This window comes from Microlunatus sp. M237 (genome assembly GCF_056896895.1).
The window spans coordinates 284,088-395,421 of the sequence record NZ_JBXHBL010000002.1; the positions used below are offsets into that span (position 1 = coordinate 284,088).

Below are 111,334 nucleotides of genomic sequence, written 5' to 3' on the forward strand. Positions count from 1 at the left end.
CCTGCTGCGCAACCGGGGTGACGACCGCGCCGAACCGCTGCCCAGCTCCACCGTGGTCGGCGGCGACGACAGCTCCCCCACCCCCACCCCGTCCCAGTCGCCGTCGCCGTCGCCTCGGGTGTCGCCATCCCTCGACCAGCCCTCGGCGCAGCCACCCTCCCGACCGGTCGACTGTGACCTGGCCCAGCCGGACCAGCTGGACGCCCCGCCCGAAACCGACCGGGTGCAGGGTGGGCCGCTGTCGTTCCGCCGACTACCCGAGCCCTGGGGCGAGCCGGTGTCCACCGCGCGGTTCCCGTACAGCAGCGACTCCTACGTCCAGACCCAGTCACTGCCGGAACGGCTCCCCTGGCAGGCCTCGGCCCAGGTGGGGCTGGTCGCCTTCGACGACTATCCGGGAGCTGCTCGGGCCGCCCAGGTCCTGCTGCAATGCGTGCTCACCAGCGACTTCTACACCTCGGTCGCGGTGACCCTGAGTGAGAACAAGACCAGCAGCACCGCCGTCTCCGGCCACCGGTCCGCACGGGTGGACGCGCTGCTCACCTTCGATCATCCGGACCTGGAGACCAACGGCTCGCGGCTGCGCATCATCGTGGTGGAGTCCGATCCGGTCAGCTATTATTTCTCGGCCGTTCCGATGGAGCGCAAAGACCTGATCGACCAGCTGGACGCCGCCACCCGGTCGCTGGAGGTGCGCTGACCATGAGCATCCCCGGCTGGTATCCCGACCCGGACCAGACCCCGAACCGGTACCGCTACTGGGACGGGCAGCGCTGGTCCGCGGCCACCACCACCGACCCCCGTTCGCCCGCCCCCAACCCCACGACGGCCGGCCCCGCCGTGGCCGGGGGATCAGCCGGCCCGGCTCGGCCGAGCGGGCGTACGCCGCTGGTGGTCCTGCTGGTGCTGCTGCTGGTGGTCGGACTCACCGTGGTCGCGCTGGTACGCGCGGGCCGCGACGACCTGGCGGATGATCTGCCGGCGCCGCGGGCACCCAGCAGTGGCTGGGACGACAGGTCGCCGACACCCACCCCGCCGCCCTCCCGGACGCCGTCGGCCGGGGCGAGCGCCCCGCTGGTGCCCTGCCCGGAGGGCGAGCCGGGGGCCCGCCGCGACTACCCGGCGGACGGCCGGATCCGCAGCGGCAATCTCAGCTTCACAGCGGTGAGCTCGTTTCGGCCCGCCGCTCCGGAACCACGACTGAGCTTCGCCCACGACGTCACCCAGCAGTATCTGGGCGTCAACGACAGCCCGGGCTGGATCGCACAGCTCGCTGTGGGCCAGCTGCTGGCAGCCGACGGCTTCACCACCACGGCGAGAAACGCCGCCGAGAGCGTGGTGCAGTGCGCGGTCACCACCGAGATGTACCTGCCGTACGGCCCGACGCGGACCGACCTGCGCAGCGAGGCGATCACCATCTCCGGTGTGCAGGGCTGGTTGATCGAGACCGATATCGCCGTGAACACCCCCGGACTGCCGTTCCCGGGCGACCACTGCGTTTTCGTGGTCGTCCCGCACGGAGCGGACTGGAGTCTGTTCTTCGGCGCCGTGCCGATCCAGAACGCAGACCTGACCTCCACCCTGAATGCGGTGGTGGCCGACCTCACCGTCTCCTAGCTGCAAAATGGGGACATGCTCGTCGCCTTCAGCATCGCCCCCACCACCTCCGACGCCGACGGCTCGGTCAGCGAGGCGGTGGCCGAGGCCATCCGCATCGTCCGTGCGTCTGGTCTGCCGCACGAGACCAACGCCATGTTCACCAACCTCGAGGGCGAGTGGGACGAGGTGATGTCCGTGGTCAAGTCCTGCGTCGACGCCCTGCTCGCCCGCTCCGACCGGGTCAGCCTGGTGCTCAAAGCCGACATCCGTCCCGGGCACACCGGTCAGCTGGTGGCGAAGGTCGAGCGTATCGAGGAGCTGATCGAGCGTCGTTCCAGCGGTACCGACCCAGTTCTGGACTAACCTGACCCGGTGTCCATGCCCGGCTGGTATCCCGACCCTGCGGGGACGCCCCGCCGCTTCCGTTACTGGAACGGCACGGCCTGGTCCGAGCACACCACGGCCGACCCACAGTCGCCACCGCCGATGGGCGGTGCCGGACCGCTGCCCGGTCCCGGCCAGAAGCCACGCCGAGGCTGGCTGGTCGCTGCGCTGGCTCTCGTTCTCGTGCTCGCTCTGCTGGGCTGGTTCACCGTCTCCGCACTCCGCGACGACGGTGACGTGATCGGACCGCTACCCAGCTCCACGGTGTCCGGCTGGGACGACAGCAGCCCGACCGACACCCCGAGCCCCACTCCAACCCCCAGTCCAACGCCCACTCCCAGCGCGTCGCCGTCGTCGGCGATGGCGTCCTGCCCAGAAGGTGAGCCGGGGACGGTGGCCGACCACCCCGCCGACGGCCGGATCCACGGTGGTGGACTGTCCTTCGCCCCGGTCAGTGGCTGGCGGGACAGCGCCTCGACCGGCGGGCTCAGCTGGACCTATGACGCCAACGGCCAGGACGACCTGGTGGAGCCCGGCTGGATCGCGCTCGTCGCCGTGGCCGCGCTACGTACCGCCGACGGCTTCGAGGCACCGCAGCAGTCAGCCGAGGCGGTGATGCAGTGCGTCGCGTCGTCGTCGTACTACCTGGGGTTCACCGGCCGGTCCGACCTGAGTTCCAAGGCCGTCACGGTCGACGGTCACTCCGGCTGGTCGATCCGGTCCGAGATCCGGGTCGACGATGACCCGGGTCGCACCGTCGACGGCGACGTCGTCGAGGTCATCGTGGTCGAGCTCGACCAACCCGAGTCGTTCGCGATGTTCATCGGCGCGGTGCCGATCGGAGACACCGCTCGGCTGAAGATCCTGGACCAGACGATCGTCGGTCTGCGGGCGGACTGACGACCATGCGCTTTCTCCGCGCCCTTCTCGTTCCCTCCAACGAAGGTTGAACCGTGGCCGTTGCCGGTTGGTATCCCGACCCGGACCAGACTCCGCACCGCTACCGCTACTGGGACGGTCAGCGCTGGTCAGCCACGACCACCACCGATCCCCGTTCGGCACCGCCGCCGTCACCGACCGTTCCCGCGCCCGAGGCTCCACGCCGTGGCCGGCACCGGATGCTCGTCGTTTCGCTGGCGGTCCTGCTCGCTGTCGTTCTGGCCACCGCCTGGCTGCTTCGAGCGGGCGATGAGACCGCCACCGAGGAGACCCGGTCGTTGCCGTCGCGCAGCGGCTGGGACGACTCCAGCCCACTGCCGACGCCGAGCCCGACCCCGTCCGTGAGCACCTCCCCCACCCCGGACACGGTTCCCAGCGATCCCGTCGAGGTGGAATGCCCGGTCGGCGCGCCATCGGAGCTCGGCGACCATCCGGCCGACGGCAGGGTGCATGGCGGCCGACTGTCCTACGCGCCGGTGCCCTACACCGAGTCGGCGTCGATCGCCATGCTGAGCTGGTGGTTCGACGTCTCCGGCCAGGAGCAGCTGACCGAGCCCGGCTGGGTGTCCGTCTTCGCCGTCGGAGAGATGGTCCGCGGCGCAGGCACCCAGACTCCCCGCGAGGCGGCCGAGGCCTCGATGCAGTGCGGGATCACCAACGGCTGGTATCGCGACTTCACCGGCCGTACCGACGTCAGGTCCGAGTCGATCACCATCTCCGGACATCGGGGCTGGGTCATCACCGCGGAGATCCGGGTCAACAAGCCGGGTCTCAGCGTGCCCGGCGACCTGCTGACCTTCGTCGCCGTCGACGACGGCCGCAGCGACCGCCTGTCGATGTTCTGCGCCATGGTGCCGATCGGTGACCGCGAGCGGATCGCGTTCGCCGACGCCGCCAGAAACAGCCTGCGCGTCGACGGCTGAGCCACCCGGCCCAGCCTTCGTCGCAAGCCGCCGGCTTCGCCCGCGGGCGCGAACGTCCAGAGTCTGCGACCGACGTCACGCTGACACGGGCCGCCGGTACGATCCCGCCCATGGCGACTCCTGGGTGGTATCCCGATCCGAGTGGGGCTCCCGGGCAGTTCCGATACTTCGACGGCGCTACCTGGTCGGCCGCGACGACCTCCGACCCGCGGCAGTCACCGCCCGGCGGATACCCTCCCGGGAGTTCTCCCCCGGGGCCGGGTTCGCCGCGGCGCAGGTCCGCCCTGCCCCTGCTGCTGGTGGTGGCGCTCGCCGTGCTCGCGATCTTGGTTGCCGCGGTGGTCATCCGCAACCGAGGCGACGAGGCGGTAGGGTCCGCGCCGACCTCGACGGTCAGCGGCTGGGACGACTCCTCGCCGATCCCCACGCCCACGCCGTCACCCAGCCCGAGTGCGTCGACCAGCCCGACCCCGGACACCACCCCCGAGACCGATCCCTTGCCGTCCACACAGCCCTGCCCGTCCGGCGACCCGTACGCCGTCGGCAGCCACCCCGCGGACGGACGGGTGCACGGCGGGCGCCTCTCGTTCCCCCGGATCGCGGGCTACGAGGAACCGGCGCCGAAGTCCGCGCTGAGCTGGTTCCGCGACGTCGGGTCGCAGAGCCAGACCACCGAGCCGGGCTGGGAGTCATGGTTCGCGGTCGGCGAGGTCGACGCCACCGGTCAGTTCGAGACGGCTCGGGCCGCAGCAGCCGCCTCGATGCAGTGCGCGGTCAACGAAGGGCTGTTCTCCCGCTTCAGCCACCGGACCGACCTCCGCAACGAGGCCATCACCATCGACGGGCGCCCCGGCTGGGTCCTATCGGCCGAGATCCACGTCGACAACCCCAATCTCAGCGTGGATGGTGACGTCGTGACCTTCGTGTTCGTCGACGACGGCCGTGACCAGGTGCTCAGCGGGTATGCCGCCTTCACCCCGATCGGCGACAAGGCACGCGGCACGATCGCGGCGGACACGTTGGCCGCTCTGTCGCTGAGCTGAGCCGGCATTAGGGTCCGTCGAGCACCCCCCGGACTCAGCGTGGTCGGGGTCAGGGGCGGACGAGCGGCGCCGCATCGGCGCAGACGGCACACAGTCCCCAATACGTCACCTCAGCCTCGTCCACGACGAAACCGCGGGTGTCGGACGGGACGGCGCACGGCGCGCTGCCGACGGAGCACGGCACGTCGGCGACCAACCCGCACCCTCGGCAGACCAGATGGTGATGGTTGTCGGCGGAGGCGATCTCGAACCGCATGGCCGAGCCGGCCGGCTCGAACCGGCGCAGGATGGCGTGTTCGGTGAGGGTGTTCAAAGCGTCATAGACGGCCTGGGTCGACACCGACCCGATCACGTCACGGACCCGGGTCGTGACCTGGTCAGCGGCGATATGGGGGGCGGCTTGGAGCACCCGGAGCACGGCGAGCCGCGGTTGGGTCACCCGCAGGCCGGCCGAGCGTAGACGCTCTTCCCACGACGTCGGCGCGACGCCGGGTGATGCCGGGGTACCCATGTCTGCAGTCAACCACTGACTTTGGAATCATCCAAGAAAACTGCAGGAGGCTGTGCACGGCCCCCTCAGTCGTCGTTCCAGCGCGGATCGTCCTCCCACGCCTCGTTGCGTTCCGCCACCTTGGCCAGGGCCTGCTCCGCCTCCGCGCGGCTGCCGTACGGGCCGAGCCGGTCGACCGCCTTGCAGGTCGCGCTGTCGGGCTCCACCGTCTTGTGCGAGATGCAGTACCACCATTGACCGTCAGCCATGACGTCTCCTCCCTCGGGGACTCCGAGGCTATCCTGCGCTGTCCGCGCCCGGCCGAGGTGTGTCGGGCGGACCGTAGGATCGCCGCATGAGTGCGCTCCGACCCGCCGCCGTCTCCCCCGTCCGCCCGGTCCCGTCCTCCATCCGCCGCCCCGAGTACGTCGGTCGTCCCGCACCCACGCCGTACCGCGGCGGTCACGTCCAAAGTGCCGAGACGATCGAGAAGATGCGGGTGGCAGGACGGATCGCCGCGCAGGCGATGCGCGCCGCAGCGGACGCGATCGCGCCGGGGACGACGACCGACGAGCTCGACCGGATCGCGCACGAGTTCCTGCTGGACCACCATGCGTACCCGTCGACCCTGGGCTACCGCGGATTCCCGAAGTCCATCTGCACCTCGGTGAACGAGGTCATCTGCCACGGCATCCCGGACGCCCGGCCGCTGGAGGACGGCGACATCGTCAACATCGACCTGACCGCGTACGTCGACGGGGTGCACGGTGACAACTGTGCGACCTATCTGTGTGGGGACGTCGACGAGGAGTCCCGGCTGCTGGTCGAGCGCACCGCCGAGGCTCTGAACCGCGCCATCAAGGCGGTCAAGCCCGGCCGCCAGGTCAACGTGATCGGTCGGGTGATCGAGAGCTATGCCAGGCGCTTCGGCTACGGGGTGGTGCGTGACTACACCGGGCACGGCGTGCATACGGCCTTCCACTCCGGTCTGGTCATCCCGCACTACGACGAGCCGGCCTACGACACCGTGATCGAGCCGGGCATGACCTTCACCATCGAACCGATGATCACGCTCGGCACGCACGAGTGGGTGAGATGGGACGACGACTGGACGGTGCTGACGGCCGACGGCGCCAGGACTGCCCAGTTCGAGCACACCCTCGTGGTGACCGATACGGGAGCCGAGATCCTCACCCTGCCGTGAGCGGTGCAGCTGACGGCGCGATCTGACAACGGGTCCTTCGGCGGCTAGCCTTGACGCCGGACGAGTCGGTCAGGCGGTCGCGGCAGCTCTTGGGCTGTCGAGGAAAGTCCGGACTCCACAGAGCACGGTGGTGGGTAACGCCCACCCGGGGTGACCCGCGGGACAGTGCCACAGAGAACAGACCGCCCCTGACCTCGGTCAGGGGTAAGGGTGAAACGGTGGTGTAAGAGACCACCAGCACCTCAGGTGACTGAGGTGGCTCGGTAAACCCCACCCGGAGCAAGATCAAGAGGGTGCACGGCACGCGCAGGCGGGCACGGCACCTGCGGAGACGCCTGAGGGCTGCTCGCCCGAGTCTCCGGGTAGATCGCACCAGGCCGCTGGCAACAGCGGTCGCAGATGGATGATCGCCGCCTGTCCTCGTGACAGGCACAGAATCCGGCTTACGACCGACTCGTCCCCACCACTTCGACGTCGCGACGCGACACGGCGCCCCGCGTTGGCCAGGGCGCCGCGGCTGCACTACCGTGACTGCCACGCCGCTCCCCCGGCGGGTGCATACCGCTGACGTGGTCGGCACGTACATTGCTCGGGACCGTTTTGAAGAGGTTGACTGCAATGCCCGTACGTCCTTCCCCCCGTCCCTCGTCTGGTCCCCGTCCGGCCGCCGGTTGGCTCCGCACCGTTGCGATCACCGGGTTGGCCGGCGCCCTGGTCTCGACCGGCCTGGTCGCCGTCGCCGAGGACACGCCGAGCCCGACGCCGACCGCCACGTCCTCGGGCAACGCGACTCCCTCGGCCAACCCGCCAGCGCCCGCCCCGGAACCGACCACTCCGAAACCCACCAGCACTGACCCGAGCAGCCCTGATCCGAGCAGCCCTGACCCGACCACCACGAGGACGCCCGACAGCAGCCGGCCCAGCGCCCCCGAGCCCAGCACCGCCGAGCCCAGCACCGCGAAACCCAGCACCACCCGGCCCAGCGCCCGAGCTGCGGCTCCTGCGCCCTTCCAGTTGTCCATCACCGCCGGCGGCACGCCGCAGGCCGGCAAGTTCTTCGAAGACATCGGGCACTTCGCGATCCGCGGCACCATCGGCACCGGGCAGGCCGGCCAGCGGGTGGAGATCTACTGGTACAACCGCACCGGCAAGAAGTGGCAGCGCTCGGCGGCCATCACCACCACGGCCGGCGGCGCGTACGCCCACAACCAACCGGTCGGGCACGCGGAGACCGGACTGCGGTTCGCCGCCACCCGCGGTGGCGCGCCGGGGGCCGCCGGGGTGGTGACCAGCAACCAGATCTCGGTCACCGTCGCCGACGCAGGGGTGCGGACGGCCAAGCCGGCCGGCTCGATCGACTCGCTCAAGAACGCCAAGATCACCGGCACGGTGTATCCCGCTCGGTCCGGGGTGAAGATCACCATCGAGGTGAAGAAGGGCAGCCGGTACGTCAAGGGCGCCACCGCCAGCACCAACAGCAAGGGCGCGTTCAGCGCGTCACTGTCCTACGGCAAGGGCAACCTCGCCAGCTACACCGTCCGCAGCAGCTACCCGGCCGCCAACCGGAAGCGGAGCGAGGTCAGCGGCACCCAGAAGTTCACCCGCAAAGCGGTCCTGAACGCGGTGGTGACCAAGACCACCGCCGCCGAGGTAGCCAAGACCTATCGCAAGGGCTGCCCGGTGGGGCCGTCCAAGCTGCGAACGATCACCATGAACTACTACGGCCGCGACCGTAAGATGCACCGCGGCGTGATGATCGTCCGCTCCACCATGGTCACCAAGATCACCCGCGCCTTCGACGAGGCGCTCGAGCACCGCTTCCCGATCGCCAAGATGAACAACCCCAACGCCTACGGTGGCAATGATCCCCGGCAGATGGAGGCCAACAACACCAGCGGCTTCAACTGCCGCAAAGTGGTCGGCAACCCGTACGCGCAGTCCCCGCACTCCTACGGCACCGCGATCGACATCACCCCGGTGCAGAACCCGTACCGCGACGCCCGGGGCAAATGGTGGCCGAAGAACGGCAAGTCCTACATCGACCGCAGCCCGCGGCGGTTCGGGATGCTGACCAAGAACTCCTACATCACCAAGCAGCTCCGCAAAGACGGATTCTTCTGGGGCGGGTTCTGGAACCCGGGTCGCGACTACCAGCACTTCGAGTACTGATGTCGACACCGAGAAGCGCACCGCGACGCCTGCTGCTGTGCGCCGGCCTGATGCTGTCGTGGACCACGTTCGCCGCCTGCTCCGGCACCGAGGGCCCGACACCGTCACCGCCGGCCAGCAACGCCCCGGGACCTTCCGTCGGGTCGCCTTCGGGCGCCGCACCGTCAGGCTCGGGACCGTCCAGCCCTGCGACAGGATCGCTGAGTCCCTCGCCGGTCACCGAGCCGACCACCACCAATACGCTGCCCCCGCCACCGCGGCCGAGTGCGCCGGCGCCGAGCACGGCGGGTCAGCTGACCGAGAAGGCACTGCCGATACCCGCGGGCTGGAAGACGGTGGTCAGCGAGGGCGGTGAGGAGGAGGGCTATGAAGGCAACGGCACCTGGGTGCACGCCCGCGACCCCCGCTACGCCGCCCAGGACGCGATCACCATCGGCTGCACCGAGGTGACCCGCGACGACTACCCGGACCCGGTGGCGGCACTGGAGGGGTCTTACCAGGACCCCGACGGCGAACCGGGGATCGGGCTGGTGCTGCAGTTCACCGACGCCCAGGACGCGGAGGCCTACTTCACCCGCTATCGGGAGCAGGTCGCGGCCTGCGACGATCCGGATGTGGTCACCGCCCAGGTGGTCGATTCTGCGGCCGGCCTGATCGACCGGCGCAGCTACCCCGACGGCGAGTGGACCGAGATGGTCGCCCGCAAGGACAACCGGCTGACTCTGGTGATCTTGAGCGACCCCGGTCACGCGATCACCACGGCCGCCGCAGAGAAGGTGCTGCGCGACATCGTCACCCGGTGACCTCGACCGCGGTGCGGCTCAGACGAGGACGAACTCGACCCGTCCCTTGGCCGGGTCGGCCGACTCCAGCCGAACCTGCGCCTCATGGCCGAGCGGCAGGTGCTCGCCGCGCACCCGGGCCTCGACGGCAGGGTCAGCGATCACGACTGAGCCCCGCGCCCGCTTCTCGTCCACCTCGATCACGGTGGCGGTGAACGTGTCACCGACCCGGTCGGCGAGCAGGAACACCTCGACCAGGTCGATCACCGCCCGCTCGTACGCCTTCGCAGCCTTCTCCGAGCGCGCCATCTCCTCGGGGATCGCATCAAGGGCGGTCAGCACCCAGTGCGGCACCGGCTGGTCGGCGCACAACGCGAGGCAGATCTCTCCCACGTAGCGGTCCACCAGCCGGCGCAGCGGTGCGGTGGCATGGGCGTACTCGATGGCCAGGGCGGCGTGCTCCGCGTCGTCGGGGATCCCGCCGGAGAACGCCCGATAGCCGGCGCCGCGGAACAGGCTGGTGCAGGCGTTCAGCATGGCAGCGTGCAGCGGCACGGCAGGATCGAGACTGCGGACGAACTCGGGGTAGTCGAGCTCGGCCGGCCAGGGGATCCGCAGCGCCTTGGCCGTCTGGCGCAACCGCCGCAGCGATGCGTTGTCGGCGGGCGGCAACGTCCGAAGGACGCCCACCTGGCCGTAGAGCATGATGTGGGCAGCCGCCATCCCGGTCAGCAGCGAGATCTGGGCGTTCCAGCCCTCCACCGGCAGTGGCGACCGGAACCCGAGCCGCCAGCTGCCATCGGTGGTATCGATCTCCTGCTCGGGGATCTGCAGGCTGACACCGCCACGCTCGCGTTCTCGTTGCTCGCGCCACTGCCCCACCTGGCGGAGCAGGGCCAACGTCTGCCGCGGCGAGCCGGCGTCGATCTCGGCCTGGGCCTGTTCGTAGGTCAGCTGCTCGCGGCTGCGGACCTTCGCCCGCACCACCGCGGCGTCGACCAAGCGGCCGCCCGCGGTGAGGCGCATGGTCCACAGCAGAGCGGGCCGGGTCTCCCCCGCCAGCAGACTCGCCGCCTCCTCGCTGATCGCCGGCGGATGCAGCGGGATCCGCCGGTCCGGTGCATACAGTGTCTGCCCTCGGCGGTGCGCCTCCCGGTCCACCGCGTCGCCGGGGGTGACGAAGGCGGCCACGTCGGCGATGGCGTACGAGACGACGAAGCCGTCGCCATCTTCGACGATGCAGACTGCCTGGTCCAGGTCGCGAGCACCCGGGGGGTCGATGGTGATCAGCTCGAGGTCGGTACGGTCCAGCTCGGGCCAGCGGGGGTTCTGCGCCGCCTGCGCGGCGACGCTGAGCACCTCGTCGTCGAAGCCGTTCGGCAGCTGCAGCTCGGTGCGGATCTCGGCCAGACCCTTCGTCAGAGCCTCGGGCACGTTGGCGCGGATGTCGACCTTGCGGGCTGGCATGCCCCGCAGCCTACAAGGGCCACCGAGCCCGCGGCACCGGCCTAGGACACGGCGTCCGCCCGCCCGCCTCGACTCAGGTCAAACCCGTGCCGGCCGCTCACACCCCGCCGATCTGGGAGATCTGATCATCGTCGACCTCAGTCATCCGATACGGGGCCTCGGGTGGCGGTGGCAGCTCGGCGATGTGCTCGTTGAGCGCCTGCGCCAAGATGTTGTGCTGGTATGCGGGCAGCATCGTCATCTCGTTGAGGTAGAGCTCGACGTCGCCCCGGCCCGCCTCGCCGCCGAGCGCGAAGTAGCGCAGCCACAGCTCGTTGCTCCCCAGCTCACAGCCACGGAAGGCGGCGACCAGTCCGCGGCGGTCGTCCTCAGGAGTAGGTGGTTGCAGAGCCATCGCGGTCACCGCTGCCTGGCTGGGCGGTCGCGTCGGCGATCGGCAGCGAGTGGCCGCAGCGCAGGGCGGCCGCTCTCGAGTCGGGCGCGAGGGATCGGACCATCGTGGTCCAGATCGAGTGCTGACGAGTTCATGCGTGCTCCCAGGTGCTTGCGGCCCAGGCGCCGGGCGATGAGACCCGCATACCGCGACGCCCGCAAGCTGTGTTGCGACGGCTGATTCGTTAGATCATGGTATCGCGCCGGACCCCAGGAGTCCCGTGCTCGGGCAGGCCCATTGTGGGGCCCCTGGCCGGCGCCGTCAGACGCAGCGCGTCACCGGAGCGCCGTCGAGGGCGGCGTTGACCAGGGCATCGGCAGCCTTGTTCTCGGCCCGCGGCACCCAGACCCAGCTCACCTGAGCCGGCCGGACCTCGTTGGCCCGGACTGCCAGCGGCTTCATCGCGGGGTGCTTGATCTTCCAGCGCCCGGCCATCTGCTCGACCACCAGCTTGGAGTCCATCCGTACCTCCACCGGTGCGCTGGGGTCGAGGGCACGGGCCATCTCCAGCCCGGCGATCAGGCCCGAGTATTCGGCGACGTTGTTGGTGGCCACCCCGATGGCCAGCCCTTCCTGCGCCAGCACCTCGCCGGTGGCGGCGTCGCGCACCAGCGCACCGTACGCCGCCGGACCGGGGTTGCCGCGGGAGCCGCCGTCCGCCTCGACCACGAGCCGGCGGCCAGACGGTGCGGGCGTCGGCGTGACCTGATCCTCGTCGTCGAAGAAGCCGGGGCCGTCCTGCACGTCCACGGGCCGTCGACCGCTCACAGGCCGGACTCCGCGGTCCGGATCAGGATCCGCCCGCATTCCTCGCAGCGCAGTACCTCGTCGGCAGGAGCCGCGGCGAACACCCGCAGCTCCGCGGCGTTGATCTCCAGCCGACAGCCGGTGCAGCGGCGCTGCCGGAGCTCGGCCGCCCCCACGCCGCCGTGGTTGGCGCGCAGCTTCTCGTACAGCGCGAGCAGATCGGCCGGCACCCGCGGGGCCAAGTCAGTGCGCTCGGCGCCGTGCTCGGCGGCCTCCGCGGCGATCACCGCCAGCTTCTCGTCCCGGCTCGCCACCAGCGTCGAAAGAGCCGCGTCCAGCTGGGCCATCTCCGACTGGAGCTGGGTACGGCGGGCGGTGGCCGCCTCCAGCCACTCCATGATCTCGAGCTCGGCGTCCTCCAGGTCGCCGATCCGCTTCTGCAGGTGCGCCACCTCCTCCACCAAGGAGTTGAGCGCCTTGGGGTCGGGCACCGTCCCGTCCGCGATCCGCTTCTGGTTGCGGGCGAGCCGGTCTTTGACCGGCTGCAGGTCCGCCTCCGACTTGGCCAGGTCCAGCTCAAGGTCCGACACCTGGGTGTCAGCCTCGACCAGGTCGGCCGCCAGCTTGGTCCGTTCCGCGTGCCGGGCCGCGATCTCCGCGTGCTCGGGCAGCGTCCGTCGGCGGTGCTGGAGCTGGGCCAGAGCCGAGTCCACGGTCTGCAGGTCCAACAGGCGCAGCTGCGCACTCGTCTCGGCTCTGATGTCTTGCTCCTTCTTGACTCCCGGCGCCGCGGGGTGCCGCGACGCCGACATCTGCGTGCCGCTACTGCGACGCGGACCACCCTACTTCCGTGCGGTGGCCGGTCGCAGCCACCGGCCCACCCAGACACGCGCGGCAGGTCTGAGTCGGTCGCCGTGAGATGCGGGGCGCGTCGCATTGCCGCGGCGGGAATACATAGTCGAGAATGGAGGTTATCGCCGGCGAGGGTTCAGCCCTTTGCCAGTCGGTCCTCAATGCAGCGGTCCGGCAACACCCCACTGTGCCTTCCCGAGGACCTGCCATGAACACCGCGTCCAAACCCGACCAGGTCGACCTGGAACGGCTCCCACAGCCCACCCCTACGGACCTGAGCGGTGCCCGGCCCGTCAGCCCGGTCGCCGCCGGTACGCCGCAGCACTTGCCCATGCCGGGCGACCGTTTCGTCGGACGAAAGTATGTCCAGCTCGTTCTGATGCTTGGTTCACTCAGTGCCATCGGAGCGCTGACCGTGGACATGTACCTGCCGGCCCTGCCCCAGCTGACCGCCGAGATGGGCGCCACCGCCTCGCAGGCTCAGATGACCATCACCGGGCTGCTCGTCGGCCTGGGGCTCGGCCAGCTGGTGATCGGCCCGCTGTCCGATGCGGTCGGCCGTCGCCGGCCGCTGCTGATCGGCCTCGTCGCTCACGCCGCGATGTCGGTGCTCTGCGTCCTCGCGCCGTCCATCACGCTGCTGGCCCTCACCCGCACCCTCCAGGGCGTCGCCGGTGCCGCGGTGGCCGTGGTGTCGATGGCCATGGTCCGCGACCTGTTCAAGGGCCTGCGGGCGGCGCAACTGCTGTCGCGGCTGGTGCTGGTCATGGGGCTAGCCCCGATCCTGGCCCCGTCCCTGGGCAGCGGACTGCTCAAGTTCACGTCCTGGCAGGGAATCTTCGTGGTTCTCGCGCTGGCTGCCGTGCTGCTCTTCGTTATCGCCCTGGTCGCTCTGCCCGAGACGCTGCCACCGGCCAGGCGGCTCCCGGCCCGACCCAGTCAGTCTCTGCGTGCCTACAAAGTGCTGTTTCGCGACAAGCTGTTCGTGCTCATGGTGCTCGTGGCTGCCTTCATGTTCGCCACCATGTTCGCCTACATCGCCGGGTCACCCTTCCTCTTCCAGGATCTCTATCACCTCACCCCGTCGCAGTACGGTCTCGCGTTCGGTGCGAACGCCCTCGGTCTCATCCTGATGAGTCAGGTCAACCCGGTGCTGGTCAAGCGTTTCGGGCCGGTGAAGGTGTTGACCGCGGCCGTGTTCGCCGCCCTGGCCGGAGCTCTGGCACTGCTGACCGTGACCCTGCTCGACGTGGGCGGCCTGGCCGGTCTGATGATCCCGCTGTGGTTCATGATCACCGCTGTCGGCCTGTCGTTCCCGAACGCTCCCGCCATCGCCTTGAACCGGCACGGTGAGGCCGCCGGCACGGCTGCTGCGCTGCTCGGCTCGGCCCAGTTCCTCATCGGCGGCATGGCAGCTCCAGTCGTCGGCGCTCTGGACAACGGCACCGCGGTGCCGATGGCAGCGGTGGTCGTCGGCACGACAGCGATCGCCACCGTGCTGGTCCTGGTGGCGCGTCGCGGACTCTCCACCGTCAGCTTCGACTGAGTCCCACCGCCTGGGGGTGGGCGCTCGCGCCCGCCGTTGACGACGCCCGCTGAGCTCCGCTCAGCGGGCGTTCCAACGTTCCAGGGCTGGGATGCTCTTGGCCTCACCGAGCACCGACACCGTTCCGGTATCCAGCGGGAACCGCGCGCCGTCGGCCAGGTCGAAGCGAAGCCAGCGGACGCTGAGGGCCCGCAGGATGTGCCCATGGGCGAAGGCGATCGCCTGGTCCACGCCCGACTCACGGACCCGGGCGATCACCCGGTCGAGCCGGGTGGCGACCTGCTCCGGCGTCTCACCACCGGGTGAGGGGTGGGTCCAGATCGTCCAGCCCGGCACGGCCTCCTGGATCTGGTCGCTGGTCTGGCCCTCGTAGTCCCCGTAGGCCCACTCGGCGAGGTCCTCGGTCACCTCCGGCTCATGATCACCGGTGAAGCCGGCGAGCTCGGCGGTGTGCCGGGCCCGACGCCGCGGGCTGGAGAGCACCAGCCCGAAGTCGGGTGGATCCAGGACCTCCCGCAGGCTGCTGGCCTCCCGTTCTCCCTTCGCGGTCAACGCCAGATCAGTGACCGACGTGTGCCGGCCTGACCTGCTCCACTCCGTCTCCCCGTGGCGCACGATGAACAGCCTGGTCATGGCCTTCTCCTCACGTCGTCCTGGCAGATCCGGCCCTGGCAGACGTGCCAGTGCTGGCCGGCGGCGATGCGGGCCACGATGGCCCGCTGCAGGGTGGTCTCCTGCGGCAACGTACCCAGATCGACGTCGCCGCGTCGGGCGAAGGTGAAGAACACTGCGTCGCCGTCGGCCGGCGTCGGCTCCCCCTCCAGCTGCCACCGGCGCTGGAAGCGAGCCATATTGGATTCCGGCGCCAGCGCCGCGGCCAGCTCGGGGTCCAGCAGCCAGCTCGAGCAATACAGGTCGGTGGTCGAGAAGTCCCTGAAGTGCTCGGCGAAGAAGTCCACCGCCTGGGCGAAGGCGTCATCGACGGCCGCGGGGGTCAACGGCCCGGTTCTGGGAATGTGGCAGGAGATCACCCAGCCGGCCGGCTGCCGCTCGTCCGGCTGCAGGTTGAACTGCAACCGGCCGAGCCAGTACAACGCGCCCGACCACGCCACGCTCAGCCAGCCGAAGGTGTGCAGCCCGAAGACGCCGAACGTCTCCCGGTGCACCCAGGCCTGCTGCCCCAGATCCGACAGCGACCGCCACGACACCTCCGCCGAGATGCCCCGGGACCGGTGGAACTCGTGCACGTCGGGCGCCGTCGCGACGAGTGCGACCAGCGGCAGCACCCCCACTCCCAGCGGGTCAGGGTGCGCGTCGTCCAAGGCGTAGGACTCGAACGGTCCCGCGCCGTCTCGGACGAAGTCGCCGATCGAGGCCCTCAGCCCAGTGACCAGCGGCCGGAGCCGGTCCAGCAGGGCCGGATCGTCGGCGACCGCCTGGAGTGCGGCCCGGACCTCGGCCAGGTCGTCGTCGCGGAACCCGAGCCGGGTCACCACCTCGTCCAGCTCGCCGGCAGCAACTCGGTCGACCGCATCGTTCATGGCGGTCAGCCTAACCAGCCCGCACCGGCCGGCGACGCCCGGAGCAGGCAGCGAGACGCCGCCGAGGCTGCCGGTGCGAGAATGGAAATATGAACGACAAGCAGCCGGCACTGCCCAACCGCCAGACCCCGTTCTCCGACGCCTTCCGGGCCTTCATCGGTGAGAACTGGGCGCCCTACGCCGCGGAGCTGCCGTCACTCGCGCCGGCCTCGGCCGTGGCACCCGAGCGGCGCGCGAAGGTGAGCAGCGCCTGCCCGGGCCAACGCGTGGTGATTCCCGCCGGCGATCTGAAGATCCGGTCCAACGACACCGACTACCGCTACCGCCCGCACTCCGCCTTCGCCCATCTGACCGGGCTGGGCACCGACCGCGAGCCGGGCGCGGTGCTGGTGCTCGAACCCACCGACACCGGTCACGAGGCCACGCTCTACTTCAAGCCGCGGGCGTCGCGGGACTCCGAGGAGTTCTACGCCAACGCCCGCTATGGCGAGATGTGGGTGGGCCAGCGACCGTCGCTGGCTGAGATGACGAGCCTGTGCGGCATCCACTGCGCCGCGATCGACCAGCTGCCCGACGACCTGGCCAAGGACGCCGCCACGACAGTCATCCGGGTGCTCCGGGGGGCCGACGAGACGATCGACGCGCTGGTCGACTCGGTCCGGGCGGCGGCGCAGGACACCGACGAGGACCTCACCGAGATCGAGTCCGAGTCCGACGCCACCCTCGCGGTGTTGCTGAGCGAGCTCCGGCTGATCAAGGACGAGTTCGAGATCGAGCAGATGCGGCAGGCCTGCGCAGCGACGGCCGCCGGCTTCGAGGCGGTGGTGGCGGCGCTGCCCGATGCCGTTCGTCGCGGCCGGGGCGAGCGCTGGGTGGAGGGCGTCTTCGGACTGCACGCCCGCCATGCCGGCAACGCCGTGGGCTACGACACCATCGCCGCCTCCGGCGACCACGCCTGCACCCTGCACTGGATCCGCAACGACGGCGATGTTCGCGAGGAGGACCTGCTGCTGTTGGATGCCGGGGTCGAGCTCGACTCGCTCTACACCGCCGACATCACCCGTACCCTGCCGGTCAGTGGCCGGTTCAGCGACGCCCAACGTCAGGTCTACGAGGCTGTGCTGGAGGCCCAGGAAGCGGGGATCGCCGCCGCTCGCCCGGGGGCGAAGTTCGCCGACGTGCACGCCGCCGCCATCGCTGTCGTGGCCCGCTATCTGGACGAGTGGGGCATCCTGCCGATCTCGGCCGAGGAGTCGCTCTCACCCGACGGTGGCCTGCACCGTCGCTGGATGGTGCACGGCACGTCGCACCACCTCGGCATCGACGTGCACGACTGCGCGCAGGCCAGGCTGGAGAACTATCGGCTGGGCACCCTGGAACCCGGCATGGTGATCACCGTCGAGCCGGGGATCTACTTCAAGGCCGACGACTTGTTGGTCCCGGAGCACCTGCGCGGCATCGGCGTCCGGATCGAGGATGACATCGTCATCACCGAGGACGGCAACGAGAACCTGTCGTCCGGGTTGCCCCGGACGAGCACCGAGGTCGAGGCCTGGATGGCCGGCATCCTCCAGCGCTGAGCCTGTCGTCGCCTATTCGAAGGCCGCAGCGCGAGACCCGGGGAGCTGCTGCAGCTTCTCCCGCGCCTCGGCAGCCACCTTGTGCTCGCACAGCACCTCATAGCGGGTGGCGACCGTCTGGGTCACCGAGGTGAAGTCGCGCTTGCCCTGAGTCAGGGCGTAGGCGATGACGCTGAACACGATGCCGATCAGAATGCCGATGGCCAGCGCCACGATCAGCAGCAGGAGCACGCTGCCGGGATCGCCGAAGATCAACATCACTAGGCCGACGAGAAGGCCGGTGGAGACTCCGGACTGCGCCCCCTGGGCGACCGCCGTCCCCCAGCTCTTACGGCCGAGCACCCGCTCAACGCTCCGCAGGTCCGTGCCGACGATGGCCAGGTTCTGGACGGCGAACTTCTCGTCGGCGAGGAAGTCGACGGCCTTCTGCGCGTCGGCGTAGGTGGAGTAGGTACCGATCGACTGCGGGAACTGCAGGTCGAACAGCGAACTCGGCCGATTCTGCGGAATGCTCATGCGTGATCCTCCTGGGGTGGTCGCTTCAATCTACTCCCCTCACTCCGAACCAGACCCACCCATGCCGGATCAGCGGCGGTGCCCAGCGATCGTCACGACCAGCTTGTCTTCGACCGGTCGGGGGGTGCTGCCGGTGTACTGGCTGAGCATCGAGAAGACATAGCGCCGCCCGTCTGCGCCGTTCACATAGCCGCTCAAGGCGGTGACACCGGTGAGCGAGCCGGTCTTGGCGTGGGCATTGTTGGCCGCCGGCGTGTTCTTCATCCGACTGCGAAGCGTGCCGCCCTTCATCCGATCGCTGTGGCCGGCCACCGGCAGCGAGGCGTAGAACGCCGGGAACCACTTCCGCTGCTGGACCCGATAGAGCACAGTGCTGAGCGCCTTCGGGGTGATCTTGTTCTTGCGGGTGAGGCCGGAGCCGTCCGACAACGAGATGCCGGCCATCGGCGCGCCCAGCTTCTTCATCGTCGCCTTGGTGTACGACAGACCATCGGCCCAGTTGCCGGGTCGGCCCTTCTTGGTGCCCATCGCCTTGGTCAGGGCCTCGGCGTGCATGTTGTTCGACAGCTTCATGAACGGGACCAGCAGCTTGGACAGGTTCATCGAATAGTCCCGGGCGACCACGGTCTGTGATCCCTTGGGCATCGTCATGATCTTGGTGCCGCCAACCACCTTCACCCCAGCCTTGCCCAACGCGGTCCGAAACACCGAGGCGGCCAGCAGCTCAGGCTTGTCGACGGTGACCCATTCCTTCGCGGTGGCGCGGCCGACCGGCACCCGGCCGGTGACAGTGATGGTGTTGGTGCCGAGCTTCCGGCTGATCCCGAAGCTGGCGGAGGTTCCCCGCGCGGTGGTGGTGGTCTTGTTGACGATGGTGACGTACTTCGCGGCGGCGGCCGGTGTGACGCTGACCGTGGCCCGCTTGCCCTTCTTGCCGGGCTTGTAGTTGACGATCACCGTGCCGGAGTCGTAGTCGGTGTCGGGGGCCAGGGTCAGCGCGGAGATCTGGGCCGCGTAGTAGTCGGACGCATACGACGTCGACCAGGCCTTGTTGTAGCGCTGGGAGTCGAAATAGCTGACGTCCGCGACGACCTTCTTGGTCACCCGGGTGATGCCCGCGGCACGGACCTTCGCCGCCAGCGCCCGCAGGTCGCTCTCCATGGTGGTCGGGTCGCCGTAGCCCTTGAGATAGAGGTTGCCGTTCAGCACCCCCTTCTTCACCGAGCCCCGGCGGACCACGTCGGTCTTGAACGTGTACGTCGGGCCCAACGTGTCCATCGCTGCCACCGCGGTGAGGATCTTGGTGTTCGACGCCGGGGTGATCGCCTTGGTGGCGCTCCGGGAGTAGAGCGTGGCGCCCGTCGCCGCGTCGAGAACGACGGCGCCCGAGGTCGCCCGGGTGACACGGGAGTCCTTCATCACCTTCGTCAGCTTCGCGGCCAGCGCCGAGTCCTTGGTCGCCGCGGCGGCGGTCGGTGCCGAGCCCAGCCCGCCGGCGACCAGCACCGCTGTGGCCGTGGTGGTGGTGGCGAGCACCCGGGTAAGCGTCGTGATGGTGGACCGCAGAGAGACCTGCTGCATGTTCCGAACTCCTCGTGCTGGTCCCCGAGCTCGTCGGCTGAGCGTAGGGCACGCGGCCGGTTGGCGCCACCGGCCCTCAACCTGAGGTTCAGTCGTCGCGAGAGAAGACGCAGAACTCGTTGCCTTCGGGGTCGGCGAGCACGTGCCAGGAGATCTCCCCGTCGTCGGGCCCTCGCAACAGCGTGGCGCCGGCGGCCACCAGGTCCGCAGCGTCACCCCAGACATCCCAGTGGATGCGGTTCTTCGTCGTCTTGGGCTCCGCCACAGGGCTGAAGACGAGCTCGTAGGGCATCCCCGGCGTCTCCCCCAGCCAGGTGAACATCTCGTCTGGGTCCGACTCCACCGTGGTGCCCAGCTGGTCGGCCCACCAACCCGCGATGCGGAAGGGATCAGCACAGTCGACGACGAGCTCATACAACCGGAAGCGACCGAGGTCGGCGGGCTTGCGGACGAAGGCGCACAGCTCGGCACCCTCCGGGTCGACCAGAACCGTCCAGCGCTCGCGCTCGACGCTGACGCGGGCACCCAGCCCCACCAGATCATCGACCGCGGCGACGTTGAGGTCCGGATGCACCCGGTTCTTCGTCGTGATGGCTTCCGGGACGACGTTCAGCCACACCGTCTCCTCCGGCCGCTCGCTGTACAGCCGCACCACCTCCCCCCGGTCGTCCACCTGGAGCCCGAGAGCGGCCGACCAGAACCTGCTGGCCGTCGCCGGGTCAGCAACGTCGATACAGACGTCCTTCCATCCCGCCCGCGCTGGGGATTCTCCTAATTCCATGGCCGCAGCCTAGGGCTGGACCTATGGTGGACGGAAGGAGCTTCCCATGGCCGGTGACCGCCCGCAGACCCTGATCGCCTCAGTCCAACGCGCCCTGCACCTCGTCGACGTCATCGCCAACTCGACCCGCCCGGTCCCGGTGAAGGTGTTGGCGTCGGCCAACGGGCTCAGCCTGGGAACGGCGTACAACCTCACGCGAACCCTCGTCCACGAGGGCTATCTGGTGGCCGAGGCAGACGGTCTCGTGCTGGGGCCGCGCTTCCCTGGCCTCCGCGCCTCCGGCCAGGAAGGGATCTTTGTCGCCCAGACCCGCGGCGCGCTGCGCGACGTCACGCAGCAGCTCGGTTACACCGCCTATCTGTCGCGCTATCGCGACGGAGAGATCCAGCTGGTGGACATCGTCGACGCGGCGGCGTCCCCGCGGCTCGAGCTGTGGGTCGGCATGCGCGACAGCGCACACGCCACCGCCTTGGGCAAGCAGATCCTGTCCGAGCTGCGAGCACCGGAGCGGCTGGACTACCTCAGCCGACACGGGCTGCCCGAGCTGACCCCGCACACGATCCGCGACCGAACAGCCCTGCTGGGCCAGCTGGTGTCCGAACGGGTTGCCACCGTGGATCATCAGGAGTACGCCCTCGGCTACTCCTGTGTCGCTGTGCCGGTCCGCGCCCCCGGGGTGGTCGCATCGCTGGCGGTCTCCATGCCGGCCGGTGAGACGACCGGGAACAACCTCGCGACGGTGATCGCGCGGTTGCGGCGGACGGCTGAGCGGTTGTCGCTCACGCTGTCCAGTGATGGCCGCGAGTTCAAGATTTGAAATCACACGGGTTCGGTTGGCGACCATGGATGCCTAGACTGGTACTGCACCTCGGCGCCTGAACCGTCTCGACGGTTTCCGCTGGTGCAGGCCACGCCTCAAGTAGTACCGGCGCCTTGTGAGGCCTCGGGCGTCCGGCGTGGTCAGCGGCTCGGCCAGCGTGAGTACCCCCCCAACCTCATGCCGGCCGGGTCGCCCCCGCAAACCCTGGACCGATGCCGTCGCTGCCCTGTGCGGTGAACGTGTCGTCTTCACCTCAGCCGGCTGCGCTAATCTCCATAGGTGAGTGGTGCAGCGACCTCGGTCTTCATCTCCAGGATCCGCACCCTGCCCGTCCTCGACAGCGCTGGGGACCAGGTGGGCAAGGTGCGCGACGTCGTCGTGCAGCGGCGGACGTCGGGTCGCGCCCCCCGGGTCAAAGGCCTGGTGGTTGAGCTGTTCGCCCGGCACCGGATCTTCATTCCCATGGTCCGGATCAAGACCGTCGACAGCTTCCAGGTCGTCATCAGCGGGGTGGTCAACACCCGCCGGTTCGAGCGGCGTGACTCCGAGACACTGGTCATCGACGATCTTTTCGACCTGCAGGTCACCCGCACCGACACCCCGGAGCCGGCCACCATCTTCGATGTCGCGATGCGCCCGATCCGCTCGCACGACTGGGAGCTGACCGAGGTGGCCCTGCGGGAGGGGACGAGGAGCCGGTTCGGCCGTCGGGGCCACGTCGTCATCGTTGACTGGTCGACGATCCGTGCGCTGCAGGTCGACAACAGCCAAGGCACCGACCAGCTGCTGGCCAAGATGGAGGACATGAAGGCCGCCGACGTTGCCCGCGAGCTGCACGACATGTCCCCGGAACGGCGGGCCGAGGTGGCCTCCGCCCTGGACGACCACAAGCTGGCCAACGCCATCGAGGAGCTGCCGGAGGACGAACAGGTCCAGCTCATCCAGGAGCTGAGCACCGACCGGGCCGCCGACATCCTCGAAGAGATGGACCCCGACGACGCTGCCGACCTGATCGCCGAGCTCAGCCCCGAGATGGCCGAGGAGCTGCTGGACCGGATGGAGCCGGACGACGCCAAGGACGTCCGCCGGCTGCTGAACTACGCCGAGTTCACCGCAGGCGGGCTGATGACCCCGGAGCCAGTCATCCTGCCGCCCGACGCCACCGTCGCCGACGCCCTGGCCATGGTCCGCGACTCCGACCTCACACCGGCCCTCGCCTGCATGGTCTACGTCTGCCGCAGCCCGCTGGAAACCCCCACTGGTCGGTATCTGGGAGCCGTGCACATCCAGCGGTTGCTCCGCGAGCCACCGTCCACTCTGATCTCGGCCCTGGTGGACTCCGATCTGGAGCCGCTGGCCGACTATGCCAACCTGCACGCAGTCAGCCGCTACTTCGCGACGTACAACCTGGTGAACGCCCCGGTGGTGGACGGCGAGCGTCGGCTGATCGGGGCCATCACGGTGGACGACGTGCTCGACCACGTGCTGCCCGAGGACTGGCGCGGTACCCAGCTCGACGCGATGTCGACCCAGACCCGTCCGACGCGCCGCCCGGTCCGCCCGGCGTCCGTGTCGACCCCGAGGACGATCAGTGGCTAAGCAGCGCGAGCCGGAGCGGCTGAGCGTTCCCGGGCGCCGCCGGCGGTCACTCATCCCGCGGCCCCAGTTCAACCGGGATGCCTTCGGCGAGTTCGCCGAGGGCTTCGCCAGATTCATGGGGACCGCCAGGTTCTTGGCCTACATGAGTCTGTTCGTGATCCTCTGGGTGATCTTCAACGTGGTCGGGCTGTTCGGGCTCCGCTGGGACCCGTACCCGTTCATCCTGCTCAACCTCTTCTTCTCCACCCAGGCGAGCTATGCCGCTCCGCTGATCCTGCTGGCGCAGAACCGGCAGGAGGCGCGTGACCGCGTCACCTTGGACCGGGACCGACAGCAGGCCGCCCAGAGCCGCGCCGACATGGACTTCCTGGCCCGCGAGATCGCCAGCCTGCGGATGTCGGTCGGTGAGCTCGCCACCCGCGACTACGTCCGCAGCGAGCTGCGAGCCGAGCTGCGGTCCATCCTGGCCGAGCTGGAGGACGACCTGGAAGAACGGGGCCGGGACAGTCAGCCCCGCGTCGGCCATGGGGGCCGTGGGGACTCCTCCGGGCGGGGCGGCTCGCACGGCTCGTCGGAGCCGGGCGGGCGGGTCGACCACGGTCGGCTGGACCAGCCGCGCTCCAGCGACCGGCCAGGTCCGGGCAACCTCTGACGACCGGGCCGCTCGGTGGGCGGTAAGGATTCGGCGGCCGTCACTGCGCTGCGTACGCTGGGAGGCATGCAGGACCTCCCCTCCACCTCGCCCGTCCACCCGCTGACCTCCAGGATCCACCAGGCACTCGCCGCGGTGAACGATCCGGAGATCCGGCGCCCGATCACCGACCTCAAGATGGTGAACGCCGTCGAGGTGGCCGACGACGGGATGGTCCGCGTCGAGGTGCTGCTGACCGTCGCGGGCTGCCCGATGAAGGACACCCTGCGTCGTGACGTGACCGCCGCGGTGACTGCGGTGGCCGGGGTGACGGGCGTCCAGGTCGATCTCGGTGTCATGTCCGATGAGCAGCGTGGCCAGCTGCGGGAGCTGTTGAAGGGTGGCCAGGACGAGCGCGAGATCCCGTTCGCGCGCCCCGACTCACTGACCCAGGTCATCGCGATCGCCTCCGGCAAGGGCGGGGTGGGCAAGTCGTCGGTGACGGTCAACCTCGCGATGGCGCTGGCCGCCCGCGGTCGTACGGTCGGAGTCCTGGACGCCGACATCTACGGCCACTCGGTGCCGGCCATGCTCGGCGTCGCGGACGCCCGACCCACCTCGGTCGAGGACATGATCATGCCGGTGCCGACCATGGGCCTGAAGGTCATCTCGATCGGGATGCTCAAGCCACGGCGGGACCAGGTGGTCGCCTGGCGTGGGCCGATCCTGGACCGGGCCATCACCCAGATGCTCGCCGACGTCTATTGGGGCGACCTGGACTTCCTGCTCCTGGACCTGCCGCCGGGCACCGGCGACGTGGCCATCTCACTTGGCCAGAAGCTGCCCAACGCCGAGGTGATCGTGGTCACCACCCCGCAACAGGCCGCGGCCGAGGTGGCCGAGCGAGCCGGCACGATGGCCTCCATGATGAACCAGCGGGTCATCGGTGTGGTGGAGAACATGTCCTACCTCGCAGTCACCTGCCCGCACTGCGGTGAGGAGCACCGCTATGACGTCTTCGGCTCCGGCGGCGGCGCCGAGACGGCGGGCACGCTCAGCACCCGGCTCGGCTATTCCGTGCCGCTCCTGGCCCAGGTTCCGCTCGACCCGCAGCTGCGCGCCGGCGGGGACGACGGCAGCCCGATCGTGGTCGGGGCGCCTGACCAGCCGGCCGCGAAGGCCCTGGACGCGTTGGCGGAGCGCTTGGCCAGCAAGGGCCGCGGTCTGCTCGGCAAGCAGCTGGGCCTCGCCCCGGTCGGTCGCTGACGGCCTCCGCCGGGTGCAGCAGCCCTGAACCGGGGACGGCTCGTCGGCTAGGTGGCGTCGGGGTCGAACGGGGTGAGCACCCGCGTCGGTGTGGCGGAGGCCATCACGTCGGCGGGACCGCCGGGTGAGACGTCCTTGGCGCTGTTGATCGCGTCCGTGACCGTCTGGGTCGCGTCCCTGCCGGTCGCCGCCACCTCGGCGAAGTCCTTCTTCACGTCCGCCACGATCGGATCGACGTCGTCGAGCAGGTGCTTCTGGATGAAGGCCTTGGGGTTCAGGTCGCGGAAGTCGATGTCTTCGAATCCCGGTCCGAGCTCCTTGCTCAGCTGCTCCTGTGCCGAACCGGCCATGGTGCGTACGTAACGGACCACCTGCGCCGCCTTGCGGGCGAAGTCCGGCAGCTTCTCCGGACCGAACAGGACCACGGCAGTCACGAGCAGGAGGATGAACTCCGGCGCCCCGATGTCTAGCATGCGCTCACGTTAGCCTTCCTTGCTGCCGAGCGTGACACGCGCCTCGCGCTGTGAGCCGCCGCGCTGATAGCCGAGGACCACGACGTCGCCGGGGCGGTGGCTGCGGATGGTGACGATCAGCTTCTCCACGTCCGCCACCTCGGCTCCGTCGATACGGTTGACCACGTCACCCTCGCGCAATCCCGCGTCCTCGGCCGGGCCGTCCGACTCGACCGTGGTCAGCTCGACGCCCTCGTCGTTGTCGGTGCTGGCCACGTTGGCGCCGATCACCGGGTAGGTCGCCTTTCCGTCCTTGATCAACAGGGCGCCGATGTCCATCGCCTGGTTGATCGGAATGGCGAAGCCCAGCCCGATGTTTCCCGACTGGCCCGAGGTCTGACCGAGCGTGAGGATGGCGGAGTTCACACCGATCACCCGGGCTCCCCCGTCGATCAGCGGACCGCCGGAATTGCCCGGGTTGATCGACGCGTCGGTCTGGATGGCGTTGATGTAGGCCGATGGCGAGTCGGCGCTGTCGGCCCCGTTGACGACGACCGGGCGGTTGGTCGAGCTGACGATCCCCTGGGTGACCGTGCCGGGCAGCGCGAGCGGTGCGCCGACCGCGATCACGGTCTCGCCGACCCGGGCGGCCTCGGAGTCCCCGATCTGCATCGGCACCAGGTCAGCAGATGCCTCCACCTTGATCACGGCCAAGTCATAGCTGGGGCTGCGGCCGAGGATGCGGGCGGTCCGGCGGCTGCCGTCGTTGAACACCACCTGGATCCGGCCGCCGTCGGCTGCGCCGGCCACCACATGGTTGTTGGTCATGATCCGGCCCTCGGTGTCCAGCACGAACCCGGACCCGGTGGCGCCGGACGAGCCGCTGCCGGCGCGGATCATCACCGTGCTGGGCAGCACAGTCTTGGCCACGTCCACGAGATCGGCCTCGGCCGGTGCGGGCGGCAGCGGCGAGCGGGTGGGGCCGGTGCCGGCGGTGGACGGGTTCGAGCCGGCGGTGGGCGCGGCCGAGGTCTCGGGTACGCCACGGTCGGCCAGGCGGGCACCGCCGAAGCCGGCGGCTGTACCGATCACGGCGGCGGTGACCGCGGCCACCAGCACCATGGCGGCACCGCGGGCGGGCCGCTGTCCACGATCCGGCTGCATGACGGCGGTGGCGCCCTCCGAGGGCGGCCGGGGCCGAAGCGGCTGGACCCCGGGTGGGGCTGGGTAGAGCGGCTGCGGTCCGGGCTGCGGATATTGCGCCCCGGCGGTGCTGGGTGGCTGGTAGCCGGATTGGCGTAGGGGCGCGGACCCGGGTTGGTGTAACGGCGCGTAGCCAGGTTGGGGTGAGGCCGCCGGTCCGGAGTACGCGCCATGGTCGCCGTTGCTGAAGGCGGCGGCGCTCGGAAACGGCTGGCCGTTGCCGACGCCGGTTCCCGGCTCGCTCCGCGGATCGCGCTGCCACGGTCCCACGACGGGGATCGGCTGGGTGTCGTCATGCTCGACGTCGGGACCGGACGCGGATGCGTGTGCGTCGCGCCCGAAGGGGCCGAAGTAGCGCGAGTCGTCATCGGGCTGCGCCGACCGATGCTCAGCGGCCCGGTCGCCGCTCTCCGGCGGGCGGCTCTGTTCTCCCATGACCTACCCGACTGTGTGCTCGAGGATGCGGACCCAACCCGCGCGGACGCGTTCCATCGTAGTCCGGCTCAAGGGGGCCGTATGGGGCAAGTCGGCCACGGCTCGGTGCAGCAGCTCCGGCGACCCGTCGGTGATCACGGTGAACACGGTGCCACCGGACTGCCAGGTCGCCAGGTTCGACGCCCCGGTGCGCACGTACGCACCCACGCCGGGGTCCCAGCTGGAACCGATCGGCGCCTCGGTCAGCGCGCCGCGCTGCTCGAAGACGCTGACAGTGGAGAGGCCGTCGCTGTAGACCATGTGCAGCGCACCCGGGTTCTCCCCGGCGTCGCTGCGCAGCCGCACCAGCGACAGGTCGCCCAGATGCTCGGAGCAGAACCAGCCCCGGCTGCTCAGTACCGAGGCACTGGACAGGGTGAGAGCGGCGGTGGTGGTGGGCGCGGCCAGCCGCGGCGACAGGTGCTCGAGGAAGGTATCGCCGTCGCCGACCGACAGCGAGGAGAAGCCGGCCGAGAGCACGAGCGAGCCAAACTCGTCGTACGTCTCCTGCCACAGCAGCAGCCCGGTCTGGTCGTCGAACCACCACCGCGCGGCCACCGTGTCGCTGGAGAACGGGTTGCGGACAGCCTCGACCATGGTGGCCGGCCGATCAGCCACCCTCGCGCCGGCAGCGCCACCGAACGCGAAGCCGGTGGTCAACAGCGACATCAGATCACCGTCGGCCAGGCGGGAGGAGACCGGCGATTGGAAGAAGGTGTCAGCCACCCGGCTCCCCGTCATCGTCTGAACCGCGAGCTGACTGCCCTGCCCGGGCTCGAAGGTCACCGCCACCTCCGCGGCGACGGTGCGACCGTCGCGCGGCGCGGTGACCAGCTGCACCCCGCGGTAGGCGACCTGGTCGGCCGACGATGCGGCCCGCTCCAGCAGGCTGACGGCCTGGGCGGACTCGAGCCGCCGGCCGGTGGCGGGCGCGGGACCGGGCGGGGTCGTCGCGGGCGCGGTCAGCGAGGTGGCGGACGTCATCATCACAGCGATGGTGGCGTCGTTGGCCAGCGGGAACTGCGACACCGCGGCGGCGAACTCGGCGGTGGCACGCCCACTGGGATCGCCGACCTGGTTGTTCTGCAGCGGAGGCGCGGCTACGTATCCTGCTCCGGCGCCGACCACGACGACCGAGCCGGCCACCAAGGTGGCAGCGGTGGCCCGGATCCGCGTGGCGCGCCTGCTGCGGGGCAGCGTGCCTGGTCTGGTCCGGCGGAACGGCCGGCTCCACAGCGGCGCTCGGGCGTCCTTACCGGCGATGGAGACCAGCCGGGCGGACAGCTCGGCGGCCACCCGGTCCGGGGTGGGGTCGGTGCCGGTCGTGCTCAGCAGCCGGCGCAGGGAGCGCAGCTCGTCCACCTCGGACCGACAGAGCGGGCAGGAGACGAGGTGCGTCATCACCTTCTCGCGGTCGGCATCGCTCAGTGCCCCGTCGACGTAGGCCGAGCGGAGCTCTGCGAGGTCGTCACACGATCTGCTCATCTTGACCTCGCCGGGAGCAGACCTCTCGTGTCGCCGGAGTCCGTCCGGTCACCGTGCGACGACTCCGCCGGATCTCCGGCCTCGACGGCCACCCCGAGATAGCGCTCACGGTCGCCGGTGGGCCGACGATGCTCGAGGGCGGCCCGCAGTTGGGCGCGGCCGCGGTGGATCCGGCTGCGAACCGTGCCGATCTTGACGTCGAGGACGCTGGCGATCTCTTCGTAGGTGAGTCCTTCGATGTCGCACAGCACGACCGCAGCCCTGAAGTCGGGGGCGAGCGCGGCCAGGGCGGCCGCGACATCGTGGTCCAGATCGGCGTCGGCCAGCGCCTCCGACGGACTCGGCCAGCTGCTCGGCAACCGGTCGGCCGACCCGTCGGCCAAGCCGTCGAAACGGATCTTCTGTTTGCGCCGCGCGGTGTCGAGGAAGAGGTTGGTGGTGATGCGGTGCAGCCAGCCCTCGAAGGTGCCCGGCTGGAACCGGTGCAAGGAGCGGAACACCCGGACGAAGACGTCCTGGGTCAGGTCTTCGGCATCATGCGGATTGCCGGTCAGCCGATAAGCGAGGCGGTAGACGCGGGCGCTGTGGTCACGGACCACCTCTTCCCAGGTCGGGGGTACCCAGGCGGATTCAGCGGGCGGTTGCCAGTCCTGGGGGTCCGGTGCGGGCCATGTCGTCATCAGCCGGCCCTCCTGTCCTGGTCGTGTTCGGCGCTCCGAGGAGCAGCCCTCACGGGACGCTCCCGCTGGAGCCGTACCGCCATCCTGCCCGATGCTGCTGCGAGGGACCTGAGTAATCGCTGTCAGGAACCTGTGCAAGCGGCGACGGAGCGCCACTCCCTCCGACAACGCCCAGCGTCGTCCAGATGTTCCCACCGGCGGCGACAAACGGCCGCCGCGGACAGGTCAGAGACCGGCGGCTGCGAGGGCTTCGGCCAGCGCGGTGCGCTGGGCGGGCGTCGCCGGCACCTGCGGCAGCCGCAGACCGCCGGCAGAACGCCCGCGCAGCTCCAACCCGGCCTTGACCAGGGTGACGCCCTGAGTGGCGAAGATCCCGGTGTAGATCGGCAGCATCGCGCGGTGCAGCGCAAGTGCCTTCTCCACATCCCCGGCAAGATAGGCCTCGATCATCGCCTTGGTGGCGACTCCGCTGAAGTGGGTCGACGTCCCCACCACGCCGACCGCGCCGATCGACAGCATCGGCAGGGTGAGCGCGTCCTCGCCGCAGTAGTAGGCGAGGTCCGTCTCGGCCATCACCCGGGCCGAGGCGGCCAGATCGCTCTTGGCGTCTTTCACCGCGACGATGCGCGGATGCTCGGCCAGCGCCAGCATGGTCTCGGTGGCGATCGGGATGCCCGTACGGTGCGGAATGTCGTAGACCATCACCGGCAGCTCGACGCTGTCGGCGACCGTGGTGAAATGGGCCAGCACGCCCGCCTGCGGCGGCTTGGAATAGTACGGCGTCACCACCAAGATGCCGTCGGCGCCGGCATCGGCCGCCTGCTGCGCCGTGGCCACCGTGTGCCGGGTGTCGAACGAGCCGGCGCCGGCGATCACCGCGGCCCGGTCCCCCACCGCCGCGATCACGCTGCGGAGGAGGTCGATCTTCTCCGCCCCGCTGGTGGTCGGTGACTCGCCGGTCGTCCCGCTGACCACGAGCGCGTCGTTGCCCTGCTCGTCGACCAGGTAGCGGGCGAGGTCGGCCGCACCCGCCAGGTCGAGGTTGCCCTCGGCGTCGAACGGGGTCACCATCGCCGTCACCAGACGACCGAACGGGGGTTGCACAGCCATGCCGGAATCGTAGCGAACCGCCATCACCGGGCGTCTGTCGTGATCATCACCAGCGGATCCCCGTCGTTCACCACGTCACCCGGGGTGACCACGATCTCCGCCACGGTGCCGACGACCTCCGCCAGCACCGGGATCTCCATCTTCATCGACTCCAAGATCACCACCGGGTCGTTGGCGGCCACCCGCTCGCCCACCGCCACCTCCACGGTGAGGACAGCAGCGACCAGCTCGGCGACGACCGTATGACTCATGGGCCCATCGTATGGGTCGGCGACGGGCGGGCCCACGTCAAAGGTGCCGGGATAGCCGCCGCGCCGCCCCAGCCGCGCCTCTTTCGCTAGGCTGACCACCGTGAACGCCTCCTCCGCCAAGACATCGTCCAAGTCCTCTCCGAAGGCTGCCTCCTGGGCCTTCGCCGAGGACTTCGTCCCCGAGTCCGAGGCCGCGGCCGCCGCCCGCGCCCAGGCGGAGCCGCTGGGAATCACGCCGATCGGTCGCGGCACCGCGAGCGCGCTCACCTTCGTGGCCAAGGCCATCCAGGCGCGCACCGTGGTCGAGATCGGTACCGGCTCGGGCGTGTCGGGCCTGGCGTTGTTCGCCGGCATGCAGCCCGATGGCATCTTGACCAGCGTCGACGTGGAGGCCGAGCACCAGCAGGTGGCCCGCCGCGCCTTCACCAGCGTGGGTATCCCCAGCCAGCGGTTCCGGCTCATCGCCGGGGCGGCGCTGAACGTGCTGCCGCGGCTCAGCGACGGCGCGTACGACCTGGTGTTCATCGATGCCGACAAGCTGGAGTACGCCGAGTACGTCGAGCAGGGCCTTCGGCTGCTGCGCCACGGCGGTGTGCTGGCTGTCGACAACTCGCTGTGGCACGACCGCACCGCGGACGCCAACAACTCCGACGACGAGACCGACGCCATCCGGGACGCGCTCAGCCTGGTCACCGACAACGAGGACCTGGTGCCGGCGCTGCTGCCCGTCGGCGATGGTCTGCTGGTCGCCGTCAAGCGCTGATCCGCACCCACGCCGGCCCTGGCGCCGTGGCGGGGCCGATGCGGGGGGCGGACCGCGTGTGACTCAGACCCGGGTGACGACGACGCCCTTGCCGACCACGGTGATGCCACCCTCGGAGATGGTGAACCCCCGGGCCAGGTCAGCCTCGCGGTCGAAGCCCACCTGGCAGCCGTCGGGCACCACCACGTTCTTGTCCAGGATCGCCCGGCGGACCGCTGCTTTGGGTCCGACCCGCGCCCCACTCAGCAGCACCGAGTCCTCGACGGTGGAGAACTCACCGACCCGCACGATCGGGGACAGCACCGAGTTCGTCACCGACCCGCCGGAGATGATGCAGCCAGGGCTCACCACCGAGTCCTCGGCGCGACCCTCGAGGACGAACTTGGCGCCCGGCATCTGCACCGGGTAGGTCCAGATCGGCCACTCGTCGTTGTAGAGGTTGAAGATCGGGTCGACGGAGACCAGGTCCATATGCGCCTCGTGGTAGGCGTCGATGGTTCCCACGTCCCGCCAGTAGCTGCGATCACGTTCGGTGGTGCCCGGCACCTGGTTCTCGGTGAAGTCGTAGACCTGCGCCTGACCCGCGTTGACGAACGCGGGGATGATGTCGCCGCCCATGTCGTGACGTGAGTCGATCCGCTTGGCGTCGGAGCGCAGCGCCTCCACCAGGGCGTCGGTGGTGAAGATGTAGTTGCCCATCGAGGCGAAGGACGAGTCGGGGTCGTCGGCGAGGCCCGGCGGGTCCGCCGGCTTCTCCAGGAACTGCTCGATCTTGTTGTCGACCCCCGCGTCGATCACGCCGAACTCGCTGGCCCCGCTGCGCGGCACCCGGATGCCCGCGACCGTGCAGCCCAGGCCGCCGTCGATGTGTGCGGTGACCATCTGGGAGACGTCCATCCGATAGATGTTGTCGGCGCCGAACACCACCACATAGTCGGGGTCCTCGTCCATGATCAAGTTCATCGACTGGAAGATCGCGTCGGCGCTGCCCTGATACCACCGCGGACCGAGCCGCTGCTGCGCGGGCACCGGCGTGACGTAGTTGCCGAGCAAGGTGGACATCCGCCAGGTAAGGGAGATGTGGCGGTCCAGGGAGTGCGACTTGTATTGGGTCAGAACGCAGATCTGGCGCAGCCCGGCGTTGGCCAGGTTGGACAGCACGTAGTCGATCAACCGGTACGTCCCGCCGAAGGGCACCGCCGGCTTCGCGCGATCCATGGTCAGCGGCATCAACCGCTTCCCCTCCCCGCCAGCCAAGACAATCGCCAACACCTTCGGACGCGCAACCATGCACTGAAACCTAGGGGTTCGACGCTTCCCCCGACAAGAGGCGCGCGGGACCGGGGCCAGGGTGGAACGCGCGCTCCCCCCGAGCGGTAGCCATGTCCCGGGCGCCGCTTCTCACCCCTGCGGCGCTATGGCACGATGCCTGGATGAGCACCGCCAGCACTGACCGGTTGAGCATCTCGTTGATGACCCGGGAGTATCCGCCGACCATCTACGGCGGGGCCGGGGTGCACGTGGCCCAGCTGGTGCCCCAGCTACGTCGGCTGATCGACGTTGACGTCCAGTGCATGGGCGAACCGCGGGCCGGAGCGACCGCTCACCCGGAGAACTACCCACCGGCCGCGAACGCCGCGCTGCGGGTCTTCGGTGCCGACCTCTCGATGGCCGCAGCGATCGGCGAGGTCGACCTGGTGCACTCCCACACCTGGTACGCCAATCTCGGCGGCCATCTCGCCGGCCTGCTGCACAACATCCCGCACGTGGTCAGCGCCCACTCCCTCGAACCGCATCGGCCGTGGAAGGCCGAGCAGCTCGGCGGCGGCTATCAGCTGTCCTCGTGGGCGGAGCGGACGGCGTTCGAGGCCGCCTCGGCGGTGATCGCGGTGAGCGCCGGGATGCGCGCCGACACGCTCGAGTCCTACAGCAACCTCGATCCTGACCGGGTGCACGTCGTCCGCAACGGCATCGACACCGACGAGTTCGCCCCAGATCCGGACACCGATGTGTTGACCCGGCTGGGGATCGACCCCGATCGGCCGTCGGTGGTCTTCGTCGGCCGGATCACCCGGCAGAAAGGGTTGATCCACCTGGTCCGCGCCGCCGAGCAGCTCGACCCTCAGACCCAGCTGGTGCTGCTGGCCGGTGCGCCCGATACCCCGGAGATCGCCGCCAGCATCGGTGACGCGTTCGCCCACCTGCAGCAGTCCCGGGGCAACGTCATCTGGATCGAGCAGATGCTCCCCCGCCGGGAGGTGCGACAGGTGCTGTCGCACGCGACGGTGTTCGCCTGCCCCTCGGTGTATGAGCCGTTGGGGATCGTGAACCTCGAGGCGATGGCCTGCGAGACGGCGGTGGTGGCCAGCGCCGTCGGTGGCATCCCTGAGGTGGTGGTGGACGGCGAGACCGGCTACCTGGTGCCCTACGACCCCGCCCGGGCCGATGACCCGGCCTACGTCGCGGCGTTCGAGTCCGACCTGGCCACCCGGATCAATTCGCTGACCGCCGACCCGGAGCAGGCCCGAGCCTTCGGTGCGGCCGGCCGCCAGCGCTGCATCGATGAGTTCTCCTGGGCCAAGATCGCCGCGCAGACCGTTGAGGTGTACCACCGCGCCCTCGAGGTGCATGGCGGCTGAGCCGCCTGAGAGTTGGGACCGCGGCTGAGCCGGCTGAGAGTTGGGACAGCGGCTGAGCCGGCTGAGAGTTGGGACAGCGGCTGAGCCGGCTGGGAGTTTGGACCGCGGCTGAGCCGCCTGGATGCAGGGGCCGCCGCGGATCGCGACTAGAGTCGCAGTGGCCCTCAACCTGATCTGCTGGAGAACCTGATGACGCACGTCCCCACCCTGCCCCTGCACCCTGGCCGGGGAGACGGACCCGAGTCGACCGAGGTGGTGGATCCGGGCGCGGCTACGATCGACCCCGCCGACCTGGCCGTTGCCCTGCGGGTGCTGGAGACCGCCGGCACCACCCTTGCCGAGGACGACCCGACCTACCAGCTGCTCCAGCGGGCCTGCGGCAAGTTCTACAAGAGCTTCAAGAAGCAACGGCGGCTGGAGAAGCGGGCCGTGGTGTCCGCCGCGGACAAGGCGGTGGTCGCCGCGACCGCCACCGGGTCGCCACAGCGGATCGATGACGAGACGGAAGGGCTGCCGCTGACCTCGAACGCCCGCGGCGCCAGCGCGGGCACTCTGCAGGTCGCCCGGCCCTGCTATGTCTGCAAGCAGAAGTACACCCGGGTGGACGCCTTCTATCACCAGCTGTGCCCCGACTGCGCCGCGTTCAACCACGCCCGCCGCGAGGCACGGACCGACCTCACCGGGCGGCGCGCGCTGCTCACCGGTGGCCGCGCCAAGATCGGCATGTACATCGCGCTACGGCTGCTGCGCGACGGCGCCCACACCACGATCACCACCCGGTTCCCGCACGACGCGGTCCGTCGTTTCACGGCGATGCCCGACAGCGCCGACTGGCTGCACCGGTTGCGGATCGTCGGCATCGACCTGCGTGACCCGGCGCAGGTGATCGGCCTGGCCGACTCCGTCGCGGCCGCCGGCCCGCTCGACATCTTGATCAACAACGCCGCCCAGACCGTTCGCCGGTCGGCGGGAGCGTACGCGCCCCTGGCCGAGGCGGAGTCCGCTCCCCTGCCGGACGGGCCGCTGCCCGAGCTGATCACCTTCGGCCACACCAGTGACGCCCACCCCGCGGCGCTGGTCGGCTCGGTCACCGCTCACCCGGTGCTGGCGCCCGACGCCCACACCGCCGACGAGCTGACCGCCCTGGCGCTCAGCGCCGGCTCGGCGGACCTGGACCGGATCGACGCGGGCGGTCTGCTGCCCGACCATCACGACGTCAACAGCTGGACCCAGCGGGTGCACGAGGTGGACGCGCTGGAGATGCTCGAGGTGCAGCTGTGCAACACCACAGCCCCGTTCGTGTTGATCAGCCGGCTCCGGCCGTCAATGGCCGCGGCTGCGGCGCGGCGGACGTACGTGGTGAACGTGTCGGCGATGGAAGGCCAGTTCGGCCGGGCCTACAAGGGCGCAGGTCATCCGCACACCAACATGGCCAAGGCGGCGCTGAACATGCTCACCCGGACCAGCGCCAAGGAGATGCTGGACAGTGACGGCATCTTGATGACCGCGGTGGACACCGGCTGGATCACCGACGAGCGTCCGCGGCCGACCAAGCTGCGCCTGGCCGAGGAGGGCTTCCATGCTCCGCTGGACCTGGTGGACGGGGCCGCTCGCGTCTACGACCCGATCGTGCGCGGTGAGCTCGGTGAGGACGTCTACGGCTGCTTCCTCAAGGACTACCGGCCCTCGCCCTGGTGACGAACCCCGGACGCCGTCCGGGGACGACGAAGGCCCCGCTGCTGACGCAACGGGGCCTTGACGGTCGGTGGCTCAGCCGACGACCTCTTTGAGTGCTCCAGCCAGCTCAGCCGCTTCGCCGGCGTTCAGCTCCACGACCAGCCTGCCACCACCCTCGAGCGGCACGCGCATGACGATCCCTCGGCCCTCCTTGGTGACCTCCATCGGGCCATCACCGGTCCGCGGTTTCATTGCAGCCATCGAGCTACCTCATCTCTGTCATCCAGCACTGGCGGGGACAATTATTCCGCATGATCGGCTTTTCGCCCCAGCCGGGGCGAAGATCGGCCTCCCAGACGCCCGATCCGTCCGGTCCCGGCCTTTCCCGAACCTGTGGTGACAGCAGTGCGCGGACTACAACGCCGAGCGGTGCCGTACGAGTTGAGCGCGACCGACGCAGATCGCGCTCACCGACGGTGACCACCCTTGACCCGGGGATACGTGGCTGCCGGGAACCGGTGCGCGACTAGCCGACCGCGGGGACCCAGCAGTCCTGGAGATGATCATCGACCAGCCCGACCGCCTGCATCAGGGCGTAGGCGGTGGTGGGACCGACGAAGCGGACGCCGATCTTCTTCAGCGCCGTCGCCAGCGCGGTCGACTCCGGCGTTCGCGCCGGCACGTCGGCCAGGGTCCGGGGACGTGGCCGCCCGGGCTGGGCGAAGCCGAGCACGAGATCGGCGAACTGCTGTCCCTGCTCGGCGACGACCCGGGCGTTGGCGATCGCCGCGTCGATCTTGAGCCGGTTGCGGACGATCCCGGCGTCGGCCATCAGCCGGGCTACGTCGCCGTCGTCGAACGCGGCCACCTGCTCGGGATCGAACCCGGCGAAGGCGGAGCGGAAGGCCGCCCGCTTGCGCAGGATGGTGATCCACGACAACCCTGACTGGAACGCCTCAAGGGTCAGCCGCTCGTACAGCCCGGCGACGCTGGTGACCGGCTGACCCCACTCGTCGTCGTGATAGGCCACATAGTCGGGGGTCGATAGCGCCCAGGGGCAGCGGAGTTTTCCGTCCGTCCCCGCTAGGACGCTCATCGGCTCGACCGATCGATGACGGTTCCCAGCCTGGCCAGGCTGCTGCGCAACCCACGGCGCATCAGCGGCAGCGCCAGCCGGGCGATGCTCTCCACCGGACGCCCACCCGGCAGCGAGAAGAGCTCGGTGCAGCGCAGGATCGTGCCACCGCGCTGCGCCGCCCCGCCCGAGCCCGGGCTGACCGGCTCCACTCGGAAGACCCCGGGGCCGCGAAAGTACGGGCCCAGGTGCAGCACCTCCAGCTCACCGACGCCGTCGGTCGGCGGAGTCCAGCCGGTCACCACGAACCGGTCCAGCAACCCGACGGGGACCCGACCGAGCCGGAAGCCGGACAGCGCCTCGACCTGCACCCCCAGACCCTCGCTCCGCTCGCCCACGGCCGAGACCGTGGTGAGCGGGATCCAGTCGGCCTGGCCGGGCCAGTCGATCAGCCGGGCCCAGACCTTCTCGACCGTGGCGGCGAGCTCGACCTGCACCTGCAACAGCACGGCCATCGCAGCTCAGACGCCAGAGCCGGAGTCCGGCACCTCAGCGTTCGTGCTGCGCTGGGCCGCGGCCTCGTCCCAGCGTTGAGCGGAACCCCGCGATCCGTCCCGAGTCTCGGGCGCACCGTCGGGGTCGGCACCGTTCGCCCGCTCGGAGGGCTCAGCGGCGGCGGTGGTCGACGTCGTCGGATCGCCGGCGGTGAGCTCGGCGATCCGGGCGTCGCGTTCGGCGATCTCACGAGCCAACCGCGCCAAGATGTCGTCGACCTGACCCATGGCATAGCCGCGGACCGTGACGCCGAAGCGCAGCGTCTCGAGGTCGGATGCCCCGAGCGATCGGGTCCCTTCCGGGGGCAGATCCTGGCGGTAGACGTCCTTGACCGGCTCCGTGCTCATCTCACCCATTCCTCCGGCGGCGGCCACGGCCGCCACGCCCAGCACGACGATCACCACAGCGGCGATGAACCACTCCATGCCCCGATGGTGTCACGGACGACCGTGATCGGGCTCATCTGCCCAGGTCGTCGCTGGGCTGTTCGGGTCGCTGCGCTGGGGGTACTATTCGGGTCGCTTCGCCGGCACCGCATCGTCGGCCGAGGGCGTGGCAGGGCTCGGCTGGTTGGACAGCATGATCGAGACCGCCTCGTCGATGTCGTCGGTGACGGTGAACCCGGCCAGATCGGCCGGCGACAGATAGCCCTCGGCGAGTACCGACGCCGTCAGCCAGTCCACCAGCCCGCTCCAGTACGCAGAGCCGAAGAGGACGACCGGGAACGAGGTGACCTTGCGGGTCTGGACCAAGGTGAGCGCCTCGAACAGCTCATCGAAGGTGCCGAAGCCGCCGGGCATCACGACGAAGCCCTGGGAATACTTGACGAACATGGTCTTGCGGGCGAAGAAGTAGCGGAAGTTGATGCCGAGGTTGACGTACTCGTTGAGACCGGACTCGAAGGGCAGCTCGATCCCCAGCCCGACCGAGACGCCACCGGCCTCGCTGGCCCCGCGATTCGCCGCCGCCATGATGCCGGGTCCGCCGCCGGTGATCACGGCCAGGCCGGCCTGGGCCAGCCGAGCGGCCAGCTCCTGGGCAGCGGCATACATCGGGCTGTCCGGACTGGTCCGGGCCGAGCCGAAGACACTGACGGCCGGGCCGATCTCGGCCAGGGTGCCGAAGCCCTCGACGAACTCGGACTGGATCCGCAGCACCCGCCAGGGGTCGGTGTGGACCCAGTCACTGCCACCCCGACCGTCCAGCAGTCGCTGGTCAGTGGTGGTGGGCTGGATCTGCCCGCGGCCGCGGACCACCGGCCCGGTCGAGATGCGGTGGGAATACTGGGAGTCGCTCACCTGGTCAGCCTAGCCAGCGCAGCAGCGCGTCGCGGCAGGTGTGTACGTCGGCTGCCGGGCAGAACTCGTCGTCCGCGTGGGCCTTGTTGGGGTCGCCCGGCCCGAAGTTCACAGCGGGTACGCCCATCGCCGAGAAGCGGGCCACGTCCGTCCAGCCGAACTTGGGGCGGGCCTCGCCGCCGACCGCGGCCAGGAACTCGCCGGCGGCGGGCTGGTCAAGGCCGGGTCGGGCGCCCGGCGCGACGTCGGTGATCCTCACCTCGAAGCCGTCGAGCACGCCGCGTACGTACGCCTCGGCCGCCGCCTCGTCCTTGTCCGGGGCGAACCGATAGTTGACGACCACGGTGCAGCGGTCCGGGATGACGTTGCCGGCGATGCCGCCGGAGATGCCCACCGCGTTCAGCCCTTCTCGATAGAGCAGGCCGTCCACCTCGATCTCGCGCGGCTGGTGCTCGGCCAGCCGGGTCAGCACCGCGCCCGCGTCGTGGATGGCGTTGTGGCCGCGCCAGGACCGGGCAGAGTGAGCCGCCGTCCCGGTCAGGGTGACCTCGGCCCGGAGGGTGCCCTGGCAGCCGCCTTCGATGCCGGCGCTGGTCGGTTCGCACAGGACCGCGAAGGAACCGGCCAGCAGGTCCGGTCGGCTCTGCCCGAGGTGGCCGAGCCCGTTGAGATCGGCGTCGACCTCCTCGTTGTCATAGAAGATCCAGGTGACGTCACGCGATGGCGCGGTCAGCGCCACGGCAGCCGACAGCTGTACGGCCACGCCGCCCTTCATGTCGCAGCTGCCACGGCCCCAGACGATCTGCTCGTCGCCCTCGCCGGTGACCCAGGACGGTACGTTCGCCGCGATCGGCACGGTGTCGAGGTGGCCGGCGATGACCACCCGGTCGGCCCGGCCCAGGTTGGTTCGCGCCACCACGACGTTGCCGACGCGGATCACCTCCAGGTGCTCGTACGGGCGCAGGGCGGCCTCCACCTCGTCGGCGATCCGGGCCTCGTCGCCGCTGACGGACTCGATGTCGATCAGCTGGCGGAGGAGGTCGACGACGGGGCCGGAAAGATCGAGGGACATGCCAAGCACCCTAACCGCCGCCCGGGATGGGCGAGCGTGCGACTGGGGCAGCCGCCTATGGTTGTCGCCATGACTGACGCCACGACGACCCGTACCGCCTGGGGCTGGGGATTGGCCACCGTGCACGATTCCGGTCAGGTGCTCGACACCTGGTATCCGGCGCCGGCCCTCGGCGAACCCGACGGCTCCCCCGCACCCGACGCGCTGACCGCCGCCGTGGGTCAGGACCCGGTCCGCGGCGTCCGCACCGAGTTGCGGTCGGTGACGATCGACCTGGACGCCGCCCCGGCCGACACCACGGATGCGTATCTGCGACTGCACCTGCTCAGCCACCGGCTGGTCGCCCCGCACGGGCAGAGCCTGGACGGCATCTTCGGCGTGCTGCCCAACGTCGTGTGGACGTCGGCCGGTCCGTGCGCGGTCGAGGGATTCGAGTCCGTCCGTGCCGGACTGCGGGCCACGCGGGGGCACGTCACGGTCTTCGGGGTGGACAAGTTCCCCCGGATGGTCGACTACGTGCTGCCCGCCGGCGTCCGGATCGCCGATGCGGACCGGGTCCGGCTGGGGGCGCACCTGGCATCCGGCACCACGGTGATGCACGAGGGCTTCGTCAACTTCAACGCGGGGACGCTGGGCACCTCCATGGTCGAAGGCCGCATCTCGGCCGGAGTGGTCGTCGGCCGCGACTCCGACGTGGGCGGTGGCGCCTCGATCATGGGCACCCTGTCCGGCGGCGGCACCCAGCTCATCTCACTCGGCGAGCGCTGCCTGCTGGGGGCGAACTCGGGTCTGGGCATCCCGCTCGGCGACGACTGCGTGGTGGAGGCGGGGCTCTACGTCACCGCTACGACGAAGGTGACCCTGCCAGACGCCACGGTGGTCAAGGCCGTCGAGCTGGCGGGCCGCAGCAACTTGTTGTTCATCCGCAACTCGGTCACCGGGACGGTCGAGGTGCGCGGTCGGCGAGGCAAGGGCGTCGAGCTCAACGCCGCCCTGCACGCAAACGGGTGACACGCCTGGGCGCCCTCGCCCGAACCATCGGCTGTCTGACACTGGCCCTGGTGGTGCTCGGCGTGCTGGGCGTGGGTGGCTATCTGTTGCTGCAGCGCACCACCGACTCCGGACCGAAGCCCGGTGAGGAGCGCTGTGTCGCCCGAGCCGACGACGCCAGCGTGGCGATCGACCTGGAGCAGGCGCGCAACGCCGCGATCGTCGTCGGGCTGTCGGTGAAGCGGGGGCTCGTCCCCCGAGCCGCGTCGATCGCGATGGCCACCGTCTATCAGGAGTCGATGATCCGCAACCTGGACCACGGCGACCGGGACAGCGTCGGCCTGTTCCAGCAGCGGCCGTCCCAGGGCTGGGGAACACCGAAGCAGCTGCAGGACCCCTACTACGCGACCGGCAAGTTCTATGACGCGCTGGTCAAGGTCGACGGATGGGCCACCGGGGACATCAACGACGTGGCCCAGAAGGTCCAGGTGTCGGGCTATCCCGAGGCCTACCGTGATCACGAGGCCGACGCGCGGGTGCTGGCGAGTGCGCTGACCGGGCAGTCAGCCGCCTCCTTCACCTGCCTGGACCGCCAGGAGACCGCCGGGGACGCCAAGGCGCTGGCGGCCTCGATCACCAAGACGTTCGGCAAGGTGAAGCAGCGCCGGGCCGGCAGTGTTCTCACCATCACGGCCCGCAGCGATGCCCTGGCCTGGGCCTACGCCCACCACGCGGTGGCCGGCTCCGCGGTCTTCGGTGTGGTCGAGGTGCAGGCGCTCGGTCAGGTGTGGCGGACCAGCGGCGAGTCGCTGCCGGAGTGGACGGCGGCGACGCCGGCACCACAGTCGCGCACCGTGATCATCACCGTCCGCTGAGGCCCCAGGGGTCAGCCGCAGGCTCCCCTCTCAGCCGAGCAGTCGCCCGGCCGCAGCCTCGATCCGTTCGTCGGTGGCCGTCAGGGCCACCCGGACGAACTCGCCGGCGGCCTCACCGTAGAAGTCACCGGGGGCGGCCAGGATGCCCAGACCGGCGAGGAAGTCGATCGAGGCCCGGCAGTTCTCCTGGCGGGTCACCCACAGATAGAGGGAGCCCTCGGAGTGGGCAACGGTGAAACCGCGTGCCTCCAGGGCGGGTCGCAGCCGGGCCCGGCGGGCCAGATAGCGGGCCCGCTGCTCAACCACGTGCTCCTGGTCGTCGAGCAGGGCCACCATGGCCTCCTGCACGGGTCGCGGGACGATCATGCCGGCGTGTTTGCGGACCGCCAGCAGGTCGGACACGATCTGCTGGTCGCCGGCGACGAATCCGGCCCGGTAGCCGGCCAGGTTCGACCGCTTCGACAGCGAGTGCACGGCCAGCAATGAGTCGTACGACCCCTCGCTCACCGCCTCGCTGAGCACCGAGGTGGGCTCGACGTCCCAGCCGAACTCGCCGTAGCACTCATCCGACGCGACCACCGCTCCGCGGTCACGGGCCCAGCGGACCCGCTGGGTCAGCGTGGCCGCGTCCAGCGTCTCCCCGGTCGGGTTGGACGGGGAGTTGAGCCAGACCAGGCCGGGCCGCATGTCTCCCAGAGCAGCCAGGTCGTCGGCCGCAACCACGTCGCAGCCGGCGATGGCCGCGCCGACGGCGTAGGTCGGGTAGGCCATCGTCGGGATGACGACGGTGTCGCCCGCGCCGAGCCCCAGCAGGGTCGGCAACCAGGCCACCAGCTCCTTGGTCCCGATCACCGGCAAGGTGGCGTCCGGGTCCAGCCGCTCAGCGCCCCAGCGTCGCTGCAGATAGCCGGCCATGGCCGCGCGCAGCGCCGGCGTACCCGAGGTGACGGGGTAGCCGGGGCTGTTCGCGGCCCGGCTCAACGCCGCGATCCCCAGCGCCGGGACCGGGTCGACCGGCGTACCGACGGAGAGGTCGACGATGCCGTCCGGATGCGCCGACGCGGTGCGCTTGGCGTCGGCGAGGCTGTCCCAGGGGAAGTCCGGCAGCGCCGAGGCGAGACTCACTCTTCGTGCTCTTGCGGCGGCAGCGCCTCGATCAGCGGGTGATCCTTCTCGATCACACCGGTCTTGGCCGCACCGCCGGGTGAACCCAGGTCGTTGAAGAAGTCGACGTTGGCGGTGTAGTAGTCCTTCCACTCCTCCGGAGTGTCGTCCTCGTAGAAGATGGCCTCCACCGGGCAGACCGGCTCGCACGCGCCACAGTCGACGCACTCGTCGGGATGGATGTAGAGCATCCGCTTACCCTCGTAGATGCAGTCGACCGGACACTCCTCGACACAGGCCCGGTCCTTGAGGTCGACACACGGCTGGGCGATGACGTAAGTCACGGCGATACTCCTCGAAGATCATGTACGGCCACGTCGGGTGACATCGCGACGAGCTGACGCTCGATGATGCTGCGCCGTACGGTTCGGACCTAGTATCGCGCGTCTGCATCTCCTTCGTGAAAGGGCCTCATCCCATGGACCCCGTGGACAGTGCGCCTCCCGGTCTGCAGGTCGGTGACCGGATCGTCTGCCGCCAGCTGCTGCCGGACGGCTCGGCCACCGACGTGACCGGCTGGCTCCGCCGCGTCGACGCGGATCGGCTGGTCATCACCACGGCGGAGGGTCAGGAGACCTGCGTCGACACCGCGACGGTGGTCGCGGTCCGGCGTGTCCCCGTGGCCCGCGGCGGACCTCCACCGGAACGGATCAGCGCCGACCGGGTCGAGCAGCTGTCGCTACCGGGTTGGCTCGCCGACGCCGAACCGCTGGGTGAGTGGACGCTGCGCGCCGGCGGTGGGTTCACCGGCCGGGCCAACTCCTGCCTGGCGGTCGGCGACCCCGGCGTGCCGACGGTCGAGGCCGCCCGGCTCATCGTTCGCCACGCGGCGGCGCACCGGATCGAGCCACGGGCACAGGTGGTCGTCGGGTCCGCACCGGAGCGCGCGCTGGTGGCACTCGGCTGGGTGGAGACCTACGTGAGCACCGACGTGATGGCCGTTCGCCTGGTCGACCTGCTCGAGGGCACCCGGCCGGATCCCCGGGTGCGGGTCACCCAGACGCTGGAACGGGGGTGGGAGGATGCCTACCTCACCAGCCGGCCGAACAACGCAGACCCGGCCGTGCTGCGACAGATTCTCGACGGCCGCCCACCGCGGGCCTTCGCCGGGATCGCCGACTCCGGAACCGACGAGCCGACGGCGGCAGAATCCGCGGCTGATACGCCCCCGGCGAGCGCGCCGGCGGTTGCTGCGTTGGTCAGCATCGGCCGCGGGCACGTCAGCGCGGATTGGCTCGGGCTGGCCTCCATCTGGACCCGGCCCGACCACCGACAGCGAGGGCTGGCCACCGCCGTGCTGCTGGCGCTCGGGCACTGGGGCGCCCGCCGTGGCGCCCGGTACGCCTACCTGCAGGTTGCCCAGGACAACGCCGCCGCACACCGGGCGTACGCCCGCGCGGGCTTCCGGGTGCACCACGCGTATCGCTATCTCACCCCGCCGGCCGGATAGGCCGCTACCTCACCCCGCCAGCCGGGTAGGCCGCTATCTCACCCCGCCGGCCGGATAGGCCGCCATTCCCACGGCCGGCGTCTCAGACGCAGCTGACCCGGTCGGTCGGTGCATAGCGCCAGAAGAACTTCTCCGTCTTGACGACCTTGCCGTCGCGATAGAACAGTCGCTCGTAGTTGACGTCGAAGCCCTGCACCGGGCTCATCGGCTGACACTTCGGGCTGTCGTCCGTGAGGTCACGGCCGGTGGTGAAGTTCGACTTGCGCAGCGGTGACGACTCGATCTTGTCGTAGGTCTTGGTCGACCACATCTTGACGGTGATGGAGCCCTGGGTGCCCGGGCGAGCCTTCGTCACGTCGGCCTGCACCAGCACGCCGTAGTCGGTGTCGTTGCCGAACTTCAGGTCCAGCGTCGGCCAGGCCACGGTGGCTTCTCGGCCCGCCGGGTAGCGGTCGATGTAGAGCGTGTGGGGCTGGTGCTGGATGTCCTTCAGACCGGCGAAGAACATCGCGTTGTAGGTCGTGGTCGCACTCTGCGAGACACCGCCACCGAGCTCAAGGCGGAACTTCCCACCGGAGATGATGTTGCCCTCGGTGAAGCCGTTCTCGGCGGTCCGCTCACCGACGATGTCGTTCAGCGAGAAGGTCTCACCCGGCTTGAGCACCGTGCCGTTGATCAGCTCCGCGGCGCGGCCGATGTTGACGTTGCGATACTCCGCGTAGGGGAACCGTGTGGTGAACGATCCGGTCACCTCCTTGATGCCGAGCTTCTCCGCGTCCTGGGTGGTGAACTTAGCCTTGGCTCCGCTGAGCTCGGCCGTCACGGTGCGCTCGGCACCGGACCGGGTCAGCGCGGGCTCCACGGCCTTGGCCAGGTTCTCCGCGCTCACCTCGGTGCCGTCGACGGCCGGGACGACCTCGGGCTTGCCGTTGCGGAGTCGGACGGTGGCGTCCTTCGGCTTGGTGATGGCGACGGCACGCACCGCGCCGTCGGCCGCCTGACGCAGCTTCTTGGCGTCCAGCACCGGCGTGAGAGTGCCGTCCTGGGTGGCGAAGGTGATCGACGAGCCGATCATGGTCGGCGTCACCGAGAACCGCTGCCCGCCGCCGAGCTTCACCACGACCGGCGCGGACACGGCCGGTTCGGCGAACTCGTCGACGATCGTGTCCACCTCCGCGGTGGTCACGTCAGGATCGGTGAGCGTGGCCGGCAGCTCCACCGCAGCGGTGCTGACGAAGTAAGCGTCGGTGAGCGCCTTCGTCGCCTCCGGCACCTTCAGCGCAACCCCGCGTACGCCGTCGGTCTTCTTGATCTCGGTCTTGGCGAACGCCAAGGTGGCGTCCTTGGCCGCCGCGTCGTGCTTCGTGGCCAGCCCTTCCACCGTGCTGCGCAGCTTGGTCTGGTCCACCAGCCGAGGCACCTGGGTGCTCGAGCCGCCGGTCAGCACCTGCCAGATGTCCCGCGGGTCCAGGCTCCGGCCGCCGCCGGCTCGCTCGACGGCGCCGTCATAGTCCAGGGCGAAGCCGGCGGCCACCGGGTCGACGCTGTCCTTCTTGCCGCCGATCCTCACATCGATGTCCTGGCTGGCCCGCGGCTCCAGCGCGGCCTTCAAGGTGTCCACCGCGTCAGCCCGGTCCAGCCCGCCGACGGCCACGCCGGAGATCTGTGCGTTCTTCGGCAGCTTGTCGCCGGCCATGAAGTATCCGACGGCGTACAGTGCGAGTCCGGCCACGACGACGAGGCCGAGGAGGGCGCCGAGCACGCGCTTGGTCCGGCCGCGGCGCGGCTTGGACGGCGGGTCGGTGAACGCCTCCGGCTCGACCGCCGGTCGCACGATCGTGTCGTCGTCGGGGCGAGGCCGGACGACGGTGTCGTCGAGGTGATCGTCACGGTCAGAGGGGCTCACTACGGACCTGTCTTCGTCTCAGTGTCATGAAAAAATCGGGAAAGAGGTGGAGAATCGGGGGTGTCCCCCGTCTCAGGGGTATCGCTATAGGTCCCCCGATGGTACGTCAGAGGGATCCCAGACGAAGAGTTCTGACCCGCCGCGAGCACCCGACCGACCACCAGGGTGTGGTCCCCGGCGGCGTGGACCGACGCGGTGCTGCAGTCCAGCCAGGCTTGGGCGCCGGTCAGGACCGGCGCTCCGGAGTGCGGCGCCGGTTGGTGGTCGATGTCGTCGAACTGGGCGAGAAGGTCACGACCACGACGGCTGAAGTGACGAGCCAACCGGCTCTGGCCCTCGGCCAGCACGGAGACCGCCCAGCTGCCGGAGCCGATGACGGCGTCATGGAACCGGCTGGCGCGACCCACGCTCACCAGGACCAGCGGCGGGTCCAGGGAGACCGAGCAGAAGGCGGTGGCGGTCAGCGCGTGCGCCACGTCGTCCACCATGGTCGTCACCACGGTCACGCCGGAGGCGAACTCGGCCATCACCAGCCGCAGCGTGTCGGCCGGCACGCCCGCCGGCGTCGTGTCTGGGGATATCACGTCGGACAGGTACGGCACCCTCAGCCCAGTCCGGCGAAGATGTCGTCAGCCCAGTGCTCGGGTCCGCTCGACGTCTCGTCCGGGAAGGGCAGGCCGGCCGCCAGGCGGAAGAACTCGTGCCCCCACGCCTCGTCGCCGAAGTTGTCGGCCATCGCGAAGAACGGCCCGTCCAGGGTGATCTGGGTCGCGTGGGCCCGCATCGCGGCCATCTTCTTGTCCACGTAGGCGGTACCGTCCACGACCACGTCGATGGCGGAGTCGGGCGACACCATCGGCGGCATCTCGCCGTCCGGGTCGAAGCCTTTCCAGCTCTCGGTGTCGCCGGCGTCGCGGAGCGCCTGGATGCTCTTGCGCATCCGGCTCTCGCTCATGGTGGTCCACAGCACCCGGTCGATCTGCCACGGCTCGCCCAGGTCGTCGCGGAACGACGCAACAGCTGCGAGCAGATAGGCGTACATGGCGACCCGGTGGGCCTGGATGTGATCGGGGTGTCCGTAGCCGCCGAACTGGTCGTAGGTGATCAGCACCTGCGGGCGGCGGTCGCGGATCACCCGCACCAGCTCGGACGCCGCCTCGAGCAGGTCGGCGGTCCAGAAGATGCCGTCGCGCAGCTCGTCGCGGGCGATCGCCATCCCTTTGTCGTCATAGGCCATACCCGAGTCGCGATAGCGGAAGTCTCCGCCGAGGCGGACGAAGTCGGTGACGCCGAGCTCGGCCATCGCGGCCTGCAGTTCGGTCTTCCGGTACGGGCCCAGGGTGTCGTCATGATCAGCTCCCAGGTGAACGAGCTCGTCGACCAGGACCTCGCCCTCTTCGCCCATGGTGCACGTGACCAACGTCACCTGCGCACCGGCGGCCACATACTTCGCCATGGTGACGCCGGTGCCGATCGTCTCGTCGTCTGGATGCGCGTGGACCAGCAGGAGGCGCTGAGCCGAGGTGGGGAGGGGGGCGGCAGAATTCACGACCTCCACCTTACGACGCGTGCCAACTATGTTCGGCCACCCAGGGATAGTGGTGAGATCAGACGACCTGCCGGGCTTCGGCGAAATGACACGCCGACGGATGGCTGGACAGCCCGTCCTCGCGCGGCTCCAGCAGCGGCACCTCGGTGGTGCAGACCTCCTGCGCCTTCCAGCACCGGGTGTGGAACCGGCAGCCGCTCGGCGGGTTGGCCGGACTTGGTACGTCGCCGCTGAGCACGATCTGCGTCCGGGTGTTGCGCAGGGTCGGGTCGGGAACCGGCACCGCCGACAGCAGGGCCTGGGTGTACGGGTGGGTGGGTCGGGAGTAGATCTGGTCCTCGTCCCCGATCTCCACCAGGCTGCCCAGATACATCACCCCGACGCGGTGCGAGATGTGCCGAACCACCGACAGATCGTGGGCGATGAAGACGTACGCCAACCCCAGCTCGGCCTGCAGCCTCTCCAGCAGGTTGACCACCTGCGCCTGCACCGACACGTCCAGCGCCGACACCGGCTCGTCGCAGATGATCACCTTCGGGTTGAGCGCCAGGCCGCGGGCGATCCCCACCCGCTGCCGCTGGCCACCGGAGAACTGGTGGGGATAACGGTTGATGTGCTCGGGGTTGAGACCCACCAGGTCCAGCAGCTCCTGGACGCGGCGCCGTCGCCCACCCCGCGGCACCACGTCGGAGTGGATCTCGAACGGCTCACCGACGATGTCGCCGACCGTCTTGCGCGGGTTGAGCGAGGTGTACGGGTCCTGAAAGACGATCTGGATGTCGCGCCGCAGCTTGCGCATGTCCGCGCCCCGCTGGGAGTACACGTCGACGCCGTCGAAGGTCAGCCGGCCGGCGGTCGGCTCCTCCAGTCGCATCAGCAGTCGGCCCAGAGTCGACTTGCCGCAGCCCGACTCCCCGACGATGCCGAGCGTCTCGCCTTTGTGCAGGTCGAAGCTGACGCCATCCACCGCCTTGACGTGCCCGACCGTGCGGCGCAGCACACCGGTACGGATCGGGTAGTACTTGGTGAGTCCCTCGGCCCTCAAGATCACGTCGGTCATCGCAGTCCCTCACGGTCGACGGTGGCAACGGCGGTGCCGGTGAGCACATCCTGGGCGAAGTGGCAGGCACTGCGACGGTGGTGACCGATGACCAGCAGCTCCGGCGGCGGGTCATGTCGGCAGACGTCGTGGACGTAGCGGCAGCGCGGGTTGAACGGGCAGCCCGCCGGGATGTTCATCAGGTTCGGCGGAAGCCCGCCGATGGCGGCCAGGTTCTGGCCCTTCTGGTCCAGCCGCGGGATCGACTCCAACAAGCCCTTGGTGTAGGGGTGCGCCGGGCGGGCATACAGGTCGAAGACGTCGGCGTGTTCGACGATGCGACCGGCGTACATCACGGCGATGCGGTCGGCCACGTCGGCGACCACGCCGAGGTCGTGGGTGATCAGGATGAGCCCCATCTTGCGCTCCTCCTGCAGCTCCTCGAGCAGCTTCATGATCTGGGCCTGCACCGTGACGTCCAAGGCGGTGGTCGGCTCGTCGGCGATCAGCACCGCTGGGTCGAGCGCGATCGCCATGGCGATCATGATGCGCTGGCGCATGCCACCGGAGAACTGGTGCGGGTAGGCCCGGACCCGGTCGGCCGCACCGGGGATGGCTACCCGCTCCATCAGCCGGACGGCCTCAGCCATGGCGTCGGACTTGTTCATGCCGCGGTGCTTGCGGAACATCTCGGCGATCTGCCAGCCGACCGGGAAGACGGGGTTCAGCGAGGACAGCGCGTCTTGGAACACCATCGCGATCTCGGCGCCGCGCACTTGGCGACGGTCCTCCTCCGGCAGTGTCAACAGATCGGTGCCGCAGTAGCGGACCGCGCCGCCGGTGATGAAGCCGGGCGGTGAGTCGAGGATGCCCATCACCGCCTGGGCGGTGACTGACTTGCCGGAGCCCGACTCCCCCAAGATCGCCAGCGTCTCCCCCTGGCGGAGGTCGAAGGACACCCCGTTGATGGCCCGGGCCACCCCCTCGCGGGTGCGGAACTCGACCTGGAGGTCCTCCACCTGGAGCAGCATCTCGTCCTTGGGCTGCCAGCGGCCGCCGCCGGCGATCACGTCGACGTCCTTGCCGCGGCCCAGGACCCGGCCACGGCCGGTGCGTGTTGCGTGTGACATTCGAGTCCTCTCAGCGGAGCTTCGGGTCGAGCGCGTCGCGGATGGCGTCCCCGAGCATGATGAACGCCAGCACGGTGAGCGACAGGAAAACGCTCGGGAAGAGCAACATATGCGGGGTCGAGCGGATGAAGCCGATGCCGGACGCCTCGGAGATCGCAATGCCCCAGGAGATGGCCGGCGGCTGCAGTCCGATGCCGAGGAAGGACAGCGTGGCCTCGGTCGCGATGAACACGCCGAGGTTGATGGTCGAGACGACAATCACCGGAGCGAGCGAGTTCGGCAGCACGTGGGAGACGATGATCCGCAAGGGACTGGCACCCAGGGCACGGGCCGCCTGGACGTAGTCGTTCGGCTTCACCTGCAAGACGCTGGAGCGCATCAACCGGTTGATGTTCGGCCAGCCCAGCACGCCGATGGCGAGCACCACCTTGAGTACCACCACCAGGTACGGCGTGTCCAAGGTGCTCGGGAACGAGTAGAGGATGAGGATGCCGCCGAGCAACAGCGGGATGGCGAAGAAGATGTCGGCGATCCGCGACAGCAGGGCGTCGAGCCAACCGCCGACATAGCCGGCGACGATACCCACGATGGAGCCGACGACCAGGGTCGAGGCCGTGGTCAGGATGCCGACCAGGATCGACGCACGGGCGCCGTAGATGGTCCGGGCGTAGATGTCGTAGCCCTGCTGGTCCATCCCGAACCAGGCGCTGCCGGACGGCTTCTCCCGGCTGCGGCTGAGATCGGCGTAGTAGGGGTCGGTGCGGGTGAACAGCTGGGGGGCGATCGCCATCACCACGAAGATCACGATCAGCGCGGTGGAGATCCAGAACAGCGGGTTCCGCTTCAGCTCACCCCAGGCGTCCGACCACAGGGACCGTGCGTCGTCACTGCCAGGCACCGCGGTCGGCACCATGGCAGCGGCAGCTCCCGAGGTCTCGCTGAGGGGTGACGACGTGTCAGTCATTGCTGATCCTCGGGTCCAGGATCCCGTACAAGAGATCGACGAGCAGGTTCATGATCAGATAGATGACCACCAGGCAGACCACAGCCCCCACCACGGACACGCCGTCCTGCTGGTTGATGCTGCGGAAGATGAAGAAGCCGACGCCGTTGATGTTGAAGATGCGCTCCGTCACGACCGCACCACCCATCAGGGCGCCGAAGTCGGCGCCGATGTAGGTCACCACAGGGATGAGCGAGTTGCGCAGCGTGTGCACGCTGACGGTGCGGCGTGCGGTCAGGCCCTTGGCCTTGGCTGTGCGGACGTAGTCGGAGCGCAGGTTCTCGACCACACTGGTGCGGGTCAGCCGCGCGACGTAGGCGATCGACACCGAGCCGAGGACGAAGCCCGGCAGGATGAGCTGACCCCAGGTCCCCTGAGTGGCCGTCACCGGGAAAAGTCCCAGCCGGACGCCGAAGACCAGCTGCAGCACGCCGCCGATGACGAAGATCGGGATCGACACCACGAACAGCGTGCTGACCAGCACCAGGTGGTCGAGGAACTTGCCCTTGCGGATGCCGGCCAGGACACCGGCGATGATGCCGATGACGATCTCGAAGACGATCGCCACCACGGCGAGCTTCACCGTGGTCGGGTAGCGCAGCGCGAGCTCGTCGATGACCCGGTTGCCGTAGAAGTTGGTGCCCAGATCGCCCTGTAAGAGCTTGCCGAGATACAGCACGTACTGCACCAGCAGCGGCTTGTCCAGGTTGTACTCGCTGTTGAAGGCCGCGATGTAGGCATCTGAGCACGGGCGCTCACCGCAGCGGCCCTCGACCGGGTTGCCCGGAAGGGCGAAGACCAGCGTGTAGATCAAGAAGGTCGATCCCAAGATCACAGGGATCATCTGCAGCAGGCGCCGAAGCACATACTTGCCCACGCGTCGCTCCTCTCGTTCGGTGCGGAATCACTCCTACCTCAACGCCAGAGGTCGGCTCGCCGGAATGTCCGGCGAGCCGACCTCTGGAGTGGGAGAGCTAGCTCACTTGAGCTTGATGGACGACAGGTCCAGGGTGCTGAACGGGGTGACCTTGACGTCGGTCACCTTGTTCGACCAGCCGACCGGGGTCGCCTGGTACCACAGCGGCGCCACCGGGAAGTCCACGGCCAGCATCGCCTCGGCCTCCTGGTAGAGCTTGTTGGCCTCGTCCGCCGTGCCCGCCGCAGCCGCTTCCTTCAGCTTCGCGTCGAACTTCGGGTTGTCGTACTTGGAGTAGTTGGAGTCCGCGCCCTTGCCGTACAGCGGAGCGAGGAAGTTCTCGATGGCCGGGTAGTCCATCTGCCAACCGGTGCGGAACATGCCCTGACGCTCGCCGGCCTCGATCTGGTCGAGCAGCGTCTTGAAGTCCGGGGTGCCCTGGGCGACGCAGTCCACGCCGAGGGTGTTCTTGACGGAGTTGCAGGTGGCCTCGGCCCACTGCTTGTGCCCGCCGTCGTTGTTGTAGCCCATCGTGAGGGTGCCCGAGTAGCCACCGGCCTTCTGGTAGAGGGCCTTCGCGGCGTCAGCGTTGAACGTGCAGGCGTCGCCACAGACCTCGGCCTTGTAACCGTCGACCACGGGCGAGACCCAGCCGGTCGCCGGGACGCGGGTGCCGTTGAAGATCTTGGCGATGATCTCGTCACGGTTGATGGCCATCGAGATGGCCTTCTTCAGGTCGACGTTGTCCTTCAGCTGCTCGTCGTTCGGGCTGAAGGTCAGAGTCTGGGTGATACCGGTGTCCGCCAGCTCGCTGCGACCCTCCAGGTCGGTCTTCCAGGCGTCGCCCACCAGCTGGTCGGCCGGGATGATGTCGGTGAAGTCGATCTGGTTGGCGACCACGTCGTTGTAGGCAGCGTTGGCGTCGTTGTAGATCCGGAAGGTGACCTGGTCGACGTTCGGCTTGTTGGCGCCGGAGTAGTCCGCGAACTTCCTCAGCACGATCTGCGTCGCGTCGTTGGTCTCCACCTGGAACGGACCGGCGCCGACCGGCTTCTTGCCGTAGGCCTCGGGATCGGCGAAGAACGAGTCGGGCAGCGGCGCGAAGGCGGTGTAGCCCAACCGGACCGGCAGGTTCGAGACCGGCTCGGAGGTCTTGATGGTGAAGGTGGTGTCGTCGACGACCTTGAGACCGGTCATCTCCTTGGCCTTCGGAGTCTCCTTCTGCGCCTCGTCGGTGGGCTGCAGGTCGGCGTAGCCCTCGATCACCCCGAAGAAGTAGCTCTGACCCTGACCATTGGGGAAGTAGGCGGTGTAGTTCCAGGCGTCGACGAAGTTCTTCGCCTTGACGTCGGTGCCGTCGTGGAACTTGTATCCGGCCTTCAGCTTGACGGTGAAGGTCTGGTTGTCAGTCGTGTCGATCGACTCGGCGACGTCCATCTCGGGCGCTGCGGTGTCGGAGTTGTAGTGCACCAGCTTGGCCAGCACGGCGTCGAGCACGTTGCCGCCACACACCTCGGAGGTGTTACCGGGCAGCAGCGGGTTCTGCGGCGTGCAGCCACGAATGGTGATCGATCCGCCGGCCTGGCCAGCAGATTCGCTGGTGCCGGGGGTTTCGCCCCCGCCGCCGCACGCCGACGCCAGTAAGGCGATCGAGGTGATGGCAGCGGCGGCCATCGCGCGAGTTCGTCCTCGCATGTGATGTCCTCCTCCAAGGATATGTCCGGTTTCGGACACGGTGAGCTGGCGCGACGGTACGCGCACAGGATGGCGTCAGTTCTAGGCGATGCGACCGGCGACTGCAAGTTCTTGCGCATTGCGCGCCCATGACGAAACATGATTGTCACCTTGGGCCGCGGCATACCAGACATGGTCGTCCGCACTGTCGGCCACCATCCAGGCACACCCGCGGGAGTAGGCTCCGACTACCCTGCCGCCGTCACGGGGCGGGCCGGTGGGGGGTGACAACGGCGTCGCCCCCGATCACCGAGGCGCTGCGGTCACCGCCGGCCCGGCGCGGCCGCGTCAGCCGGCGAAGCGCTGACGCGAGGCGATCGCACGCCGCAGCCGGTCGGTGCCGTCGACGAGCGAGCGGCGCACCGGCGACGGCAGGTCGGTCCGCGCCAACGTCTCCTCCGCCAAGGCCAGCGTCTGCGGTGTCGAGGCACTCGCCGGGTAGGCCAGCATGGCCACCTGACCCAGCGCCCAGCCGCTGCGGAACTCGGCGGTCGCGCTGATCTCCGCGAAGTAGCGCGGTACGTACGCCGCCGTCAGCTCGGTCTGGGTCGGAGCGAAGAACCCCTCCGCGGTGGCATAGAGCTCGTAGGCACCGGTGCTCGTCGGCTGCATCAACAGCGCCCAGGCTGCCTCCTTGGCCTCCGCCGACGGCAGTCCGGCTCGGGCGCGCGCTGCATGCACGTGCGCCGAGGCTGACGGGTCGTCAGCCAGCGCACGCTCGATCACCGCGGAGTCGCCGGTGCACCCCGCCAGCCGGGTGACCAGAGCCCAGGTCAGCTCGGGGTCCAAGACGATCCCGGTCGGCAGCCCTCGACCATCCAGCCACGACGCCAGCACCGTCGGGTCGTCACAGCTGCGGATGGCCAGCCGGAAGGTGGCGAGCTGGCGGTCCGACCCGGCCTCGGCGGAGTCCAACAGGCCACGCACGCTCCGGTACAGCTGGGCACGACGTTCCGGTCGCCGTTCCGGCGGGCTGAAGGGCCCCGCGGCCTGGTCCAGGGCGAACTGCAGGACCGAGCGGAGCACCACGTCGGAGGACTCCACCGCGACGGCCCCGCAGATCATCTCCAAGGCAGCGGCCGGGTCGAGCTCTGCAGCGCGGACGGAGTCGCGGATGCTGTTCAGCGCGACGGTCCGGGACGGATGTTCCGGCAGCACCCGGAGCAGCGCCGCGACACCGGGCCAGCCATCGGCGCCGAAGCGGACGGTGGCCCAGGTCTGGTCTTCGGCATCGGGCACCACGGTGACGACCTCGTCTCCGACCGGCATCCGGACCGGCTGCCCGGCCAGGGTGGTCTCGGTCCGAGACAGCACCCGACCGTCGGCGTCGAAACCGGCCACCACCAGGGCATGGGTACGGTCGGCGTCAGAACCGGCCGGCGGCGTACGGGTGACGACCACCTCACCGGCCAGCCGCTCGACGTCGAGCCGGTCCATCCCGGATGTGCGCAGCCACTCACCGGCCCAGGCGTCGAGATCGTGGGCCCCGGCTCGGGTCCAGGCGGCGATCAGGTCGGCGAACTCCGCGTTGCCGAAGGCATGCCGGTCGAAGTAGTCCCGCAGGCCGGCCAGGAACACGTCGTCGCCGAGGTAGGCCACCAGCTGCTTGAGCACCGCCGCGCCCTTGGCGTAGGAGATGCCGTCGAAGTCCTGCAACGCCGACTGAGCGTCGGCGGAGCCGTTCCCGGCCACCGGGTGGGTGGACGGCGACTGGTCGGCGACCGACCCCCAGTCCTTGCGGACGATGCCGAACTCGGTCCACAGCGGATAGGGCGTCGCCTCATCGCAGCAGCGGTGGGCCATGTATTCCGCGAAGGATTCGTTCAGCCACAGGTCGTCCCACCAGGTCATGGTGACCAGGTCACCGAACCACTGGTGCGCCATCTCGTGCGCGATGGTGCCGGCCCGGCTGGCCCGCTCTGACGCGGTCGCCTTGGCCCGGAAGATGAACTGGTCGCGGAAGGTGACGCAGCCCGGATTCTCCATCGCCCCGGCGTTGAAGTCGGGCACGAACGCCTGGTGGTATTCCCCGAAGGGGTAGCGGACGCCGAAGACGCGGTGGTAATAGTCGAAGGAGGCCTTGGTCACGGCGATCAGGTCGTCGGCTTCGGCGGAGAGGAACTCACCCAGCGAGGCCCGGACGTGGAAGCCGAGCGGGATGCCGTCGTGCTCGGCATACACCGAGGCGTACGGTCCCGCGACCAACGTCACGTAGTACGTCGACAATGGCTGGGTCGAGGCGATCCGCCAGCGGCCGGGCCCGAGGTTCTCGCTGGGACCGTTACCGATCACTGTCCAGTGCTCCGGCGCGCTGACGTCGAGGACGTAGCGCGACTTGAGGTCGGGCTGGTCGAAGCAGGCGAACCAGCGCGGGCCGGCGTCCAGGAACGACATCGCATACAGATAGGTCTGCTGGTCGGCCGGGTCGACGTGGCGGTGCAGCCCCTCGCCGTCGCTCGAGTAGGCCATCCGGCCGGCGACCACCAAGGTGTTGTCGCGCTGCTCGACCTGCAGCGGCAACCGGCCCTGCCGCCAGGTGGCGACGTCGAGCGGCTCGCCGTTCAGCGTCGCGCGGTGCAGCTCGACACCCTTGAAGTCGACGAAGGTCTCCACCCCCGGCGTCCGGCAGCCGAACTCGATGGTGGTGACCGAGGTGAAGAAGTCCGTCTCCGCTGTGAGGTCGAGCTCGACAGTCGTCGAGCGGACGTCCAGCGCGGCGGCGCGGTCGACCGCTTCGGTACGGAGCAGGCTGACGTGGTCTGTCGATCGAGGCATGGACGAAAACCTACCTGCCGTCCTGCGTCCGAGCCGGCGCGGTCGGCAGCTGACGGTGTGGCAGCGGTGGCGGCCTGCGGTACGCCGGGAGGGTCAGAGAGCGCGGCGCGCCAGGTGACGCTGTTCGTCGGCGGCGTCGGCGGAGTCGGCGGGGTCCGCCGAGTCGATCGGTCCGCGATCCGCCTCGTCGGGGGATCCGACCACCTCGTCGCCGACCACCGTGCCGTCTTGGATGTGCACGGTGCGGTCGGCGTAGTGGGTGATCCGGTCGTCGTGGGTGACGATGATGGCGGCGGTCCCCCGCGCCTTCATCTCGTCACGGATCAGCCGGACGACCTGGTCGCCGAGCTTGCTGTCGAGGGCGGAGGTCGGCTCGTCGAAGAGCACCAGCTCCGGGTCGTTCATCAGCGCCCGGCCGATGGCCACCCGCTGCTTCTGACCACCGGAGAGCTGACCGGGCAGGTTGCCGGCGCGGTCGCTCAGCTCCAGCTCCTCGAGCAGCTTGTCAGCCCGGGCCGCGGCCTGACGGCGACCGGCCTTGCCGGACCGGGGGCCGAGCTCGGCCACCACCAGCAGGTTCTCCCGGGCGGTCAGGAACGGCACCAGGTTGACCGACTGGAAGACGAACCCCACCGACGTACGCCGGAACTCGGTCAGCCGCGCCCGGTTGTAGCCGGAGATGTCTTGTCCACCGACCACCACCGAGCCCGAGGTCGGCGACAAGATGCCGCCGGCGATGGAGCAGAGGGTGGTCTTGCCGGAGCCGGACGGCCCGACCAGGGCGATGATCTCGTCCGAGCCGACCTCCAGGCCGGCGTCGGCCAGCGCCACCACCTCGGAGTCGGCCATGGCGTACGTCTTGCGGACACCCTGCATGGTGAGCGCACTGGTCACGAGCAATCTCCGATCACTGGACGCCGCCGATGGCGGCCGCGGGGTCGACCCGCAGGACTCGACGAAGTGAGAACGCGCAGCCGAGGACGGCGGCGACGAGGAGCACGGCCACACTGCCGAGCAGGCGGGCGGGACCGATCTGGAATGGGATGGAACCGGCCGGGATCAGCGCGGCGAACAGCAGCGAGGCCCCCACCCCGACCAGGGAGGCGATCACCGTGACGGCGACGGCCTGCAGCAGCACCCCGGTGAACAGCGTGCGGGAGCGGGCGCCGACGGCCTTGAGCACGCCGTAGAGACCGGTCCGCTCCACCGTGAGCAGGGCGAAGAACAGGGCCACCACCACGACAGCGATGCCGATGGTCACCCCGAGGATCTGGTTGAAGGTGGTGCGCTGGGCCGAGACCCCGGGGATGGCCTGGATGGCCTGTTCGATGCTGAGCGTCCGGGTCGTCTGCCCGGTCGCCTCGTCGATCGCGGTCAGCACCGACTGGTCCGGCGCCTCGGGGTAGTCCAACACCAGGGCCTGCACCACGTCGTCACCGACCCGCTGGCTCGGCAGGTTGGCCGCCACGGTGCTGCGCCAGGTGCCCAACGAGGTCCACAGCGCGCCCGAGCTGGAGTTCTCCTGCGGGTCGATGAAGCCGATCACTGTCACCGGGGTCTGTGCCGGTCCGAGCTCCACCACGTCGCCGACCGCGATGCCTTCCGCCTGGAGCGACTCGTCGGCGTACGCCTCACCGTCTCCGGGCGCGTTGTCCGGCAGCCCACGGGGAGCCAGCTCGTAGCCGAACAGGTTGATGCTGACCAGGTCGCGAGGACCGCGGCCTTCCAGCCGACCGCCCAGGGCGACCGTGCCGAGGCCACCCACCTGCACGTCGCCACCGGCGGCGTCGGTGACCTGTTGGCGTTGCGTGGCGTCGATACGGGAGCGGCTCAGTGAGTCCTGCGCATTGGCCGAATAGACGATGACCTCGCCCCGCTGCGCCTGGTAGGAACCCGTGGCGCTGCCGATGAGGCCATCGAGCAGACCGCCGAGGAACATCAGCAGGACCGCGATCAGCGACAAGATGACGGTGGCCACCGCGAAGCGGCTGGGCGTACGGCGTAGCTCTCGCCAGGCGAGTCTCATCGGGCACCTCCTGACGTCGTGGCCTCGACCGGGTCGATGGACAGCACCCGGCGGGCCGCCACCACGGCGCTCAGCACGCCGAGGCCGAGCAACAGCGCCGCCCAGAACCCGACGGCCGACCAGCTGAAGGTCAGCGACAAGGTGCCGAGCTGGAACTGCGACAGCAGCGCGTAGAGCGCGGTACCGGCCGCGATGCCACCGCCCACCACGACGAGAACCTGGATCAACAGGGACCGAACGAGCACCCCGGCCCGTGCCCCGACGGCGCGGAGCAGGGTGAGTGCGCCGGCCTTCTGCAGGGTGATGATCAAGAAGAACAGGCCGGTGATCAACGGGACCACCAGACCGTAGAGGGCGAAGATGATCTGGAACGACTGTTGCACCTGTGCCACCCCGGGCGCCCCGGCGGCGGCGTCACTTTGGGTCAGCGCCTCGACGTCGTCGGAGGTGTCGTTGATCCGGGTGACGAGCTCTGCGTCGCTGACGCCGTCGGCGGGCCGGACGGCGATCAGGCTGGGCAACACCTGGGTGGCGTCGGGATTGGCCGCGGTGACGGCGGCTTCGTAGGTCGGGTAGGTGACGAACAGCGTCGGCGTGACCAGCAGCTGCGCGTCCTTCGCCAGGCCGACGACGGTCACCGTGACCGGCGTGCCGCTACCGGTGGGCACGACCGTGATGCGCTCCCCCGTGGTGAAGTCCAAGGAGCTGCCGACCGCTTCGCCGGCCGCCGCGGGAAGACGGCCCTCGGTCAGCGCACCGGGTCCCCCCAGCTCTTGGCGCTGGAAGCCGAAGAACGTTGCGCTCGACTCGGTGCCCGCTTCGTCGGTGACGGTGAAGGATCCGATCCCGATGCGGGCGTGATCGCCCACCCCGTCCGTGCCTGCGACCGCCTTCTCCAGCGGTGGCGGCATCACGCTGCCGATCGGAGCCCGCTGCGCGTCGGTCGTGTAGACCAGCACCGGAGCGGTCTGCCGCTCGAGCGCGCCGATGAACGAGGTGACCAGGCTGTTCTGGATCGCCTGCTGCACCAAGATCAAGAACACCAGCAGGCTCACGGCCGCGATCAGCAGGCCGAAGCGGACCTTCGCCCTGCGCATCTCCCGGAAAGCCAAGAACATGTCGGCAACTTTACGACAGTGCGTCGTAATCTTCAAGACGGGGCGTCGTGATCTTCTCCGAGGCCCGCTCGGTGTGATTCACTGACGCCATGCCCCGGATCCGCGCCGAGAGCGTTGCCGCGCACCGCTCCTTGATGTGGGGCGAGCTGCTCGACGCCTTCGGAGATCTGCTCGCGGACAAGGGTTACGCCAGTCTCACCCTGGCCGACGTCGCGGCCCGGGCCGGCATGGCGCGCAACACCATCTACAACTACGTGCCGGACAAGGAAGCCCTGCTGATGGCCTACATCGGCCGCGCGGTCGAGGTCTTCGTGGACCGGATCCGGGCCGAGCTGGTCGACCTGCCCGATGCCGAGCACCAGCTGCGCTGGCTGATCGGCCGGCAGATGCACCAGTTCCGCGAGGAGCCCGGCGGTGGCGCCGACTCCGGCATGCTGGACGGCAATACCCTGCCCCCGAGTGCGCACGTGGACCTGGTCTCACGGTTCCAGCCACTGCACACGGTCATCAACGAGATCATCACCGCGGGAGTGGCGTCGGGCGAGTTCCGCACCGACCTCGACCCCGCCATGGTGGTCACGATGGTGTCCGCCGTGCTCGGCTCCGAGCGGCTCCCGGTTGGTTCGGGTGAGCACGACCCGGACGAGGCAGCCGACCGGGTGGCAGCCTTCGTGTTGGCCGCTCTGCGGCCCTAGCAGGTTCAGCTCGCGCTAGCCGCGCTGCGTGCGCTCGACCAGCACGACGGCGGTGGCGCTGACCGCTATCCCCTCCCCCTCCGGCCCGAGTCCGTCGTTGGACCGCGCCTTCACCGACACCCGCTCCGCCGCCAACCCGAGCGCGCCGGCCAGCGAGTCACGGATGGCGTCCAGGTGGGGACGCAGCCGCACCGTACCGAGCACCACGAAGCTGTCCACCGACGTGACCCGATAACCGGCCGCGGCGAGCGTACCCACCATGGCGACGACGAAGTCGAGGCTGCGGGCGTCGTTCGCGGCCGGGTCATCCTCGGGAAAGTGCGTGCCCAGGTCACCGTCGGCCACCGCACCGGCCATCGCGTCGACGACCGCGTGGCTGAGCACATCGCCGTCGGAGTGGGTGTCGAATCCCACCGGGGCCGGGACGAGAACGCCCCCCAGCACCAACACCCGACCGGGCACCAGGCGATGGATGTCGTGCCCGAGACCGACCCGGCGGTCGATGGGATCGGCGGAGGTGATCATGACGCCGAGGCTAGCGGTGCCTCTGCCCGGCGGAGATCTGAGGAGGCACCACCTGCTCGGATACGCCACCATAGGACCCATGCCTTCTGCCGATGTCCAGCGCGAGCCACGCTTCCAGGTCCGCGCCCTGTCCGCCGCCGACGCCACCGTCTCCCGCCAGCTCGGGCACGAGGCGTTCGGCGTGCCCACCACGCCGCCCACCGACCCGGCCACCCTCGACTCACCGGGGATGCACTGGTTCGGCTCCTTCGACGGTGACCTGCTGGCGGCGCGGGCTGTCGGGCGGGAGTACGCGTCCTGGTTCGGTGGACGTCTGGTGCCCACCCTGGGTATCGGCGGGGTGACCGTCGCGGCGGAATACCGCGGCCGCAAGCTCCTGAGCGATCTGCTGGCCACGACCGTCGCCGACGGGCGGGCCCGTGGCGAGGTCATCTCCACGCTGTTCCCCAGCGCTCCGGGGATCTATCGCAAGTTCGGCTACGAGCTCGTCGCCGATGCCGTCACCGTCCAGCTGCCGACCACTGATCTGGCCGCGATCCGACCACCGACCGGCGTCACTACCCGCCGCGCGACGTCCGAGGATGTGGCGGCGATGCGGGAGGTCTACGACCGGTGGGCGGCCCAGCAGAACGGCCCCCTCTCCCGGCGCGGCATCTCGTTCGAGGCGGAGGTGGCTGAGATCCTCGGCGAGGCGACCGGCACCACGATCGCGATCGACGCCGACGGCGCCTGCTGCGGCTATGCGGCCTGGAACCGCGGCCCGGGCGCCGGCGACATCGCCATGATCGAGGTGGTGGATCTGATCGCCACCAGTCTCGATGGCTATCGCGCGCTGCTGGCCATGCTGGGCTCCTTCGCCTCTGTCACCTCGCAGGTCAAGATCGACACCGCGACCGAGGACATCGCCCGACTCGCGGTGCCGTCACTGCACTGGACCGTGATCGACTCCTCCCCGTACATGCTGAGCGTGCTGGACGTGGCGGGCGCGCTGGAGGCGCGGGGCTATCCGTCCGGGCTGCGGGCCGAGCTGGCCTTCACGGTGGCCGGGCATTTCCTCACCGACAACGACGGCAGCTATCGCCTCACCGTGGCGGACGGCCGGGCGACCTGTCAGCGGATCGATGCGGCAGAACGTACGCTGGCGCCCCGCGCGCTGGCGATGATCTTCGCCGGCGCGGAGTCGACGGCCAACCTGCGGATGGCCGGGTTGGTCACCGGTGGCGAGTCCGCCGAGGACGATCTGTGGGACGCACTGTTCCGCGGTCGGTCCCGGCACATCCGGGACCATTTCTGAGCGGACCCGACCTCAGCGCTTCTCCCGCCAGGCCCGCTCGAACGGGAGCCGCCAGGCGTGCGGGGCGATCAGCTGGTGAATGGAGTTGGGACCCCAGGTGCCCGGGGCGTACGGCTTCACCGGCGGCGGGTTGTCGAGCAGTGGTGCCGAACGCTCCCACAGACTCTCGATGCCGTCGGCGGTGGTGAACAGGGTGTGGTCGCCGCGCATCGCGTCCATGATCAGCCGTTCGTACGCCTCCAGCACGTCGGCCACCCGGTCGGTCTCCTGGGTGGAGAACTGCATGCTCACCTTGTCCATCTTCATGCCCGGCCCCGGGCGCTTGCCGTAGAAGGACAGCGAGACCTTGGACTCGTCGGCGAGGTCGAAGGTCAGGTGGTCCGGCCCTTGCGACTCCACCCCCGACCCGGGCGGGAACATGCTCTTCGGCGCCTCGCGGAAGGCGATCGAGATGATCCGTTGGCCCTCCGCCATCTGCTTGCCGGTGCGCAGATAGAACGGCACCCCCGCCCAGCGCCAGTTGTCGATCGCGCACTTGAGCGCGATGAACGTCTCGGTGTCGGAGTCGGAGGCCACCCCCTTCTCGTTGCGATAGCCGGTGTACTGACCCCGGACCACCTTGCTCGGGTCGATCGGCGACAGTGAGCGGAAGACCTTGTTCTTCTCCTCGCTGATCGAGCGTGGCTCCAACGCGGTGGGCGGCTCCATCGCCACGAAGGCCAGCACCTGGAACAGATGGGTCACCACCATGTCCTTGAACGCGCCGGTCGACTCATAGAAGCCGGCGCGGCGGTCGAGTCCAAGGGTCTCGGGGATATCGATCTGCACATGGTCGATGAAGTTGCGGTTCCAGATCGGCTCGAAGAGTCCGTTGGCGAAGCGGAACGCCAAGATGTTCTGGGCCGCCTCCTTGCCGAGGAAGTGGTCGATCCGGAAGATCTGGCTCTCGTCGAAGGTCTGGTGCACGAAGTCGTTGAGTTCGATGGCGCTGGCCAGGTCAGTGCCGAACGGCTTCTCCATCACCACCCGCGCGCGGTCCACCAGGTCGGCGTCCTTGAGCATCCGGATCACCGCGGTGGCGGCCGCCGGCGGGACACTGAGGTAGTGCAGCCGGCAGACGTCCTGCCCCAGATTCGCCTCCGCCTTCGCCACCTTGGCCACCAGCCCTTCGGGTCCGGCGGACTGCGGCACGTAGGTCAGCTTCTTGGCGAAGTGCTCCCACTGGTCGTCGGTCAGCGGCCGGTGGGTGAACTCGGCCAGCGCCTGCCGGGCGAAGTCGCGGAAGGAGTCGTCGTCGTAGTCCTCGAGCGAGGTCCCGACGATCTCAATGTCCGGCGTCAGCGCCGACAGGGTCAGGTGGGCGAGCCCTGGCAGCAGCTTGCGCCGGGCCAGGTCGCCGGTCGCCCCGAACAAGACGATGACGTGCGGTGGCACCTGCTCGGCGCCGTGTCGCGACGGACGTGCGCCCGGAGCGGGGTACGCGATGGTCTGTGCGGGATGGTCGGCCACGAATCCGATGATTGCACGACCGTCCAGCCCGCGGCGTCGGCCTGCTCAGTTCTTTACGGTCCTGGCTCGCGACCGTAACCGGCGCCGGTGCTGTGCTCAGCCGGACTCCGACCGCGGCCGACAGTTCGCTTCGCTCGATGGCGGCGGGCGAGGTCGACGGCGAGGTCATGCACCAGCGCCCGGGCCGACGGTGGATCCAGCACCTCCAGGTGGTCGGCGAACTGCAGCAGCTGCCGTACACCGTCGAGCTGGGCGTACCCGATGGTGAGCAACGAGACGCCGCCGGGTTCGTCGCTCACCTGGACGACCCGGGAGCCGAGGATCCGCAACGCCAGGTCCAGTCTGCTGGTGTCGACACGAGCCGTGACGAGGACCCGCGGTGGCGCCTCCACCCGGTCGTGAAGCTCAGCCCAGCGCTGCCGCAGCGTCGCGCCGTCGCGGTGGCGCGCCGGCTCATCGATGGCCGTCCAGCGCTGCAGCCGCTCCAACCGGAACAGCCGTGGCCGACCGCGGTGGTCGGCAACGAGATACCAGCGGCCACCCTTTGCTGCCACGCCGTACGGATCGACGGTGTAGCGCTGAGCAGCCGTCGCCCCGCTGTGCCGGTAGCCGATCACCAAGCGACGCCCCTCCAGCAGCTCCCGAGCCAGCGGTGCCACTTCGCTCCCCTCCGCCCGACTGAACCACCCGACGGGATCGACCAGCACCACATCAGCCAAGGTGGGCCCCGGCCGACGCCTGCCCGACGGCAGCGCCACCTCCAGCTTGGCCACCGCCGCCTCGACGGCAGGGGCCAGCTCCAGGTCGTCCAGCTGGCCGGCCTGGCGGACCTGAACCAGCAACGCCTCAGCCTCGGGACCGGTCAGCCCGGTCAGGTCCAGCCGGTGACCCGGTAGCAAGCAGACGCCGCCGTACCGGCCGCGCTCGACGTAGATCGGCACCCCGATGGAGGAAAGCGCGTCAACGTCGCGATAGATCGTCCGCTCCGACACCTCGAGCCGGCGGGCCAGCTCGACCGCGGTGATCTTGGGACGGGCCTGCAACGCCAACACGATGCCGAGCAACCGGGCTGACCTCATCTCCCCATTCTGTGTCAAATACCTGACCGCAGATGTCAGGTATGTCCAGAAGGCTGATCTGACGACGTTTCCCAGATCAAGGAGCCGACATGACCAAGCCCAATCTTTTCCTGCTGCACGTACGAGATGCGCAGCAGAGCGCCACCTTCTATCGCCGGCTACTAGCGGAGGAGCCGGTGTTCGACAGCCCGAACTACGTGGCCTTCGAGGCTGCCGGCGGCGCCACCTTCGCGGTCTGGACCGATCCGGAGCTGCCAACCGGTGAGCTCGTCGGTCGAGCCGAGGTGGCGTTCATGATCACCTCGGCCGAGCAGGTCGACCGGTGGCACGCCGCGTGGCGCGACCAGGGCGTGACCATCCTGGCTGAGCCGTACGACGCCGTGTTCGGGCGTACGTTCGTCGCCGCCGACCCCGACGGGCACCTGCTGCGGGTCTGCCCGCGCGACTGAGCGCGAAGGTCGACGTCAGCCAGATCTGCCGGCGATGAACACCAGCCCGCGACCGGGACCCCTTCGCCACGTCGCAGCACGACTCGACGATCACGACGCCGAGGAGTGCCGCCACAGGGTTCAGCCAGCAAGTCTGCGCGTCTCCCCCGCCGGCAGCAGCGACCACCAACGGCCGTACCGTCGGTAGATCTGGGGATCGCGAGCGGCGAGGAAGCCCACCAGGGCAGCCGCTTCGACAGCGAGGCCGTCCCAGACCTCGTCCGCCAGCGCGCCGAAGGCCGTGGCCTCGATGCCGCCCGCGACCGGTCGCCAGACCCCCGCCACGTAGCCGTCGACCAGCAGGGTCGGCAACACGTCACCGTTGTTACGGATGATCTGAGACCGATGCTCGGCCGGAATGACCCGGCGACGGTCGTGGTAGGCCAGCAAGATGCTGTCCCACATGCCCAGCAGACGCGGAGCTGCCGGCGTGTCGTCGGGCGGCAGTGCGCCGCCGACCACGTCGAACAAGCTCTCCCCGGCGGGTCCCTCATGACGGATCAGGTCGTCGCCCCACTCCACCACCGCTTGGCGGATGATCGTCCGGTTGAGCCCGGTGAACTGCGCGATATCGGCGATCGACGCCGGTCCGAATCCCTGCAGATACCTCCTGACCAGCACCGGGATGGCCGCTTGCGCCCCGCCGGGAAACGGCGGCCACCGCGCTGCGATGTGCGCCGGCCGCGGCCCGAACGACCACGGGGCGCTCGTCGGCGCATGCACCAGCGGCAGATACGGACGCAGCGCCGCCCAGGCTTCGGCGTCTGAGAGGGCAGGCACCCGCTCCGCGATCCAGGCCTGGAGGTCAGCGTTGCTCCGCGGCTCAGCCGCGTACTCGACCAGGGACGGAATCAGGGCCTCGATCTCGGCGACCGGAACCCCTGACCTGGTGAATCGGGCGTCGCGCAGACGTGACCCACGCAGGGTCGGCTCCATCGCCGCGCGGAAGACCGGATAATCATCTGCCGCCACCGCGTGCAGCGTTGTTCGCATGGCAGTGGCCTTGACCACCGCGTGGTCTGCGAAGGCGATGTCGAGCTGAGCCGGGTTCAGGACCGCCATCCGGTTCCAGAGGGCGACGTACGGCGAAGCCGGCTCCTGGGCCTGCAACGCCACCACCCGCCGAACGGCCTGCACCACGTCCACCGGCTCACGGTGCAGCAACAGCTGGCGGGCAAGGGTGGAGCGGTTGAGCCGGCGCTCGGTGAGTCTCACCCGCACGATTGTGCCGTGCTCCGATGCGCCGTCGCCTGTCCCGCCTCGACGGCGCCGACGACGCGGAACGCCGCCTTCCAGCGGGACCCTCCCGGGGCGTCCCGCTCGGCGAGGACGTCAGCCGTTGTGGTCGAGTGCTGCTCGCAGCTGGTTCAGCCACTCGTTTCCGAGGCGGTGCCCGTCCGGTAGCTGGTCAGCAGGATCCCAGCGCCACGTCGTGATCATCGCCAGCATCAGGAGCCGGCAGGTGCTCAGCAGCGCGTGGTCGGCTCCTGGGTAGTGCTCACTCACGTCCTCGGGTGCATGCGCGAGGTCGAACTCCACCGGACCGCGACAGCACGTCTCGAAGTCGATGAACAGTGGGCCATTCACCGTGGCCAGCACATTGCCTGGGTGCGGTTCACCGTGCAGCAGCTGCTCAACGCTCCCGCGCTCGCGGATCACTCGTCGCCCATCCCCCAGCACGTCGGCAAGCAGTTGCCGATCCGCGTCGGCGAGCGCCGGAGTCTCGGCTCGGCTCGCCACGAGCTGTTGGGCCTGCTCGACCCGATCAGTGAAGTGCGGCGTCGCCATGTCGACGGTGCGCATGCCGGCGTGGAGCCGGGCGAGCGCCTCGGCGTACTCAGCGGGTGCGATGTCTTCGGGTGTTCGGGGCTGATAGAACGTCCACACGGTCAGCGCGAAGCCATTGCGCGCATAGACCCGAGGCGGCACGCGCGGATCAGGCGCCGCCACCGGACACCCGGCGGCGAGCAGCTGCTGCGCGAGATCCAGCTGAAACTGGGCCACCTCCGGCGGCACCGGGTCGACCCGTACCAACACGTCGGACGGCAGCAGACGAAGGGTGAGCGCGTTGGAGTTCTGAACGACGATGGTCTCGTCCACGCTCAGTCCCAACGACGACACTGTCGACCTGGCTGCAGCGATCGCGAGCGGGATGTCTGACCGCTGCACCATGACGCTGACTCCTCTCTGCCACCCTGCAGGATCGGTGAGCTGTGCAGCGCCGCTGGCTCGGCACCCTACCAATGTCGACGTCACCCGTCGTCAGGGTTTTCCTTCGGTGCCACCGACGCAGCGACGACCCGTCAGATCAGTTGCGCACCGTCAGATCAGTTGCGCACCGTCAGATCAGTTGCGCACCATCCCAGGTGGATAGGCAGAACGGGTGACCGGCTGGGTCTGTGTAGACGAAGCAGTGGTCAGAGTTGGGCTGGAATTCGTGCAGCGTGGCGCCGGCAGCCAGCACCCGGCTTCCGGTGGCCTCGAGGTCATCGACGAGGAAGTCCAGATGTAGCTGCATCGGGACGTCGTTCCCCGGCCACTGCGGGGGTCGAAAATCGACCACCTGCTGGAACCCGATGAACGCGTTCGGGCCAGTGACGACGGCCCATTCCGCGGTCCCCTTGGCGACGCCCCCGGTGATCGCGGCGTAGAACGTCGCTAGAGCGAGCGCATCGGGCGCGTTCACGGTGGTCCCGTTCAACCTGATGCTGTCCGACATCAGCTGGTCTGCGCATTCTGGTAGGTCGGCGTGAGCTCAACCCAGCGCTGATGCCAGGCCGGAGCCGCGAGCTCGGCCGACCAGCCGCCGACGTGTGCGGGGCCGTCCGTGGCCAGTGATCGCCTCAGATCCTCCAGGTGGACCTGCCAGCCCGCGCCGTGGAAGTGCAGCCGATCGACCGGAAGGCCGCGCTCCTCGACCACCAGCCTGGTTCTCGCGCCTTCGGCGGTGAGCCATGCCTCCATCTGGGTCTCCTCCTCGGTTCCAGGTTCTGCCGTCAGCAGCAGGTGGTGGGGGGCGTCGCAGACGTCGATCCGCGCCGGACCGGTCCAGGTGCTCGTGAACACCACCTGCACCGTCCCCCCGACACGGAGGTCACCTGAGACCTGGGCGATCCAGCGCGCCAGCCGCTCCGGCGTTGTGCACGCCCTCCACAGGTCCTCGATATCGGTGTCGTAGACGTCCTCCACCTGCACGGCTCCTCGGTTGTCGCCCAGTTCCCGCATCGTGCCGATGATCTTCATTGCTGTGCCCTCTTTCCGCGTGCGATCTCTGTGTGCAAGGCATCCAGTCGGTTCTCCCACAGCGCCCGGTAGTTCGCCAGCCAGTCATCCAGCTCGACCAGGGCATCCGGGCGGAGGCTGTAGACCCTTCGCTGTGCGTCCTGGCGTACGTCCACCAGGCCGGCCTCGCGCAGCACCCGGAGGTGCCGGGACACCCCTGGCCGCGCGATCGGCAGTGCATCGGCCAGTTCGCCGGCCGTAGCGGGGTGTGTCCGCAGGATCTCCAGCACCGTCCGACGGCTCGGGTCGGCCAAGGCTTGCAACACGGCGTCCATGACTGGAAATGTACCCGACTAGTTACGTAACAGCAAGGGTAAATACCCAGGAGTCGTTCGCGTGCTTCATCCGAGTGACGATCGTCCGCGTGGGCTCGCGGTCGATCAGCTGGCCCCCTCAAGAGAAGCCAACGCCGCGGTGAGTCGAGCCCGGGCATCAGTAGCCACCTCGCGCAGGGCGGCCCCGCTCGCGCCGGCGCCGGCGCCGGCGAACGACAGCATGGCGTTCGGGTCGAATGCCTCCACGGCCGTGCGGGTCCCATCGACGGCTCGCACGACCACATTGCAGGGCAGCAAGACGGCGATGGAGGGATCGACGTCGAGGGCTTGGTGCGCCAGCTGCGGTCGACAGGCGCCGAGGATCACCTGCGGGGCGATGTCAACATCGAGCTTCTTCTTGAGCGTGTCCTTGAGGTCGATCTCGGTGAGCACTCCGAACCCCGCCTCGACCAGTGCCGCGCGAACCGCTTCGACGGTCTCCTCGTAGGGGCGGTGAACCGTCGTCTGGATCGTGTAGTTCGCCATCAGATTCCTCCTTCGCTGTGATCGAACAGGTCCCGAGGTCAGTTCCGCACCTGCAGTAGTGCTTAGCGTTGAGCCATTCCTCTATCCACCATAGGTATTGGCTGAATCGACGCCAATGGCCTTTGACCCCCGGCCAGGCTCCGTCGACATCCGCGACGTACACAACCACACCCCCACGCCAAGGACGTGACCCTGATGTCGTGCTCTCACCTGCCGTACGCCCAGATCCCCACGACGTAACGGATCGAAGGCCTCGGCCGCTCAGGAAAGTCCGGCGGGCTGACCACTGCCACGCGAGTCGGTGACCCCGAGAAGTCGACCATCACCGTCTCGCATGACGGCCTGCATTCGGCCCGTACCGGGATGATGCGTGCCCAGCGGGCGCACCTCCAGGCCGGCGTGCGCCGGGTGCTCCAATGTCGTGGGAATCGGTGTTTCAGCCGCGATCGAGGTGCGTCGCCACATCGGCTGGAACCCGGCATCGTCGGAGTCGAGGATGAGGCGAGGCGCTTCGACCGCAGGCTGCAGCGTCATCTGGTGACCGAGAAGGTTGAGCAGCACGAGAGTGATGCATGGCGGCGGCCAGCCCGGAGTGCCGAGCGCCAACGCTGGTCGACCGTCGTCCAGCACCATGGTGGATGCGAGCGGAGCGACGATCCGGCGACCCGGGCCCTCACTCCTGCCGGGGAAGTCGCCCGCCGCGTTGACGCCGACGCCATCGACGACCAGACCCGTGCCGAAGTCTGAGCCACCGTAGCCCGTATGCAGGACGCTGACCCAGTTTCCGAGCTGGTCGGCCACCACCAGCTGGTTGCTGCCGACTGGCGTCGGTCCGACCTGGTGCGCTGGTGTGCTGCCATGGTGCGGGGCTACGTCAGCGCCAGTCGTCCGGTCGATGAGCCCGGCCACGGTATCGAGGTGGTCGGCAGACAACAGCAGGTCGATGGGTACGTCCGCCCCGTAGGGATCGGCACCGAAGCGCGTTGTCAGCGCTTCAGCCTCGGCCAGGACCCGAGCGACCAGCGCAATGGCTCGGGGCGACTCGAACCACAGGCCAGAGTCGGTGACCCCGAGTCGCTCGGCTAGCCCGAGGGCGATGGCACAGGACAGCCCGCCGGTGTCGGGTGGCGGCGGCGCCAGCAGGTCGTGGCCGCGGAAGGAATACTGCAGCGGTTCGTCCCACCGCGGTGCGTAATCTGCCATGTCAGCCATGGTCATCACCCCACCGGTGCTGCCGACGGACTCGACGAAGTGCTCCGCGAAGGTGCCGCGCTGGAACCACTGTGGCCCGTCGGGCGCGCCGATCCGCGCCAGCGTTGCGGCCAGTCGTGGCTGGCGGAACAGCTGCCCCACGCGAGGCAGATAGCAGTCTGGGGTGTAGCGCTCTTCTCCGGAGGGGTGGCTGACCAGGTGAGTCCGGGCCGCGGCCATGGCCGTGGCCAGCTGGCCGTACATGACGAAGCCCTCGTCCGCGGCCCGGACGGCCGGCTCGAAGTAGCTGGACCAGGATCGCGTCCCGAACCGCTCCGCCGCCGCGGCCAAACCGGCCACCATTCCCGGCACGGCCACCCGCGTACCCGAGGTCACCCGAGCCTGCGGGCTGAAGGTTGATCCACGCGGCCGGTCCGGCCCGGCATTCAGGTAGCTGGCGCGGCCGAGTTTCGCGTCCCAGATCAACATCCCGAATCCGCCGGCGATGGTCGACAACTGCGGTTCGAGCACCTGCTGCAGCGGCATCGCCGTCAGCACCGCGTCGACGGCGGTCCCGCCGGCGCGCAGGACCTGCAGCGCTGCCGCAGTCACCGCAGGATGCGAGGTGGCCACCATCGCGTCGTCTGCCACCGCCACAGGTTTCGGCCCGGGCCCCAAGGCGGCGGACTCTGTCGCCACCGCCATCGGGTCACCTCTTTCGAACTCACATCCCTGTGCACGTATCGCTTCAGTCACAAGCGCTCCCCGACTTTGTACACCACGTGATCCAGCGACACGCGCGAACCGGACAAACTTCTGCGACGAGGTGACGGGCTCTGGGAGGATCTGCCCATGGGGTGGGAGACGCTGAGGCAGTGGGGCGACGATGTCGTCCGGCTGGCGCCGCTCACCGGTGGAGTGGCCAATCAGGTGTCGAGTGTGCTGCTCAACGGGCGGCTTGCTGTCGCCCGCCTCGGCGCCCGGAGCGACCCTGATCTCGCCTGGGAGACCGACCTGCTGCGGTATCTGCACGCCGAAGGGATGGCGGTGCCGGTGCCGATCGCAACGACTGATGGCCGGCTGTTCGCCGACGGTCTGGTGGTGATGACCTACGTGGAGGGCGGACCTCCCGAGACACAGGCCGACTGGCGCCGGGTAGCCGCGATGCTGCGTCAACTGCACCGGTTGACGCGGGGTTGGCCGCAGCGCCCGGGCTGGCGTTCGTCGACGGACTTGCTCTCGGCCCAGACCGGGACGAAGGTCGACCTCACCACGATGCCGGCGGAGGGCGTTGCCCGATGCCGCGCAGCGTGGGCGCGGCTGGCGGGGCGTGAGACGTGCGTTGTCCACGGTGATCCCAATCCGGGCAATATCCGCGTGACCGCCGACCGGGTGGCGATGATCGACTGGGACGAGTCGCACGTCGACGTCGCCGACCTTGACCTGGTGCTGCCCCACAACGCCGCCGATCTGGCCGACAGCGCACATGACATCGCCGCGCAGGCGTCGGCGGCCTGGGAGGCCGCTGTGTGCTGGGACGACGAGCACGCACGGCAGAGCCTCGCCAGAGTCCGAGCGGTCTGAGGACCGCAACCCTCACTTCGGCCGCAGGACTGCCCGCTCCGTCAGCGCAACGCCACACCGTCCAGCCGCAAGGTCGCCGACTCATCGCGATGACTGCCGTCCGAGCCCACATGCCTCTCCGGGGCGACCGCACCGTTCTTCAGCACGCCGAACAGCGCCATCGCATGGCCGCGGCCGACGCCGTACTCCTTCAGCCATTCCACGACGACTGCCGCCTTGGTGTCCGGCCCGTAGCCACGGCTGTGGGCTTCGTCCAGCAGTTCCTGCGGGGTCTTGCCGGTCTTGGCTTCGATCGCGTCGAGGTACGCCTGATACGACATGCTCTGATCTCCTGAGTGTTGGTGGTGTGAACGAGGACTACTGGAGTCGAGGGGGCACCGGTTCAGTCGGTCGGACGGCGCGCGTACGTCACCATGACGTTGCCTGCGCTGGTCTTCCTGGCATCCACAAGCGACAGCCGGGTGGTTGGCACGCTGTCGCCGAACAGCCGGCGCCCCTCGTTGGTCACGACGGGATGCATGGTCAGGATCAGCTGGTCGATCACGCCCGCCAGGAAGAGTGCACGAACGGTGTCGATGCCGCCGGCGACCGCGATGTCCCCGCCATCCTGCTCCCGCAGGTTCCCCACGTACTGGGCCGGGTCGCCGGTGACGACCGTGCTGTTCCACGGCAGGTCGCCGGACAGGGTGGACGTGACGACATGCTTGCGAACCGGGTTGATGAACTGCCCGAACGGGTCGTCGACGCCGGGCCAGAACTCCGACCACTCCTGCCAGAGCTTGCGGCCGATGACGGCATCGGTGACGGGCCCGATGACCTCGCCCATCAGCTCGCCCTCTTCGGGGCCGAAGGCGTCGAACTGCCACAGGTTGGGGCTCTCGACCACGCCGTTTGCGGTGCTGAACAGGTGGGCAGTGACCTTGCGGGGCATAACCGTCTCCTTCGTCGCGGGTGCGTTATGGCTATGGACGCCGGCCGCGCTGGAAAGTCATCGGCTCACCACACAGAGTCTCGTCGAGGAGTGGACCGACCGGCCGTGTCACCTCTCCTGGCCCTGGCACGCCGGAGGTAGAGCCCAGCTAGCGGAGCCGTACCTGCCGTGAGCCGGTGACCCGCCCGGGGAGGGCGGGTCACACGACGGTCAAGAGATCACAGAGCTGACGATCTCGGCGATGCGCTTCTCCGTGTCATGGTCCACGGTCTCGAAGTACCAGGCAGCTGGCATCAGCGCGCCGTCGACACCCCCAGCGGGCCGGAAATCAGCCTTCTCGGTGATGGCGAGATTCAAGCGCTCGTCATTGCGCAGCGTCACCAATGCTGGCGTACTCGCCGACATCGCATAGGCGGGCATTCCGTACCAGATCCGCGGCTTCAAAACGGGGGCGGCAGTCACGATGATCTCGTGTACCCGCTGCATGATCGACCGCCGCGGCTCGTCCATCTTCGCGATCTTGTCGATCACCTGGCTGAGGTTCTTCTCGTCCTTCGACGACATGTCAGGTCCTCTCGTCAGCCGATGTCGAGCATCGGCGGTATGAAGTCGGCGCCTTGATGCGCCGCACCCCAACCGGACGTGTCCTGAACTGCTCAGGCCTCTCCGCGATGATTCAGGTGATCTTCACCTGGAAGTGCTGTCGGTGGCTCGAGCCACCGCGCTCAGCGTACCCATAGCGAGCCGACGACGCCGCCGGTCTCTCGGACTTCCCAGATGTTGAACCGGAACTAGCGGGCCGGGGCTCCCGCGCCGTCATCGACGTCCAGGTCGAGGATCCCGCTGGCTATCAGACGGGAAGAGCGTCGACCAGGTCACCGGAAGAGGTGATGCTGGGGCTAGTAGGTGATGTCGGCGATCTAGTTGCCCGCCCGTACCGGCGCTCCTCGTATTCGGCGAACTGATCCCTCCCGATTATGGCGCACAACAGCATTGAATTATCCGCCTGCGGCTCGCTGTTCGGGACAGCCTGGGCACTCACGATGACCGGCTACACGATCTCTTCCAGGCGGGCCCCGAGGTCTGACAGTTCAACTTGGAGGTCACTAGAGCAGCGCTTGGTTGGGCGCACCCCGGCCGGTTCCAAGTCCATGTCGCGAATCTAGCCGTCAGGTCCGACGGTCCAACGGAAGGCGATGCGTCGGCTACTTCGGCAGGTCACCTAGGTCGTCAAGCTCTTCGGCACTGAGGCCGGTCATGAGCGACACAGCAGCGGCGTCTGTGCCGTTCAGCTGGCCGAGCGCGACCTTGATCCCGGCGTTGATCTCGTCGCGGTGCGCATCGATGCACTTGCACCTCCGACTCAACGCCCGCGTCTTCGCCGCCGGAGCCTGGCGGGGCCTGCACTCGGGTGTGCGCGACATGATCGAGGCAATCAATGGCATCGGGCACTCCGCCGGCGCCAAAGACCCCGCGTTCCGACCGACCCTCGCCGCGGGCGGCTTCACCCAGGACGCCGAGTCTGGGGGCCGGACAAGGTCGCGCTCAATCACGACGGGCCTTATCGCCCGGAATGACTGACGTCGCTGTCTCGCCGTTGGCGCGGGGTGAAATCTCCGGACTCGCCCGGGAGGGTCAATGCTCGGCGAAGCGCCTAGCGGAGCCCGGCTTCGTACGCGGCGATCACGAGATGGACCCGGTCGCGAGCGCCCATCTTCGCGAGGATGCGGCCCACGTGAGTCTTGGCGGTCAGCGGGCTGACGACCAGCTCGTCCGCGATCTCCTGGTTGCTTCGGCCCGCGGCGATGAGCCGAAGCACCTCGCGTTCGCGCGGCGTCAGGCTGGCCAGCCGCTCAGGCGCAGGCGCGTCCGGGTGACTCAGAGCACGGGTGATGACCGCCCTGGTCGCGCCGGGCGACAGCAGCGCCTCCCCCGCCGCGACGGTGCGGATGGCGTCCAGCAGCGCGTCCGCGCGGGTGTCCTTGGGCAGGAACCCACACGCCCCCGCGCGAAGGCCGCGCAGTACGTTGGCGTCTGTCTCGAACGTGGTCAGGATCAGCACCTTGCTGCCGCTCGGTCCATCGGCAGCGACGATCTGGTGAGTCGCCTCGATGCCGTCGGTGCCCGGCATCCTGATGTCCATCAAGACGATGTCGGGGCGTAGGTCCCGGGTTAGCGTCACCGCCTCGTCGCCGGTGCCGGCCTCCCCGACAACCTCCATGTCATTCGCTGAGTTGACCAGCAGCGCGAACGCGCTGCGCACCAGAGTCTGGTCATCTGCGAGCAGGACCCGGATCACAACGTCGCCCGCCAGATCTGTGGTAGCGGCAGGCTTGCCCGCACCCCGAATCCTCCGGACTCGCTCGGCCCGGCGGACAGCTCACCGCCGACGGCCTGTGCTCGCCCCGTCATCCCGGCGATCCCGAAGCCGGCCGGTGTCACGGTTGAGTCCGATCGCGCGGGCCCGTTATCGAGGACCGCGATCCGGATCCGGTGGCCGTTCTGGTCGAGTCGGACGGTCGCGTGCTTGGCCATCGAGTGTCGAATGACATTGGTCAGTGACTCCTGAATGATCCGATAGGCCACGACGGACACCGTCGACGGCAATTCGTCCGGGAGCCCGTCAGCCTCCACGTCGACGTGGACATCAGCCGCCTCGGCCATCTCCACCAGACGCTGCAGCTCGCCGAGGTGGGGCGCTGGCTCGGTTGGCTCGACCCCGCCACCATGCAGCACGTCCAGCACGGCACGCAGCTCATGGAGTGTGGCCCGGCTCGTGTCCGACAGGTTATGCAGCGTGCTGGACAGCTCCCGCAGTGAGGAATCCCCGCGCCTGGGCAGCTGGTCGATCAGGTGCGCAGCGACGGACGCTTGGACGTTCGCGACCGCGAGGCCGTGCGCTAGGACGTCGTGCAGCTCGGCAGCGATCAGGACCCGCTCCTCAGCGACCCGCCGCTCGACCTCGTCGGCACGCTCCTGCTCGAGCCGCGCCGTGATGGCGGCTTTCCAGGCTTCATGGAAGCGGACCGCCAGCCCGGCAAAGAACGCCATGAACAGCCAGCCGACCCCGAGGAGAGCATCGTGAGGTGTCCCCGCCACCTCGTCGGCGAGGACCGGGACGGTCACCGCGGCCACCGCCAACAGGGCGGCGGCGGACCGCCGCGGTGGCTCGCTGTAGCGCGCCGCCGTGAACGCCGCCACCAGTGAGGCCGGCATCGTGGCCTCATGGGGATAGTCGAGGAGGTGGTACGGCGTCGACACGGCGAGGACCGCGAGGACGACGAGGATCGGCCAGCGTCGGCGGACCAGCAGCGGCGCCGACATCGCGCCCAGGAGCGCGATCGCCCACAGATCCACGCGTCGCTCGCCGTCGAAATCAACCGCCTGAAGCGTGATCGCGACGACGACGCCGAGCACGAACGCCGCCGCCGCCAGCAGCCGATCGGCTACTGGCGGACGGAGCGTCATCATGCTTCACACAGTGTCATCGACAGGGTCATCGACACAGTCCTATCCCGTGCGCCAGAGCTTGTTGGGCCACCAGATCCGAGAACCCAGCGACATCGTCAGTGCGGGAACCACGATGGACCGCACCAGCAAGGTATCGATGAGCACGCCGACGGCGACCAGTATCCCAATCTCGACGAGCATGACGAGCGGCAGTGTGGCCAGCACCGCGAACGTCGCCGCCAGCACGACGCCGGCCGAGGTGATCACGCCACCGGTCACCGCGAGGGCGCGCTTCGTGCCATCGACAGTGCCGTGCCGGGCGGCTTCCTCACGCACCCGGGTCATCAAGAAGATGTTGTAGTCGACACCGAGTGCGACCAGGAAAAGGAACCCGATCAGGGGCACCGACGACTCCAACCCGGCGAAACCGAGCACTTGGTCAAACAACAGGTTGCACAGTCCGAGGGCTCCGAAGAACGACACCACGACGGTGGCGACCAACACCAGCGGAGCCACGATCGCACGCAGCAGTAGCCCGAGGATGGCGAGCACCACCAGCAGGACCAGCGGCATCACCAGATTGCGGTCGCTCTTGTTGGTCTCGGCCTCGTCGAGCCGTTCGGCACTCGGACCACCGACCAGCACGGCCTCACCGGCGACCTCGTGTACGCGCTCCCGTAGCCGCTTGATCATTGCCGTCTCACCCGCGCTTTCTGGCGAGTCAACCGGGATCACGGAGATCTCCACCCAGTCGTCGCTGGCCCGGTCGATCTCGGCATTGGCAACCCCCGGCGTACTTTCGACGGCGGCCAGGACGTCCCGGCTCTGGTCCGGCCGACTCATGACGGTGACCGGCTGACCGCTCTCGTCGGGGAAGCGCGCCCCGATCAGCTTCGCACCGGTCACCGAGTCCGGCGTCGAACGGGCGAACTGGTCCAGCTGCGGAAGGGAGCCGCTGGCACCCACGGTGCCCAGCGCGAGACCGCCAAGGATCACCAGCGGCACCGCCCAGCTGACGACGCGGCGGCGCGCAACCAGCTCGCCGAGCCGAACCCACCCAGATCGAGGCCTGTGTGCCTCACCCCCGAGTCGCGGCACGAGCGGCCAGAAGACTCGGCGCCCGAGCACCACCAGCAGGGCCGGGAAAAGCGTCAGCATGACCAGCAGCGTGGACCCGATGCCCGCCGCACCCACCGGCCCGAGACCGCTGGTGCTGTTGAGATCCGCCGCCAACAGGCACAACAGGCCGGCTGCCACCGTCGCCGCGGAAGCAAGGATTGCCGGCCCGGCCCCACGCAGCGCCGCCCACATCGCGTCGATCGGCCGCTCGTAATGATGCAGCTCCTCGCGGTAGCGAGACACGAGAAGCAAGGCGTAGTCGGTGCCCGCGCCGAAGACCAGGACGATCAGCAGCGCCGAGCTCATGCTCGTTACGGTGACGTCGAAGATCTGGGTGAGTGCGTAGACGGTAGCCATCGACATGATTGCCGCGACCCCGACCGAGGTGAGCGGGACCAGCCACAGCAGCGGACTGCGGTACGTCAGGATCAGTAGGAGCGCCACCACTACGGCAGTGGCGAGCAACAACGTCGAGTCGACGGCATCGAAGATCTCGTCCATGTCGGCCCCGAGGGCGGTCGGACCGGTGACATATGCGTTCAGACCGTCCGGGCGGTCGGCGAGAAGGTCGCGTGCATCCGCGGTGGCGCCGGCCTCCTCGTTGATCGCTGCACGGTCGAGCGGCAGCGCGTACATCAGGGCCGTGCCGTCGTCGGAGTCCACAATCTCAGACGGTGCGTCAGCGTCGTTGCCGAATCGCTCCGCCAGCTCGGTCTGGCCGCGTTCGACCGCCTCCCGATCGCCCGGTCGGAGCCCGCCGGGTCGTTCGTACACGACCATGAGCAGGCCGCTCTCGCCGCCGGGCAACTGTGCCTCAGCGTGAAGGACCTTGGTCGACTGGGCGCTGGCCGGCAGGTAGTCGGCCTGGCCGTCGCGGGTCACCGAGTCGAGCTTGCCGGCGAGGGATAAGCCCCCCACCACCAGCCCGACCCACACGGCCACCATGAGCCACGGCAGCACGGGCTTGGTCCGTGATCTCTTCAATCTGGTATCGGCACCGGAGTGTTCGGGCGCCCGCAGTTCAGTAGTCATGGCGATAACGCTGTCAAGCCGGCGGGGTTGACGCGTCTGGCCACGGCAGGCACTTCGTCGTACTCCGCACGGAGTACGACGGGCGGCTGGGCAGGCGGCTACGGCGGACGCCAGAAGCCGAGGCCGGCGCAGGTGACTGCCCGCAGTCGCCTCTGGACCTGCCGCCTCCAGACAAGGACACCGGCCGTCGCCTGCCGCCGCGGCAGATCGAGACCACCCGGGCTTGCCACGAGGTGTTCGCCGAGGACGCGTTCCATTCTCTGATCGGGTGCCTTGGGATGCGGAACCGCTGAACCGGTGACGCGCGCGATCGCAATGAGGCGGGTGCGTCGTAGAACCGCGAGCCGGACGCCCGGGTCTGCCGATCAGCGACTGTCGCGAGGTGGCGGCTGGGAACGTACGCGGCGTCCACACCGGGCGGGCGCACAGCATGGGGATGCTCGCGGGCGGCACCGTCGTCGCTACGGTACGTCGCGACGAACGACCGCGATCCCGCTTAATTCTTGCGGACTCGGTGCGGGTTGGGAGCGGTCACATCCCCTGTGACCTGCGCCAACGCCCCGATTCAGACGTTGAAACGTAACCTTGATGGCGCTTTCGGACGCATCCGATAGTGACCGACAACCCGCTTTGACCTGCGCAAACAGCGCATCGTCGACACGCGTCAAGTGTGCTCGATTGGCATCTCTAGCGGCTCTGATGAGGACAAATTGAGGGCAGGCGGGTGATAGTTCGCCTTCTTAATCACCCGTCAGAGTACGAGCAGCCTCGACTCAATGATTCTCGAGAAGAGCGCACCACCCCAGGAGGCGTCCTCGTCGCGTGCTGTCTGCCGAGATCTCGTGGCGGAACGACGGCGAGACGAACCGCGTGTACTGCTGGCTTTCCACAGGCCAGGTCATCGGCTACCACGACTTGGACACGGGCCTGGACCATCTCGACTCCCCTGCTCACCTCGCCGTCCACCTCGACTCAGTGAGGAGTGGCTGACGACGTACGGAGTCGCATGCCCACGCGTCGGACCACCACAGCCACCGCCCCCTGTCGGTGGACATCGCCTCTTGGCGTGCTGGCGCTGGCGGCGCCATGAGCGTGCTGAGGCAGTCAGCGCCGCGGCCCGGCGACAGTGACAGCTGGACCGGCCCTCCCGGCGAGTCCGCAATCGACCCGCCGCACGGCGGCTGGCGAGACCTCGTCCGCAACGACGCAGGCACTGCGCTCTGGGCGCAAGCCGCAGCAGGTCAGCCGACGTCGTGGCATGACTGGGATGGATGTATCGCGCCCGCGCCTGGCGAGTTGGCGCAGCTGGGGAAGAGTGTGTCGGTGCTCAGCTCTGGCGCTTGGCACGAGCCACTTGGCCGAACTGGGCCTGCTTTTGCGCACCAAGAAACCTGTGACCCTACAAATAATCCCGTCCGGCTTCCGCCCGCGTCTGATGCTGAACCGCTGGTATTGCCAAGCAGAGGCTGATGTACTTCTCCCGGGCCACATCAAGGGTGAGGGATCATGCGGATTCGCAGGCTGGACATCGAGCACTTCCGAGGAATCGACAGCACATCGTGGCGGTTGCCGACCACGCACACCTTCTTCACACTGATCGGACCAGGTGACTCGACCAAGTCCACCATCCTGACGGCGGTCGAACGAGCGCTGACCGACCGAACGACGGTCTCCTTTCAGGACACCGACTTTTACGGCGGTGACATCAGCCGACCGATCCGGATCCGCATCGCGGTCACCGAGCTGCCAGACGAACTGCTCGCCCTCGACGCCTTCGGCGCGTTTCTGGCCGGCATCGACGCCGCCGGCAAATGGGTCCACGAGCCTGACGAACACCATGAGGCGTGCGTCATCGTTGAGTTGCTGGTCGATGCGGATCTTGAGCCAGTCTGGCAGGCGTACCGGCCACCGGCCGGTGACGGAGAGGACGACGGTGACCCGCCGTCGATCCGTGCCAAGCATCGGGCCCGCATCACGGCGTTCCGCATCGACGAACGAGTCGATGCGCACCTGCGCTGGTCCCGCATGTCGGCACTCGGCAAGATAACCAGCCGGCGCGAAGACACGAAGGAGACCTTGACCGCCGCGAACAGGGCGGCCCGCGTCGCAGCAGCGGATGCCGTCTCCCCGGGCCTGAAGCAATTGGCCAAGGAGGTTCAGAGCACGGTCCAGCAAATCGGTAGCGCCGAGTTTGCCGAACTGAAGCCTGGCCTCGACGTGTCCCTGACCAACGCCCAGGGCAACCTAGCGCTATTCGACGGCGACATCCCGCTGATGAACTTCGGGCTAGGCACCCGGCGGCTTGCTGGCACCGCTATCCAGCAGCTCGCGAACGGAGAGGCCAGTGTCCTGCTGGTTGATGAAGTCGAGTACGGGCTTGAACCGCATCGGTTGGTGCACCTGCTGACCTACATGCGGAAAGAGGACGCGTTCTCCCAGGTGTTCGTCACCACCCATTCTCCAACCGCGTTGCAGCACCTCGAGCCCGAGGATCTGGTGATGGTGCGGTCCACAAGTGGAGCAACGGACGTGCGGTCTCTCGGTGATCCGCTCAGCTTGCGCGCCGTGATCAAGTCGAGCCCGGAGGCGTTCCTGTCCCGCCGCGTGGTCGTGAATGAGGGCAAGACTGAGTACGGGATGGTGCTGCACTTCACGGACACGTGGAACATCGCCACCGGCGATGCCTTCGTCTCAAGCGCCGCGCTCGGCGTCGTCGCGATCGAGGGCGACGGCGGCACCGGATCTGTCAAGTGGGCGACCGAGCTCCTCGAGGTCGAGTTTGACGTCGTGCTGTTCGTAGACAGCGACGACGCCAACACGAACGCTTTGCTTCCCGGCGTCGAGGCGAAGGGCGGCGTCGTTGTTCGATGGGCTGGCGACGTGTGCACCGAAGAGGCTGTCTGCTCCCAGTTGGACGCAGCAGGTCTTCGCGCTCTGATCCAGGCGGCGGTCGAGGTGCACGATGACCCCGACACTGCGCCGACGACCTTCGCTGACCAGCTCATCGCTCGTGGCGGACCGAAGAGGGATGAGGCAGCGGGCGTCGATCCGATCGACGTGACCACCTGGACGAACGCCGGGATCGACGTGGAACAGGCTCGCGGGATCGTCTCCTCGACCGCGAGCAAGGCGAAGTGGTTCAAGCAGATCCACAAGGGTCGGCGCCTCGGTGAGTTCATTCTCGACACGCCAGCGCTGCAGACCGGACCTGTTGCTCAGACCGTAGAAGAACTGCGCGAGGCCATCTACGCGCGTCCGCCGTCCGTCGAGGCCGTCGAGACACAGTCGGGGGAGGGCGCCACAGTCGGTGCGAACGAAGTCGAGGAGCCGAGCGAGGCGGAGGGCACTCCTGGTGCTTGATGAACTCTCCGACGCCCTGCGAGCCGATGCGGAAGGCCTCATTGCAGCTCTCCCCGCGTCTGTCACGATGCCTGCAGGCGCGGGCAAGACCCATCTGCTCGCTGCCACCGCCCGAGTCCTCGTGGACGCAGATGCCAAGGTCCTGGTCCTCACGCACACCCACGCAGGGCTGCATGCGATCCGGGGAAGGTTGAAACGGTTCGGGGTCCCCACAGCGCAATGCCAGGTCTCCACAATCACGAGTTTCGCGATCACGCTGGCCCGGCCCTACCCCACCCTCGGCGGAATCCGTGTGCCAGCGACTCCCAACATGGATGACGCAACCTTGTACGTGGCGGCGGCGACTGCCGTGGCGGCGTCCGGGCACATCCGGAAGGTTCTCGCCGCGTCGTTCACACACGTCTTGGTCGACGAGTACCAGGACTGCAGCGAGGGTCAGCATGCGTTCGTCCTGGCGATCAAGGCGGCCATCTCCCAGGTGGGCGTGCTTGGCGACCCCCTCCAAGCGATCTTCGGGTTCAAGGAGCAACTCCCCGACTGGGAGAGAGAAGTGCTGACCGAGTTCCCCGACTACCCGATCGACCCGCAGCCGCGCCGCTGGGATGACCACAACCAGGCACTGGGCGCCTGGCTGCACGGGACCGTCCGGAAAGCAATGCACCCGAGATCTCTGAAGTTCGCTGGCGTAAGTTTCCCGGACGGGGTGACGTTTCGGAACACCGTCGGTGACTATCCGGCGATCTTCAGCGAGGCCCGTCGGGACCGACCGATGAGCGAGTCGGTCCTGATCATCACCGCGCGCGCCCCAAGCGCGAGAACCCTCGCCGGAAAGCTAGGGGGCTCGTTCAAGATGATGGAGGAGGTTGCCGGCAACTTCATGGTCAACGCCCTGGAGGCCCTCGTCGCAGCCGAGTCAGACGCGTATGCGCTCTGGTTGTTCGATCTGATGAAGTCCTGTGCATGCGGGCACGCCGGCCTCGACAAGCAGACCGTCAGGAAGCGGTACTTGGAGAACCGGAACTCCGCGGGCCTGACCCGTGCGGGCTTCGAGCCTGCGTTGACAGCCTTCGATCGACTGGTCGCTGAACCGACGCTCGCCAACCTGGTCCTGGGCATGGACCTCCTCCTGACGTCCAAGGGCATGGCGTTGCACTCCTCCGAGGCCTGGATCGACATCCAGGCCGCTATCCGAGGCGCCGTTGCGGCGGGCGACGACAAGTCCGTCTTGCTAGACGAATTGGCGCAGGCGCGGGAGAACGTCCGGCATACCGGCAGGCGTAACCGGAACCGCGTGATCTCACGGACCCTCCTGGTAAAGGGGCTCGAATTCGACCATGTCATCATCGCTGACGTCGCGGACCACACCGAAGTTCACGACCTTTACGTCGCACTCACTCGCGCGCGCAAGACAATCACGATATTGGGCACGAAAGACGAGATCCAGCTCAAGCCATCTCCGAACGGCCCGAAGAAGTAGACCTCTCCCTGTGTCACACAGAGCCGCATACAGATGACCGGCCCGATGGGTTCCGTGACGCGGCGATCGCTGTCGGCGTGAACTCCAGCGGACCCCGCCGAACCGCAACGATCGCTTTAGCGAGCTCGCTGACGTTGCGGGGTCGGATCACCCTTCGATCACGAAGCTCGTTCAACATGAGGCCCTGAAGATGCAGCATCTCCCCAAGTGTGAGCTCGCCCAAGGGGACAGCGGAGGGACCGCGCTAACCTGTGTGAGTGTCCTCCGCAGGCGGCATGGCGCAAGGCTCCGTGCCGCCCACTGCACCGCTCACGGCAGATCCGGGCAGTAGGTTCCGCCCGCACACGGCGGAGAGACGCGCTCTGGAACGCTCACCGAGTCGAAGAACTCTCAGCACCGGGTAGAAGGAGTTCCTTTCGGTTTCCCATTGGGGCGGGAGAGCTTTGCGCATGGCTCCGATGTCGGAGTTGCTTTCGAGGTGGCCGGGGCTAGGACGATGATGGGGCTGCCCTCCTGTTGCCCGGCTCGGGCCAGCCAGTGGGCGGCGACGGCGTCACGTCGCGTTTGCCAGTCGTGGTCGCCTTTGAGCCAGGGCACCCGGGCGGCTTTTTCGGCGGGCTGGTCCAGCGCATCTTGCATCCTTCGGGCTCGGCGAGGTGGTGATGAACCTACGTGCGACCACCGGCATCAGGCGCGGTTCGGAACCCGCCAACGGACCAGCCGGCCTCTGTCGGCGCTTAGGCTCATGCGCATGGCGGGGTGGCGCGACGACTCCACACGGTTCATGGTTCCACCTCGACAACTTCGCGGAGGGCGGTCAGGTCGGCGCCGTCAACCTGCCTCGCGACAGGCGGTTCACGCAGTCTGTCAAGAACGCGTCAGCGATGACATCTACGCGTTGGGTTAGCCGAATACCGAAGGGTCAGACGCCTTCGAGAAGGTCTTGTCGACGTTGGAGACCGCGGCCGCGTCCGGGTCCGTAAACTCCTCGGCGGCACCTGGCCGCTGGTGGAGGAAGACCGGACGGTCCTCGCGAAGTTCGCGACAGTCCAGTAACTCCGCGGCCCAGATCGTCGCAACCACATACAGAACATGGCGGCGTACTTCGCCCGCATGGGAATCCCCTTAAATGGCAAAGGAGTGGATGGCTGAACCGTTCGCCGCGGACACGGGCGGAGGACTGGATGGAGAGAAGATCGACCCCCTGGGAGCAAGCCACGCGGCCGAAGGGCCCGCCGCTCACGGTCAGCCCCGCGGAGCACATTGAGCAGATCGCCGGTGGTGGCCGTGCAGCGCTCGCTGGGGCACGCCAAGTCGACAACGACGCTGACGACGGACGTGTATCTGTGGCCCTCGGCCGAGGACCGCGTGCGCGAGGCATCCGCGTCTTTAGTTGTAGAAGTCAACCGTTCTACTGCGGGCGCTCTGCGGGAAAATCGGCCATAAGTGGCCTCTGACCCGCGGCTTCACACGTTGAAGCGGAACTCCACCACGTCGCCGTCAGCCATCACGTAGTCCTTGCCCTCAAGCCGGACCTTGCCCTTCGCTTTGGCGTTCTGCATCGAGCCCGCCTCGACCAAGTCGTCGAAGGAGACGATCTCGGCCTTGATGAAGCCCTTCTGGAAGTCGGTGTGGATGACCCCGGCGGCCTCGGGGGCCGTGGCGCCCTTCGGGATCGTCCAGGCGCGGGCCTCCTTGGGCCCAGCGGTCAGGTACGTCTGCAGGCCGAGGGTGTCGAAGCCGACGCGAGCCAGCTTGTCCAGCCCCGGCTCGGCGACATCCATCTCGGCCAGGAACTCGCGGGCCTCGTCCGGCTCCATCTCGACCAGCTCGGACTCGATCTTGGCGTCCAGGAAGATCGCCTCGGCCGGTGCCACCAGCTCCCGCAGCCGTGCTTGCAGCTCCTCGTCGGCCAGCTCGTCGGAGTCGCAGTTGAAGACGTAGATGAACGGCTTGGCGGTGAGCAGGAACAGCTCGCGCAGCGGTTCGCGGTCAAGACCGGCGGCGTACACGCCCTTGCCGGTGTCGAGCACCTCCTGTGCCTGCTTGACCGCGGCCACCGTGGCCTGCTTGTCCTTATTCATCCGGGCTTCCTTCTCCAGCCGCGGCAGCGCCCGCTCGAGGGTTTGCAGATCGGCCAGGATCAGCTCGGTGGCGATCGTCTCGATGTCGCCGGCCGGGTTGACCTTCCCGTCGACATGCGTCACGTCGGCATCCACGAAGGCACGGGTCACCTGGCAGATCGCGTCGGCCTCGCGGATGTGGGACAGGAACGCGTTGCCCATCCCCTCCCCCTGGCTGGCGCCGCGGACGATGCCGGCGATGTCGACGAAGCTGACGGTCGCCGGAATGATCTTCTGCGAGTCGAAGATCTTGGCCAGCACGTCCAGTCGAGGATCCGGCACTCCGACCACGCCGACGTTGGGCTCGATGGTGGCGAACGGATAGTTCGCCGCGAGCACGTCGTTGCGGGTCAGTGCGTTGAAGAGGGTGGACTTGCCCGCGTTGGGGAGCCCGACGATGCCGATGGTGAGTGCCACGAGGGTCAAGCATAGGTGCTGGGCGCCGACCTCCCGGCCACCCGCAACGACAGCGCCGGCTCCCGGCGGAGTGCACCGCTACGGACTGACGTTCCTCAGCCGAGCGTGAAGAAGGCCCCGATCGCCTGCGACAGCGCCCACGGGTCCTCCACGCCGGCCATCTCCCGGGCCGAGTGCATCGACAACAGCGGGATCCCCACGTCGATGGTGGCGATGCCGATCCGGGTCGCGGTCAGCGGCCCGATGGTGGAGCCGCACGGCAGCGCGTTGTTGGAGACGAACTCCTGGGTCGGAACGCCGGCCAACCGGCAGGCTCGGTGCCACAGCGCCGCACCCCGCGCGTCGGTGGCGTAACGCTGGTTGGCGTTGATCTTGAGCAAGGGCCCACCGTTGAGCAGCGGGTGGTTCGCCGGGTCGTGCCGACCCACATAGTTGGGATGCACCGCGTGGCCGGCATCGGCCGACAGGCAGTACGACGCGGCCAGTGCCCGGTGCCGCTCGTCGTCGGTGGCACCGAGTCCGCCGGCGATCCGGTCCAGGACGTCGGCCAGGATCGGACCGCTCGCCCCGGAGCGTGAGGAGCTGCCGATCTCCTCGTGGTCGAACGCGGCCACCACGGTGATGTGGTCGCTCTCCCCCAGCTCGATCAAGGCGGTGAGGCTGGCGTGGACGCTGCTGAGATTGTCCAGCCGGGCCGACGCGAAGAACTCGTCGGTGGGACCGAACACGGCGGGCGTCGCCGTGTCGAACGCAACCACGTCATAGCCCAGCACGTCGCTGCGGCCGACCCCCGCCAGCGCCGCCAGATGCTCGAGGATGTTGAGCTCGGGGTGGCCGACGCTCCAGACCGGTGCGGTGTGCTGCTGCCGGTCAAGCTTGAGGCCCTCGTCGCTGAGCCCTCGGTCCAGATGGATGGCCAGCTGCGGGATCCGCATCACCGGACCGGTCCGGACCAGGGTGTCGCTGCCGTCGGCCAGCACCAGCCGGCCCGCCAGCCCGAGCTCGCGGTCGAGCCAGGAGTTGAGCAGCGGTCCGCCGTACACCTCCACCCCGATCTGCTGCCAGCCGGCGACCCCGATGTCCGGCCGCGGCTTGAGCTTGAAGGTGGGCGAGTCGGTGTGGGAGCCCACCACCCGGAACGGGGTGGTCGGCCCGGCGCCCTCGGGGATGACCCAGGCGATCAGTGCGCCGTCACGGACCAGGTAGTGCCCGCCGGGGCTGTCGTCCCAGGGCTCGGTCTCCACCTGCTCGGTGAACCCCGACGCGGTCAGCCGGCTGGCGCCCTCGGTCGCGGCATGGAAGGACGACGGCGAGGCAGCCACGAAGCTGCCCAGGTCGCGGACGTGATCGAGCGCAGACATGGGGTCAACCGTAATGCCAGCGGCGTCGGGCCCCGTTCGAGGCCCGACGCCCGAGTGACGTCTCAGTCGAAGTGCAGATCGCCGGTACGCTCGCGCTTGAGCTCGAAGAAGTACGGGAACGACGCCAGCGTCACAGTCGCGTCCCACAGCCGTCCGGCGTCCTCACCACGGGGAATCCGGGTGATCACCGGACCGAAGAACGCGACACCGTTGACGTGGATGGTCGGGGTGCCGACACCCTCGCCGACCTTGTCCATGCCTGCATGGTGGCTGACCCGCAGCGCGTCGTCGTAGTCGGTGGAGTCGCCCGCCTGCGCCAGCTCCGCCGGCAGGTCCAACTCGGCCAGCGACTCGGCGATCACCACACCGAAGTCCTTGTTGCCCTGGTTGTGGATCCGGGTGCCCATCGCGGTGTAGAGCGGGGCGAGGATCTCGTCACCCTTGAGCTGGGCCGCCGCGATCGCGACCCGCACCGGTGCCCAGGCACCTTCCAGCATCTTGCGGTAGTCCTCGGGGATGTCCTGGTTCTCGTTCAGCACGGCGAGGCTCATCACGTGGAAGCTCACGTCGATATCACGGACCTTCGCCACCTCGAGGATCCAGCGGGAGGTGATCCAGCAGAACGGGCACAGCGGGTCGAACCAGAAGTCGGCGCGGTCGCGACCGGTCGCGGTGTCGCTGCTGGCCACAAGGGTGTCGGTCATGGTGCTCCTTCGGGGCCCGATGGCTACGGGCTGGTAGCGGACGTCAGACAACTCAACCGCTTAACACCCGGCTGTTCGGCGTTGTTCCCACCGGCTTCTGGGCCGTCATCCTCGCGGCTGGTCGGGGCCTTGATCAGAAGGAGCCGGAGTGTCCAGCGCAGAACTGTCAGCGGTCCGGGCGAGGATTCAGGCATGGAAGCAACCTCTCTCGTCGCGATCGTCTGCAGCCTCGTCGTCGGCGCCCTGCTCGGGGCGGCCGTGGCCTGGCTGCTGAGCGGTGCTCGGCGAGAGACTGGCACCGCCAAGCACGACGCCTATCTCGCCCAGACCCGGACCGAGCTGGCCAGCGCCCAGACGCTGGTGGCCGAGGCACGGAGCGAGGCGTCCCAGGCTCGGACCGAGGCTGCACTGGCCCGGACCGAGACCGCCCAGGCCCGCACCGAGACTGCGAACGCCAAGGCCGAGCTCGCCGACGCGCGGGCTGAGGCGGCCGCGGCACAGATGGAGGCCGCCACGGTCGGGGCGGAGGTGGCGAGCGCTCTCGCCCAGCGGGACGCCGCCGTGGCTCGGGCGGCCGAGCTGGCCGCCGACCGGGAGTCCATGCTGAACCAGTTCAAGGTGCTGTCGACCGAGACCATCGAGCGTCAGGGCCAGCTCGCCGACGCCAACGCCGAAGCGCGGCTCAAGGCGACCGAGCAGATCATGACACCGGTCCGGGAGAGCCTCGAACGCTTCAATTCCCGGCTCACCGACGTGGAGAAGGAACGGATCAAGATGGCGACCGATCTGCGCGCACAGGTGCAGGCGGTCCAGCAGACCGGCGAGACGCTGCGACGGGAGACCTCCGCCCTGGTCACCGCACTACGCAAGCCCCAGATCCGCGGTTCGTGGGGCGAGACCCAGCTGCGGCGGGTGGCGGAGATCTCCGGCATGGTCGAGCGCTGCGACTTCGAGCTGCAGCACACCGCCAAGGCCGACGGCGTCACCGTGCGCCCGGACATGAAGGTCAACCTCGCCGAGGGCAAGCACATCTTCGTCGACTCGAAGGTCCCGCTCAGCGCGTTCCTGGACGCGGCGGAGACCGAAGACGAACAGCGCAAGACCGAGGCCCTGACCCGCTATGCCCGCCACATCCGCACCCACGTCGACCAGCTGTCGTCCAAGCAATACTGGAAGGCGGCCGAGACGCCCGAGTTCGTGGTGCTGTTCCTGCCCAACGAGCAGTTCTTCTCCGCAGCGCTGGACCAGATGCCCGATCTCTATGAGTACGCCGCCAGCCGGGACGTCGTGCTGGCGACGCCGACCACGCTGATCGGCATGCTGCGCGCGGTGGCGTACGGCTGGAAGCAGGCGGCCCTGGCTGAGAGCGCGGCCGAGGTGTTCAAGCTGGGCCGCGACCTGCACGACAAGCTGGGTCTGATGGGCAACCGGTTCGACAAGCTCGGTCGCGCGCTGCGGACCTCGGTCAACGCCTACAACGAGACCATCGCCACCGTCGAGGGCACCGTGCTGGTGCGGGCGCGGAAGTTCCGCGACCTCAAGGTGAGCGAGAAGGAGCTGGCCGGACTCAGCCCGGTGGACGAGTCGGTACGCCAGATCCAAGCCCCCGAGCTGGTTGAGGATGCCGTCAAGGTGCAACCGCTAGTCGGTCGCGACAGCCGGCGCACTCGGTCCATCACCACGGTGCCGGAAGCCGCGGAGCTGCAGCGCGGCGAGCCCGATCTGCTCGAGCTCCTCGCGGAGACGGAGGCGCCGACCGCCGACGGCCAGGGGCGCCAGACCGGGTCCTGACCGAGCCTCGCCGCGATGGATCGCCTAGCGCGCCGTCACTGGTCCAGATCCTGGTGGACGACCTCGCAGCGGTCCTGATCCCGGTCGACCCCGGCCAAACCGCACGCTGCTTTGGTCAATAGCCGCCGGAACATCGTGCGCTCGTCGTCGTCCAGTGCCCCGAGCAGCTCCGTCTCCGCTTCGCTGAGCTGACCGCACAGCTCGGCGACCGCCTCGCGTCCACGCGGTGTCGCCACCACCAGCCGCTGCCGGCGGTCACTCGGGTTGGGTTGCCGCTCCACCAGTCGGGCCTGCACCAGGTCGTCGATGAGGTACGTCATCACAGTCCGGTCGATGCCGAGGTGGTTGGCCAGGGCCAGCTGGCTCGGCTGGTCACCCTGAACGACGTCGCAGAGAGTCTGGTAGCCCCGCGCCCCGTGGGGGAAGCCGTCGAAGATCGGTGTCATTCGTTCCCGATAGGCGCGCAGCAAGAGGCCCAGCGTCCAGCCGAGGTCCTCCCCCACCCGTCCATCGCTCCGCGCAGTCTTCGCCATGGGGAAGATTCTACGAGCAACTGAGGTTGTACCGATCATCTGTAACACATACGATCTGGCACACCGATGAATTGGAAGGTCACCATGGACGTGGAACTGGGCATCCTGCTGGAGCTGGCGGACCCGGGTCTCGACGTCGCGTCGCTGACGGCGCTGGCGCAGCAGGCGGAGAGCAGCGGTCTTGACCTCGTGGTGATCGCCTCCGACGGCGATCACGGCGATAACGGCGACGCGGCCCAGCCACTCGACCCGTGGACCACCGCGGTCTGGGTGGCCGGCCGCACCACCCGCATCTCGATCGGCGTTGCCGAGGACGTCCCGATCCCGGACCCCACAGATCCCGGCGTGGCCTATCCGGCGGTGATCACCAAGGCGCATCAGAGCCTGGAGCTGCTGGCTGGCCCGCGCCTGCTGGCCGCCGACCCCGGCTGGGTGGTGGCGGCCGCCGCCGCGAGCACCGACGAGCTCGAGGCCTTGGTCAGGTGGCAGCTGCCGGTGGTCGTGCCGGTCAGTACCCCGCCGGAGGTGGAACGGCTGGCTGCCCTGGTTGCCGACCGCGCCGCCCTCGGACGGTGGCGCCCCGCATCCGTCCGGGCGCGGCGTCGGCCCGGGATCGACTACGACGGAGTGCCGGAGTCGCTGCGCGACCGGGTGGTCGAGCCGGGCGACCGGGAGCACGCCAGAGTTCGCTCGACGTACCTGCGGGGCGGATCTCCTGGGATCGTGCTCCGCCCGCGGACCCCGGACCAGGTGGCCGATGCGCTGGGGTTCGCCCGGCGACACCGGCAGCTGCCGCTCGGCCTCCGCAGTGGCGGGCACGGCATCAGTGGCCGGTCCACCAACCACGACGGGCTGGTCATCGACGTCAGCGCCATGGACGGGATCGAGGTCCTCGACCCGGCCCGGCGCCTCGTACGGATCGGCCCTGGAGCGACCTGGAAGCGGGTGGCTGCCGCCCTGGACCCGTACGGCTGGGCCCTGAGTTCGGGCGACTACGGCGGGGTCGGCGTCGGCGGGCTCGCCACCGCGGGCGGCATCGGCTTCCTGTCCCGCCAGCACGGTCTGACCATCGACAAGCTTCGAGCTGTCGAGCTGGTGCTGGCCGATGGCAGGCAGGTACGGGCGTCGGCGGACGAGAATCCCGACTTGTTCTGGGCCGTCCGCGGCGCCGGTGCCAACTTCGGCGTCGCCACGGCGTTCGAGTTCGAAGTCGACCAGGTGAACGAGGTCGGGTGGGCGCAGCTGGTGCTGATGAGCGACGACCTCGAGGCGACACTGCTCAGCTTCGGTGAGCTCGCGGCCGGCGCGCCCCGCGACACCACGGCTTTCCTGGTCACCGGTCGACCACGCCAGGGTCAGTCGGTCCTGCAGCTGTTCGCGATGGTGGACTCCGACGTCCCCGAGGTGATCATCGATCGGCTGACGCCGTTCCTCCAGCTCGGCAGCCTCGCTCAGCAGGAGGTGGTCCTGACGCGATACGCCGGGGTGATGGCACAGGCGCCCGACGTCGGACCCGGCGGCCATTCCGGCCAAGGCGATCCCGTCACCCGGTCGGCCTTCCTCCCGACGCTGACGCGGGAGTTCGCCCACGACGCCGCCGAGCTGCTGCGCAGCGGCCGCGTCTACTTCTTCCAGCTCCGCACCATGGGCGGGGCGATCGCCGACCTCCCGGCCGACGAGACCGCCTTCACCCACCGCGAGTCGGCCTTCCACCTGACGGCGATGGGGGCCGACCAGGACATCCTGAACCAGCACTTCGACGCCCTCGCCGAGCACTTCCGCGGGCTCTACCTGAGCTTCGACACCGACCTGCGCGCCGAACGACTCCACGACGCCTTCCCGCCGCCGGTACTCACCCGGCTGCGTGAGCTCAAGCGTCGCTACGACCCCGAGAACCTCTTCCGCGACAACTTCAACATCGACCCGCGCATCGGCCCACGTGCCGTCGCCACCGCTCGGTGAACCCTCAGGAGAACTGATGACCGACTACGGACACGACCTCATGTTCGGCACCTTCGTCACCCCATCGAGCCAGAACCCCCAGCACGTGATCGACCTGGCGGTGACGGCAGACCGTGCCGGGCTCGACCTGGTCACCTTCCAGGACCACCCCTACCAGCCGGCCCTGCTGGATGCCTGGACCCTGCTGGCCTACGCAGCCGCCCGAACGGAGCGGATCCATGTCAGCGGCAACGTGCTGAACCTTCCGCTCCGGCCACCGGCCGTGCTCGCCCGAGCGGCCGCCTCGCTCGACATCCTCAGCGGCGGTCGCTTCGAGCTCGGCTTGGGCGCCGGCGCGTTCTGGGACGGGGTCCAGGCGATGGGCGGGCGCCGGCTGACACCCGGGCAGGGCGTTGAGGCCCTCCGCGAAGCGGTGAGGATCATCCGCGAGGTGTGGGATACCGAGGTCCGAGGTGGCGTGCGGGTCGACGGGGACCACTACCAGGCGGTCGGAACCAAGCGTGGGCCGGCGCCGGCGCACGACATCGACATCTGGCTGGGCGCGTACAAGCCGAAGATGCTCGCGCTGACCGGCGCCGTCGCCGACGGCTGGCTGCCCACGATGGAATACCTTTCCGCCGGCCCCGCGTCGCTGCCCGAGCTCAACGCCCGGATCGACGACGCTGCGGTGGCAGCAGGCCGCACACCCGCAGCCATTCGCCGCCTGATGAACTTCATGACTGTCGGCTTCTCACCCACCGGAGGTGGCCTGCTCGCCGGTCCACCCGCCCAGTGGGTGGAACAGCTCGCCGAGCTCGCGCTCGTGCACGGGATCACCGCCTTCCTCATCGGCGGTGACGACGTCGTCATCACCGAACGGTTCGCCGCCGAGGTGGCGCCGGCCGTACGCGAGCTCGTCGCGGCGGAACGAGTCAAGCGGGGCTGATACTGGGCACGCGGCCAGCGGGGCCGATCATTGTCGGCCACGCCGTCAACTACCCGTCGGCATGGGCGCGCGCCGGCACCTCAACAGCGAGCAACGTTGCTCCCACTCCCAGCAGCACACCAGTCGCCCGCCGCTGCCAGGTCATCCAGGCCGGTCGTGCGGCCAGGAAGCCCGCCATGGATCCGGCTGCAATGACGATGGCCGCGTTGACGCTCATGCTCACCGCGATCTGGATGCCACCGAGGGCGAAGCCTTGGGCCATTGCGTTTCCCGCCTGGGGATCGATGAACTGCGGGATGAGAGCGAGATACATCACCGCGGCCTTGGGGTTGAGAAGGTTGGTGGCGAGGCCCATGCCGAACAGCTTCGCGGCGGAGTCCGGTCGCAGCTCGCGGGTTTCGAAGACGCCGCGCCCGCCGGGTTTGATCGCCTGCCAGGCGAGGTAGGCCAGATAGACGACGCCGGCCGCCTTCAGTCCGACGAACAGCCACGGGACGGCGATGAACACCACCGCAAGCCCGAGATTGGCCATCACCATGTACACCGCGAAACCGGCAGCTGTTCCTCCCAGTGAGATCAAGCCCGCCGCGCGCCCCTGACTGATGCTCCGTGACGCGAGATAGATCATGTTCGGCCCTGGGGTGAGGACCATCATCAAGGCGGCCAGCGCCATACCGGCCGCTGCTGCGAGTGACACGCCTGTGTCCAGGACACTGACGTCGAGCACAGGCGGGCTGAGCTGATTCAACTGGGTCATGAGGCCAGGGTGCTGTAATGGTGTTATGCATCTCAACCCTTACGGCGAGTATGCGGTGCTGCTGGCCGGCTCGCTGGCGAACGAGTGGCCACCCGATCGCGACGGGATCGTTGCTCGCACCCGGGAGTTCGGGATGACGATGGAGTTTCCCGCCCAGGCTGACGACTGGTCGGAGTCCCGCGAGGTGCTCGATCGGTGGTTGCGGATCGTCGACGAAGTCCAGCCACACGCGCGGGCCGCGCTCCTCAACGCTGAGCTTGCCGCAGCCTCGGCGTATCCGCGGCTGACCGACCACAACGATGAGGGGTGGCACCTCCATTACCGCGACGCCGACCAGAGCCTGCCCCGAGTCCTCTCGGCCGTCGTCAGTGTGGGCACCGCCTTGCACCTCACCACACGGGGGATGCACCGCCTCGGCCGCTGCGGAGCAGATCCGGAGTGCACCGACGTCGTCGTCGACGTCACCAGGAACGGGCGGCAGCGCTACTGCTCTGTGCGCTGCGCGAACCGCGCAGCCGTCCGTCGGCACCGAGCACGACGCAGCTCATCGAGGACCGGAACCATCCAGAAGCCAGCCGCGCCAACTCGGGCCGATAGCTCTGCTCCCGCGCTGTGACGCCACCTCAGCTGTGAAGGTGGCGGTGATGGCCCGTGCCTATTGCGCCGGAGCTGGTGTCTGCTGATACAGCGCGAGTCGGAGTCGGCCGTCGACCACGCGGTACGCACTGGTCATCAGCGCGGTGAACTCGGTGACCGACACCCCGTCCGAGCGTTCGGCGCGGGCCCGGTAGACCAGCGCCGCACTGTCACGGCCGAGCGTGACCACCCGTTCGTCAGTGATGTCGTACGCCGTCCATGGCGGCGCCTGGGCCAGGCTGGCGGCGATCTGGCCGCGGTCGATGACGCTTCCGTCGGCCAGCACCATCACGGCGTCGTCGGTCATCAGCTCCGAGTAGAACTCACCGCCGCGGGACTCGCACAACGACGCCCAGCCGGCCCGCTCGACGTCCAGCAGTCGTTCAAGGTCCAGATCCGTCACGCCACCGCAATGTACTCAGTGGCGAGCGGTGGTAGTCAGTCGGGACGCGTACTCAGTCGCGAGCGGCGGTCGGCCGCAGATCCTTGCGCAGCTCCGGCGGCAGCGCGAAGACCAGTGACTCCTCGACCAGCTTCTCCTCGGTGGCAGCCGGGAAGCCGCGGTCCTGCAGGTATGCCAGCACCCCTTGCACTAAGTCGTCGGGGACCGACGCGCCACTGGTCACGCCGACGTTCGCCACGCCGTCGAGCCACTCCGGCTGGATCTCCCCTGCGTTGTCCACCCGATAGGACGCCTTCGCGCCCGCCTCGAGAGCGACCTCGACCAGGCGGACCGAGTTCGAGGAGTTGGCCGAGCCGACCACGATCACCAGGTCGGAGTGGGCTGCGATCTGCTTCACCGCGAGCTGGCGGTTCTGGGTGGCATAACAGATGTCATCGCTGGGCGGGTTCATCAGCAACGGGAACTTCTCCCGCAGCTTCGCCACCGTCTCCAGCGTCTCGTCCACACTCAGCGTGGTCTGGCTCAGCCACGCCACCTTGGACGGGTCACGCACCTCCACCCCGGCCACGTCGTCGGGTGACTGGACCAAGATGGTGTGCTCAGGCGCCTCACCCATGGTGCCCTCGACCTCCTCGTGCCCGGCATGGCCGATCAGCAGGATCTCCAGGTCGTCGCGGGCGAAGCGCTTGGCCTCGTGGTGCACCTTGGTCACCAGCGGGCAGGTGGCGTCGATCGTCTTTAGCCCACGATCGGCGGCCTCGTCGTGCACGGCGGGCGAGACCCCGTGGGCGGAGAAGACCACGGTGGCACCCGGCGGCACCTCGTCGAGCTCCTCGACGAAGATCGCGCCCCGGGCCTGAAGGTTCTCCACCACGTGCTTGTTGTGCACGATCTGCTTGCGGACGTACACCGGGGAGCCGTAGCGGTCGAGCGCCTTCTCGACGGTGATGACGGCACGGTCCACACCGGCGCAGTAACCACGCGGGGCGGCGACCACCACGCGCTTGTCCTGGGCCGTACCGGTCTGCGGAGCACTCGTCATGGGGCCCAGTCTAGGTGGCGCACGCCGGTGCTGTCGGTCGCTGCCCGTACGCTGTCGGGCATGCCGTTGGAGTCCTCCCCCGAGCACCCGCAACCGCTGCGGGTTGTCACGCACGCGGTCAAGGGGTGGGTGGAGCGGCTCAACGCGATCTGGGTCGAGGGCCAGCTGATCGAGATCAACCGCCGCTCCGGCAGCAAGACGATCTTCCTCACCCTCCGCGACGAGCTGGCCAACGTCTCAGCCAGCGTGACGGTCTCCCCCACCACGTTGGACCTGGCCGGACCGCTGACCGAGGGCGCCACGGTGGTGGCCCGGATCAAGCCGTCCTACTTCGAGACGTCGGGGCGGTTCTCGTTCTACTGCGACGCGATCAAGCCCGTCGGCGAAGGCCAGCTGCTCGCCAGGCTGGAGCAAACCAAGCGGATGCTGCAGGCCGAAGGACTGTTCGACGTCGCCCTGAAGAAGCGGCTGCCGTTCCTGCCACGGGCCGTTGGCCTGGTCACCGCGGCCGGCAGCGCAGCCGAGCGGGACGTGGTGGAGAACGCCCGCCGCCGGTGGCCGGCGGTGAAGATCGAGACCCGGCACGCCTTGGTCCAGGGTCCGCAGGCCTGTGAGCAGCTGGTCGCTGCAGTGCAGCGCCTGGACCAGGCGAGCGAGGTCGACGTCATCGTCATCGCCCGCGGCGGCGGCTCGCTGGAGGACCTGCTGCCCTTCTCCGACGAGGGCCTGATCCGAGCGGTCTACGCCTGCCGTACGCCCGTGGTCAGCGCGATCGGCCACGAGACCGACAACCCGATCCTCGACCTGGTGGCCGACGTCCGCGCGTCGACGCCGACCGACGCCGCCAAGCGGGTGGTGCCGGACGTGACCGAGGAATCCGACCGCATCGCCGCGTCACTCAGCCGGCTGCGTTCGGCCATCACCAGCCTCGTCCGCCGCCAGCAGGAGCTGCTCGACGCCACCCGATCGCGACCGGTGCTGGCCGACCCCACCGCCAGCTTCGACCTGCGCTACGAGCAGCTCGACGGGTTGCGACACCGGGCCTATCGGGCGATCAGCTCCCATCTCACGCACGAACGCAACGCCGTCGAGCACACCCTGGCGCGGGTCCGCGCCATGTCACCCAAGGCGACCCTGGAGCGCGGCTACGCGATCCTGGTGGACGGCGAGGGCCACGGCGTCACCTCGGTCGCCGACGTCGACGAGGACGACGACCTGCTGGCCTACCTGCTCGACGGCCAGCTCATCGTCTCCGTACGCGAGAGCCACCCCGGACAACTAGGAGCCCCACCGGCATGAGCAACGACACCCCGCTGACCTACGAGCAGGCCCGCGAAGAGCTGATTCAGGTGGTGCAGAAGCTGGAGTCCGGCGGTGCACCGCTGGACGAATCGCTCGCGCTCTGGGAACGCGGCGAGAAGCTGGCCACCATCTGCCAGCAGTGGCTGGACGGGGCCAAGGCCAAGATCGACGCGGCCAGGTCGAGCCAGGACGCCGGCTGAGGGCGGGTCAGACGGCGGCCAGGTCAGACGGGCGTCGGGACGAACCGCCGTCGGTAGTCGACCGGGGCCAGACCGATCTCGCGGCGGAAGTGCTCGCGCAGCACCACCGGTGAGTTGAACCCGACCCGGGTGGCGATCTGCTCGACCCCGAGGTCGCTCTCCTCCAGCAGCTGTCGAGCGGCCAGCACCCGCTGCTGAGTCAGCCAGCGGTGCGGGGTGGTGCCGGTCTCAGCCCGGAACCGGCGGGCGAACGTACGCTCGCTCATCATCGCCTCCCGCGCCAGGGACGCCGCCGAGTGGTCCTCGGCCAGGTTGGCCGCCACCTTCGACAGCAGCGGCGCCAGGCTGTCGGCCGTGCACTCAGGAATCGGCATCTCCACGAACTGCTGTTGACCACCGTCCCGCTGCGGGGGGACGACCATCCGGCGAGCGATCTTGGTGGCGATCCGGGTGCCGAGCTCGCGGCGGACGAGATAGAGCGAGGCATCGATACCCGCGGCCGTGCCGGCGCTGGTGATGATGTTGCCGTCCTCCACGAACAGCGCCTTGGTCTCGACCCGGGCCAGCGGGAAGCGGTCAGCCATCTTCTGGAAGTAGCGCCAGTGGGTGGTGCAGGCCCGCCCGTCAAGCAGTCCTGCCTCGCCGAGGACGAACGATCCCGAGCAGAGACTGAGCAGGGTGGCGCCGTCGGCGTGGGCCTGGCGCAGCACCTCGAGCACCTCGGCTGGGAACGGGTCGTCGCGCTCGACGGCGGTGGCCGAGACAATCACCAGATCACTGCCGGGAACGGCATCGAGGCCGTGGGTGGGGATGATCCCGAACGTGGTGACCGATTTGGACTTCATCGGCACGCCGGGGGCGATCGAGCAGATCCGCAGATCGATGGGCGGGACGCCGTCATCAACCCGGTCCTGGCCGAAGACCTCCACCGCCATGGCGAACTCGAACACGGCGACGGGTTCGATCAGGATGATGCTGACACGGTCCAACGGCATGCCCCCCACTGTAGTGGCAGGAATCCTTCGCACAATGGCTTGCGTGCCAGTCGTGGCAGTTATCTTGCCTCGGAATGATTTGTGCCATGACCGATGTGGTGATCGTCCTCGTAGTCGTGGCCCTCCTGGTGCTGGCCCTGCAGCCGGCACATCGCCGCCGTGACCGACTCGCCCTCAAGCCGGGCGAGGACACCCGGCGGGACCGGGACCGAGCCAGGATCGTCAGCGAGCTCGACGTGCAACGGCAGTGGCGGGTTCGGGGTCGGCGGCAGCGACGCGGCTTGAGCCGGACCGCCGGCTACGACGTGGCCAGGGTCCCGGTGAAGGCCTCCAGAGCCTCATAGGAGGTGTCGCCGGACACCACACTGGTCACGTCGGCGTCGATGCGTACCAGAGACCGAGTCCGCTCGTCCGCGGTCACGTATCGCGTCCAGGTGGCGTCGCCTAGCACGCTCTGCCCGTCCTCGTAACCCTGTCGCGTCTTATCGTCGACGAACGGCTTCGCCGGTCCGTCCCCTTGGTTGATGGCGATGTAGATGTCATCGGGGGCCAGGAATCCGAGCAGCCAGGCGTTGCGCGCCGACGGAGCGCGGTTCAGGCCCGGTTCGCCCTGCTGCAGCCAGGAGACCCGGGTGGCCCGCCACTCGCCGGGCAGGTTGACCGGCGCCAGCACCGGATACGGAGCCTGCTCGCGTGCCTCGGTCAGCACGGGCTGCCAGTCCACAACGGTGACGGGGTGGTCGTCCAGGTTGCGGGTGGCCAGCACCGTGATGATCAGGATCGGGAGCAGGATCACCGCCAAGGACCGGAACATGTCGGCCGGACTCGCTGGTTTCTTTGCACGTGCCACGACCCCATCCTCCCAGATCCGGCCAAGCCACCGATCCCGGTGAACGGCGGCCGGGTCGAACCGACGGCGGTCAGGCATCGACGGCGACTTTGCGGCACACTGTGGCCCATGACCGAGCTGGTGACGCTCGCCCGGCACCGTGGCCCGCACGGCGAGGTGGTGCTGCGAGCCCGGCAGCAGCTCTCGGCGGTGGTGCACGAGCTGATCGTCAACGGGGTCTTCGCCATGGACAGCGCCGAGACCGACACCGATCGGGCGCTGGCTGAGGTGGTCTTCGACCTCCAGCCACGGGCCACCCGGATCCTGGTCGGTGGCCTCGGCCTGGGCTACACGACCGCGGAGCTGCTGCGCCGCCCCGTCGACGACGTCACCGTGGTGGAGCGGGAGACGTGCCTGATCGGCTGGGCCCGCGACGGCGTGACTCCGCTGCTCGAAGCGGTCACCGCCGATCCCCGCGTTCGGCTGGTCCCCGCCGACATCGCCGACGTCCTGGCCAGGGACCGACCGGCGGGACCGTGGCACGCCATCGTGCTCGACGTCGACAACGGGCCCGACTTCCTCATCCACGCCGAGAACGCCAGGCTCTACGGCGCGGACCTCCTTCGGGTCGCTCAGTCCCGGCTGGCGCCCGGCGGCGTACTCGCCATCTGGTGCCAGGGGCCGTCGCCCGCTCTCTTCGACCTCACCCGGCAGCTCTGCCCGGCGAGCGAGGAGCGGCTGTTCGCCGTACGCCGCGGGGGTCGGCAGCTCCAATATGCGATCTACACGATGACCGCATCACCGTCTGCCGTCGAGGGTCGGTGACCGAGCTGATCGCCCTGACCGTTCGGGCGGCCTCGCTATGGCGGCGGCACTTCTGGCGGATGGGCACCTGGTACTGCCTCGGCTTCGCGGTGCACACCGTCGGCCTGCTGGCCTCGGCGCAGCTGGGTGCCTCCCACAACGTCGCATCGCTGCTCGTCTTCGTCCTCGGCGTGCTGGCCACCCTGATCGCGCTGGTGCTGATGATCCACACCGTCGAACCGGCGCTACGCACGCCCGGCCAGGTCGATCCTGACCTGAGCGCAACGTACGCGGTGCGGGTACCCCGCCAGGTGTTCGTCCGCGAACCGAGCATCGACGTCGTCGCGGCGGCGGTCGGCCCGTTCCTCGCCGTCTACGCCGTCTGGGGGTTCGTGGAGGACCAGGTACGCGACCTGTTCCTCACCAACTACGCCGTCCAAGGACTGGGCGGTGTGGAGAACTGGTCGATCAGCTGGGCCCCGGACCGCCTCCCGCTCTATCTCTCCCTCGCCGTGGCCGCCTGGCTGGCCCGGCAGCTGCTGTCCAGCGTGCTCGCCCGCTCCCGGATGGTCTGGCTGGCGGTGCTGGGCGTCGTCGCCGAGGGTCTGTGGGTGTTCAGCCTGTTCGCGACGCTGTTCGTTCTGACCGGGCAGCTCCGCGTCTGGCTGCAGCGCCGAGCCTTCTACGTAGGTCTGCAGGACACGTGGCACGGCCTGCTCGCCTGGTTGCCCGACTGGCCACTGCCGTTGGGTTTGACCGTGCCGGAGGCGTTGCGGGCCGTGATGGACGCGCTGTGGCAGAGCGTGCTGCCCGGTGTGTGGCAGGCGGTGGTGCTGCCGATGGTCTGGCTGGCCCTTACCGCCACCGTCCTCGGCTGGCGGGAGTTCCGCGGCGGCGACGTGCTGGCTGACACCCGGGTCGCGGCGCGGGTGAGCCGGTGGCGGCCACCGCGCGGCGAGCGGACCCGGATGATCGCCACCTTGGCCACGAGCGACCTGCGATCGAAGTATCTGCCGGTGGTCCAGGCCCTGCGACTCGTCTGGCACGCCGGCCCGGGACTCCTCGGTGGCTATCTGCTGCTGGCCACCGTACTGACGTCGGCCCAACGCGTCTTCGAGGTCGTGGCCACCCTCGTGCTGGGGCCGCAGGAGATCCCGGTGGCGCTTTTGATCGACCCGTTCCTCACGCTGGTGTCGGGCCTGATCTTCACCACCGCCGCCGTCGCGTTGTATGCGGCCGCCTTCGACGAGGCGCTGGCCGCGGTGACCGGGCTGGCGATCCGGCCGCCGGACGGCCGCCGCCCGTCGCCCGGCCTCAGCGGCGAAACTCCACCACGTGATCGTCGTCAGCGAACGACAGCCGCCAGCGCAGCCCTGCGGTCGACCCGGCCGGGATGACATAGCTGCTGCCGATCTCGCGGACAGCCCCGAACACCAGCGGGTTCGAAGCGCTGCTGCCGCAGGTGAACGACTCCGGCCGGCGGAGCCCGCTCGTGAAGTCGCCGTCCTCGCGCCAGGTGGTGCCGTCGGCGCCGACCAGCGCGGTGTCGCAGAAGTGCTCGTCCAGCCGCACCGCCGGGTCGATGATCTGCTGGGTCCACACCACCAGCACCACCACCGAGCCGCTGGGCCCGTGCACGGCCGGCTCGTCCGGCTTCGCCGCCGGCAGCGACGGCGCCACCGTGAACGAGCGCACCTGCAGTCGCGCGCCTCCGACCTCGACCGTCTCCCCCACCTGGGCGGGCACTCCGTCCGCAGGCGTCCGATCCCGGTAGTACAGACCGCCCTGCAGACCCGCCGCGGCGAGCGCCAGCACCAGCGCGGCGAGGAAGACCACCAGGACCGGCGGGCGTGCCCGGCGCCTCACCGGGTGACCTCGAGGACCGACGCGGCGATCGGCACGGGCCCCGGCTCGACGGTCGCGCCGGCCTCGAGCGCCAGGTCCGCCCGCACTGCGGTGCTGAAGACGTCGTAGGCAGCCCCGTCAGCCTCGAGCGTGAGCACGGCTCCGGCGACCCGGTCGTCGGGCACCTCGAAGACCCACGTGCCGCGGCGGGTGAAGCCAGGCTCGGTCAGGCTGAGGCCGGCCGCGATGAAGTCGCCGCGGGGGGTGTAACGGCGCTCACCGTCGAGGAAGCTATCGCCGCTGGTCCGCAGGTGCACCGTGCTGAAGCGCATCCGTTGCCGGCGCACGCCAGCCTCGACATCGACCATCACCAGCGTCACCGCGCTGCGGAAGTCGTCGCCGTACGTCGTCGTGATGGAGCGGGTCAGCCGTACGCCGGTCACCCGGACCGACGCATGGTCGAGCTCCGCCCACTGGCCGACTGCGACGTCGACCCAGCGGCGGCGGACGTCGGTGGCAGGGTCGGGGGTCGCCACGGTGAGCCCGACGATCAGCAGCAGGCAGAGCGCCAGCGCAGCCAGTCCCCCGCGGCCATCGCGGCGGGGTGTCCAGCTCATGTCTGCCCCCGGCGGTCACGGCAGCCGACGTCAACGTGGGCCACCACCGTGCCGGTGTTCCAGCCCTGGTCGTCGAGGAAGCTGACCCGGTCCTGCTTCTCGTCGCGGACCAGCACCCGCAGTGCCGTGGGCGCGGCTGCGGGGGCGTCGGGCCAGGGGTAGGACAAGACAACCTCCTGCGCCACGTCGGGGTCGAAGTCGCCATTGCGACTGCTCCTGGTCCGCGGTGACTCGGTGACCGCGGGTGTCCCGGCCGGCGCCTGCAGCGTCACCAGTCCGGGACCCATGCCGTAGGTCGACTCCTCGCCGGTGAAGGTGACACTCAGCGCGAGCCGCAGCGTCGGCGGCTGCTCCCCGCCGTACTCGTCGCGGTCGGTCAGCTCCAGGTCGTGCACGACCAGGGTCCAGCGCTGCAGCACGATCGGCTCGCCGGCGGCCACGGGTCGTCCGCCGGCCCGGTCGACCGTCCGCAGCCCGCCGGCGGCCCAGAGCAACATCAGAACCAGCAGCAGGACGACCACCGGCGTCACCCACAGACGTACGCCGCTCAGCGCGAGACGGATCGCGGGACGGACCATGGCCGGTCAGCCTATCCGGCCGCCGCGCCCTGGACCCGGCTTCGCCCTACGGCGAGGTCCGGCCAGAATAGGACCATGAGCGACGACTTCCGGATTGAGCACGACACCATGGGCGAGGTACGCGTACCCGCCCGCGCCCTCTGGCAGGCCCAGACCCAGCGGGCGGTGGAGAACTTCCCCATCTCGGGTACGCCGATCGAGTCGGCGCTGATCGCCGCACTGGCCCGGATCAAGGGCGCCGCGGCCCAGACCAACGCCTCACTCGGGGTCCTCGACGCCGACATCGCGGCGGCCATCACAAAGGCAGCAGCCGAGGTGGCGACTGGCCGCCATGACGGCGAGTTCCCGATCGACGTCTTCCAGACCGGTTCCGGCACGTCGAGCAACATGAACACCAACGAGGTGGTGGCCACCCTCGCCGGTCGCATCCTGGGTCGTCCGGTGCACGCGAACGACCACGTGAACGCCTCGCAGTCGAGCAACGACGTCTTCCCGAGCGCCATCCACATCGCCGCCACCGAGGGCCTGGTCACCGCACTCATCCCGGCACTGCGCCACCTCGAGACGGCGCTGACCGCCAAGGCGGCCGAGTTCGAGACGGTGGTGAAGAGCGGGCGCACCCACCTGATGGACGCCACACCGGTCACGCTGGGTCAGGAGTTCGGCGGGTACGCCGCGCAGATCCGCTACGGCATCGACCGGGTGGAGGCCACCCTCGGCCGGGTCGCTGAGCTGCCGCTGGGTGGCACCGCCGTCGGGACCGGGATCAACACCCCGCCCGGGTTCGCCGCCTCCGTCATCGCTTTGGTGGCCGAGCAGACCGGCCTGCCACTGACCGAGGCCCGCAACCACTTCGAGGCCCAGGGTGCCCGCGACGCGCTGGTCGAGGCATCCGGTGCGCTGAAGACCATCGCGGTCAGCCTCAACAAGATCGCCAACGACCTGCGCTGGATGGGCTCGGGTCCGCGCGCCGGCTTGGGCGAGATCGCACTGCCGGACCTCCAGCCGGGCTCGTCGATCATGCCGGGCAAGGTCAACCCGGTCATCTGCGAGGCGACCATCATGGTCGCGGCCCAGGTGATCGGCAACGACGCCGCGGTCACCTTCGCCGGCGCGGCCGGCAACTTCGAGCTGAACGTGATGCTGCCGGTGATGGCGCGCAATGTGTTGGAGTCGATCCGACTGCTCGGCAACGTGTCGCGACTGCTGGCCGACCGATGCGTGGTGGGTATCGTCGCGAACGTCGACCACTGCCGCACGCTGGCCGAGTCGTCGCCCTCCATCGTTACCCCCCTGAACCGCTACATCGGCTATGAGAACGCCGCTGCGGTGGCCAAGAAGGCGCTCAAGGAGGGCAAGACCATCCGCGAGGTGGTGATCGAGTCCGGCCACGTGGCTGACGGAAAGCTCACCGAGGAGCAGCTCGACACCGCCCTCGACGTGCTGTCGATGACCCGGCCCCCGCAGTAGCCGTCCTCCACCACGAACGAACCGCCGACGCCCCATTCCGGGCGTCGGCGGTTCGCGTTGGAGCGGAGCGAGTCAGTCATTAGTTGAGCGGAGCGACTCAGTAGTCAGTCGAGCGGAGCGACTCCGTAAAAGTTGAGCCGAGCGGCTCAGTACCAGTTGTTGCCCTGCTTGAAGCTCCAGGCGCTGCACGGCGTGCCGTACACGTCGCGAACGTAACCCAGACCCCACACGATCTGGGTGGCGGGGTTGGTGCGCCAGTCACTGCCGGCGGACGCCATCTTGTTGCCGGGCAACGACTGCGGAATCCCGTACGCGCCGGATGAGGGGTTGCGGGCGTCGACCTGCCAGCCGCTCTCGGACATGATCAGGCTGTTGTAGCAGCGGTACTGCTCGCCGCCCCAGCCGTACTTGTTGGCCATGATCTGCCGGGCGATGTCACGCGGGTTGGTGGTGCCGGGCTGATAACCCTGCGCCTTGATCCGGCGGGTCCGCTCGGCCTCGGCCTTCTTCTTGGCAGCCTCAGCCTTCTTCTTGGCGGCCTCGGCCTGCTGCTTCTTCGCCGCCGCAGCCTTGGCCTTGGCCGCGGCCCGCGCCTGCTGCTCCTTGGCGATCGCGGCCTTCCGGGCGTCGAGCGCCTTGGTCCGCTGACTCTGCGCGGCCGCCGTATCTTCGGCCAGTTGCGGCCGGGTGCTGCTGCGTGCGTTCCGGTCGCCACGCTCAGCCGGCACCGCGGTGCCCGGTGTCACGGCGGCCGACGGGTCCGGGGGCGACCCCGCAGGACCGGTCGAGACGCTGGCGGCCGGGCCGGTGATCCCGGTCGCGGAGGTCTGGCTCAAGGTGCCACCCACGACTCCGGCAGCGAGCACCGAGATCCCTAAGGCGGCGACGGCATGTTTCACGAGACGACGCACTCGCAGAGAGTGTCACAGCGTCGTTATCAAACCGAAATCAAGAGCAGACCACCCCGATGAGTGGTCTGCCCCTGATCCGCTCCCGCCCCCGATTACTCCCGTCAACCCAGCGGCACTTCCTCCAGCATCTCGGTCACCAACGCCGCGATGGGCGAGCGCTCTGAGCGGTGCAGGGTGACGTGCGCGAACAAGGGATGACCCTTGAGCTTCTCCACCACCGCCACCACGCCGTCGTGCCGGCCGACGCGCAGGTTGTCCCGCTGCGCCACGTCGTGGGTGAGGACCACCCGGGAGTCCTGGCCGATCCGGCTCAGCACGGTCAGCAACACGTTGCGCTCCAGCGACTGCGCCTCGTCGACGATCACAAAAGCATCGTGCAGCGAGCGGCCACGGATGTGGGTCAGCGGCAGCACCTCCAGCAGACCGCGGTCAAGGATCTCCTCGATCACCACCTTGGCCGTCACGGCGCCGAGGGTGTCGAAGACCGCCTGGGCCCACGGCGCCATCTTCTCCCCCTCAGTGCCCGGCAGATAGCCCAGCTCCTGCCCGCCCACGGCGTACAGCGGTCGGAAGACGACCACCTTGGAATGCTGCCGCCGCTCCAGCACCGCCTCCAGTCCGGCGCAGAGCGCGAGGGCCGACTTCCCGGTGCCGGCGCGGCCGCCCAGGGAGACGATCCCGATGCTCGGGTCGAGCAGCAGATCGAGAGCGATCCGCTGCTCGGCGGAGCGCCCGTGCAGCCCGAAGGCGTCGCGGTCAGCCTTCACCAGCTTGAGCTGCTTGTCCGGGGTCACCCGGCCGAGCGCCGAGCTGGTGCCACCGAGCAGCACCACTCCGGTGTGGCAGGGCAGCTCGCGGGCTTCCTCCAGATCGATGACCCCGCGCTCATAGAGCAGGTCAAGGTCGGCGCCGGTGACGTCCAGCTCCGCCATGCCGGTCCAGCCGGACTCGACAGCAAGCTCGGCCCGGTATTCCTCAGCCGGCAGCCCGACGGCCGACGCCTTGACCCGCATCGGCAGGTCCTTCGACACCAGCGTGACCGCACAGCCCTCTGCGGCGAAGTTGAGGGCGACCGCCAGGATCCGCGAGTCGTTGTCCCCCAGCCGGAAACCGGCCGGCAGCACGGTCGGATCGGTGTGGTTGAGCTCGACGTGGACGGTGCCGCCCTCGTCGTTGACCGGCACGGGAGCGTCCAGTCGTTGGTGGATGATGCGGAGGTCGTCGAGATGACGCAGGGCTGCCCGGGCGAAATAACCGAGCTCGGGATGGTGGCGCTTGGCCTCCAGCTCGGTGATCACGACGAGGGGCAGTACGACGTCGTGCTCAGCGAAGCGACGGAGCGCGTGAGGATCGCTGAGCAGCACGGAGGTGTCGACGACGTAGGTGCGACGCGGGGCGGCAGTGGGCACGATCGGTCCGATCTGGGGGCCGCACGCGACTCACGTCCGGCCCCACTGGCTAGGTGGCTGGCCGGGATGGAGTGCGGGCCGTGGTCGGCCTGCGGTTCTTGCCCGTCTTGAGACGGTGCATCGATCGCCTCCCGTTCGGGCCGCTTCCCCACGGCCCGTAAGGCGAAAGTACGACTCCGGCGCGTCGGCGTACGGCAGCCACGCCGCAGTTCACGCAATAGTTCCGAACCCGCCGTTCCGAACCCAGCGGTTCCGAACCCAGCCGTTCCTGAACCCAGGCCGGCGCCGTCCGGCGATCAGCTGCCGAAGCGGCGCTCGCGCTGCCCGTACGCACGCAGGGCGCGGATGAAGTCAACCTTGCGGAAGTCGGGCCACAATGCCTCACAGAAATAGAACTCACTGTGGGCCGACTGCCACATCAAGAAGCCGGAGAGCCGTTGCTCACCCGAGGTGCGAATGATCAGGTCCGGATCCGGCTGACCTTTGGTGTAGAGGTGCTCGGCGATGTGTTCGATGTCGAGCGTGTGCGCCAGATCCTCGATCGAGGTGCCGGCCGCCGCATGCTCGGACAGCAGCGAGCGGACCGCATCGCGCAGCTCATGCCGGCCACCGTAGGACACGGCAACGTTGACCAGCATCCCGTCGAGGTCGGCGGTGTCGCGATGAGCCTGCTTGAGGATGTCGGCCGACTCCGCCGGCAGCAGGTCGAGAGCACCGACGGGGTGGATCTTCCAGCGCCGGGTGGCGGCCAGCTCGGTCACCATGGTCTCGATCACCCGCAGCAGCGGACCGATCTCCTCCTCGGAGCTGCGGGTGAAGTTGTCGGTGGACAGCACCCACAAGGTCACCACCGGAATGCCGATCTCGTCGCACCACTCGACGAAGTCCTTGAGCTTGTCGGCGCCAGCCTGGTATCCCGCCACCAGTGGCCGGCCGGGAGCGTTGGCCCGTGCCCACCGACGGTTCCCGTCCGCCAGCACGGCCACGTGTCGCGGCAGCTGTCGCCGGTCGAGCTCGGCGATCAGCCGGTGCTCGTACGTCGTGTAGAGCAGTCCCGACGGGTGCAGGCGGTCGACGAACTCCCGGACCCTCTCCCAACGCGCCATGAATCGCAGCGTATCCCTCGATGGGGCGCCGGAGCTGCTCACACTCCGCCCGTCTCGGTCACGACGGCGAGAAGCAGTCGGCTTGTACGCTTACCTACGGGACCGTAAGTTACGGCTATCGATGCCGCCACCGGCATCACCGAGTGTCCGGGAGGGCGAGAATGGCAACCATGTCACCGGTCGATCCGGACAACCGCGGCGAGAACCCGAGCCACGGTGGCCCACCCCCGTCCCCCGCAGACGAGCTGACCGAGCTCGCGCGTGAGGTCAGGCCGCGGCTGCGCGGCTGGCTGCACGCCGCCATGACGCCGTTGGCCGTCGCCGCGGGCGCCGTGCTGGTGGCCCTCGCCCCCACCACGGCCGGCAAGGTGGGTGGGGCGGTGTTCCTGGTCGCCTCGCTGCTCCTGTTCGGCACCAGCGGGCTCTATCACCGCGTCTACTGGGGCTCCCGTGGCGAAGCCGTGCTCCGCCGGATGGACCACGCCAACATCTTCGTCTTCATCGCAGCGACCTACACCCCCTTCGCGCTGCTCATGCTCGAGGGTCGTTCGCAGCTGACGATGCTGTGCCTGGTCTGGGGCGGCGCGACGGCGGGACTGCTGTTCCGGCTGTTCTGGCTGGATGCGCCCCGTTGGCTCTACACCCTGCTCTATCTCGCCATGGGCTGGGCGGCGGTCGGCTGGATGAAGGACTTCTGGGAGGTCGGTGGCCCCACCGTGCTGCTGTTGATCATCGGCGGCGGTGTGGCCTACACCCTGGGCGCGACGGTCTACGCCTTCAAGCGTCCCAATCCGTCACCCCAATGGTTCGGCTTCCACGAGATCTTCCACGCCTTCACGATCTTGGCCTTCGTGCAGCACTATGCCGCGATCTCGCTGCTGACCTATCGCGCCTGACCGCGCAGCATCGCGTCGGGTCCCGACTGCGATCGAGCGTTGGCGACGAGGCCGGCGACGCCTCAGTCGACCTGACCGGCGAGCGGGAAACGCTCCTCCGCGGTCCAGGTCCAGGCGCGGGCCTCGCGGCGCAGGCTCAGCAGCGACAGGTACGGCACCCGCACTCGGATGGGGGGCAGGTCGACCCGGTCGAGTGCGGCGTCCACCTCCGCCACCTGCGGTGCGGCGGGGTTGGCGTAGGCCACGCTGATGTGAGGGCTGAAGCCACCCTTGGGCTCGGGCAGGGCGTAGAGCTCGCTGCCGCCGAGCGCCGCGGTCGCGACGGCGCGCAGCCGATCACGCAGCGGAGTCAGGGGGCGACTCGGGATGACGTCCATGAAGACGGCCGATCCTGCCGGGTGCGGTCGCTGGACGACCAGATCAACCACCGGCTCCGCCTCGACCAGGTCTGCGACAGCCTGGGTCAGTCGCCGATAGCTGTCCTCGTCCACCTGGTCGGCGAAGGCTGCGCCCTGGATCGTCATGTGCAGCCAGCGGGGGTCGACCAGGTCCAGCCCGTCCACGTCGCGGAGGCTGTTCTGGAACGCACCCACATAGTCGGACAGCTCGGTGGAGCCCTCGAAGGTGAGATAGAACGCCCACAGCCGGCGCTCACCGAGCCACTCCGGCGCCTCGACCCAGTGGTTGGCCATTCGTCGTGCGTCCACCCACACTCCTCCACCAGCAACGGCATCACGGCAACGGCCTCAACGTAACACGGTGACTTCGCCGAGAAGGCGTACCCACACGCACCGTGATCGACCTGGGCGCGAGGCCGGACGGCGGCACTCCTCAAGATCAAGATAACCCGTCGGGGACCAGGATGTTGATCTTCGTAGGAACCTCGGTTCTGGGCCGTTTGTGACAGCCAGGTGACAATCGACCCGACCCCTAGCGCAGTGCCCGACCTGGCGCTACTGTCAGCGCATTCCATCAGGTATAACGCGGTTTCACCACGTGAAACCCGGCCGATCAAGGGGTGCTCATGTCAGGTTTCACATCCGAGCAGTTGCCCAATCTCACCCGACGGGGGTTCCTCGCCCTGTCCGCCCTGGGGCTGGCGACCGCCTGCAGCCCAGTGGCCCCGACTCCGACCACCGAGGAGACCGAGAGCAGCGAGCCGGTCACCCTCAACTTCTGGAAGCCTCCGGGCCAGGAGCCGAAAGCAGAGAACGCCTACTTCGCCGGGCTGGCCAAGAGCTTCGGGGCCAGCCACGACAACGACACGATCAAGCACCTGCTGCTGCCGTGGAACGACGCCTTCACCAAATACACCGCTGCGTTCGGCGGAGGCACCGCGCCCGACATCTCTTACCAGGTACTGCTCTGGCTCAACCAGTTCAGCAGTGCCGGTGCCCTCACGGCGTTGACCGACATCGAACCCGGACTTGATCTCAGCGGGTTCAACGAGAGTGCGATCAGCTCAGCCACCGGTGCGGACGGCAAGCTCTATGGGATGCCGTACTACTCGAGCCGCTGGGTGCTGGCGCTGAACGAGGAGGTCTGGGAGAAGGCCGGCAAGCCCGACCTCCCCGTCACCTACACCGACCTGGGTGAGTTCGCGAAGAAGCTGACCTTCGACAAGTCCGGTCGCGCCCTCGGCGAAAGCGGCTTCGACAAGGGCGACATCGCCACCTACGGACTTGCCTGGCCGGGCCTGCAGGAGTCGCAGCTCAACTACGTCTGGAACTACCTATGGGCCTATGGGTCCGACTATGTCAGCGAGGACGGCAAGAGCGTCGGGTTCGACAACGAGGGCGGCCGCGAGGCCCTGAACCTGATGCGCAGCATCGCCGAGTCCGGGGCCGCCACGCCGCTCAGCCTCTACTCCGATCCGCTGAAGTGGAACGAGATCTTGTGGACCGGACGCGCCGGGGTGCAGTGGATCGCGCCGCCGACGGCCGAGACGTTCAAGAAGCACCCGAAGACCCGCCTCAAGGTGCTCGATATCCCCAGCGGACCCGCTGGCAAGTTCGTGGTCGGCGGGGTGGGCTATCTCACCATCTCCGCGAAGACCAAGAGCCCGCAGACGGCGCTCGACTTCATCAAGTTCGCCACCAGCGACGAGAACGTCAGCACCTACCTGCAGCAGACACTGTTGTTCCCGGTGCGCAGCACCATCTCCGCCGATCTCTTCAACAACCTCAGCGACGCCAAGTCCAAGAAGTTCCTGGCCGACAGCCTGCCGCAGGGAGAGTTCATGCGCCTCACTCGGCCGCTACCCTTCAGCGCCGAGCAGTATCTGCTCGGGGAGATCAACAACTTCGTCTCCGGTCAGAAGGACCTCGACAAGATGATCAAGGACGCATCCAAGCAGGTCGCCACGATGGCGAAGAACGCGGGAATGTGAGCGCGGTCCAGCTGCGCAGCTCGGGAGGGTCAGGGCGCCCTGGACGGCGCTTGGGAGGGCCGGCGCCACACGCAGGTGGCGTCGGCCGTTCGGCCCCGCGCGGCAGGCGCACCGGACGCAACCCGGGCGCCGCCGCCCTGTTCCTGCTGCCGAAGACCGTGCTGTTCGTCGCCTTCGTGCTGGTGCCCTTCGGCTATACCTTCGTGCTGAT

At 68.9% G+C, this 111,334-nt stretch carries 110 protein-coding genes, 1 other RNA gene and 1 pseudogene (2 of these 112 only partly in view); 41 read left to right on the plus strand and 71 right to left on the minus strand.

Annotated features, from left to right (window positions below; genetic code table 11):
- The 6 genes from AC1XX3_RS07530 to AC1XX3_RS07555 all read left to right on the plus strand — a co-directional run.
- On the plus strand, positions 1-700 hold the 3' portion of the coding sequence (locus AC1XX3_RS07530; RefSeq protein ID WP_483320471.1) for a DUF2510 domain-containing protein. It extends 209 nt beyond the left edge of the window; 700 of the gene's 909 nt are visible here — the last part of the coding sequence; the start codon falls outside the window, past its left edge; its stop codon occupies positions 698-700.
- Between the two features lie 2 nt (positions 701-702).
- Positions 703-1,617, plus strand: a complete 915-nt coding sequence (locus AC1XX3_RS07535; RefSeq protein ID WP_483320472.1) for a DUF2510 domain-containing protein — start codon at positions 703-705, stop codon at positions 1,615-1,617.
- Positions 1,618-1,632: 15 nt separating this feature from the next.
- Positions 1,633-1,962 (plus strand): thiamine-binding protein, encoded by a 330-nt coding sequence (locus AC1XX3_RS07540; RefSeq protein WP_483320473.1) that lies wholly within the window; start codon positions 1,633-1,635, stop codon positions 1,960-1,962.
- Positions 1,963-1,977: 15 nt separating this feature from the next.
- The gene (locus AC1XX3_RS07545) at positions 1,978-2,883 is read left to right on the plus strand and encodes a DUF2510 domain-containing protein (RefSeq protein WP_483321162.1); all 906 of its coding nucleotides are present in this window, start codon (positions 1,978-1,980) and stop codon (positions 2,881-2,883) included.
- A 53-nt stretch (positions 2,884-2,936) separates the two neighbouring features.
- Positions 2,937-3,845: a DUF2510 domain-containing protein gene (locus AC1XX3_RS07550; RefSeq protein ID WP_483320474.1), complete on the plus strand. Its 909-nt coding sequence runs from the start codon at positions 2,937-2,939 to the stop codon at positions 3,843-3,845.
- A 110-nt stretch (positions 3,846-3,955) separates the two neighbouring features.
- On the plus strand, positions 3,956-4,888 hold the full coding sequence (locus tag AC1XX3_RS07555) for a DUF2510 domain-containing protein (protein ID WP_483320475.1): 933 nt from the start codon (positions 3,956-3,958) through the stop codon (positions 4,886-4,888).
- Between the two features lie 49 nt (positions 4,889-4,937).
- On the opposite strand, the gene AC1XX3_RS07560 is transcribed toward AC1XX3_RS07555, so the two are convergent.
- Complete coding sequence (locus tag AC1XX3_RS07560) at positions 4,938-5,399, minus strand: Fur family transcriptional regulator (RefSeq protein ID WP_483320476.1); 462 nt, start codon at positions 5,397-5,399, stop codon at positions 4,938-4,940.
- 65 nt (positions 5,400-5,464) lie between these two features.
- Positions 5,465-5,647 carry a hypothetical protein gene (locus AC1XX3_RS07565; RefSeq protein WP_483320477.1) on the minus strand — a complete coding sequence of 61 codons (183 nt, stop codon included), beginning with the start codon at positions 5,645-5,647 and terminating at the stop codon, positions 5,465-5,467.
- 86 nt (positions 5,648-5,733) lie between these two features.
- Between AC1XX3_RS07565 and map the strand changes: the two genes are divergently transcribed.
- From map to AC1XX3_RS07585, 4 genes are all read left to right on the plus strand, one after another.
- The gene (gene map, locus AC1XX3_RS07570) at positions 5,734-6,582 is read left to right on the plus strand and encodes a type I methionyl aminopeptidase (RefSeq protein ID WP_483320478.1); all 849 of its coding nucleotides are present in this window, start codon (positions 5,734-5,736) and stop codon (positions 6,580-6,582) included.
- Positions 6,583-6,643: 61 nt separating this feature from the next.
- An RNA gene (gene rnpB / locus AC1XX3_RS07575) (RNase P RNA component class A) lies at positions 6,644-7,043 on the plus strand.
- 157 nt (positions 7,044-7,200) lie between these two features.
- Positions 7,201-8,751, plus strand: a complete 1,551-nt coding sequence (locus AC1XX3_RS07580) for a M15 family metallopeptidase (RefSeq protein ID WP_483320479.1) — start codon at positions 7,201-7,203, stop codon at positions 8,749-8,751.
- Positions 8,751-9,554, plus strand: a complete 804-nt coding sequence (locus tag AC1XX3_RS07585) for a hypothetical protein (protein ID WP_483320480.1) — start codon at positions 8,751-8,753, stop codon at positions 9,552-9,554. Before AC1XX3_RS07580 ends, AC1XX3_RS07585 begins: the two co-directional genes overlap by 1 nt.
- A gap of 18 nt (positions 9,555-9,572) precedes the next feature.
- On the opposite strand, the gene AC1XX3_RS07590 is transcribed toward AC1XX3_RS07585, so the two are convergent.
- The 4 genes from AC1XX3_RS07590 to AC1XX3_RS07605 all read right to left on the minus strand — a co-directional run bounded on the left by AC1XX3_RS07590 (position 9,573) and on the right by AC1XX3_RS07605 (position 12,992).
- Complete coding sequence (locus AC1XX3_RS07590) at positions 9,573-11,000, minus strand: RNB domain-containing ribonuclease (protein WP_483320481.1); 1,428 nt, start codon at positions 10,998-11,000, stop codon at positions 9,573-9,575.
- Between the two features lie 97 nt (positions 11,001-11,097).
- On the minus strand, positions 11,098-11,394 hold the full coding sequence (locus tag AC1XX3_RS07595; protein WP_483320482.1) for a hypothetical protein: 297 nt from the start codon (positions 11,392-11,394) through the stop codon (positions 11,098-11,100).
- A gap of 300 nt (positions 11,395-11,694) precedes the next feature.
- Positions 11,695-12,201, minus strand: coding sequence for a reverse transcriptase-like protein (locus AC1XX3_RS07600; RefSeq protein WP_483320483.1), 507 nt, complete (start codon positions 12,199-12,201; stop codon positions 11,695-11,697).
- On the minus strand, positions 12,198-12,992 hold the full coding sequence (locus AC1XX3_RS07605; RefSeq protein WP_483320484.1) for a zinc ribbon domain-containing protein: 795 nt from the start codon (positions 12,990-12,992) through the stop codon (positions 12,198-12,200). The genes AC1XX3_RS07600 and AC1XX3_RS07605 overlap by 4 nt, the downstream gene beginning before the upstream one ends.
- Positions 12,993-13,240: 248 nt before the next feature.
- Between AC1XX3_RS07605 and AC1XX3_RS07610 the strand changes: the two genes are divergently transcribed.
- Positions 13,241-14,578 carry a multidrug effflux MFS transporter gene (locus tag AC1XX3_RS07610; protein WP_483320485.1) on the plus strand — a complete coding sequence of 446 codons (1,338 nt, stop codon included), beginning with the start codon at positions 13,241-13,243 and terminating at the stop codon, positions 14,576-14,578.
- Positions 14,579-14,638: 60 nt separating this feature from the next.
- On the opposite strand, the gene AC1XX3_RS07615 is transcribed toward AC1XX3_RS07610, so the two are convergent.
- On the minus strand, positions 14,639-15,211 hold the full coding sequence (locus AC1XX3_RS07615) for a histidine phosphatase family protein (RefSeq protein WP_483320486.1): 573 nt from the start codon (positions 15,209-15,211) through the stop codon (positions 14,639-14,641).
- Positions 15,208-16,119, minus strand: a complete 912-nt coding sequence (locus tag AC1XX3_RS07620; RefSeq protein WP_483320487.1) for an acyltransferase domain-containing protein — start codon at positions 16,117-16,119, stop codon at positions 15,208-15,210. The genes AC1XX3_RS07615 and AC1XX3_RS07620 overlap by 4 nt, the downstream gene beginning before the upstream one ends.
- Before the next feature lie 89 nt (positions 16,120-16,208).
- On the opposite strand from AC1XX3_RS07620, the gene AC1XX3_RS07625 reads away from it, so the two are divergent.
- Positions 16,209-17,699 (plus strand): aminopeptidase P family protein, encoded by a 1,491-nt coding sequence (locus AC1XX3_RS07625; RefSeq protein ID WP_483320488.1) that lies wholly within the window; start codon positions 16,209-16,211, stop codon positions 17,697-17,699.
- A gap of 12 nt (positions 17,700-17,711) precedes the next feature.
- Here the strand turns inward: AC1XX3_RS07625 and AC1XX3_RS07630 are convergent, their stop codons facing one another.
- The 3 genes from AC1XX3_RS07630 to AC1XX3_RS07640 all read right to left on the minus strand — a co-directional run bounded on the left by AC1XX3_RS07630 (position 17,712) and on the right by AC1XX3_RS07640 (position 20,577).
- A complete protein-coding gene (locus AC1XX3_RS07630) occupies positions 17,712-18,215 on the minus strand; it encodes a YflT domain-containing protein (protein WP_483320489.1) in 504 nt (167 codons plus the stop codon).
- A 69-nt stretch (positions 18,216-18,284) separates the two neighbouring features.
- Positions 18,285-19,796 carry a D-alanyl-D-alanine carboxypeptidase/D-alanyl-D-alanine endopeptidase gene (gene dacB / locus AC1XX3_RS07635; protein ID WP_483320490.1) on the minus strand — a complete coding sequence of 504 codons (1,512 nt, stop codon included), beginning with the start codon at positions 19,794-19,796 and terminating at the stop codon, positions 18,285-18,287.
- Positions 19,797-19,884: 88 nt separating this feature from the next.
- Positions 19,885-20,577: a VOC family protein gene (locus tag AC1XX3_RS07640; RefSeq protein ID WP_483320491.1), complete on the minus strand. Its 693-nt coding sequence runs from the start codon at positions 20,575-20,577 to the stop codon at positions 19,885-19,887.
- Positions 20,578-20,623: 46 nt separating this feature from the next.
- Between AC1XX3_RS07640 and AC1XX3_RS07645 the strand changes: the two genes are divergently transcribed.
- The 4 genes and pseudogenes from AC1XX3_RS07645 (at position 20,624) to AC1XX3_RS07660 (ending at position 24,893) form a co-directional block, all read left to right on the plus strand.
- On the plus strand, positions 20,624-21,394 hold the full coding sequence (locus AC1XX3_RS07645) for an IclR family transcriptional regulator (RefSeq protein WP_483320492.1): 771 nt from the start codon (positions 20,624-20,626) through the stop codon (positions 21,392-21,394).
- A 282-nt stretch (positions 21,395-21,676) separates the two neighbouring features.
- On the plus strand, positions 21,677-22,996 hold the full coding sequence (locus AC1XX3_RS07650) for a magnesium transporter MgtE N-terminal domain-containing protein (RefSeq protein WP_483320493.1): 1,320 nt from the start codon (positions 21,677-21,679) through the stop codon (positions 22,994-22,996).
- Positions 22,989-23,474 (plus strand): annotated as a pseudogene (locus AC1XX3_RS07655) (DUF1003 domain-containing protein); the annotation flags it as partial. The gene AC1XX3_RS07650 and the pseudogene AC1XX3_RS07655, both read left to right, overlap by 8 nt.
- 240 nt (positions 23,475-23,714) lie before the next feature.
- Positions 23,715-24,893, plus strand: coding sequence for an Mrp/NBP35 family ATP-binding protein (locus AC1XX3_RS07660; RefSeq protein WP_483320494.1), 1,179 nt, complete (start codon positions 23,715-23,717; stop codon positions 24,891-24,893).
- Between the two features lie 47 nt (positions 24,894-24,940).
- Here the strand turns inward: AC1XX3_RS07660 and AC1XX3_RS07665 are convergent, their stop codons facing one another.
- The 6 genes from AC1XX3_RS07665 to AC1XX3_RS07690 all read right to left on the minus strand — a co-directional run bounded on the left by AC1XX3_RS07665 (position 24,941) and on the right by AC1XX3_RS07690 (position 30,548).
- Positions 24,941-25,366 carry a sec-independent translocase gene (locus AC1XX3_RS07665; RefSeq protein WP_483320495.1) on the minus strand — a complete coding sequence of 142 codons (426 nt, stop codon included), beginning with the start codon at positions 25,364-25,366 and terminating at the stop codon, positions 24,941-24,943.
- A 9-nt stretch (positions 25,367-25,375) separates the two neighbouring features.
- Positions 25,376-26,983 carry a S1C family serine protease gene (locus AC1XX3_RS07670; RefSeq protein ID WP_483320496.1) on the minus strand — a complete coding sequence of 536 codons (1,608 nt, stop codon included), beginning with the start codon at positions 26,981-26,983 and terminating at the stop codon, positions 25,376-25,378.
- Positions 26,984-26,986: 3 nt separating this feature from the next.
- Positions 26,987-28,507: a zf-HC2 domain-containing protein gene (locus AC1XX3_RS07675; protein WP_483320497.1), complete on the minus strand. Its 1,521-nt coding sequence runs from the start codon at positions 28,505-28,507 to the stop codon at positions 26,987-26,989.
- On the minus strand, positions 28,504-29,187 hold the full coding sequence (gene sigE, locus AC1XX3_RS07680; RefSeq protein ID WP_483320498.1) for an RNA polymerase sigma factor SigE: 684 nt from the start codon (positions 29,185-29,187) through the stop codon (positions 28,504-28,506). Before sigE ends, AC1XX3_RS07675 begins: the two co-directional genes overlap by 4 nt.
- 225 nt (positions 29,188-29,412) lie before the next feature.
- Positions 29,413-30,297 (minus strand): 4-hydroxy-tetrahydrodipicolinate synthase, encoded by an 885-nt coding sequence (dapA, locus tag AC1XX3_RS07685; protein WP_483320499.1) that lies wholly within the window; start codon positions 30,295-30,297, stop codon positions 29,413-29,415.
- A gap of 23 nt (positions 30,298-30,320) precedes the next feature.
- Entirely contained in the window at positions 30,321-30,548 is a 228-nt protein-coding gene (locus AC1XX3_RS07690) for a biotin/lipoyl-binding carrier protein (protein WP_483320500.1), read from the minus strand.
- 100 nt (positions 30,549-30,648) lie between these two features.
- Between AC1XX3_RS07690 and AC1XX3_RS07695 the strand changes: the two genes are divergently transcribed.
- Positions 30,649-31,311 carry an O-methyltransferase gene (locus tag AC1XX3_RS07695; protein WP_483320501.1) on the plus strand — a complete coding sequence of 221 codons (663 nt, stop codon included), beginning with the start codon at positions 30,649-30,651 and terminating at the stop codon, positions 31,309-31,311.
- Between the two features lie 63 nt (positions 31,312-31,374).
- Here the strand turns inward: AC1XX3_RS07695 and glgC are convergent, their stop codons facing one another.
- A complete protein-coding gene (gene glgC / locus AC1XX3_RS07700; RefSeq protein WP_483320502.1) occupies positions 31,375-32,601 on the minus strand; it encodes a glucose-1-phosphate adenylyltransferase in 1,227 nt (408 codons plus the stop codon).
- A 167-nt stretch (positions 32,602-32,768) separates the two neighbouring features.
- Here glgC and glgA point away from each other — a divergent pair, with 167 nt between their 5' ends.
- Both glgA and AC1XX3_RS07710 read left to right on the plus strand, forming a co-directional pair.
- On the plus strand, positions 32,769-33,950 hold the full coding sequence (glgA, locus tag AC1XX3_RS07705; protein WP_483321163.1) for a glycogen synthase: 1,182 nt from the start codon (positions 32,769-32,771) through the stop codon (positions 33,948-33,950).
- Positions 33,951-34,139: 189 nt separating this feature from the next.
- On the plus strand, positions 34,140-35,648 hold the full coding sequence (locus tag AC1XX3_RS07710) for an SDR family NAD(P)-dependent oxidoreductase (protein ID WP_483320503.1): 1,509 nt from the start codon (positions 34,140-34,142) through the stop codon (positions 35,646-35,648).
- A 72-nt stretch (positions 35,649-35,720) separates the two neighbouring features.
- Here AC1XX3_RS07710 and AC1XX3_RS07715 read toward each other — a convergent pair whose 3' ends face one another.
- The 6 genes from AC1XX3_RS07715 to dapE form a co-directional block, all read right to left on the minus strand.
- Positions 35,721-35,888 carry a DUF3117 domain-containing protein gene (locus tag AC1XX3_RS07715; RefSeq protein WP_483320504.1) on the minus strand — a complete coding sequence of 56 codons (168 nt, stop codon included), beginning with the start codon at positions 35,886-35,888 and terminating at the stop codon, positions 35,721-35,723.
- Between the two features lie 265 nt (positions 35,889-36,153).
- Positions 36,154-36,723 carry a DNA-3-methyladenine glycosylase I gene (locus AC1XX3_RS07720; protein WP_483320505.1) on the minus strand — a complete coding sequence of 190 codons (570 nt, stop codon included), beginning with the start codon at positions 36,721-36,723 and terminating at the stop codon, positions 36,154-36,156.
- Positions 36,720-37,217, minus strand: coding sequence for an SRPBCC family protein (locus AC1XX3_RS07725; RefSeq protein ID WP_483320506.1), 498 nt, complete (start codon positions 37,215-37,217; stop codon positions 36,720-36,722). Before AC1XX3_RS07725 ends, AC1XX3_RS07720 begins: the two co-directional genes overlap by 4 nt.
- A 6-nt stretch (positions 37,218-37,223) precedes the next feature.
- Positions 37,224-37,682: a DivIVA domain-containing protein gene (locus AC1XX3_RS07730; RefSeq protein WP_483320507.1), complete on the minus strand. Its 459-nt coding sequence runs from the start codon at positions 37,680-37,682 to the stop codon at positions 37,224-37,226.
- 84 nt (positions 37,683-37,766) lie between these two features.
- Positions 37,767-38,555, minus strand: a complete 789-nt coding sequence (locus AC1XX3_RS07735) for an LOG family protein (protein WP_483320508.1) — start codon at positions 38,553-38,555, stop codon at positions 37,767-37,769.
- A gap of 4 nt (positions 38,556-38,559) precedes the next feature.
- Complete coding sequence (dapE, locus tag AC1XX3_RS07740) at positions 38,560-39,627, minus strand: succinyl-diaminopimelate desuccinylase (protein WP_483320509.1); 1,068 nt, start codon at positions 39,625-39,627, stop codon at positions 38,560-38,562.
- Between the two features lie 69 nt (positions 39,628-39,696).
- Here dapE and dapD point away from each other — a divergent pair, with 69 nt between their 5' ends.
- Positions 39,697-40,638 (plus strand): 2,3,4,5-tetrahydropyridine-2,6-dicarboxylate N-succinyltransferase, encoded by a 942-nt coding sequence (gene dapD / locus AC1XX3_RS07745; protein WP_483320510.1) that lies wholly within the window; start codon positions 39,697-39,699, stop codon positions 40,636-40,638.
- Positions 40,635-41,492 carry a hypothetical protein gene (locus tag AC1XX3_RS07750; RefSeq protein WP_483320511.1) on the plus strand — a complete coding sequence of 286 codons (858 nt, stop codon included), beginning with the start codon at positions 40,635-40,637 and terminating at the stop codon, positions 41,490-41,492. Before dapD ends, AC1XX3_RS07750 begins: the two co-directional genes overlap by 4 nt.
- Positions 41,493-41,522: 30 nt before the next feature.
- Here the strand turns inward: AC1XX3_RS07750 and dapC are convergent, their stop codons facing one another.
- Entirely contained in the window at positions 41,523-42,617 is a 1,095-nt protein-coding gene (gene dapC, locus AC1XX3_RS07755; protein WP_483320512.1) for a succinyldiaminopimelate transaminase, read from the minus strand.
- The gene (gene fdxA, locus AC1XX3_RS07760) at positions 42,614-42,940 is read right to left on the minus strand and encodes a ferredoxin (protein WP_483320513.1); all 327 of its coding nucleotides are present in this window, start codon (positions 42,938-42,940) and stop codon (positions 42,614-42,616) included. The genes dapC and fdxA overlap by 4 nt, the downstream gene beginning before the upstream one ends.
- Positions 42,941-43,074: 134 nt before the next feature.
- Between fdxA and AC1XX3_RS07765 the strand changes: the two genes are divergently transcribed.
- On the plus strand, positions 43,075-44,106 hold the full coding sequence (locus tag AC1XX3_RS07765) for a GNAT family N-acetyltransferase (protein ID WP_483320514.1): 1,032 nt from the start codon (positions 43,075-43,077) through the stop codon (positions 44,104-44,106).
- Positions 44,107-44,188: 82 nt separating this feature from the next.
- Here AC1XX3_RS07765 and AC1XX3_RS07770 read toward each other — a convergent pair whose 3' ends face one another.
- From AC1XX3_RS07770 to AC1XX3_RS07825, 12 genes are all read right to left on the minus strand, one after another.
- Positions 44,189-46,012: a VanW family protein gene (locus AC1XX3_RS07770; protein WP_483320515.1), complete on the minus strand. Its 1,824-nt coding sequence runs from the start codon at positions 46,010-46,012 to the stop codon at positions 44,189-44,191.
- Positions 46,012-46,596 (minus strand): flavin reductase family protein, encoded by a 585-nt coding sequence (locus AC1XX3_RS07775; protein ID WP_483320516.1) that lies wholly within the window; start codon positions 46,594-46,596, stop codon positions 46,012-46,014. The genes AC1XX3_RS07770 and AC1XX3_RS07775 overlap by 1 nt, the downstream gene beginning before the upstream one ends.
- A gap of 20 nt (positions 46,597-46,616) precedes the next feature.
- On the minus strand, positions 46,617-47,561 hold the full coding sequence (gene mshB / locus AC1XX3_RS07780) for an N-acetyl-1-D-myo-inositol-2-amino-2-deoxy-alpha-D-glucopyranoside deacetylase (protein ID WP_483320517.1): 945 nt from the start codon (positions 47,559-47,561) through the stop codon (positions 46,617-46,619).
- Between the two features lie 58 nt (positions 47,562-47,619).
- Positions 47,620-48,621, minus strand: a complete 1,002-nt coding sequence (locus AC1XX3_RS07785) for an ABC transporter ATP-binding protein (protein WP_483320518.1) — start codon at positions 48,619-48,621, stop codon at positions 47,620-47,622.
- Entirely contained in the window at positions 48,618-49,631 is a 1,014-nt protein-coding gene (locus AC1XX3_RS07790) for an ABC transporter ATP-binding protein (RefSeq protein WP_483321164.1), read from the minus strand. Before AC1XX3_RS07790 ends, AC1XX3_RS07785 begins: the two co-directional genes overlap by 4 nt.
- 109 nt (positions 49,632-49,740) lie before the next feature.
- Complete coding sequence (locus AC1XX3_RS07795; RefSeq protein ID WP_483321165.1) at positions 49,741-50,643, minus strand: ABC transporter permease; 903 nt, start codon at positions 50,641-50,643, stop codon at positions 49,741-49,743.
- A gap of 43 nt (positions 50,644-50,686) precedes the next feature.
- Positions 50,687-51,610, minus strand: a complete 924-nt coding sequence (locus AC1XX3_RS07800; RefSeq protein WP_483320519.1) for an ABC transporter permease — start codon at positions 51,608-51,610, stop codon at positions 50,687-50,689.
- Between the two features lie 102 nt (positions 51,611-51,712).
- A complete protein-coding gene (locus AC1XX3_RS07805) occupies positions 51,713-53,344 on the minus strand; it encodes a peptide ABC transporter substrate-binding protein (RefSeq protein WP_483320520.1) in 1,632 nt (543 codons plus the stop codon).
- A gap of 327 nt (positions 53,345-53,671) precedes the next feature.
- On the minus strand, positions 53,672-56,158 hold the full coding sequence (gene pepN, locus AC1XX3_RS07810) for an aminopeptidase N (protein ID WP_483320521.1): 2,487 nt from the start codon (positions 56,156-56,158) through the stop codon (positions 53,672-53,674).
- A gap of 93 nt (positions 56,159-56,251) precedes the next feature.
- Positions 56,252-57,052, minus strand: a complete 801-nt coding sequence (locus tag AC1XX3_RS07815; protein ID WP_483320522.1) for an ABC transporter ATP-binding protein — start codon at positions 57,050-57,052, stop codon at positions 56,252-56,254.
- A 13-nt stretch (positions 57,053-57,065) separates the two neighbouring features.
- Positions 57,066-58,184 (minus strand): ABC transporter permease, encoded by a 1,119-nt coding sequence (locus AC1XX3_RS07820; RefSeq protein ID WP_483320523.1) that lies wholly within the window; start codon positions 58,182-58,184, stop codon positions 57,066-57,068.
- Complete coding sequence (locus AC1XX3_RS07825; RefSeq protein WP_483320524.1) at positions 58,181-59,302, minus strand: ABC transporter permease; 1,122 nt, start codon at positions 59,300-59,302, stop codon at positions 58,181-58,183. Before AC1XX3_RS07825 ends, AC1XX3_RS07820 begins: the two co-directional genes overlap by 4 nt.
- 89 nt (positions 59,303-59,391) lie before the next feature.
- Between AC1XX3_RS07825 and AC1XX3_RS07830 the strand changes: the two genes are divergently transcribed.
- Positions 59,392-59,997 (plus strand): TetR/AcrR family transcriptional regulator, encoded by a 606-nt coding sequence (locus tag AC1XX3_RS07830; RefSeq protein ID WP_483320525.1) that lies wholly within the window; start codon positions 59,392-59,394, stop codon positions 59,995-59,997.
- Between the two features lie 15 nt (positions 59,998-60,012).
- Here AC1XX3_RS07830 and ispF read toward each other — a convergent pair whose 3' ends face one another.
- Positions 60,013-60,522: a 2-C-methyl-D-erythritol 2,4-cyclodiphosphate synthase gene (gene ispF, locus AC1XX3_RS07835; protein ID WP_483320526.1), complete on the minus strand. Its 510-nt coding sequence runs from the start codon at positions 60,520-60,522 to the stop codon at positions 60,013-60,015.
- Between the two features lie 79 nt (positions 60,523-60,601).
- Between ispF and AC1XX3_RS07840 the strand changes: the two genes are divergently transcribed.
- Positions 60,602-61,816: a GNAT family N-acetyltransferase gene (locus AC1XX3_RS07840; protein ID WP_483320527.1), complete on the plus strand. Its 1,215-nt coding sequence runs from the start codon at positions 60,602-60,604 to the stop codon at positions 61,814-61,816.
- A 12-nt stretch (positions 61,817-61,828) separates the two neighbouring features.
- Here the strand turns inward: AC1XX3_RS07840 and zwf are convergent, their stop codons facing one another.
- Positions 61,829-63,325 (minus strand): glucose-6-phosphate dehydrogenase, encoded by a 1,497-nt coding sequence (gene zwf / locus AC1XX3_RS07845; protein ID WP_483320528.1) that lies wholly within the window; start codon positions 63,323-63,325, stop codon positions 61,829-61,831.
- Positions 63,326-63,378: 53 nt separating this feature from the next.
- Positions 63,379-64,404 (minus strand): helix-turn-helix transcriptional regulator, encoded by a 1,026-nt coding sequence (locus AC1XX3_RS07850; protein WP_483320529.1) that lies wholly within the window; start codon positions 64,402-64,404, stop codon positions 63,379-63,381.
- A gap of 89 nt (positions 64,405-64,493) precedes the next feature.
- On the opposite strand from AC1XX3_RS07850, the gene AC1XX3_RS07855 reads away from it, so the two are divergent.
- A complete protein-coding gene (locus AC1XX3_RS07855; protein ID WP_483320530.1) occupies positions 64,494-64,853 on the plus strand; it encodes a VOC family protein in 360 nt (119 codons plus the stop codon).
- A 120-nt stretch (positions 64,854-64,973) separates the two neighbouring features.
- Here AC1XX3_RS07855 and AC1XX3_RS07860 read toward each other — a convergent pair whose 3' ends face one another.
- The 7 genes from AC1XX3_RS07860 to AC1XX3_RS07890 form a co-directional block, all read right to left on the minus strand.
- The gene (locus tag AC1XX3_RS07860) at positions 64,974-66,107 is read right to left on the minus strand and encodes a winged helix DNA-binding domain-containing protein (RefSeq protein ID WP_483320531.1); all 1,134 of its coding nucleotides are present in this window, start codon (positions 66,105-66,107) and stop codon (positions 64,974-64,976) included.
- A gap of 117 nt (positions 66,108-66,224) precedes the next feature.
- A complete protein-coding gene (locus AC1XX3_RS07865; protein ID WP_483320532.1) occupies positions 66,225-67,064 on the minus strand; it encodes a phosphotransferase enzyme family protein in 840 nt (279 codons plus the stop codon).
- A 169-nt stretch (positions 67,065-67,233) separates the two neighbouring features.
- Positions 67,234-67,611, minus strand: a complete 378-nt coding sequence (locus tag AC1XX3_RS07870; RefSeq protein WP_483320533.1) for a VOC family protein — start codon at positions 67,609-67,611, stop codon at positions 67,234-67,236.
- Entirely contained in the window at positions 67,611-68,135 is a 525-nt protein-coding gene (locus tag AC1XX3_RS07875) for an SRPBCC family protein (RefSeq protein WP_483320534.1), read from the minus strand. Before AC1XX3_RS07875 ends, AC1XX3_RS07870 begins: the two co-directional genes overlap by 1 nt.
- Positions 68,132-68,449: an ArsR/SmtB family transcription factor gene (locus AC1XX3_RS07880; protein ID WP_483320535.1), complete on the minus strand. Its 318-nt coding sequence runs from the start codon at positions 68,447-68,449 to the stop codon at positions 68,132-68,134. Before AC1XX3_RS07880 ends, AC1XX3_RS07875 begins: the two co-directional genes overlap by 4 nt.
- Positions 68,450-68,554: 105 nt before the next feature.
- Positions 68,555-68,974 (minus strand): DUF302 domain-containing protein, encoded by a 420-nt coding sequence (locus tag AC1XX3_RS07885; RefSeq protein WP_483320536.1) that lies wholly within the window; start codon positions 68,972-68,974, stop codon positions 68,555-68,557.
- Between the two features lie 261 nt (positions 68,975-69,235).
- A complete protein-coding gene (locus AC1XX3_RS07890; protein ID WP_483320537.1) occupies positions 69,236-70,816 on the minus strand; it encodes a gamma-glutamyltransferase family protein in 1,581 nt (526 codons plus the stop codon).
- A 201-nt stretch (positions 70,817-71,017) separates the two neighbouring features.
- Here AC1XX3_RS07890 and AC1XX3_RS07895 point away from each other — a divergent pair, with 201 nt between their 5' ends.
- Positions 71,018-71,749, plus strand: coding sequence for a phosphotransferase enzyme family protein (locus AC1XX3_RS07895; protein ID WP_483320538.1), 732 nt, complete (start codon positions 71,018-71,020; stop codon positions 71,747-71,749).
- Between the two features lie 41 nt (positions 71,750-71,790).
- On the opposite strand, the gene AC1XX3_RS07900 is transcribed toward AC1XX3_RS07895, so the two are convergent.
- From AC1XX3_RS07900 to AC1XX3_RS07930, 7 genes are all read right to left on the minus strand, one after another.
- A complete protein-coding gene (locus AC1XX3_RS07900) occupies positions 71,791-72,069 on the minus strand; it encodes a DUF4287 domain-containing protein (RefSeq protein WP_483320539.1) in 279 nt (92 codons plus the stop codon).
- 62 nt (positions 72,070-72,131) lie between these two features.
- A complete protein-coding gene (locus AC1XX3_RS07905) occupies positions 72,132-72,680 on the minus strand; it encodes a dihydrofolate reductase family protein (RefSeq protein ID WP_483320540.1) in 549 nt (182 codons plus the stop codon).
- A 210-nt stretch (positions 72,681-72,890) separates the two neighbouring features.
- Positions 72,891-73,244, minus strand: a complete 354-nt coding sequence (locus AC1XX3_RS07910; protein WP_483320541.1) for a hypothetical protein — start codon at positions 73,242-73,244, stop codon at positions 72,891-72,893.
- 641 nt (positions 73,245-73,885) lie between these two features.
- Positions 73,886-74,125: a hypothetical protein gene (locus AC1XX3_RS07915; protein WP_483320542.1), complete on the minus strand. Its 240-nt coding sequence runs from the start codon at positions 74,123-74,125 to the stop codon at positions 73,886-73,888.
- A gap of 209 nt (positions 74,126-74,334) precedes the next feature.
- On the minus strand, positions 74,335-74,979 hold the full coding sequence (locus AC1XX3_RS07920; RefSeq protein ID WP_483320543.1) for a response regulator: 645 nt from the start codon (positions 74,977-74,979) through the stop codon (positions 74,335-74,337).
- Positions 74,976-76,151: a sensor histidine kinase gene (locus AC1XX3_RS07925; protein WP_483320544.1), complete on the minus strand. Its 1,176-nt coding sequence runs from the start codon at positions 76,149-76,151 to the stop codon at positions 74,976-74,978. Before AC1XX3_RS07925 ends, AC1XX3_RS07920 begins: the two co-directional genes overlap by 4 nt.
- Before the next feature lie 39 nt (positions 76,152-76,190).
- Positions 76,191-78,281, minus strand: coding sequence for an MMPL family transporter (locus AC1XX3_RS07930; RefSeq protein WP_483320545.1), 2,091 nt, complete (start codon positions 78,279-78,281; stop codon positions 76,191-76,193).
- Between the two features lie 1,506 nt (positions 78,282-79,787).
- On the opposite strand from AC1XX3_RS07930, the gene AC1XX3_RS07935 reads away from it, so the two are divergent.
- Both AC1XX3_RS07935 and AC1XX3_RS07940 read left to right on the plus strand, forming a co-directional pair.
- A complete protein-coding gene (locus AC1XX3_RS07935; protein WP_483320546.1) occupies positions 79,788-81,641 on the plus strand; it encodes an ATP-dependent nuclease in 1,854 nt (617 codons plus the stop codon).
- A complete protein-coding gene (locus tag AC1XX3_RS07940) occupies positions 81,634-83,118 on the plus strand; it encodes a UvrD-helicase domain-containing protein (protein ID WP_483320547.1) in 1,485 nt (494 codons plus the stop codon). Before AC1XX3_RS07935 ends, AC1XX3_RS07940 begins: the two co-directional genes overlap by 8 nt.
- A 1,466-nt stretch (positions 83,119-84,584) precedes the next feature.
- On the opposite strand, the gene ychF is transcribed toward AC1XX3_RS07940, so the two are convergent.
- The 3 genes from ychF to AC1XX3_RS07955 form a co-directional block, all read right to left on the minus strand.
- Entirely contained in the window at positions 84,585-85,658 is a 1,074-nt protein-coding gene (gene ychF / locus AC1XX3_RS07945; protein ID WP_483320548.1) for a redox-regulated ATPase YchF, read from the minus strand.
- Between the two features lie 95 nt (positions 85,659-85,753).
- A complete protein-coding gene (locus AC1XX3_RS07950; RefSeq protein WP_483320549.1) occupies positions 85,754-87,019 on the minus strand; it encodes a M18 family aminopeptidase in 1,266 nt (421 codons plus the stop codon).
- 62 nt (positions 87,020-87,081) lie between these two features.
- Positions 87,082-87,723 (minus strand): mycothiol-dependent nitroreductase Rv2466c family protein, encoded by a 642-nt coding sequence (locus AC1XX3_RS07955; protein ID WP_483320550.1) that lies wholly within the window; start codon positions 87,721-87,723, stop codon positions 87,082-87,084.
- Between the two features lie 192 nt (positions 87,724-87,915).
- Here AC1XX3_RS07955 and AC1XX3_RS07960 point away from each other — a divergent pair, with 192 nt between their 5' ends.
- Positions 87,916-89,514 (plus strand): DNA recombination protein RmuC, encoded by a 1,599-nt coding sequence (locus tag AC1XX3_RS07960; protein WP_483320551.1) that lies wholly within the window; start codon positions 87,916-87,918, stop codon positions 89,512-89,514.
- Positions 89,515-89,549: 35 nt separating this feature from the next.
- Here AC1XX3_RS07960 and AC1XX3_RS07965 read toward each other — a convergent pair whose 3' ends face one another.
- Positions 89,550-90,047: a MarR family winged helix-turn-helix transcriptional regulator gene (locus AC1XX3_RS07965; protein WP_483320552.1), complete on the minus strand. Its 498-nt coding sequence runs from the start codon at positions 90,045-90,047 to the stop codon at positions 89,550-89,552.
- A 66-nt stretch (positions 90,048-90,113) separates the two neighbouring features.
- Between AC1XX3_RS07965 and AC1XX3_RS07970 the strand changes: the two genes are divergently transcribed.
- Positions 90,114-92,009 carry an FAD-binding oxidoreductase gene (locus tag AC1XX3_RS07970; protein ID WP_483320553.1) on the plus strand — a complete coding sequence of 632 codons (1,896 nt, stop codon included), beginning with the start codon at positions 90,114-90,116 and terminating at the stop codon, positions 92,007-92,009.
- 16 nt (positions 92,010-92,025) lie between these two features.
- Complete coding sequence (locus AC1XX3_RS07975) at positions 92,026-92,934, plus strand: LLM class flavin-dependent oxidoreductase (RefSeq protein WP_483320554.1); 909 nt, start codon at positions 92,026-92,028, stop codon at positions 92,932-92,934.
- A gap of 49 nt (positions 92,935-92,983) precedes the next feature.
- Here AC1XX3_RS07975 and AC1XX3_RS07980 read toward each other — a convergent pair whose 3' ends face one another.
- Complete coding sequence (locus AC1XX3_RS07980) at positions 92,984-93,691, minus strand: LysE family translocator (protein WP_483320555.1); 708 nt, start codon at positions 93,689-93,691, stop codon at positions 92,984-92,986.
- A gap of 25 nt (positions 93,692-93,716) precedes the next feature.
- Between AC1XX3_RS07980 and AC1XX3_RS07985 the strand changes: the two genes are divergently transcribed.
- Positions 93,717-94,307, plus strand: a complete 591-nt coding sequence (locus AC1XX3_RS07985) for a CGNR zinc finger domain-containing protein (protein ID WP_483320556.1) — start codon at positions 93,717-93,719, stop codon at positions 94,305-94,307.
- A 39-nt stretch (positions 94,308-94,346) separates the two neighbouring features.
- Here AC1XX3_RS07985 and AC1XX3_RS07990 read toward each other — a convergent pair whose 3' ends face one another.
- Positions 94,347-94,730: a nuclear transport factor 2 family protein gene (locus tag AC1XX3_RS07990; protein WP_483320557.1), complete on the minus strand. Its 384-nt coding sequence runs from the start codon at positions 94,728-94,730 to the stop codon at positions 94,347-94,349.
- 52 nt (positions 94,731-94,782) lie between these two features.
- A complete protein-coding gene (locus tag AC1XX3_RS07995) occupies positions 94,783-95,772 on the minus strand; it encodes a 4-hydroxy-3-methylbut-2-enyl diphosphate reductase (protein WP_483320558.1) in 990 nt (329 codons plus the stop codon).
- A 60-nt stretch (positions 95,773-95,832) separates the two neighbouring features.
- Here AC1XX3_RS07995 and xseA point away from each other — a divergent pair, with 60 nt between their 5' ends.
- Together xseA and AC1XX3_RS08005 are read left to right on the plus strand one after the other, a co-directional pair.
- Complete coding sequence (gene xseA / locus AC1XX3_RS08000) at positions 95,833-97,071, plus strand: exodeoxyribonuclease VII large subunit (protein ID WP_483320559.1); 1,239 nt, start codon at positions 95,833-95,835, stop codon at positions 97,069-97,071.
- A complete protein-coding gene (locus tag AC1XX3_RS08005; protein ID WP_483320560.1) occupies positions 97,068-97,274 on the plus strand; it encodes an exodeoxyribonuclease VII small subunit in 207 nt (68 codons plus the stop codon). The genes xseA and AC1XX3_RS08005 overlap by 4 nt, the downstream gene beginning before the upstream one ends.
- Before the next feature lie 23 nt (positions 97,275-97,297).
- On the opposite strand, the gene AC1XX3_RS08010 is transcribed toward AC1XX3_RS08005, so the two are convergent.
- Positions 97,298-98,269: a GlxA family transcriptional regulator gene (locus AC1XX3_RS08010; RefSeq protein WP_483320561.1), complete on the minus strand. Its 972-nt coding sequence runs from the start codon at positions 98,267-98,269 to the stop codon at positions 97,298-97,300.
- Positions 98,270-98,355: 86 nt separating this feature from the next.
- On the opposite strand from AC1XX3_RS08010, the gene AC1XX3_RS08015 reads away from it, so the two are divergent.
- Entirely contained in the window at positions 98,356-98,613 is a 258-nt protein-coding gene (locus tag AC1XX3_RS08015; protein WP_483320562.1) for a hypothetical protein, read from the plus strand.
- On the opposite strand, the gene AC1XX3_RS08020 is transcribed toward AC1XX3_RS08015, so the two are convergent.
- Positions 98,568-99,119: a DUF4245 domain-containing protein gene (locus AC1XX3_RS08020; RefSeq protein ID WP_483320563.1), complete on the minus strand. Its 552-nt coding sequence runs from the start codon at positions 99,117-99,119 to the stop codon at positions 98,568-98,570. The genes AC1XX3_RS08015 and AC1XX3_RS08020 overlap by 46 nt on opposite strands.
- 108 nt (positions 99,120-99,227) lie before the next feature.
- Between AC1XX3_RS08020 and AC1XX3_RS08025 the strand changes: the two genes are divergently transcribed.
- Together AC1XX3_RS08025 and AC1XX3_RS08030 are read left to right on the plus strand one after the other, a co-directional pair.
- The gene (locus AC1XX3_RS08025; protein ID WP_483320564.1) at positions 99,228-99,923 is read left to right on the plus strand and encodes a spermidine synthase; all 696 of its coding nucleotides are present in this window, start codon (positions 99,228-99,230) and stop codon (positions 99,921-99,923) included.
- On the plus strand, positions 99,920-101,299 hold the full coding sequence (locus AC1XX3_RS08030) for a hypothetical protein (RefSeq protein WP_483320565.1): 1,380 nt from the start codon (positions 99,920-99,922) through the stop codon (positions 101,297-101,299). The genes AC1XX3_RS08025 and AC1XX3_RS08030 overlap by 4 nt, the downstream gene beginning before the upstream one ends.
- Here the strand turns inward: AC1XX3_RS08030 and AC1XX3_RS08035 are convergent.
- The 3 genes from AC1XX3_RS08035 to AC1XX3_RS08045 are packed head-to-tail and all read right to left on the minus strand — an operon-like array spanning position 101,217 to position 102,942.
- On the minus strand, positions 101,217-101,768 hold the full coding sequence (locus AC1XX3_RS08035) for a hypothetical protein (protein WP_483320566.1): 552 nt from the start codon (positions 101,766-101,768) through the stop codon (positions 101,217-101,219). The genes AC1XX3_RS08030 and AC1XX3_RS08035 overlap by 83 nt on opposite strands.
- Positions 101,765-102,364 carry a hypothetical protein gene (locus tag AC1XX3_RS08040; protein ID WP_483320567.1) on the minus strand — a complete coding sequence of 200 codons (600 nt, stop codon included), beginning with the start codon at positions 102,362-102,364 and terminating at the stop codon, positions 101,765-101,767. Before AC1XX3_RS08040 ends, AC1XX3_RS08035 begins: the two co-directional genes overlap by 4 nt.
- On the minus strand, positions 102,361-102,942 hold the full coding sequence (locus tag AC1XX3_RS08045; RefSeq protein ID WP_483320568.1) for a hypothetical protein: 582 nt from the start codon (positions 102,940-102,942) through the stop codon (positions 102,361-102,363). The genes AC1XX3_RS08040 and AC1XX3_RS08045 overlap by 4 nt, the downstream gene beginning before the upstream one ends.
- Positions 102,943-103,017: 75 nt before the next feature.
- On the opposite strand from AC1XX3_RS08045, the gene AC1XX3_RS08050 reads away from it, so the two are divergent.
- Positions 103,018-104,412 (plus strand): class II fumarate hydratase, encoded by a 1,395-nt coding sequence (locus AC1XX3_RS08050; RefSeq protein ID WP_483320569.1) that lies wholly within the window; start codon positions 103,018-103,020, stop codon positions 104,410-104,412.
- A 146-nt stretch (positions 104,413-104,558) separates the two neighbouring features.
- Here the strand turns inward: AC1XX3_RS08050 and AC1XX3_RS08055 are convergent, their stop codons facing one another.
- The 3 genes from AC1XX3_RS08055 to AC1XX3_RS08065 all read right to left on the minus strand — a co-directional run bounded on the left by AC1XX3_RS08055 (position 104,559) and on the right by AC1XX3_RS08065 (position 107,838).
- Entirely contained in the window at positions 104,559-105,311 is a 753-nt protein-coding gene (locus AC1XX3_RS08055; RefSeq protein WP_483320570.1) for an aggregation-promoting factor C-terminal-like domain-containing protein, read from the minus strand.
- Positions 105,312-105,424: 113 nt separating this feature from the next.
- Positions 105,425-106,732 (minus strand): RNA 5'-3' helicase PhoH2, encoded by a 1,308-nt coding sequence (gene phoH2, locus AC1XX3_RS08060; RefSeq protein ID WP_483320571.1) that lies wholly within the window; start codon positions 106,730-106,732, stop codon positions 105,425-105,427.
- 296 nt (positions 106,733-107,028) lie between these two features.
- The gene (locus AC1XX3_RS08065; RefSeq protein WP_483320572.1) at positions 107,029-107,838 is read right to left on the minus strand and encodes an isoprenyl transferase; all 810 of its coding nucleotides are present in this window, start codon (positions 107,836-107,838) and stop codon (positions 107,029-107,031) included.
- Positions 107,839-108,008: 170 nt separating this feature from the next.
- Between AC1XX3_RS08065 and trhA the strand changes: the two genes are divergently transcribed.
- On the plus strand, positions 108,009-108,734 hold the full coding sequence (trhA, locus tag AC1XX3_RS08070; RefSeq protein WP_483320573.1) for a PAQR family membrane homeostasis protein TrhA: 726 nt from the start codon (positions 108,009-108,011) through the stop codon (positions 108,732-108,734).
- A gap of 62 nt (positions 108,735-108,796) precedes the next feature.
- Here trhA and AC1XX3_RS08075 read toward each other — a convergent pair whose 3' ends face one another.
- Positions 108,797-109,441 (minus strand): 2'-5' RNA ligase family protein, encoded by a 645-nt coding sequence (locus AC1XX3_RS08075; protein ID WP_483320574.1) that lies wholly within the window; start codon positions 109,439-109,441, stop codon positions 108,797-108,799.
- Positions 109,442-109,758: 317 nt separating this feature from the next.
- Between AC1XX3_RS08075 and AC1XX3_RS08080 the strand changes: the two genes are divergently transcribed.
- The gene (locus AC1XX3_RS08080) at positions 109,759-111,123 is read left to right on the plus strand and encodes an ABC transporter substrate-binding protein (protein WP_483320575.1); all 1,365 of its coding nucleotides are present in this window, start codon (positions 109,759-109,761) and stop codon (positions 111,121-111,123) included.
- A 50-nt stretch (positions 111,124-111,173) separates the two neighbouring features.
- A protein-coding gene (locus tag AC1XX3_RS08085) for a carbohydrate ABC transporter permease (protein WP_483320576.1) crosses the window boundary here: on the plus strand, positions 111,174-111,334 show its 5' end (the start). It continues 769 nt past the right edge of the window; only the first 161 of its 930 coding nucleotides appear in the window; the start codon lies at positions 111,174-111,176; its stop codon lies beyond the right edge, outside the window.

What these genes read in the sequence shown, in the direction of transcription:
- AC1XX3_RS07535 (WP_483320472.1), top strand. Translation starts at nt 703, where the DNA reads ATGAGCATCCCCGGCTGGTATCCCGACCCGGACCAGACCCCGAACCGG.
- AC1XX3_RS07540 (WP_483320473.1), top strand. Translation starts at nt 1,633, where the DNA reads ATGCTCGTCGCCTTCAGCATCGCCCCCACCACCTCCGACGCCGACGGC.
- AC1XX3_RS07545 (WP_483321162.1), top strand. Translation starts at nt 1,978, where the DNA reads ATGCCCGGCTGGTATCCCGACCCTGCGGGGACGCCCCGCCGCTTCCGT.
- AC1XX3_RS07555 (WP_483320475.1), top strand. Translation starts at nt 3,956, where the DNA reads ATGGCGACTCCTGGGTGGTATCCCGATCCGAGTGGGGCTCCCGGGCAG.
- AC1XX3_RS07560 (WP_483320476.1), bottom strand. Translation starts at nt 5,399, where the DNA reads ATGGGTACCCCGGCATCACCCGGCGTCGCGCCGACGTCGTGGGAAGAG.
- AC1XX3_RS07565 (WP_483320477.1), bottom strand. Translation starts at nt 5,647, where the DNA reads ATGGCTGACGGTCAATGGTGGTACTGCATCTCGCACAAGACGGTGGAG.
- map (WP_483320478.1), top strand. Translation starts at nt 5,734, where the DNA reads ATGAGTGCGCTCCGACCCGCCGCCGTCTCCCCCGTCCGCCCGGTCCCG.
- AC1XX3_RS07580 (WP_483320479.1), top strand. Translation starts at nt 7,201, where the DNA reads ATGCCCGTACGTCCTTCCCCCCGTCCCTCGTCTGGTCCCCGTCCGGCC.
- AC1XX3_RS07585 (WP_483320480.1), top strand. Translation starts at nt 8,751, where the DNA reads ATGTCGACACCGAGAAGCGCACCGCGACGCCTGCTGCTGTGCGCCGGC.
- AC1XX3_RS07590 (WP_483320481.1), bottom strand. Translation starts at nt 11,000, where the DNA reads ATGCCAGCCCGCAAGGTCGACATCCGCGCCAACGTGCCCGAGGCTCTG.
- AC1XX3_RS07595 (WP_483320482.1), bottom strand. Translation starts at nt 11,394, where the DNA reads ATGGCTCTGCAACCACCTACTCCTGAGGACGACCGCCGCGGACTGGTC.
- AC1XX3_RS07605 (WP_483320484.1), bottom strand. Translation starts at nt 12,992, where the DNA reads ATGTCGGCGTCGCGGCACCCCGCGGCGCCGGGAGTCAAGAAGGAGCAA.
- AC1XX3_RS07610 (WP_483320485.1), top strand. Translation starts at nt 13,241, where the DNA reads ATGAACACCGCGTCCAAACCCGACCAGGTCGACCTGGAACGGCTCCCA.
- AC1XX3_RS07615 (WP_483320486.1), bottom strand. Translation starts at nt 15,211, where the DNA reads ATGACCAGGCTGTTCATCGTGCGCCACGGGGAGACGGAGTGGAGCAGG.
- AC1XX3_RS07620 (WP_483320487.1), bottom strand. Translation starts at nt 16,119, where the DNA reads ATGAACGATGCGGTCGACCGAGTTGCTGCCGGCGAGCTGGACGAGGTG.
- AC1XX3_RS07625 (WP_483320488.1), top strand. Translation starts at nt 16,209, where the DNA reads ATGAACGACAAGCAGCCGGCACTGCCCAACCGCCAGACCCCGTTCTCC.
- AC1XX3_RS07630 (WP_483320489.1), bottom strand. Translation starts at nt 18,215, where the DNA reads ATGAGCATTCCGCAGAATCGGCCGAGTTCGCTGTTCGACCTGCAGTTC.
- dacB (WP_483320490.1), bottom strand. Translation starts at nt 19,796, where the DNA reads ATGCAGCAGGTCTCTCTGCGGTCCACCATCACGACGCTTACCCGGGTG.
- AC1XX3_RS07640 (WP_483320491.1), bottom strand. Translation starts at nt 20,577, where the DNA reads ATGGAATTAGGAGAATCCCCAGCGCGGGCGGGATGGAAGGACGTCTGT.
- AC1XX3_RS07645 (WP_483320492.1), top strand. Translation starts at nt 20,624, where the DNA reads ATGGCCGGTGACCGCCCGCAGACCCTGATCGCCTCAGTCCAACGCGCC.
- AC1XX3_RS07660 (WP_483320494.1), top strand. Translation starts at nt 23,715, where the DNA reads ATGCAGGACCTCCCCTCCACCTCGCCCGTCCACCCGCTGACCTCCAGG.
- AC1XX3_RS07665 (WP_483320495.1), bottom strand. Translation starts at nt 25,366, where the DNA reads ATGCTAGACATCGGGGCGCCGGAGTTCATCCTCCTGCTCGTGACTGCC.
- AC1XX3_RS07670 (WP_483320496.1), bottom strand. Translation starts at nt 26,983, where the DNA reads ATGGGAGAACAGAGCCGCCCGCCGGAGAGCGGCGACCGGGCCGCTGAG.
- AC1XX3_RS07675 (WP_483320497.1), bottom strand. Translation starts at nt 28,507, where the DNA reads ATGAGCAGATCGTGTGACGACCTCGCAGAGCTCCGCTCGGCCTACGTC.
- sigE (WP_483320498.1), bottom strand. Translation starts at nt 29,187, where the DNA reads ATGACGACATGGCCCGCACCGGACCCCCAGGACTGGCAACCGCCCGCT.
- dapA (WP_483320499.1), bottom strand. Translation starts at nt 30,297, where the DNA reads ATGGCTGTGCAACCCCCGTTCGGTCGTCTGGTGACGGCGATGGTGACC.
- AC1XX3_RS07690 (WP_483320500.1), bottom strand. Translation starts at nt 30,548, where the DNA reads ATGAGTCATACGGTCGTCGCCGAGCTGGTCGCTGCTGTCCTCACCGTG.
- glgC (WP_483320502.1), bottom strand. Translation starts at nt 32,601, where the DNA reads ATGGTTGCGCGTCCGAAGGTGTTGGCGATTGTCTTGGCTGGCGGGGAG.
- AC1XX3_RS07710 (WP_483320503.1), top strand. Translation starts at nt 34,140, where the DNA reads ATGACGCACGTCCCCACCCTGCCCCTGCACCCTGGCCGGGGAGACGGA.
- AC1XX3_RS07715 (WP_483320504.1), bottom strand. Translation starts at nt 35,888, where the DNA reads ATGGCTGCAATGAAACCGCGGACCGGTGATGGCCCGATGGAGGTCACC.
- AC1XX3_RS07720 (WP_483320505.1), bottom strand. Translation starts at nt 36,723, where the DNA reads ATGAGCGTCCTAGCGGGGACGGACGGAAAACTCCGCTGCCCCTGGGCG.
- AC1XX3_RS07725 (WP_483320506.1), bottom strand. Translation starts at nt 37,217, where the DNA reads ATGGCCGTGCTGTTGCAGGTGCAGGTCGAGCTCGCCGCCACGGTCGAG.
- AC1XX3_RS07730 (WP_483320507.1), bottom strand. Translation starts at nt 37,682, where the DNA reads ATGGAGTGGTTCATCGCCGCTGTGGTGATCGTCGTGCTGGGCGTGGCG.
- dapE (WP_483320509.1), bottom strand. Translation starts at nt 39,627, where the DNA reads ATGTCCCTCGATCTTTCCGGCCCCGTCGTCGACCTCCTCCGCCAGCTG.
- dapD (WP_483320510.1), top strand. Translation starts at nt 39,697, where the DNA reads ATGACTGACGCCACGACGACCCGTACCGCCTGGGGCTGGGGATTGGCC.
- AC1XX3_RS07765 (WP_483320514.1), top strand. Translation starts at nt 43,075, where the DNA reads ATGGACCCCGTGGACAGTGCGCCTCCCGGTCTGCAGGTCGGTGACCGG.
- AC1XX3_RS07785 (WP_483320518.1), bottom strand. Translation starts at nt 48,621, where the DNA reads ATGACCGACGTGATCTTGAGGGCCGAGGGACTCACCAAGTACTACCCG.
- AC1XX3_RS07790 (WP_483321164.1), bottom strand. Translation starts at nt 49,631, where the DNA reads ATGCTGCTCCAGGTGGAGGACCTCCAGGTCGAGTTCCGCACCCGCGAG.
- AC1XX3_RS07795 (WP_483321165.1), bottom strand. Translation starts at nt 50,643, where the DNA reads ATGGTGCCGACCGCGGTGCCTGGCAGTGACGACGCACGGTCCCTGTGG.
- AC1XX3_RS07805 (WP_483320520.1), bottom strand. Translation starts at nt 53,344, where the DNA reads ATGCGAGGACGAACTCGCGCGATGGCCGCCGCTGCCATCACCTCGATC.
- pepN (WP_483320521.1), bottom strand. Translation starts at nt 56,158, where the DNA reads ATGCCTCGATCGACAGACCACGTCAGCCTGCTCCGTACCGAAGCGGTC.
- AC1XX3_RS07820 (WP_483320523.1), bottom strand. Translation starts at nt 58,184, where the DNA reads ATGAGACTCGCCTGGCGAGAGCTACGCCGTACGCCCAGCCGCTTCGCG.
- AC1XX3_RS07825 (WP_483320524.1), bottom strand. Translation starts at nt 59,302, where the DNA reads ATGTTCTTGGCTTTCCGGGAGATGCGCAGGGCGAAGGTCCGCTTCGGC.
- AC1XX3_RS07830 (WP_483320525.1), top strand. Translation starts at nt 59,392, where the DNA reads ATGCCCCGGATCCGCGCCGAGAGCGTTGCCGCGCACCGCTCCTTGATG.
- ispF (WP_483320526.1), bottom strand. Translation starts at nt 60,522, where the DNA reads ATGATCACCTCCGCCGATCCCATCGACCGCCGGGTCGGTCTCGGGCAC.
- AC1XX3_RS07840 (WP_483320527.1), top strand. Translation starts at nt 60,602, where the DNA reads ATGCCTTCTGCCGATGTCCAGCGCGAGCCACGCTTCCAGGTCCGCGCC.
- AC1XX3_RS07850 (WP_483320529.1), bottom strand. Translation starts at nt 64,404, where the DNA reads ATGAGGTCAGCCCGGTTGCTCGGCATCGTGTTGGCGTTGCAGGCCCGT.
- AC1XX3_RS07855 (WP_483320530.1), top strand. Translation starts at nt 64,494, where the DNA reads ATGACCAAGCCCAATCTTTTCCTGCTGCACGTACGAGATGCGCAGCAG.
- AC1XX3_RS07865 (WP_483320532.1), bottom strand. Translation starts at nt 67,064, where the DNA reads ATGGTGCAGCGGTCAGACATCCCGCTCGCGATCGCTGCAGCCAGGTCG.
- AC1XX3_RS07870 (WP_483320533.1), bottom strand. Translation starts at nt 67,611, where the DNA reads ATGTCGGACAGCATCAGGTTGAACGGGACCACCGTGAACGCGCCCGAT.
- AC1XX3_RS07875 (WP_483320534.1), bottom strand. Translation starts at nt 68,135, where the DNA reads ATGAAGATCATCGGCACGATGCGGGAACTGGGCGACAACCGAGGAGCC.
- AC1XX3_RS07880 (WP_483320535.1), bottom strand. Translation starts at nt 68,449, where the DNA reads ATGGACGCCGTGTTGCAAGCCTTGGCCGACCCGAGCCGTCGGACGGTG.
- AC1XX3_RS07885 (WP_483320536.1), bottom strand. Translation starts at nt 68,974, where the DNA reads ATGGCGAACTACACGATCCAGACGACGGTTCACCGCCCCTACGAGGAG.
- AC1XX3_RS07895 (WP_483320538.1), top strand. Translation starts at nt 71,018, where the DNA reads ATGGGGTGGGAGACGCTGAGGCAGTGGGGCGACGATGTCGTCCGGCTG.
- AC1XX3_RS07900 (WP_483320539.1), bottom strand. Translation starts at nt 72,069, where the DNA reads ATGTCGTATCAGGCGTACCTCGACGCGATCGAAGCCAAGACCGGCAAG.
- AC1XX3_RS07905 (WP_483320540.1), bottom strand. Translation starts at nt 72,680, where the DNA reads ATGCCCCGCAAGGTCACTGCCCACCTGTTCAGCACCGCAAACGGCGTG.
- AC1XX3_RS07910 (WP_483320541.1), bottom strand. Translation starts at nt 73,244, where the DNA reads ATGTCGTCGAAGGACGAGAAGAACCTCAGCCAGGTGATCGACAAGATC.
- AC1XX3_RS07915 (WP_483320542.1), bottom strand. Translation starts at nt 74,125, where the DNA reads ATGCCATTGATTGCCTCGATCATGTCGCGCACACCCGAGTGCAGGCCC.
- AC1XX3_RS07925 (WP_483320544.1), bottom strand. Translation starts at nt 76,151, where the DNA reads ATGATGACGCTCCGTCCGCCAGTAGCCGATCGGCTGCTGGCGGCGGCG.
- AC1XX3_RS07930 (WP_483320545.1), bottom strand. Translation starts at nt 78,281, where the DNA reads ATGACTACTGAACTGCGGGCGCCCGAACACTCCGGTGCCGATACCAGA.
- AC1XX3_RS07935 (WP_483320546.1), top strand. Translation starts at nt 79,788, where the DNA reads ATGCGGATTCGCAGGCTGGACATCGAGCACTTCCGAGGAATCGACAGC.
- AC1XX3_RS07950 (WP_483320549.1), bottom strand. Translation starts at nt 87,019, where the DNA reads ATGTCTGCGCTCGATCACGTCCGCGACCTGGGCAGCTTCGTGGCTGCC.
- AC1XX3_RS07955 (WP_483320550.1), bottom strand. Translation starts at nt 87,723, where the DNA reads ATGACCGACACCCTTGTGGCCAGCAGCGACACCGCGACCGGTCGCGAC.
- AC1XX3_RS07960 (WP_483320551.1), top strand. Translation starts at nt 87,916, where the DNA reads ATGGAAGCAACCTCTCTCGTCGCGATCGTCTGCAGCCTCGTCGTCGGC.
- AC1XX3_RS07965 (WP_483320552.1), bottom strand. Translation starts at nt 90,047, where the DNA reads ATGGCGAAGACTGCGCGGAGCGATGGACGGGTGGGGGAGGACCTCGGC.
- AC1XX3_RS07970 (WP_483320553.1), top strand. Translation starts at nt 90,114, where the DNA reads ATGAATTGGAAGGTCACCATGGACGTGGAACTGGGCATCCTGCTGGAG.
- AC1XX3_RS07975 (WP_483320554.1), top strand. Translation starts at nt 92,026, where the DNA reads ATGACCGACTACGGACACGACCTCATGTTCGGCACCTTCGTCACCCCA.
- AC1XX3_RS07980 (WP_483320555.1), bottom strand. Translation starts at nt 93,691, where the DNA reads ATGACCCAGTTGAATCAGCTCAGCCCGCCTGTGCTCGACGTCAGTGTC.
- AC1XX3_RS07985 (WP_483320556.1), top strand. Translation starts at nt 93,717, where the DNA reads ATGCATCTCAACCCTTACGGCGAGTATGCGGTGCTGCTGGCCGGCTCG.
- AC1XX3_RS07995 (WP_483320558.1), bottom strand. Translation starts at nt 95,772, where the DNA reads ATGACGAGTGCTCCGCAGACCGGTACGGCCCAGGACAAGCGCGTGGTG.
- xseA (WP_483320559.1), top strand. Translation starts at nt 95,833, where the DNA reads ATGCCGTTGGAGTCCTCCCCCGAGCACCCGCAACCGCTGCGGGTTGTC.
- AC1XX3_RS08005 (WP_483320560.1), top strand. Translation starts at nt 97,068, where the DNA reads ATGAGCAACGACACCCCGCTGACCTACGAGCAGGCCCGCGAAGAGCTG.
- AC1XX3_RS08010 (WP_483320561.1), bottom strand. Translation starts at nt 98,269, where the DNA reads ATGCCGTTGGACCGTGTCAGCATCATCCTGATCGAACCCGTCGCCGTG.
- AC1XX3_RS08015 (WP_483320562.1), top strand. Translation starts at nt 98,356, where the DNA reads ATGACCGATGTGGTGATCGTCCTCGTAGTCGTGGCCCTCCTGGTGCTG.
- AC1XX3_RS08025 (WP_483320564.1), top strand. Translation starts at nt 99,228, where the DNA reads ATGACCGAGCTGGTGACGCTCGCCCGGCACCGTGGCCCGCACGGCGAG.
- AC1XX3_RS08040 (WP_483320567.1), bottom strand. Translation starts at nt 102,364, where the DNA reads ATGAGCTGGACACCCCGCCGCGATGGCCGCGGGGGACTGGCTGCGCTG.
- AC1XX3_RS08045 (WP_483320568.1), bottom strand. Translation starts at nt 102,942, where the DNA reads ATGGTCCGTCCCGCGATCCGTCTCGCGCTGAGCGGCGTACGTCTGTGG.
- AC1XX3_RS08050 (WP_483320569.1), top strand. Translation starts at nt 103,018, where the DNA reads ATGAGCGACGACTTCCGGATTGAGCACGACACCATGGGCGAGGTACGC.
- AC1XX3_RS08065 (WP_483320572.1), bottom strand. Translation starts at nt 107,838, where the DNA reads ATGGCGCGTTGGGAGAGGGTCCGGGAGTTCGTCGACCGCCTGCACCCG.
- trhA (WP_483320573.1), top strand. Translation starts at nt 108,009, where the DNA reads ATGTCACCGGTCGATCCGGACAACCGCGGCGAGAACCCGAGCCACGGT.
- AC1XX3_RS08080 (WP_483320575.1), top strand. Translation starts at nt 109,759, where the DNA reads ATGTCAGGTTTCACATCCGAGCAGTTGCCCAATCTCACCCGACGGGGG.